Genomic DNA, 93,141 nt, shown 5'->3' with positions numbered 1-93,141 from the left:
TAATGCTTCCCGGAAGCTTTCGCTTCCACGCTCCATCAACGGCCGTTACCGGCAATCACTTCGCGTATATCTTCTCTTCTCTTCTCTCATATATCTGTCAAAAATCTGCTACTGAACTTTTCTGTTGCTCAGCGTGCTCAGACAACATAACAAAATTGACTCTTTAGTGTCAAGCGTTCTTTTCAAAGAAATGGAGAATTAATGCATCTTGTTCGCAAGCAGTGCCCCAGCAATCTCACAAAACCCCGCCCCGCCCTCATTTTGTGCGACATAGCGTGGAAGATCATGCATCTGGGAACTATGCCTTCTGATGTTTCCCACCCCAAAGCTCAAGGGAAAACAGGAAAACATCACCTGGTCATTGGGAGCATCCCCACAATAGCAACTGACCCTTTGCATCGTCTCGCTATCGAGGGAGAGCACATCCCTGAAGAAGGCTTCTGTGCCCCGTCTCTTGTCGAACTGCCCAAACCAGGCATTCACATGGATGGAACTGACAGCAGTGCCGGCACCCATCTCCCTACAGATTGCAACGACCCTGTCGATCCCTTCGCGGGAAAGGTAGGGAGGTTCACTGCCATGGTCGAAGGCGATGTCATAGATACGGGCAAACTGGTCGCTGGAGAGCTTTGCCTCAGGAACAAGGCTGAGAACCTTGTCGATGAGATCCTTGGCCCTTTGTCCATACCCCTCTTTTTGGATGGAAGGATGCACATAGTGCCTGATGACCCCATGCTCCCTATACATGCAGACCGCCCCGCTTTCGCTGAGGACAGCCTCTACCGGCCACTGCCGCAGGTAGGTGTCACCCCAACCAGCCGAACCTCCGGTGACACAGATGACCTTGAAACCCGAGTCGTGGAGTTTCCACAACGCATCAAGGCCCTCAGGGTGCAACTTCCCATTTGTGGTGATCGTATCGTCAACATCGGTGAGTACATAGGAAATAGGGGCGACCTCCTGCCTCGAAAGCAGAGAGAAAGGGCGCATTGTAGAACAGTCATCCACCACCATGCCGCTTACCGGGAGAGGGTGGAGAGGCTACCATCGCGGATGATGGCCCGTACATAGGTGAGCAAGGACGCAGCCGAGGCAAAGGCTGCCAGGGCAAACACCACAGTCAGGACCGATGCGATCGGGGAGAGCCAGGAGGCATCCACGAACCATCGGGTGAGGGCAATGTAGAGCACACCGGCCGCCCCACTGACAGCATAGAGCACAGCCTTCATCTTTCCCCAGATGTTTGCGGCAACAGGCTTTCCTTTCCCCATCATCAGCATCCTGATAAAGAGGATGAAGAACTCACGCCACATGATGATGATGAAGGTCCAAGAGGGCATGAGCCCATATCCTGTAAGGCATACAAAGTAGGTCAGGCGGGAAAAGGTGTCGGCAAAAGGGTCCATCACCTTGCCCAAATCGGTAACCAGCTTATATTTCCTTGCAATGATGCCATCCAGCAGGTCTGTCATTTCGGTACAGACCAGCAACACAATGGTAAGGATGGATGAGATCTTCCCCAATTCGGGACCGACCCAAAGCGGGAGGTTGAAGGAGATGAAAAACAGCGGTGCCATAATCAGACGGGAAACAGTAAGCTTATTCGGAATATTCATAGACGACCTCTATTAGCCGAACAAGCGGCTGAATTTAGCTTCAAGGTAACTGGTGTAGAGCGTCGCGTCAAGAGCCTTTGCCGTCACCTGCTTCAGCAGATCAGCAGGTCTGTAGAGACTTCCCTTTGCATAGATTCGCTCATTCAGGTAGCCAGAGAGGGCCGAGAGGTTCCCTTCCCGAACCAGGGCTTCCACCTCCAGCTCTTCATGCATCTTCTCCCATATCTGGGAGCCATAGAGGTTTCCCAGGGCATAGGTAGGAAAGTACCCAAAGTCACCACTACTCCAATGGACATCCTGCAACACCCCTTGGGCATAGGTCTTGGGAACAACCCCCAACAAGGCCCTGGACTTTGCATTCCAGGCTTCGGGGAGGTCATCCATACCCAGGTTTCCAAAGAGCATCTCCTGTTCCAGTTCGAACCGCATCATGATGTGCAGCGAATAGCTCACCTCATCGGCATTCACCCTGATAAGGGATCGCTCGACCTTGTTTGCAGCCTGCAAGAACCTCTTGAGGCTGACACCCTCGGTCTGGGATGGGAAAAAGTCGCAGAACAGCGGATAGTAGTGGATCCAGAAGCTTTCGCTCTTTGCCACCATATTCTCCCACAGCCTGCTCTGTGATTCATGCATCCCAAGCGAGGCGGCATTTGCCACACTCGTCCCCTTCTGCCTGCCTACATTCATCCCCATCTCATAGAGGGCATGCCCACCCTCATGGATTGTCGAACTGAACGAGTCCAACACACTGGGATCGGTGTACCGGGTAGTGATGCGAATGTCATCGCCTCCCAGCGTCGAGGTAAACGGATGGACAGAGACAGCTCTCATGCCACGGCTGAAATCAAAGCCCATATCCTTCAGGACAATCTGGGAAAAGGCTTCCTGCCTGGCAACAGGATAGTCAAGCCGGAGAAAGCTGTCATCGACCTCCTTGTCCGAGAGCCTATCGACAAGGGAGACCAACGCCGGTTGTATGGCCGAAAAGAGGGTCTGGACCTCAGAGCCTTTCATGCCAACCTCAAAATCATCCAGCAGCACATCGTAGCCACTGAAGCCCTCCCGACTGTAGCAGGAGGCCTTCTCACGCACCAAGGCGATGATCTCGCCCAGGTCCCTCTTGAACAGGTTCCAGTCATTCTGCTTTCTTGCCTCAACCCAGCTCTCATGGGCAAGGGAACCTTTTTCGCTCAGTGCACTGACCAGGGAAGAGGGAAGGCTCCTGTGCTTCTCCCAGTGACGGTACCTGATCCTGATAAGGGCCTTCTCGAAGGCAGAGCTGCCCGACCCTTCAGGCCTAGCCTGCCCAGCATCAAGTTGGGCGAGCAGGTCCCCCATCTCATTGCTGCAGGCAAGGGTGTGCATCTGGGAAGAGAGCCATCCCATCTGTTTGGCCCTCTCTGCAAAACCCTTCGGGGAAATGCCCATCTCCTGGTCCCAGGAGAGGACGGAGAGCATATGCTCAAGCATAACCAACTCGCGGTCGATCGCCTCAAGCCTCTCAAAAGCCTCTTCTCGTTTCATCCTGTCCTCCAACATGAAGAAGCCGGTTTGACCCGGCTTCTTCCATATGTGCATCGATCTTAGAGCTGTTCCTTGCTGGCAATCTTTGCCTTGACCAAGGAGACGAAATCGCTGTAGGCCAAACCATTTTCCTGCTTGCCGTTCCTGTAGCGGACCGAGATCAGGTCACCCTCCGCCTCTCGCTCGCCAACAATCACCATATAGGGGATCTTCAGCTGCTGGGCGTTGCGGATCTTGGCATTCATCCTGTCATCCCCAAGGTCGACTGAGGCCCTGAACCCTTCGGAGCGGAGACGCTTCTCAAGCCCTTTTGCATAGTCGTAGAAGTTCTCCCCAACAGGGATCACCTTGATCTGCTCAGGGGACAACCATGGGGGGAAGGCTCCAGCATAGTGCTCGATCAGCACACCGAAGAACCTCTCAAGGGAACCGAGCAGGGCGCGGTGGATCATGTACGGGCGCTTCTCGACACCATCGCGGTCGACAAAGGTCATGTTGAACCGTTCCGGCTCGTTGAAGTCGAACTGGACGGTGGACAGCTGCCATTCACGACCGATGGCATCCTTGACCTTCAGGTCGATCTTCGGGCCATAGAACGCCCCACCACCTTCATCGATCTCATAGCTGAGGCCTTCTGCAACGATGGCCTTTCTCAAGGCCTCGGTTGCATCTGCCCAACGCAGAGGATCCCCCACAGCCTTCTCCGGCATGGTGGAAAGATATGCGTTGATATCCTTGAACCCGAAGGAGTGCAACATGTGCAAGGAGAACCTGAGCACTTCCAGGATCTCGTCCTGCATCTGGTCAGGGGTGACGAACAGGTGGGCATCGTCCTGGGTAAAGCCTCGGACTCGCATCAGGCCATGCATCGCACCGGCCTTCTCGTATCGATATACAGTGCCGAGCTCTGCCCAACGGAACGGGAGGTCACGGTAGGAGTGCTTGCTGTTGTTGTAGATCATGATATGGAAGGGACAGTTCATCGGCTTGACATAGTAGTCGCTCTTGTCCATCTCCATCGGAGGATACATGCCTTCCTTATAGAAGCCGAGGTGGCCGCTGGTCTCCCAGAGCCATGACTTACCAATATGGGGGGTATAGACCATCTCGTAGCCGTTTGCGTAGTGCTCTTCCCTCCAGAAATTCTCGATCGCCTGACGAATCCTGGCCCCCATCGGGTGCCAGTACACCAAGCCGGGGCCTGCTTCTTCATGCAAGCTGAAAAGGTCGAGGTCCTTGCCGATCTTGCGGTGGTCCCTTTTCTCCACATCCTCAAGATGCTGCAGATAGAGGCGCAAATCCTTGGCGTTTGCCCAGGCGGTCCCATAGATGCGGGTAAGCATCGGGTTGGTCTCTTTCCCTCTCCAATAGGCACCGGCGATGCTCATGAGCTTGAAGGCATCACCCTTGAGCTCCTTGGAGGATTCGACGTGCGGGCCACGGCAGAGATCGGTAAAGCCACCGACACTGTAGAGGGAGACCTCCTCGTCCTCAGGGATGGCATCGAGCAACTCGAGCTTGTAGGTCTGGGAAGCGAAGACCTTCCTCGCCTCCTCGCGGCTTACCGCAGTACGGACAAAGGGCTTGTTCTCGGCGATGATGGCGCGCATCCTCTCCGAAATCTCTTCCAAATCATCGGCGACCAACTGCCTGGGCAGGTCAAAATCATAATAGAACCCATTCTCAATCGAAGGGCCGATGGCAATCTGTGCACTGGGGAACATCTCCAACACGGCCTCGGCCATAACGTGTGACATTGAGTGACGGATCCTGGAGAGTTTCTCTCCCACTTCCTCTTTAGCCATTCCTATCTCCTTTCCACCACAAACGGTGAATCAATACAAAAAAAAGAGCATTCATGCCTTCACCTTTCCGTTACGGCATGTTCCGTATCCGGCAAGGACGAAGACATGAAAGCTCTCATGTTTCCGCGGTTCCACCTTGCTTCCCTTCCAGCTCTACAGTCGCTGGAGAAGACGCTCATTCAACCTGTTTCGCCAGGTGTGCGGCATAGCCTACTGGTAGGACGTTCGGTATGCGGCTCAAAAGGGGTTTTCACCGGGCGCCTGCCAGACTCCTCTCAACCACCGAAGTGGGAGTCCTCTCTGTCACACCGCTACCGACTACTCGTCTTTCTCAATGCCTTGGCATAAGAATGCGTACAAGAGCCAAATTAGTCAAGACCAAAGCCTCGCTCCCAACAGGGAAGCAACCGCTTCGCCCATCCTCTGGTCCTCAGGTGAAAACCTCTTCCTGTATGGGCTGTCCATATCAAGCAGGGCAACAAGGTTGCCCTCCCCATCCAATATGGGGACGACCAACTCGCTCAGGCTTGCACCATCGCAGGCGATATGGCCGGCAAACTGGTGCACATCATCGACAAGCACACTCTCCTTTGTGGTTGCGCTTTTGCCACACACCCCTCTGGAGAATGCTATGTCGGTACAGGCTACCTTCCCCTGGAAAGGACCAAGGACGAGGTGTTCCCTTCCCGGAATCCGTACATAGAAGCCAACCCAGTTGACCCTTTCAAGGTGCTGCCAAAGAAGCGCCGCCGCATTGGCAAGATGGCAGTACCTCCGCTCGATACTGCCTTCCCAATCCCCCACCAAGGCTTCCATCTGCTCGAGGAGGGTCCCCTCACCCTTGAATTCACTCATCACCTACCCCCTGGGTATGGGATCGCGCATCGCCTTGACAGGGGTCGATGCCTTGTTTCCTCCGCGAAGACGGATTGCAACCGAAGGCTTGACTACCGTACCGGGGCCGTTGATGCAGCCACCCTCACAGCACATCACCTCCACAAGGTCTGCCTCTGGCGGACGCTTCTCCCACACCTTCATCGTACGGAACATCTTCTTGTCAATGCCATCGATGGAGAGCACATCCACATCCTGGGGGTTGTCAAGCCTCCTGAGCACACTGGCAGCTACCCCACTGGAAAGGGCAAACTCCCGGCAATCCTCAAACAGGGCAGTATCACCGAGGTCGGCGCCTTCCATCTCACGGACATCTATCCCTTTTGCCATGAACAGTGAGGCAAGCTCGCTGAAGGTGATGACCCCATCGACATCAGCTGTCTTGGCGGCCTCGACCTTCTTGGCAAGACAGGGCCCGATGAAGACAGTCTTTGTCCCTGCATGCTGGGCCTTGCTCCACCGGGCGGTATACCCCATCGGCGAAAGGGCTACAGAACGGCGACCATCCAGGAACGGAAGGTGCTTGTCCACTATTTCCATATAGGCAGGGCAGCAGCTGGTGGTCATGTAGCCAGCCTTGCTCTCCTTGCGACTGGTCAACTCCTCGGCCTCATGTACGCTGGTTGTCTCAGCCCCTTGGGATACCTCGACCACAGAAGAGAAGCCGGATGCAAGCAAGGCCCCCTTGATCTGGGCCAACGTCCCAGGAAACTGGCCCTCGATGGCAGGAGCTATCATGGCCGTCACATGTTCCTTGGCCTTGAGCATCTTCACCACCGGGATCAGACCCGAGCGCTCCACGATCGCCCCGAAGGGACAGCTCATGGCACATCGGCCACAGCTTATGCACTTCTTGTAGTCGATCTCGACATACCCATCCTTGTTCTTTTCCACAGCATTCACCGGGCAGGCCTCTTCGCAGGGAACGGGGATGTGCACCACCGCATGGAATGGGCAGACATCCTTGCATTTGCCGCAACGGATGCACCTTGCCTCATCGATGCGTGCCTGTCCATTGATGAAGGTGATGCAATCCTTCGGACAGTTGGCTAGACAGGGCCGGGCAAAGCAACCACGGCAGGCGTCACTTATCAGGTAGCGGTCTGGAGGGCATGACGAACAGGCTGTAGAGATGGTGGTGAGGATCGGAACCGGTGGGGTATCCTTTTCCAGGACCTCCTTCACATATTCGCTGAGGCTCTTCATCTCATCGTCATAGCGTTCAATGTCGATGCCAAGCATCGCCATGATCCTGTAGCGGATCATGGCACGCTCCTTGTAGATGCAGCATCTGTTGGGAACCCGCTCCTTGGGGATGATCTGGAAAGGAATCTTGTCGGCACTCTCGACCAGGGTATCGTCAAAGAAATGCTTGAGAACCTCGGTCTGCACCCTGCGTTTGATCAGGGTGTACTGGTTGTTCATCTCAAGCATTTACAGCCTCCGCGAGCAGGGTGCAGAACCGCTCCTGGGTCATGTCACCATAGATGACAGAGCCTATCTGCACAAATGGAGCCCGGGCGTTTGCATCGGATTGCTTGCATTTGCCGAGGCAGGAGACCCCTTCGATCTCGCAATTGGCAAGGACCACAGGGTCCAGAAACTCATGATAGAGCAACAGGTCAGCCCCACCTTGCACAAAGCAGGCGGTTCCTACACAGATCCTAACGGTCACTCTCTCTTTCTTGCCCATGAAAAACTCCTCTGCCTCTACAAGTACTCCTGTGAGGTCTCTTTTAGGTAATTGTCCTCGAGAGCTTTTCTCAGTCTCCCGATTATCGTTCTGCGAATCCCTATCTCCACCGGGATGCTGGGGTCCTGGTGCGCATCATTGATCTTCGTCCCCACGATGAAGTGCACCTGGTCGCTGTCCTGCATCACCTCGACAAACTTACGTACCGCATCGTTGGGAAGGCTGCGCACAGACCTCTTCTCTTCCAGGACGGTCGCCACCTTGCTCAGGGTTAGCATACCCTCAGTGACCAGGTCGACACCTTCCATGGTCGAACAGGGAGGGACATCCGGTGACCAGCAGGAGAGGTCCACCTTCAGTTTCTTGCCAAACAGGCGGGAAACTATCAGGGCGGTGGTACCTCCGCTGAGGATCTTCCTGCCTTCGAAGGCCCGAAGCTTCTCCCCCAGCAGTTCGTCCTTCTCCTTGGTGAAGGGAGGGCCTGTGACCACCAGGGTTCGGCGAGGCTTGCGTGCATAGACCACCATGCAGGTGATGTCGTCCTTGGAAGAGAGCCTATCCAACCCATTGGCCTTGCGTACGATGGCGCGGGACAGGTCGTGGGAGGAGATGCTCGGATTGGCCTCAATCTGCTGTTGGGCAAACTGCCTTACCCCATCCAGACGCCAACCCAGGGGAAGGCCCTTGCCCATCCCCGCCTGGGTAACCCCGTCACTGAAGACGATCAGGCGATCCCCGACGGACATCTTGAAGACCGAGCGTGAGAGCACTTCCTTCTTGAAGGCCCCATCCCGTTGCAGGTCTATCATCTCCCGATCCCAAGGCAGGGGGGTGCTATCCCGAAAGAGCAAGGCCGGTGGATTGTCGTACTCCACCAGGTTCACCTGGATGTCATCCAGCGAAGGGTGGCGGATATCGACGATGGAGAAGGTCGCGTAGCTGATCTTCCGCTCCTTGCACACCGGCAGGGTATTCATGATGATCTTGGCCGAATGGGTGAGGTCCATCTCACTGAAACTCAGCTTGTGCGCCATATGGGCGGTGAGGCTGGCAAGGACATTGGCCTTGACCCCGCTGCCCAAGCCATCGCTGAGCGTGCACACGATCTGGTTGCGGTCGGGATTGCGGGAGAGCAAAAAGACATCCCCCCCAATCTTCTGGCCGGTCTTGTAGATCTGTGCATAGTCGACATCGATGAATACGTCGTTCATGTTAGGTCCTGCTGCTCATCTTTGGTAAATCCGTTGACTTCCCCGTTACCGGGCACCTTGAATGCATCGATGAGGCTGTTGAGCATGATCTCGGTATCGGCGGCATTCTCCCCCAACAGGGAAGCGATCTGCTGTACGGTCTCCAGGCTCTTCTGTATGACATCCTCAGCCTTCTTGATGACCGTCTCCCTACGCACCGTAGGGGTGGTGATGTCTTCAAAGAGAGCCCCCACCAGACGCTGTTTCTCTACGGAGAAGAAGGTCACCCGCAAAAACTTGTCCTGGTAGTGGAGGCGATACTGTTCGGCCTTGGCATAGGTGAACTGCTCGCGGAACTTCTCATGGAAGGGAACGAACCGTTCCAACGGGAGGCCTGCAACCATGTTGAGCATATCCCCGTCCAGAGGGAAATCCACCTCAGAGAAGAGGCGCAAAAAGCCATTGTTGCAGTCGACAATCTTCAGGGCGTCGTCGACGATGACAACCCCGATGGGAATGGTGCGTAGCAGCACGTCCATCTTGCCCTGCGCCTCCTTTCTCATCTTGGTGACACACATCTCAGGCTCGGCCATGCCATCGAGATAGGCGATGGCCATCTCCCTGCAGCTGTTGTAGCCACAACCCCCGCAGTTGAGCTCCTCCTGCTTGTCGGCCTTGCCCAAGAGGTGAAGGGCCTGTTCAATCTCCTCGTCGCTGTGGTACTTCCCAAAGAGGGTGGAAGGCTCCGCCTCCCGGGCCAAGGCAGGTTTCTCGACCAGTGAATAGCCCGAGGCCAACAGCGAGGAGACAAACTGCGGATCGCCCGAAAAGGTCTCTTGCTGAGTGGTGATCCTTGAACGGGTATACCGCGAGGCAAGACCTTTCTTGGAGGCAGAGGACCGACCTGTCTCACTCCCCGGGCCATTGATGCACCCACCCTCGCAGAACAGTAGCTCCAGAAAGTCTCTATTCTGATTGTCCTGGACCATACCCTTGAGGGTGCTTACCACCTGGTCAGAACCGCTGATGGCTACCGCATGGGTCTGGAAGGGGTCGCTGCCCCAATGCATCGATGCTATCATGCCCCCTTCTACAGGGTAGAGGGTGGACTTGCCTGCAGCACATGGAAGGAAGGGAGGGACACTCTCCTCTGCAGCTTCCAGCTGGCCCGTGATGGCATCAAGGTCGATCTGCTCCTCCTCAAGCCAGGAGCGAAGCTCCCCAAAGGTAAGGGCGAAATCGGGGTAACCCGGGGTTTCGTCGGCCTCGATCTTCTTGGCAATGCAAGGGCCGATGAAGACAATGCCGATATCCTGGCCATACAGCTTGCGCAAATAGGCGCTATGACACTGCAAGGGAGAGGGGACCTTACTCAGCGAAGGAACCAGGGAGGGGTAATATTTCTTTACTATCTGTACCACGGTAGGGCAAGCGGTCGATATCCAGTCACACCTGCCGTCATGCTCGGAGGCATACTGCTCGATGCTGGCATTGACCAGGGCGGCACCGATGGCTGTCTCGCTGGTGGCAAAGAAACCCAGGCGCTTGAGGGCAACGACCAGGGCATCGACCCTGTTGGGAAATTCTGCAGCCACCGAAGGTGCAAGCGAGCAAAAGACCTTGCGCTCACTCTTGAGGAATTGCTTGACCCGGGCCAAATCGTTCCGGATCTTCTTGGCATGGGAGGGACAGGTATCGACACAGTTGCCGCAGTAGATACAACGGTCCTTGACCACCACAGCCGATCCCTCATGGACCTGAATGGCCTTTACCGGACAGGAACGGACGCACTTGTAGCAATCCCTACACTCGGTAAGCTCAGTATAGATTGGGTATATCATCGCCCATTCCTATCTTGGACCGACTCGCTGTGCAAGGCAGCCTCGAGCAGGTCGATCACACAATCGGATGAGACCCCACTGTGGGTTATTTCACCGATCTTGATGTTCGGGCCTTTCGAACAGGCCCCAAGACAGAGGTGCCCGATCAGGTCGACCCTCTCTTCAAGGTGCTTGTCGGCAATATACCGTTCAAGTGTTGCCAGAGTCTGCGCATTTCCCCTGGCGAAACAAGAACTGCCCATACACAATTCGACGGTTATTTTTTCCATGTTGGTCCCCATTGCATTCACGTTCTGCCGCTATGGTATCCATTTGTCCAACAAGAGTCAACAAAATCTTGAAATTTGGATTTTAACCTACCAAAAATGGTATTTATATTATCTATAATAGACAACAAACCCTTTTTAATATTCCTTATGAGATATTAAAAAGGGTTCTGATGAAGTTTCAAAGATTTTCTTGGCATTATCTACCAGTCATCTACCTCACTGGCAAGATCCTCATCGGCAATCTTTCGCTTAACCTTTGCGGAAAGGACAGCAAAGCTCGTAGCCAGGTCGGTACGTTGGACAACGACCCGTTCGGGAAGCTTCAGGTCCTTCGGTGCAAAATTCCAGATCGCCAGGATTCCGCAGTCCACCAGGAGTTCCGCTACCTCCTGGGCATGGTTGGCGGGTACGGCAAGCACGCCGATATTCACATGGTTGGCGTTGAGGTACTCCTTGATGTCGGAAATGGAGTAGACAGGGACCTCGCCCAGCTTTGCCCCCCACTTCACCTCATCTATATCAAAGGCCGCCACAATCTTCAGCCCATAGGTATCAAAGCCCTCATAGCGGGCAAGGGCCGAACCCAGGTGGCCTGCCCCGATCAGGATGGCATCGGTGGCATTGTCCCATCCCAGGGTATGGATGATGGCATCGATGAGCCGATGGATCACGAACCCCACCTTGGGTTTCCCTTCGATCCCGGTGCAGGAGATATCCTTTCTGACCTGTATGGGTTTCAACCCGAGCTCTTCAGCCAAGGCTGTTGCAGAGACCATCTCCTGGCCCTCTTCACGGTACTGCTTCAACAGCCGCAAATAGGAAGGAAGCCGTTTTATTGTAGGAATGGGTATTCCGCGATGTATGTCATCCATGATCATACCTCCTTAAGTATCTCTAGTACTTCTTCGATGGTTGCAGGAGGAGTCGAGGCCCCGGCAGTTACGCCAAGTATACCATAGCCTCTCATCTCAGGGAGAATTTCCTCCGCACTCTCAATATGCCATGCCGGCTTCCCCTGCTGGACAACCAGGGAGTAGAGGGCCTTTGTATTGGCACTCTCCTTGCCCCCGATCACCAGGATTGCATCACACCTGTGTGCCAGGCGGAGAGCTGCATCCCGCCGGCTGACGGAACTTGGGCAGACCTCATTGCAGAACCGAATATCATAGCCTTGCTCAATCTCCTCCAACAGCTTGGAACGGATCTCCTGCCAGAGGATTCGGTCGAAGGTTGTCTGGATAAAGACGGCATACGCCTTTCCCTTTTCCAGCTTGGCGATATCCTCTGGGTGGCTTATTACCACAGCCTCACACCCGGTACAGTCACCTTCCACCCCCAACATGGCCAGAGTCTCAGGATGGTTCTCATGGCCCACTATGACGATGGTGGCACTACCTTGGTTGGCCGCTATGAGCCTAAGGTTGCGCGACACTACTGGGCAGGTCGCATCAATAAGGGTAAAGCCAGCTTCGGAGAACTGCCTCCGCAAGGCATCAGGTACCCCATGTGCCCGAAGCACGACCAGCCCTGGCTCATGCCCCAAGGGAGAGGATATCGTCACCAGACCCTGCTGCTCAAAAGCCAGACAGACCTGCTTGTTATGGATGACCTTTCCAAGCGAGTAGACAGGCACGCCCTTCTCGTGTGCATCCTGTATGGCAAGGTCCACCATGGAGATGGCACGTGAGACACCTCCACAATAGCCCATGGTATCCGAAAGTAGAATTTCCAACACAATCCCCCTAAACGAAAGACGCCACCGCAAGGAAACCCCACGGCGGCGTATTCGCAACAAAGATGCAAGTTACTCTGCCGTAACGACCTTCTGAACAACATTTGCCTTTTTCTGTGCCTTGCTGATCCAATAGAGCATCGTTGGTGCGAGCAAGTTGGAGGAGTAGGTACCGAAGAGGATTCCAAAACCCATGTTAATGGCAAACATCCTAATGTCACCACTGGCAAAGATTGCCAACGGAAGAATTGCAACCAGCGTTGTTACCGCACTCATTATGGTACGGGACATCGACTGGGTAACACTCTTGTCAATCTGGGCTGCGAGTGAAGCACTCTTGTTCAGGCTGACATTTTCACGGACACGGTCAAAAATTACAATGGTATTGTTCAGCGAATATCCAATGATGGTCAACAAGGCTGCAATCGTGGTGCTGGAGAATTCGAACCTAAAGAGGGCGATGACTCCGAGCAACATCAACACGTCATGCAACAATGCGATCAAAGAGGATACTGCGTAGGCAAACTTGAACCGGAACCAGACATATACCAGGATCAAGGCCATTGCGACGATGATGGCAAGGATGGAGCTGGAAAGCAGGTTCGCACTGAACTTTGCACCGATGTAATCGCTGGAAAGGACAACAACGCTACCCTTTCCGAAATAGGAATCAAGAGCTCCCCTGACAGCCTCTTCCATGGAGGATTGGGTGTCATTGTCCTTGATGCCCAAACGGACCTGGAAGGTCTGGGAATCGGAAGCGCCAATGGTCTGGACCTTCACGTTACCCAAATCATTCAAAGCTGATCGGATCTCTTCGATGGACACGGCCCCGGTAGCCTTGAAGTTCAGCTTGGTCGGCTCTTGGGAAAGCGTGGCAGGAAAGCCATACCCCGAGAGCAGGTTTGCTGTCAGCAAGGAGCCGTCAATGGCCGTTGCCGTGATCTTGTCAACTGCATTCAAGGCAGCAGCAAGGTCAGAGGCGGTAGGATATGATGCTGACTTGAAGAGTGTCACAGCAACCCCTTCAGAACCACGCATCTCCAGGGAGAGGGAGGATCCGGTGATGGAGAGGGTGGCATCTTCTGAACCAGAGTAGCTGACCGACAGGCCGGCAGGAGCTACCTGGATGCGCTGGCTCAAGCCGCTCTCAAAGTCAACCCCGAGGTTGAAGCCACCATTTACCACAAGCGAGATACCTCCAACAAGCAGGAGGACTATCGCCAGAATCCAAGAATACCAACGGAATTTGGTGACAGGAATATCTTTCTTTACCATTTAGTTTTTCCTCCAGCTGATGTGCAACTTTTTGCCTTCACGGTCGGTAACAGCTGCATCAAAAATCAAGTGAGACACAAACAGGGCGGTAAATACCGAGCTTACGATACCAATTGCCAAGGTGTTTGCGAATCCTTTGACCGAACTGCTACCAAGCTGGGACAGTACCAAGGCTGCAATGATGGTCGTGATGTTCGCATCCATGACCGTCCAGAAAGCCTTGTCAAAACCGGCCCTGACAGAAGCAATATCGCTCTTGCCCAACCTACGCTCTTCCTTGATACGCTCAAAGATGATGACGTTGGTATCTACGGCCATACCTAGGGTCAGGATAAGGCCTGCCACACTGGTAAGGGTCAAGGTAAAGTTGAAGGCAGAGAGAACAGAGAGCATGATGACCACGTTGAAGAGCAAGGCCAGATTGGCAACCAGACCACTGACATGGTAATAGCCAAACATGAGCAACACTACCAACAGCAGCCCTAGGGCAATAGCCTTCAGACCTGCTGCAACAGCATCTTCACCAAGGGTGGCTCCAACTGCCTGCTGGCTGGAAACAGTCAGCTCGATCGGAAGGGCTGCAGTGCGCAGGACAATTGCCAAGTCATTGGCCTCTGCTGCGTTGAAGCCTGAGATCTGTACGGAGTTGCGGATCCCCTGGGTGATGGTGGCCATGGCCTTGACCTTTCCGTCCATGACAACTGCAAGGGTCTCGTTGACGTGGGTGGAGGTAAGCTTATAGAACACATCGCCGCCAACGCTATCAAGCTGGAAGTTGACCACAGGCCTGCCGGTGATGCCGTCGGTACTGGTGGTTGCACTTTCCAGATGGCTTCCGTCAAGACCTACTTCCTCTTCGATGACCACAAAGCGATCGAGTTCGTCGATGCCATAGCTGTCACTTACATAGTAGCCCGCTGCAAGCTTGCCAGCAGGGAGGAAATCAGGTTGCTTCAAGGCTCCACTGTCGGTATATACCTCAGAAGGATTGGCCTTGTAGTATGCATCAAGTTGTGTCGTCAAAGCGGTATCGACCATCTTGAACTCCAAGGACCCCTTGCCTCTGAGGAAGGAATTTACCCTCTCAGGATCGGCGGCTCCGGGAACTTCAATGAGAATCTGGTCTGTACCCTGCAGTCTGATGACTGGCTCACTGACACCAAACTGGTCGATGCGCTTTTCAAGGATCTCGATATCCTGCTTGACTGCTGCGGTAACTTGCGCAGCGGTGGCAGAAGAACCTTTCTTCGCCTCAAAGGCCTTCACATCGGCTTCAAGCAGGATGCTCATGCCGCCTCGAAGGTCAAGACCAAGCTGCAAAGCCTTGGCACTCAAGGCTTTGAGGCCAAGCAACTCGGTGCGATAATACTGCTCGCAGGAATCAAACAGATCCTGTTCATTGTAGAATCCTCCGAAAAGGGCTGCCACTGTCCATGTCTTGGGAACAGGTTTCTTCATGGCCTTGTAGTTGGCCTTGGCCTGTTCCTTAAGATATCCATACTCGTCCGGAAGGATGGTAAGGGAATCCTTCGCCACCAATTCCTTTAATGCACGAAGGTCCCGCGAAGCTTGTCCGCGTGAATATTCCTTGATCTGCACGTTCGAGCCTGTTGCCAATTCTTTGGTGCTCTGAGGTACCCCGCCGTACCACTTGAGTGTAGGATATAGGAAAAATCCACACATCAAGATCACCAGCAGAACAATCACCAGACGACTCCGTTTTTTCATGATACTCTCCAGATTGTCTCTATAGTTTAGTTTTTAGCGTCAGATTCGGGGGCCGTCTCGACAACGGTCGCATCAGTGGCAGATTCCTTCTTGGTCTTCTTCTTGTTGGAGACTGGGGCCTTCTCGGCTACAGCTTCCACAACGGTTGCCTCTTCTGTCTCGGGGGCAGCGACCTGTTCTACTTGGGCGTCTTTCTTGTTTTTCTTGTTGGAAGCCGTAGCGGTCTCAGCCTTGCGGTTGACGATGCTGCTGATGGCACTTCTGGAAAATTCAAGACGGGTGTTATCATCCACCTTCACAACCACAGAGGTTTCCTTGACGGTAATCACAGTCCCATGGATTCCTCCAATAGAGACTACCTTATCGCCTTTCTTGATGGAAGAGAGCATTTCCTTGGTATCCTTGTCTCGCTTCTTCTGTGGGCGAATGATCAGGAAGTAGAAAATGACGATGATGAGCCCGAACGTTACGAACGTGGTCATCATGGAACCGGTTGAGCTTGCTGCTCCAGAGGCCTCAGGGGCAGCCAATGCACTTAGAAATGACAACATGGATATATCCTCACTTTGATAGAAAATCGGATTACAGGAAACTGGGAAGAAGTTCACTTTCCATCCAATTTTCCAAGTACCGATTAAAGTAGCATGTTCAAGCTATGGTAGTCAAGTTTTACCATCTGTATCCTTGAGCATGCGATAGACACGAAGAAGGCCGCAAAGAATTACTTCCTTGCGGCCTTTTGCACTCTTAGACCTTACATCATGCCGCCCATGCCGTCTCCGCCACCACCCATGGAGGGTGCTGCTGGAGCTGGGATGTCTGCAATGGCACACTCTGTGGTTAGGATCAGAGCTGCAATGGATGCTGCATTCTGCAGTGCACTGCGGGTGACCTTCACAGGATCGATGATTCCTCTCTCGAACATGTTCACCCACTGCATCTGATCGGCATCGAAGCCCATGCCAACTGACTCGTGCTTGCACTTGTCAGCGATCAGGGAACCGTCAAGACCTGCATTCGCTGCAATCTGGCGGATGGGCTCCTCAAGAGCACGGCGTACAATCTTGTATCCGATCCTCTCATCCTCAGTCAGCTTGGAGAGGTCATATTCGCCAAGGGCCTTGGCAGCCTGGATCAGAGCCACACCACCGCCGGGGATTACTCCCTCCTCGATGGCTGCTCGGGTTGCACTGAGGGCATCCTCGACTCTATGTTTCTTTTCCTTGAGCTCGACCTCAGTTGCAGCACCAACGTTGAGTACAGCGACGCCGCCGGCGAGCTTGGCAAGTCTTTCCTGCAGCTTCTCGCGGTCATAGTCACTGGTGGTATCACCAATCTGCACCTTGATCTGGGCGATGCGATCCTTGATGTCAGACTGTTTGCCATTGCCATTGATGATGGTGGTATTCTCTTTCTCAACCTTGACGCTCTTGGCCCTTCCGAGCTGGGAGAGGTCTGCGTTCTCAAGCTTCAGGCCGAGTTCTTCGCTGATGACCTCACCACCGGTGAGCACTGCGATATCCTCGAGCATTGCCTTGCGGCGATCGCCAAAGCCAGGAGCCTTGACAGCAACTACATTGAGAATTCCCCGTACGCTGTTCACTACCAGGGTAGCAAGGGCTTCGCCATCAACATCCTCTGCAATGATGAGCAGGGGCTTGCTGGTCTGGGCAATCTTCTCAAGGATAGGAAGCAGCTCCTTCATGTTGGAGATCTTCTTGTCGTAGATAAGGATGAAGGGGTCATCCATGACGGTGGTCATGGTGTCGCGGTTGTTGCAGAAGTAGGCGGACAGGTATCCGCGGTCAAACTGCATGCCTTCCACAAAGTCAGTGGTGGTCTCGATGGTCTTGGACTCCTCAACGGTGATGACACCATCGAGCCCGACCTTCTCCATTGCATTGGCGATCTCGTCGCCGATGGTGCGGTCGTTGTTGGCGCTGATGGATGCGACCTGTGCGATCTCTTCCTTGTCCTTGATCATCTTCGCCTGTTTCTTGATCTCCACGACAGCATCGGCCACTGCCTTGTCGATACCACGGCGAATACCCATGGGGTTGACACCCGCTGCAACACTCTTCATTCCTTCCTTGGTGATAGACCAAGCAAGAACAGTAGCAGTGGTGGTTCCATCACCAGCAACGTCATTGGTTTTTGTTGCAACTTCCTTAAGAAGCTGGGCACCCATGTTTTCAAACGGATCTTCCAATTCTACTTCACGGGCGACTGAGACTCCGTCCTTGGTTACGGTAGGAGCACCGAACTTCTTGTCAATCACAACCAACCGTCCCTTGGGACCGAGGGTTGACATCACTGCACGGGAAATCTTTTCAACACCTGCCACTAAAGACTTGCGTGCCTCTTCGTTGAACTGCAATTGTTTTGCCATACTATATATCCTCACTTAAGAATATGTGGTCTAAAATATACCGGAGGGCCATATTCAATCCCACCGAGATGTAAGATACAAAGAAAAAAGCGGAGAAGCAAGTGCCAAATGCACTTTATCCCACAACAAGGGCAAGCGAAGCGGCCAGGAGCGTGGCTATCACATTGCTCATCAGGTTTACCAGGTCGTTGTCAATCCAGCCAAAGCCGCGTACCAAAGGAAGTTTCTCCCCGTTGAGGAGAGGGTGTTCGGTAAGTGAATCGCTCTCCTTGTTGTAGTAGTGGGCCTGTACCGTTGCGCCAAGGACGCTGTCCATGAGGCATCCAAAGAACCCACTTACTGCGACAACTGAAGCGTAGGCAAAACCCTTGGCTGTCAAGGGAAGAAAGTTGCCCATCCATGAGAGGGCGATGAGGGCCGAGCCCAGAAGCCCTGCAAGGCTGCCCAGCGCGCTGACAGCCCCCGAGAGCCCAGGTTTCATTGGCCGACCGGTGATGATGGAGACAGGCTTTGTCTTTGAGAGGATCCCTACCTCACCGGCGAAGGTATCACTGGCCGCCTCTGCAATGCTGGCACCAAACATGACCAGGACGACCATGGAGGGGGAGAAGTAGTACAGGACAGCCGCTACAAGGGCCATACCCCCATTGGCAAAGACCTGCATCCCATCCCTACGGCTTCCCTTTGCCTGGATCTTCAGTGCATCCACCTTGGACCTTCTTTTGGCAATCTTGCTCAGAACCCCTGCAGCGAGGAAAAACAGCATAAGCAGTGCAAGGGCGCCAAAACCCAGCAGATAGGTCGTGCCAAACCCGACCAGGAAGGCGGCGACGGCACCGCTGGCTGTCAGCTGCCTGACAACGTAGGAGACAAGGGCGATCACCAGCATCAAGAGGGCAAGCAGGAGCACTGGGTAGGGTCCGGCAAAAAACCACTGGTCGAACATCGCTGTGAAGGATCCTGAGTTAGGGACAAGATTCATACGAAAACCCCTACAAGAAACGCAGCGAGCAAGGGGACGGTAATGTTGTCCAACCCCAATGGGGTGATCGCCTCAACGACTGCGGAGACCAATCCCACAAGCAAAGCCACCCCAACAACCGTCCCGAGGGTGAGCGTAGTGGAGAGCAAGGCCAAGAAGGTGATGAGAAAACTCACCAGGAACATCACCATGGTCCCAAGGGAGGTCTTGCCACCTGAGGGGATGTTCAGCTTCCGTTTGCCCCATTTTTTCCCTATGAGGGCAGCAAGGCCATCCCCATAGCCCATGACCAACACCCCGACGCTGCAGGAAAGGAGAGAGAGCAGGCCCTGGTACTGCGCTATAACCAGCAGCAACAGGGTTACCGGGAAATAGATCAGGCCATAGTTGCGCTTCCTATCGTCCATACCAATGTACTTGCCCCAATCTCTGAAGGTAAAGAGGCTGTTGACAATGATGAAGAAGATAGGCCCGACAAGAGCATAGGCAAGTGTCGTGAAATAGGTGATTTCGATGAACCACCAATTGGATACCCCAATATGGATGATCTTACGCATGGTCTCACTGCTTATGCTTGTGCGCTTTCCCAGGACAAAGGCAAACACGATGACGGCCCCAAGAAAGGCGAAGGAAACTAGTAATCCGACAATATTGCTATTCATGTCAAGTATCATGCAGGCATGCACAAAGAATTGCAAGTAGAGCAGAAGCGTTGGAATGTCAAAAAAACCCTGAATAGAATAATTGACAGGCATACAGGCTCATGCTACCGTTAATCAGCTTTAGTTTTTGTGTTGCAGCTGGTCCGTTATCTAGATCCTTCAAGTGCGTTACTGAATCGCTCCTACAGACAGGTAAAAGCTCAAGACTGCGCCAAATAGAGCAAGTATTGTATTAGACAGGCAATGCCTGTGAAGGATGCTTTAATGGCAAAGAAAATCTATGTTGGTAACATGAGTTACAACACCTCCGAAGAAGAACTTCGGGACCTGTTTGCACAGTACGGAACCGTACTTAGTGCCAATATCATCATTGACCGCGAAACCCGCCGCCCCAAGGGGTTCGCTTTCGTAGAGATGGAAGAGGACACAGCTGCAGACGCTGCAATCTCCCAGCTCGATGGCACAGACCTGGGTGGTCGCAACCTTCGTGTGAACGAAGCAATTGCAAAACCTCGCCCAACACACAACAACTACCGTAACTAAGGTAGAGAAGTTTCGCTCAAAAGATTCAGTAATGGGAACGGAGCCTTTCGGCTCCGTTTTTTTGTGTTCCCCTATCCTTTCTGCAAAGGAGAGAACCTTGGGATGGGAAACCCATCCTTGGAAACCGTCTCGAGGAACATATCGTAGGGGCGTACCCAGAGGTCAGTGGAGTTCTCCGGACGGTAGAGCACCATCGTCTGGAGGCTCTCGCTATCGATTACCGTATCGATGACCTCATAGAGGCCACCCTTGAAATGCCGGTACCAACCCGGCTTGATCTGCTTTTTCTCTACCATGCCCCGCCTCCGCCGCCACCAAAGCCACCTCCGCTGAAGCCGCTTCCCCCAAAGGAGGAACGCACACCGCCCGAGGCACCGCTCCTGGCCTGGGCATAGATCGTATGCTCCATGACGTTTGCGTGGATCCTATGCGACAGAGAGCTGTAGAACAGCGCATTGAATGCAAGGTTCTGCCCATAGTACCAGGTGGGAGGGTCGAGGGTGATGGTAGAGAATTTCTTCGCCCACTTCTCCTCCAGACCCAGCACGATCGCATAGCCGAGCACATGGTAGAAGAGGGTGGGATCGCTGTCGATCATCAGTTTGAGCTTCTCTACCTCGACCTCGCGGATGAAGTCCCGATAGCCGATGGTCTGTTCCAGCATCCTGGTTGCATAGGTACTGCGCTTTGCACTCACCACCCCCAGGAAACCAAGATAGGAGGGGAAGAACACGACAGACAGGGACATGAAGAGAGAATAGATCTCACCATTTCCCACTACCCCGTACTCGATGATGAAGGCTGCTGCATAGGCTACGATACAGACCAGAACGAATGCCACGACCTTGATGAATTTTGAGAAAGGACCTCGCATCTCCCAGTTTGTGGTGAGCCGATAGGCTATGATGGCGCTCATTGCCATGGAGAAGGCCCCGACGACAAGCAGTGCCACAGTCCCTCCTGCAAGGTAGCTGATACTCGATGCGATGGCATTGGCCACCACCATCGCTGCCGCCATGAGGAAGAGAGCAACCCGCTTGCGTTCTGCTACAGGATCGTTCAGCCTCCTCTCCCCCTTGAAATATGCCTGGGTCTGGGTCTTGGCCTTCTGCATCGCCTGGGCAAACTTCTCCGTCTCCAGCTGCTTGAGAGTGACGGTGGTCCCATCCCCACAGGCAAAGAATGCATCAAAAAGTTCACGCTCGTGCTTCTTGTCGGTGACAGGTTCCTTCAGGCGGGTAAAGGTAATCTTCTTTGCTGATTCTTCCGTGATGGTAAGGCAGCCGCTGTCAGCCCAGTAGAAGAACAGGGATGTCAGGTCCTTGTTGTCGACCACACCATCGGCAATATAGCCCACTTCCAAGGGGGAAAAGCCCTCGGGGGGATCGAAACGGACAACAGGAACGAACAGGTCTTCCCTTCCATACCGTCTGAAGAGCCGGGTGGCAAAGATGCTTGTGACAAGGCCTGCAAGCACAACAAGGATGGAGAGGGGAACCGTATAGTCGCGATGGACAGTAGCCCCTACAAAGTACCCTTGTTCCATCTGGACCCTGATGGTGAGGGCTTGTCCTGGGGCGAGGTTCTCAGCCTTCCCTGTCAGGGTCTTCCTGTCGGAGGAGAGTGTGTAGCTCCCCCTTTGGTCTGTCGACCCATAGGAGCCACCGGTAAGAGAGATCATGGAGGGGTCGATCGGCTTGGGGAAATGGATGGCAAAGGTAAAATCCTTGATGGTACTCTGCCAGCCCTGCCCCACCAGGTTGAAGTAGAGCTCATCGTAGTCTGCGTAGTCATCGGAGCCAATATCGTAGGTATAGCTGATGGCATAGGCCTTCCTTCCAATGACTGTGGTATCTGCCGATCCCAGGCGGAAGGTAATATAGTCAGAAGAGACCGAATCCTGGATGATGGGATCGCTGCTCTGCAGATTGTCCAAAGCTACGCGCCTTTTTCCAAACCGGATGGGAATCTCACGGTAAATACCATGCCCGGGGGTTGAGAAATTGGCAACAATATCCTCTTGTATCGTATAGACATTGCTTGGGGAGACAGCCAAATCCAGATGGTATGAGTCAAAGACATAGTCTATGGCGAACAGGCTCGAGCATGTCACCAGCACCAGAACCAGGACCAGGGCTCTTCTTTTTGTCATCAGAACTTTACCTCAACACGGGCTCGGGCCTCTTCCTCAATGGTCAGGTAGGGTTTCTTTGCAAACTTGGCCATGGAAGCGACGATCGAGGAGGGAAATACATCACAGACAGTATTGAACTGCTTGATGATGGCGTTGTAGTACTTGCGTGCAGACAGCAGCTGCTCCTCTATCTTCTGCAGCTGTTTCTGCAGGTCGAGGAACCCCTGGTTTGCCTTGAGGTCAGGATAGGCTTCGCTAAGTGCGAACAGGGATTTCAGCGTTGAGGAGAAACCCTTGTTGGCCTCATCCTTCTCTATGGTGCCGCTGGCACTCATCGCCTTGTTCCTTGCCTCAATGACTGCTGTAAGGGTGCTGCTCTCATGCTTGGCATACCCTTTGACGGTCTCCACGAGATTGGGGACCAGGTCGTAGCGCTGCTTCAGGTGGGCATCGATGGCCGATTCAGCCTCTTCACCCTGGTTTCTCAGCCTGACCAGCCGGTTATATACACCTACGAAATAGAGGGCGAACACCACAACGATAGCTAGAATACTCAGGAAAATTACCATGTAGAACTCCTTTACTGTACCAATAGCATGATACACTCTTGCACCACGGTCAAGCATTGTGCAAATAAAAAGGGAGATCCAATCTTGCATTGCTTGCGATAGTACTGTATCTTTATTCGTATAAAACGTATAAATATCCAATTATATACAAAAGGCAGGAGAAGCCAAACAATGAGGCAACGACATAACCGTCTTACTGTAGTTAAGGAACTTATCAAGAGCAACCGGATCGACAACCAGGATGCTCTTCTTGATATGCTAAAGACCGAAGGGTTCACCGTTACCCAAGCCACCCTCTCCAGGGACCTGAAGATGCTGAAGGTCGGCAAGATCTCCGATGGATGGTCTGGCTACTACTATGCATTGCCGGACAACGACCTGATCAGCGAATCGGAAAAAAGCTATATACAGGATGTGAGGAGGGGAATCCTCTCCATCGAGTTCTCAGGGAACTTCGGCGTCATAAAAACCAGGCCAGGACACGCAAACAGCGTCGGCATTGCCCTCGATGTGCTGGCCCTTCCCGAAATACTGGGAACCTTGGCAGGTGATGACACCATCTTCGTCATCCTCCGCGAAGGGATGAACAAAGAGGACCTGCAGGAGAGCTTCAAGACCCGCATCCCAGAAATCGAAGAGTAGAAGAACCTTGCACACGCCAGCCCCTCCCACTACAATGGAGGGGTGTTTTTTGCATAAGGAGAAACCCATGGAATTCAAGAATCTAGACACCACAGATGCATATGCCAGACTCAGTACCCTCCAGCCCAAGAACCTTGCAGAGGTTCTGAACAAGCAGAGGATTGCCGACTACCAGGCCAAGGCAGCAGGAGGGCTTACCTACAGCTATGCAGCCATGCCTGTTGACGGCAACACCCTAGAAGTCCTGCAGGAACTTGCCGACGAGCAACAGCTCATCGCAAAATATCGCGCCTTGCTCAATGGGGCTATCATGAACCCTGGGGAGAAGCGCCTGGTCCTACACCACCTGACCCGTGGACAGGTCCTCGATGCAGTCACTGCCGATGGGGAGGACAAGGGCGATTTCTATAGGCAGGTGCTTGCAAAGGTCAAAGGTTTTTCGGAAAAAATACGATCAGGCAAGCTCCTTGGTTCGACAGGCAAGGCCTTCAAGACCGTGGTGCAGATCGGCATCGGGGGAAGTGACCTTGGACCAAGAGCCCTCTACCTCGCCCTCAGGGGTTGGTGCAAGGCCGAAAATATTCCCCTTCTGGAAGGGCGTTTCATCAGCAATGTCGATCCCGATGACGCCTCTGCAGTACTGGAAGGCCTGGATTTTGAGACCACCCTCTTCATTCTTGTCTCCAAAAGCGGTACCACCCTCGAGACCCTCACAAACCGGGACCTGGTCCTCGAGGCCATTAAGGCAAGTGGCATCAAGGGCATCGTGGCAGAGAAACACATGGTGGCAGTTACCAGCAAGACAAGTCCCTTGGCCTCCTCAGGGGCCCTGCTTGATGCCTTCTTCATCGATGACTATATCGGCGGTCGCTACAGCTCCACCAGCGCAGTAGGGGCGGTGGTCCTCTCCCTGGCCTTCGGATATCCCGTATTCGAACAGCTTCTACAGGGAGCCCACGAGGCAGACCTACTCGCACTTGAACCGGAGCTCACCAAGAATGCTGCCATGGCCGATGCCCTCATAGGGGTCTACCTTCGCAACGTCCTGAAGCTTCCCACCACGGCAATCCTTCCCTACTCCCAGGCACTCACCCGTTTCCCTGCACACCTGCAGCAGCTCGACATGGAGAGCAATGGCAAGCATGTGAACCGAAGCGGGGAGAAACTCGCCTACAGTTCAGGACCCATCATCTTTGGGGAGCCAGGAACCAATGGCCAGCACTCCTTCTACCAGCTCCTCCACCAGGGGACGGACACCATCCCCTTGCAGTTCATCGGATTCTCCTCTTCCCAGTATGGCAAGGACATCATCGTGGAAGGCTCGTCCAGCCAGACCAAGCTCAATGCCAACCTGGTTGCCCAGATAGTGGCCTTTGCCCAGGGCAAGCAGGATGCAAACCCCAACAAGCAGTTTGAGGGAAACCGCTACTCCTCCCTGCTCTTTGCTGACAGGCTCGGCCCTGCCACCCTCGGGGCCCTCCTTGCCCATTATGAGAATAAGGTGATGTTCCAGGGCTTTGTCTGGAACCTCAACAGCTTCGACCAGGAGGGTGTGCAGCTTGGCAAGGTCCTTGCCACCAAGGTCCTCAATGGCTGTGAGGGCGATGAGGTGCTCAGCTCCTACGCTGCCCTTCTCTAGACTCCCCCTGAGCCATCCCATCCATTGCTTTTCCCTCTGTTGAGCTCCCGCCTGGGAGCTCAATTTGGATAAAGGGGAAGAGCAATAGTGAAGGGATGCAAGCAAAAATATTGTGGGTTTCTTTCTTCCCAACCTCTATGCGAAAGAATCTTTCTTCACTATTATCGTTAGCATGCTAACAAAAAATGCAGTTGCCATGCACCAGAGCAATCGCCGTATCGGCATGACACTCAAAATTCTTACCAACCTCTTCTCACGAAAGATTGAAGAGGGAATACGAAAACAGGGACAAGAGCCCATCACCCCGATGCAGGCCCAGATACTCTGCCTTTTTGGCCGTACAAAGCGTACCTCCATCCCGCAGAGGGAGATCCAGAGCGAGTTTGGCATCCGAGGTTCCACGGCTGCCAACATCCTTCGGCTCATGGAGAACAACGGCCTGATAACCCGTTCCCCGAGCCCTACCGATGCAAGGCAGAACATGGTGACCCTCACAGAAACTGCCCACCAGCAACATACACACAACCTGGGTTTCATCCAGGAATTCGAACAGGACCTCCAGAGTAGCCTGAGCCAAGAGGAACTGCAGCAGTTCTTCACCATTGCGGAAAAACTCAAGAAGCATTTGGAGTAGAGAGAAACAATCATGCTAAAAAACCTTACCAAACAGACAGCAGGCTATCGGGTCGCAGCAATCCTGACCTCCCTTTTTGTCGTGATGGAGGTGATGATGGACGTCCTCATCCCCTACCTCATGGCCAATCTCATCGACCAGGGTATTGATGCCAGCAACATCAATGCAATCTGGAAGTGGGGTCTCATCCTCCTTGGTTGTGCCGTAGTGGCACTCTTCTTTGGAGTCCTTTCCGGCTATTTCGCAGCCCTGGCATCATCCGGATTTTCCAGGAATGTGAGAAGGAAGATGTTCTACACAATCCAGGACTTCTCCTTTTCAAATATAGATACCTTCTCTTCCGCCAGCCTCATCACACGCCTGACCACCGATGTCACCAATGTGCAGCGTGCCTATCAGATGCTGATCCGTATTGCGGTACGAAGCCCATTTATGCTGGCCTTCAGCTTCTTCATGGCAACAAGAATCAATGCACGCCTTGCCCTGGTCTACCTGGTAGCCCTTCCCATTCTGGCATTGGGAATGTATTTCATCATCAAGAATGCCTACCCACTCTTTGTCAAAGTCTTCAAGATATATGACAAGCTCAATTCTGTGGTGCAGGAGAATGTGCGGGGGGTGCGTGTGGTAAAATCCTTTGTACGGGAGGAGTATGAGACCGAGAAGTTCAAAACAGTCTCCGAGGATATCTATCAGAATTCAAGCAAGTCGGAGAAGATCATAGCCTTCAATAGCCCGCTCATGCAGGGCATCATGTACCTGAGCATCCTTGCCATCTCCTATCTGGGGGCACGGCTCATTGTCAGCAACAGCATGACCACCGGTCAGTTGATGAGTTTCATCACCTACACATCCCAGATCCTCATGAGCCTGATGATGCTCTCCATGGTCTTTGTCATGATCACCATGAGCCGGGCCTCCGCGTTCCGTATCGAGGAGGTACTCTCGGAGAAGAGTGACCTGACCGACAAGGAAGGGGCTTTGGTGACGATAGCCGATGGAAGCCTCGATTTCGAGTCGGTTTCCTTCAGCCATACCAAGACAGCGGACAAGCTCTGCCTGAAGAACATCAATTTGCATATCGCAAGCGGAGAGGTGGTGGGTATCATCGGTTCCACCGGTAGCGGAAAGAGTTCTCTTGTCCAGCTTATCCCCCGCCTCTACGATGTCTACTCAGGTTCCCTGAAGGTAGGTGGCGTCGACGTGAGGGACTACCAGATCCAGGCCCTCAGGGATTCGGTGAGCATCGTGCTGCAGAAGAGCGTCCTGTTTTCCGGGACCATCAAGGAGAACCTCCGATGGGGAAACCTTGAAGCAACTGATGAACAACTTGTCGCAGCATGTAAGATTTCCCAGGCAGACGCTTTCGTCCGTAGTTTCCCCAAGGGGTATGACACCTACATCGAACAGGATGGATCGAACCTGTCCGGGGGTCAGAAGCAACGGCTCAGCATTGCCCGTTCCATCCTCAAGCAACCCAAGATCCTCATCCTTGACGACTCCACCAGTGCAGTCGATACCAAGACCGATGCCCATATCAGGCGTTCCTTCAGGAACGAGCTGAAGAATACGACCAAGATCATCATCGCCCAGAGGATCAACTCTGTCATGGATGCGGACAAGATCGTGGTGTTGGACGAAGGGGAGATCCAGGCAATCGGTACTCATGCACAACTGCTTGAGACCAGCGAAGTGTATAGAGAGATCTACGACTCCCAGAGCAGGGAAGAGGCATAATGATGGCAGATACCAAAAAACCAGGAAAACCAAAACTTGACAAGAACACGATGCGCCGTCTTCTTGACTATATTTTCATCCCCTATAGGAAGCGCTTTGTGCTCGTCCTTCTGTGCATTGTCATCAGTGCCTTGGCAGGTGTGGCGGGCTCCCTCTTTCTGAGGGTACTCATCGATGACTTCATCGTCCCCCTCTCCTCCCAGGCCAACCCCTCTTTCCTAGGCTTGCTCAAGGCCCTGGCCCTGATGGGAAGCATCTATGCAGCGGGGGTCATCACCACCTTCATCTACAACCGGCTTATGATCACCATCGCCCAGAGTGCGCTGAAGGCCATCAGGGATGACATGTTTGCCCACATGCAGCATCTGAGCATCCGGTTCTTTGACACCAACTCACATGGGGACCTGATGAGCCTCTACACCAACGACACCGATACGCTTCGGCAGATGGTGACCCAGAGCATACCGAACATCTTCTCCTCCACCCTCACGGTCGTTGCAATCTTCTTTGCCATGCTCTTCACCAGCTGGCAGCTGACCATTGTAGTTATCTTCTCCCTGACCGGGATGCTCATGATCTCCTCAAAGGTTGCAAAGAAGAGCGGAAAGTATTTCATGGACCAGCAGAAATCGCTGGGCAAGACCAACGGGTTCATCGAGGAGATGATCCACGGCCAGAAGGTGGTGAAGGTATTCAACCATGAACAGGAATCCAAGAAGGCCTTCGACAAGCTCAATGATGAGCTGTTCAACAACGCGAACCAGGCCAACAGGTTTGCAAACATCCTCATGCCGATCATGGGCAACATCAGCTATATCCAGTATGTATTCGTGGCCATAGCTGGAGGTACCCTTGCCCTCCATGGCGTGGGAGCCCTCACCCTTGGGGCAATAGCATCCTTTTTGCAGCTGAGCAGGACCATCAACATGCCCATCAACCAGATGGCACAGCAGCTCAACTCAGTCATCATGGCCCTTGCTGGAGCCAAGCGCATCTTTGCCTTGCTCGACGAGAAGCCAGAGGTGGACGAAGGCTATGTTACCTTGGTCAATGCAACCTATGACGAACAGGGACAGCTTGTCGAAACCCAGGAGAGGACAAACCTCTGGGCGTGGAAGAACCCACACAAGAGCGGAAGCGAGGTCTATACCAAGCTCTCAGGCTATGTACAGTTCTTCAATGTCGACTTTGGCTATACAGCTGACAAGCTTGTCCTGAAGGATGTCTCCCTCTATGCCCGACCTACCCACAAGATAGCTCTGGTAGGGGCGACAGGGGCAGGCAAGACTACCATAACCAACCTCATCAACCGCTTCTACGACCTGGCTGACGGGAAGATCCGCTACGACGGCATCAACATCAACAAGATCCGCAAGGGGGACCTGAGACGGTCCTTGGGTGTGGTATTGCAGGATGTAAACCTTTTCTCAGGTACGGTGATGGAAAACATCCGCTATGGAAGGCTGGATGCAACCGATGAGGAGGTCATCGAGGCTGCAAAGCTTGCAAATGCCGACTCCTTCATCAACCTGCTTCCCCAGGGCTACGACTCCCTGCTTGCCGGGGACGGGTCCTCCCTCTCCCAAGGGCAGCGGCAGCTCATCTCCATTGCCAGGGCGATTGTGGCAAACCCACCGGTGCTCATCCTCGATGAGGCAACCAGCAGCATCGATACAAGGACAGAGGCGATCGTGCAGAAGGGCATGGATGCCCTGATGGCAGGAAGGACGGTCTTTGTCATCGCACACAGGCTTTCCACCATCAGGAATGCCGATGTCATCATGGTACTTGAGCAGGGTGAAATCATCGAGCGGGGTACGCACCAGCAGCTGATGGAGAACCAGGGGCAGTACCAGAAGCTCTATACTGGGGTCTTTGAGCTGGAGTAGGATTGTAACGCGACTTGGCTTTCTTTACCGCATACTACTGGTGAGGTCAGCTTTGTCGCTTTGTTTTTCCTCTCATGGCTATCCAAAGCCCTATGTTTAGAAGAGCTGATGCAACTGAGAGAATGCCCATAAAGGTAAAGATTGCAGCAATTCCGAATTGGGATAGGACTAGGGCCATAAGCCCTGGAGCCAAGGCCTTGCCTAGGTTCCCAACCCCTGTTGAAAATGCAATTGCACTACCTCGTACCTCTTTGGTAGAGAGCGCGTTGATTTGTGATTTTTGGATAGGATTGATGAACCCATCCCCGATGCCGAATAAGGCAGACCCCAATATTAAGGAAAAAACACTTGGAGCAAGCCCGATAACAAAGAATCCGATACCCGACAAGAAGAATGCAATCATGGCAGATGCTGCAGAATGCAATTTCTTTGATGCCCTACCGGTCTGTGTCGACCCTAAAAAGGAGAGAATTGATTTACCTCCGATGACAAGCCCAACTGCAAAAGTCGACATTCCAAGATTCTGTTTTCCAATAAAAGAAATATAGGTTAAAAAGCTGAAATAACAGAGAAAACGAAACAGAACGGTAAAATTTACCGCAAGCATCTGGGGATCTTTCAAGGTTTTCAGCATTGATTTCAAGTATAATGATAGGGGAATCCCAGCCTCTTTTGGCGAGGAGGGGACGACCTCCCAAATCCATATAGCCAAAGGAAGTACCGAAAGAAACAGTACAAAAGGTAGCCTCCAACTAATTCCAATCAACACTGATGCCAGCACAGGTGCTACAATACTTACAAAATTATTTCCTGAAGTTCGCAGGCCTTGAGCAGTTGCCTCTTTGGCACCATCGTACATATCACCAAGGATTGCCGTAATGATTGGCGTTGAGCAGGCGAACCCAATCCCCTGAAAGATTCGCAACACAATGGTGGCTCTGAAAGTCGAGAAGCCCCCTATGGCAGTACCTGAAATCGCAAAAAGGAATAGCCCAAAAACCAGCAGGGGTTTTCTTCCTATCCTATCAGCCATAACCCCGATGAACATAACCAATAGCACAGTTGGTGCGTTATACGTAGTAATCAACAAACCCATCTGGACGGCTGAGACGTTATAGACTTCGGCCAAATCGACCAATAAGGGACTTACCACAATGTTGCCCAACATCAATAATCCACTTGCTATCGTCAGAGCCTGTACTATTGGGTCCATTGCGACATCACCGTCAGGACCAAATAGGATTTGTGCCAGGTTCTTTTTCTTCAAAGGGGCAACACTCATACGTACCTCCAGGTTCTGGGGATCAAAACATAATGGCTAGAATAGATGTTTCTATGAGGAGTTAACGTTTCCTGTAGCATCAACCAAAGGAGGGGCAACATACACCAGGATGATATACCTGCTGAGACTGCAGCTGATGACTGCAAGTCTCAGAGCATAACTAGATTCTAAGGCCTTCTCAGATCACTGCTTGCTGAGCATCTCCGTAACCCAGCTGGGAGCAAGGTTAGGAAGCTCAGTATGGTTTTTCCTACATTCTTCATATTTGGAGATGGCAATTCGCCTATCAATCTCATAGGATACTTTCTTTTGTGTAGCTTGGAGGACTTCCTCTATGCGATCTCTTGGAACAACGGCAACTCCATCACAGTCTCCGACGACAAGGTCCCCTGGGTGTACAGTAATACCGGCACACATAATGGTTGTATTGATTTTGCCAGGGCCAGTCTTTCCTGGTCCCCTAGGCATGATGCCCTTCGAGAAGACTGGAAGTTGCATAGCTTTGAGGCCTAGCCTGTCCCTGACACATCCATCCACGACCACACCTTCAAACCCAATGGCCTTCGCAGCTCCGCCCATGAGGTCGCCCATATAGGCCTTCCCCATATAGCCCTTTCCATCAACCACAAGGACATACCCAGGCTTGCCTTGGTAAATCGCAACATGGATTGGGAAATTGTCCCCATCTTGGGTTTCTACAGTGCAAGCAGTCCCCACCATTGACAGGTTCTCATCAACTGGGAGCATAGAGGCTTCCATACACCCGTCGTTTGGGATTCCTAGGCCTTTCATCCCGTCACAAAGGTTGGCAGAACCAAATTGTGAGGCTTTTTCCAGATAGATATCGTCTACCAAAGGCGGTAATGCAAAATAGTGTTCCATACGATTTCCTTTAAAATACCAAATTTTTGTACTTGATGATGGTAGTCAACAAATTAGACATATGAACCCGAATGGCCTTCTCTGCAGCATCAGCATCATGCTCTTTCATCGACTGGAGAATCGCATTATGTTCCAGCAATGAATTGTCGGACCGCTGGGGTACCAGCATTGTCTTGAATTGGTACCTGCTTAGCTGAGTCTTTATGTTCATGCAATACTGCGTAAGAATCGGCTTGCCTGACGCTGCATAGATGATGTTATGAAATTTCCTGTTATTGCGGCTGTATTCCTCATAGTCATGCACCCTGGAAAGATCTTTCATGGTGTTGAAAATTTTCTCCAATTCAAGTGTATCCTCTTCAGAAATATTTGCAGCAGCTCTCCTTGCGATTTTTGCTTCCAGTTCTTCGCGAATCTCCATATATTGGATAACTTCGTCTATATCGAGAGATCTGATCGAAGCACCTTTGTTGGTCGTAAGTTCAATGAGCTGCTCCTGCTCCAGTTTCAGCAAGGCTTTTTTTACAGTATTCCGGCTTACACCTATGTCTTCCGAAAGTTTTGCTTCCAATAGCCTCTCTGCAGGACGATATGTTCCATCAAGAATCTTTGCCTTTATATAGTCATATGCAATTTCATTCGCTCGTTTCTTCATTGTATTTCTCTCTAGAAAAAGGGTAAGTGATTTCTTGATTATTAGCTATTCAACAATTTAATTCAACAATTTTAGTGAATCGCCTGTTTCCTTTTCTGTAGATAGCTTCTGATGAAAGGAGTAGCAAAAGAGAGAATACTCAATATGATGACAATCAAGGAGATGGGACGAGTGAAGAAGGTCGACCAGTTTCCACCTGATATGATCAGCTGCTTACGAAGCCCATTCTCACAAATTGGACCAAGTACAATTCCGAGGATGAAGGAGGATGTGGAATAGTGGAACTTCTCAAAATAGAATCCAAGAAAACTGAAGAAGAACATGACGAATACATCGTAGATATTGTTCTTCAATGAATAGGATCCTACCAACCCCAACACGATGATAATCGTCGCCATAAACGAGTAAGGAAGCCTTGTTATCTTAGAAAACTGCACAGAAACAAACTTGCCTACCACGAATAGCAACAAGGATGAAACAATCACACCCACAAGAATGCTATAGAGCATTTCTGGTTGGGATTTCAGAAGCATCGGGCCAGGGATCAAGCCGTGCATGGTGAAGGCTGCCAACAGGATTGCCGCAACGTTTCCTCCAGGGATGCCCAACACAAGGGTCGGAACAAGGGAACCACCAACTGCAGCATTGTTTGCCGTCTCACTGGCAATGACGCCTTCTTCAGCCCCTTCACCGAATCGTTCAGGATGTTTGCTTGATCGTACGGCCTCTCCATAGCTTATCAAGGCTGCAATAGAGCCTCCCGCTGCAGGAATTATTCCTACAATGGTTCCAATAATTGAAGACTTGATGTAGATACTGAAATACTTGATTATATGCTTTATACCAATAAACTCAGCCTTTACTGAAGTGGCTTTGCCTACGGTTTCCTTCTTGTTCGTCAATACATTCCGATAGACTTCAGCAAGTGCATAAGCTCCGATCATCACAGGGATATAGTCAATGCCATTCATCAGGTAGTATTGCCCAAAGGTGAATCGTTCTGCCCCGGCGATGGCATCGAGGCCAACAGTTGAAACCATTAGGCCTAACAAAGCTGATACCAATGCTTTTAGGGGATCCTTCGAACCGATGCTTGCAATACAGCTCAGACCAAGCAACGATAATGCGAAAAATTCAGCACTCTGAAATTTCAAGGCCCAAATTGCTAGGATACTGGCAAAACTCACCATCATTATACCGGAGAAGATACCACCAAAGGCAGAACCCGTGATTGAGATTCCAATGGCTTTTGCAGCCTCCCCTTTCATAGCCATAGGGTAACCATCGAAGGTAGTAGCTACGGCACTGGGAGTCCCTGGAGTCTTCAACAAGATAGCGGAAAATGACCCACCACACATCGACCCAACATAGACGGCTACTAGGACGATAACACTCTGTATCCCGCCCATACCATAGGTAAACGGAAGCATCAGGATAACAGCCATGGAAGCACTCAAACCAGGAAGAGCCCCTGCTATCAGGCCCCAGGCAGTTCCCAGGACGACAAACAGAAACGTCATGGGGGAAAATACATTTATTACACCTTGCATGAACATGGGTTTCTCCTCGTTAAAATAGGAAGTAGCTTATTTCTCTGAGGAATCCTGTTCCTCTAGGAATTGCTATGAAGAAAACTCTTCCGAAGACAATGACCAGTATGGCTGTAAATGCCACTGAAAAGAGTACTGAGATAGGGTATTTTTTGTATCCAAGGATAGTAAGTGCCAAAAATATGAACAGAACCGTTTCAAGGACGAATCCAAGGCTCTTCAGAAGAACGATATAGACAAAAAGAAGCATTATTAGTGATAAAACCCGAATATATATCTTTCGATACCCTTCTTCCATCTGTACTTTTTGAGGCTTGACATATCCAGCTTTGTTTCTGGCAACAAGGGTTTTGGCTATGATTCCAACCAATAGCACTATCGCCACAATTGCAACCATCTCGGGAAACCCTCTTGATCCGAAATAATCGTTTGAAATGGACTTCTCTGTTATGCTTTGGCTCATGAAGAGAAAACCAGAGAACAGAGCTACAAGGAAGAGATCAAAAACAAGTTCCATGGGACCCTCCATACATCCGGTACCCGAGGGTACCGGACCTTTGATGCTTACAATTACTTACTAAAGATCTTCTTGAACCCGGCAAGTTCAGAGTTCCACAACTTTCCGTACGCTTCTGCATTAATGTAACCTGGGATGATGTCAGAACGATCCTGGGCTGCTGAGGCTTTGTATTCAGGACTGTCATAGACCTGTTTCAAGAGATTTTCCAGATAGTCCACGATTTCCTTGGGCGTACCTTTCTTGACCGCATACCCTCTCCATGATCCTTGGGTAAAATTGATTCCCTTTTCCACAGTACAGGGAACATTCTTCATCTCATCAACTTCAGAGAGCCTTCTGTCATATAAAGTGACAATAGGAACAACTGAATCTGATTGGAGCATCTGAAGGAAGGAGATCAGCTTATCCTGATAGATATCAATCTCACCACCTAGCAGGGCAGATTTGGTCTCTGCTGCTGAGTTGTAAGGAATATAGAGAAGCTTAATCCCTGCTGCATCAGCAAAACCCTGAGCCATGTAGTCATCAAGACCACCAGGTGAGGTTCCACCGATCGTTACCTTACCGGGGTTCTTTTTGGCATACGCCAGCATTTCGTCAAGATTGGAGAACTTTGGATTTTTCTTGAGAATGGCAAAAGACTGAATATCAATCTGGAAATTTCCGATCGGGATGAAATTCTCACTGAAATTGATAGGTGCTGTCTTCTGTGCCTCAATTATTGGAACTGAAGGGGTAATTTCAAGCAGGGTATACCCATCAGCAGGCTGCTCAAAGGCATACATCATGCCTGTGATGCTTCCACCACCAGCTTTATTGACTACGTTAACAGGCTTTTCGGTAATCTTGTTCATCAACTGTGCGACAGTTCTAGCCATGAGGTCAGCACTTCCGCCGGGCCCAAACGGAACCACCATTTCAATGGCTCTTTTTGGGTAGCCAAGTGCAGCCTTCGTTGAAGCTGGAGCTTCCCCTGTTCCTGCTGCAAACAATGCAAGAGAACTAGCCAATACTAGTAAACTCACCAATGCGATCGCTCTTTTCATTCTGTTTCTCCTTTTTTATAGAACCTAATTTGACAATTCCAATGCCAGATCCAGTACTTCATGAAAATCTTTCGGGACAATACCGTTGAGATGCTCTTTGAGCTGTATCGATCCCATCCACGTTAACCGTTCAATAGTGGCGAGTGATGCATATGGGGCTATGTTCAGATCTTCCAAGGTGGAAACTACGTCTTCCATCTCGCTGATCCTTCGCTCATATCCCACAGCAGTCCTGTTAATAAGAAGGTTTGCCAGCATTTCGACAGAGTTTTGTTGCAAGGTATTCGATATTGACTCCAATACTTGGTCACAGACCCCCATCTTCTGGGATGCAAGAAACGTTTCAAGCATAAGAGAGGTGAAGCCTTTCATGAATACGCTTCTGAACATCTTCATTGCTGAAGAGCTTCCAGCCTGGTCATTGATGTAGGTGATATTCATTCCTATCGAATTCAACATCTCTGCATAGAGCCTCGCACCTGATCCACTTACAGCTATCGGAACCTTATGCTTGTAAGGGGGAACAATCTCCATTACAGCAGAATCTGCAAACAATGCTCCTGTGCCATCAACAAGTCCAGCTATCTCTTTCTTCACGTTTGGCGATGCCGAGTTTAGATCCGAATAGATTTTGCCCTCTTTCAGAAAAGGTGCAGCTTCTTTTGCAATTGACAGTGCATATTTCGCGCTGGTAGCGCAAAGAATCACATCAGAAGCATCTATCAGGCTAGCCAATGAAGGAAGAAGCCTCACTTGGGTTTCTTCTGCCCTCTGTTTGACTATTGGCATAACTCCTGCCATTACATCATAAGCCACCACTTCAGGTTTTGAACTCTCATGCAACCCTTTTGCAATTGAGAAAGATGCCTCTCCGAATCCGATAAACCCCAAGATAAACTTTTTCATTTGCTTCTCCTAGACAAGCCACTCACCAACATAGGGAAATCTTCTTGTGAAAGATTCTGCAAACTTATACTGCTTGCTTCCGGAAAGTCGCCTAGCATGATTACCCCGAATAAAAGCCTTCATTCCGTAGTATTCTATGAGGTGTTTCTGGGCCTTAAAACAGTTCATTGCAGCCTCTTTCTTCTCGATGGTTTCAGTAATGTCGATGATGACTTCAGGCTTGAAGTTGCAAATTTCCGATTGATGAGGTTCAAAACCAAAGATCCTTGTCTGCTTGGAAGTTTTGCTCCCTTCGATGGGTACCCCATTGGAGATGGCCAGGACACTTGCCTTAAATACAAATTTATTCACAGCGTCATGGTCAGGATTCAGGAGGTCAAGCTCACCGTGGGTGATGATGTGGTAGGGCTCAAAATCCCGGATGAGTTTTGCTAGCCTGGTGATCCTTTCTTCAGATTCAAGATCCATATAGTAGTCTTCAAAATCCCAGAATTCGATATCCTTCACTCCAAGGCACTCAGCTGCTGCCATGGATTCCGATTTCCGGATTTTCCTGACATTCTCATATGTCTGGTTTGGCTGGTCCCACAGGTCATTGGACTCACCCCTTACACCCATGCTAAGCACGACAACCTTCACTTCTGCTCCATGATTAAGGTATTTGGCAATTGTACCGCCAGCACGCCATACATAGTCTGCTGCATGACCGCTAATAACTAGAACCTTCTGTGTTTTATCAAACATGTCCAACTCCTCATTAACCGTTTACAATGAATTCTGGATTGACACAGACCATCGTACGCACCTGTTCTTCAGTAAAACCATTCTCCAACAACTTTTCGCAATAGATCTTGATACCTTCGTCAGGATAGACATATGCAGGTTGTCCCAGGTCAGTGGAGATCATACAGTTTTCAGTGCCGACATAGCGAATTTCATCAAACGCCCTCTCCCAAGTAATCTTTCCGGTGTAGGGAGTAGTAAAGCACTGTTCCATGATCGCACCTTTTTTCACAAGTTCCTTCTGCTCTTCCTTAGTGAAAGTGGTGGAAGGGAAATTGGGGTGTGTCACGATGAACTTCTTATATCCCCTTCTATGGCACTCTTCAGCTATGGCAAAGGTTTCGAGTTGGCTGACATGTCCAGAGGCAAGCGCAATATTGTGCTCAACGACGATGTCCAGCACTTCAAGCATGTTCTTTGTGAGCTTTCCATTTTCAAGTGTATAGATTGGTGGTTGGAGTTTTCCCTTCTCAGCAAGTTCAACCCTGAATTTGGCAAAGAATGGCATCTTGGTCCTGTCTGATGCGTTAGCAGCATTGGCCATGATGTGATCACTCTCATTTTTGGAATCGATGGTCGGAAGCCAGACAAGTTTGGCACCATCCATAACAGCAAGCTCAACGGCAAAAGGGTTGATCCCGCCAACTGCATTATTGAGTGTAATGGTTCCAATAGCGGTTGCTCCTGGATGAATCTCATTCATGAGCTTTGCTCGTCCAGTTGTGCTTGAAATATGTGATTTTATGGCATAACCCTTCATACCACAGGCAATGAGCCTCTGCATCAGTTGATGATCAGTCACTTTTCGCCCAATTACGTCCGGTGCAGTATGCACATGCAGGTCCCATGCGCCTTCCCAAATATTCATATAGTACCTCCTGCTAATTAAATTCTACAAAATTGTTGAACAATTTATATCTACAATTAAACGTCCACTTATTTGATTTGTCAACAAATACTTTTCATAATTATTTCCTGACCCCATCCAGGAATCACGGATTAAGGACAGTAGGAGAAGCCTATTGTATTATTGGAATTGAAGATATTTAATTGTTAGGGAACAACAGCACACAGATACATCTCTGTAGGACAGGGAGCCGACAGAGCAGAAATCCAGCAGCCTTTCAGTGTAAGAGGGTCGGAGACAAGAGATCAGGGGGGATCTTTTGCAAACACCCAACAATTTGAGCTTATGGAAGCCAGCAAAGGCTCTTCCCATATCCACAATCCCACTAGTTTCTTCCATAGCCCAATTAATCATCCCCAATTCACATCAATTGGCCTATAGACAAAAAAACCCCCTAGGGAAAAGGAGGTTAAACCCTAGAGGGAACAAAAGGAGGTTAGAAAAAATCCGATTACTGTGCTGTCAGGTCCAACGGACGCAGAAGCATGTCGTTCTCTTTCTGGATAGAACACTACAAACATCGGGAAAAAGAATCAAGAGCTAAATGCGCTTTTTTGCAAAAACTTTTTCCTGCTTTTAGTTACATTGTCACTAGTTAAATAGTGTATAGCTCTCGTTTCACAAAATTCTTGCAACTTTGGCCAAATCATTCAAGCAAAGGGGTTTTACAGTTTGACACTCTTCCAATCGATCGAGAGCGTCTCCTTGGTCAACCTATCCTTTGCCTGGGAAAGTGCATCCCGTATCTGCACATCTTCAGTCACTATGGTGTAGGAGAAGCCACCGTTGGCAAAGTCCAATTGGAGATTGATGCCTCCATGGATTCCACGGCTACGGTATTCCAGAAGGGAATCAAGCATGGGAACCCAGTTATACGCCTGGGCAGCAAGGACCTTGGGGCTGGTGGGGTCTACCCCAAGCCAGAAGATATCCTCACCTGGGTAGTCCTCAACCGCACGAAGAGCACCCTTGGATTGCTGGGAAGAACCGCTGAGGATGTCTGCGCCCGTTGTCCTTACATAGAGATGGGCCATCTGGGAAGAGCGGATATAGTCAGTATAGGTACCGGTATGGACCACCTTGATCTCAGCCTTCGGGTTGACCGACTGTACACCAAGGATGAAGCCTCGGTCATAGCGGGCGGCATCACCACCATCGACAGACCCTATGAGACCGATGACGTTGCTTTTGGTGCTGAGCCCTGCAGCGATCCCATTGAGGTATCCGGTCTGCTCGCTCCTTGGGGTGTAGGAGAAGACATTCTCCATGGAGGTATCCTCTCCGGTGCCATAGGCGAAGATGACAGAGGGGTAGGTTGGAGCCAAATCCTTTACTATGCTGGCATACTGGGCACCGTGGGCAATGATGATGTCATAGCCTTGGGCGATGAACTGCATGATCGCGGTCCCCGCTGCAACTGGATTCTCCTTTTCGCTCAGTCCGACAATGATATCCCCCCGTCTTTGCTGCACACGAAGAAGAGCCTTGTACATGCTTTCGCACCAAAGCCCGTCATCGACCGTGCTTTCGCAGATCAGGCCGATGCGAATCATCTCATCAGGGTGCTTCTCCGTATTTGCCTGGGCGAACCCAAAGGATAGGGAGACCAGGAGCACCACAAGCAATACCAGCAGTTTTTTCATGTGTTCATTCCTCGCTAGCTCAACTATAGGAAGAGGATGCGTAGGCTGTCAAACCGAAACAGGCAGCAAAATGAGAATTACCCCATTGTTCTCCTTCACACTCCTTGCTGTCAGGCACGCGAACGAGAAAGGGAGGCTGCCTTGCAACCTCCCTATCCTGAATTCTGAATTCTGATTCTTGAAACCTGACCCTATGCTTCCTTAGGATTCTTCATGCTGAAGGGCTGGCGTGTATTCTCAAGCACATCCCTCCACAGGGCCCCTTCTAGGTCCACATAGTTTCGGGCACCAATGGCCACCCCGATAGGAAGATGGACAAACCTGTTGTTCATCAAGCCTATGATGAGCTGGGTCTTCCCGGCCATGGCTGCATGCACCGCATGGGCCCCCAGTCGGGCACAGTAGATGGAATCAAAGGAGTCTGCAGGGGCACTACGGATGATGTAGGAAGGATCGATATACTTTACATTGCACTCGATCCCCTCCTTCTCGAAGTAGGCAAGGATCTTCTCCTTGAGGAAGACGCCGATGTCATGGAACCTGACATTTCCCGAGGCATCGGTCTCCCCGGTGGATGGGGCCAGGTCCTGCCCAGCACCCTCAGAGACAAGCACCACAGCATGGCCCCTTTCCAGCATCCTCCTACGGAGGTTGGCAAGGAAACCCTGAGGGCCATCGAGGTCGAACGGGTTCTCCGGGATGAGGCAGAAGTTCACATCGCTCTGGGCAAGGGAGGTATTGGCGGCGATGAAGCCAGAATTGCGTCCCATGACCTTCACCAGGCCGATGCCATTGATGGAGTTCTTCGCTTCCACGTGTGCAGAGCGTACGACAGGCACTGCCAGTTGCACTGCAGTATCCATACCAAAGGAGCTCTGGATAAAGGAGAGGTCATTGTCGATGGTCTTGGGGATCCCGATGATCGAAATCTTCAGGCCCCTTCTCTTGATCTCCTCGCTGATCTCCAAGGCACCCCGGAGGGTCCCGTCACCGCCGATGGTCACCAGGATGTTGATGTTCAGCTTCTCAAGGGTATCCACGATCTCCTCGACCTTCTTTCCGCCACCACGGGCAGAGCCCAGAATGGTGCCACCCTTCTCCTGGATCTCATCGACGATATCCGGATCGAGGGGGATGAGCGGCCAGGGGCTGTTTTCCAGAAGCCCCTGGTAGCCAAACTGCACACCGCTGATACGGCGTACCCCATAGCGGTACCAGAAACAGCGCACAACCGCGCGTATGACATTGTTCATACCCGGACAAATCCCGCCACAGGTGATGATGGCCGCATGGGTATGGGCCGGATTGTAGTAGATTTTCTCCCGAGGGCCTGCAAGCTCTACAGTCTCATCGTGGCGAGGAACCGGATGACCCTTTTCATCGATGTCGGTATCGATGCTGTACAGGATGTGGTCATCATCCGACACATAATCGGCCTGTCCGTCATTACGTGTGGAGCTCATCATTATGGGTGAGAAAATCTTGGCCTCACCCAAATTGGGAATGGAAAAATCAATCTTCTTCGAGTTCACTCTGTTCCTCCGTGATCTTCATCCTCAAACAGGTGGGAAAGCTCCCCCCTGAACCTCTCATAGGGCTGGTTCAGCGAGAGCTTGGCATCCTGCTCGAACGACTCATACAATGCAATGAAGCGCTCGGCAAAGGGTGTGAGGGTCGCTCCGTCCCGAGCAGCCCCACCCTTTCTCCGGTCAAGAACCGCAACACCCAGGCTTTTCTCAAGATTGCGGATCATGGAAAAGGCCTTGGAATAGGAGATGCCAAGCACAGAGGCCCCCTGGCGCAACGACTTGTGGGTCTGGATCTGCTGCAAAAGCCAGAGCACCCCGATACCCATGAACTTGTTGCCTTCCTCATCGACCAGATAGAGCTTCGTTTTTAGTTCCATGCTTCTCCTGCCGCCTGGTAGACCAGTTCCACCAGTTCCTCTATCTTATCACATTCCACCGAACAATAGGCAAGCCTGAGGGTGGTGTTCTGGATATTGATGCAGCCGATCTGGTAGGCATCCAGAAGATGCTTGCGCAAGGTCTCCGAGCTGCCTTTGCACCTGAAGGCCATGAAATAGCCACTGTTGAAGGGATAGGGCTTGAGCAAGGGACTGCCCTCGTACTTCTTCAGGGCCTTGACCATCGCGCGGTACCTTCTCTCCATCTCGTCAAAGGCCTTGGCCTTGTCCTCGCGGTAGTGCTTGCCCTCGCGCATGGCCTTGAGCACCAGGCTCTGGCCCGGGCGGTCGCAACTGGAGACCGTGCTGCGGATGATGCCCAACGTCTTCTTGTTCAGTGCATCGTAGTGGGCACTGGTAAGGCCCTTGGAGGCATAGGTCACAAAGCCGATGCGGAAACCCCAGACCATCTCTTCCTTGGTAGCCCCGTCGGCCTTGACCGCAAGGATATTCTGGTGTGCGTCACAGAGCAGGGAGAACAGGCTCTCCTTTTCGGTCTCTTCCTCAAAGAAGAGGCCAAAATATGCATCATCGGAAATTACCATCAGTTTCATCCCATCCTGGGCAAGGGCTATGAGAGCCTCTGCAATGGCCTTCATCTCCGGTTTGCTGGGGGTAAACCCTGTGGGGTTGTTGGGGAAGTTCAACAGCACCCGAGCCTTCCCTGAAGGAACAGCCTGAAGCGCCTCCTTCATGCCCTGCACATTGAAGCCGCCCTCCTTATTGTAGAGGGGAAAGGTCTCGATGGTGGCGTTCAGCTGATGGGCGAAGATCAACTCATAGTTGTCCCAGGCCAGGTCGGGCACCACCAAGGTATCGCCCTCCTGGAAAAACAGCTGGCCAAGAAGGCTCAGGCCGTGGGTCAGCCCACCGGTGACGATCGGCAGGGAAATCTCCTTGCCAACGAGGGAGGGATTCTTCCTGTAGAGTTCCTCCTTCCACAAAGAACGCAGCTGCTGGTCCCCACCACCAGGAGCGTAGGAGAAGATCTCTGAAGGGGTAAGGCCGTTGCCGGCAAACTGGTTGTAGATGTCGCTCAGATGCATGGGTTGGCCTTTTGTGGTAGCCATCCCGATGGTTGCATTGAAGCGAGTTGCCTTCTGTCCGGCTTCAGCACTCTGGGCAACGATACCCTTGGGAAAGAACATTCTCTTGCCTACAGCAGAAAACAGTTCGTCAACGATGGTCCCTTTCAGTGTCATGTTCAGTTCATTGGCAAGTTCGTGCATCTAGACTCCTCCATTCGTGTTCTTTCTATATATAGTGTTTTGCGGTAAATGTCACTAAAAAGAGAATTCCCCCTGCATTTGTCCGCTCTTTTGTGCAGTTTTTTCTTCTTTGAGCATGGAGAGGAACCGTTGCTCGTCGACTATCTCAACACCTAGCTTGGTGGCCTGGGCCAGCTTGCTACCCGCGCCACTGCCTGCAAGCAGATGGGTCGTCTTGCCGGTTACCGAGCTTGTGGTCCGCCCACCCCGTCTTTCGATCTCATCCAAGGCAAGGGTGCGTGGGTTGAACTGTTCGAACGATCCGGTTACGCACCACACCTGGCCTGCAAAGCTCTGCTCTTCAGCCTTGGATGGCGGCTCCTTTTCTTCACACTGCAAGCCAGCCTCACACAAGGCAGCGATGCGGCGGCGCATAGCAGGGTCGTTGAGGCCATCGATAAGCAGACGGGCGATCTTGGGCCCAATCTGCTTGATGGAGGTCAGCCTCTCTACATCGTCCCTGTCTGCGATGGCCAGCAACTCCTCCATGGATTGTATGCCGGAGCTGACCAGAAGGTCTGCAGCCTTCTTGCCTATCTCTGCAATGCCAAGGGAGGTGATGACCCGCCTGAACGGCTGGGCCTTGCTCTTCTCCACCCCCATCTTGATGGCCGCAATCTTCTTCTCGCCAAACCCAACCTGGTCGCAGAGGGCCTTCTCGTAGTCGATCGTGTAGAGGTCATCCACATCCTTGAGCAGGCCCAACCCTATGAGGACCCCGATCGTCTCGGGCCCCAGTGCATCGATATCCATCTGGGCCTTCCCTACGAAGAACTCCAGGCGGGAGCGTATCTGGTCGGGACAGGAGACGTTTGGACAGAAGGTGTGCCCCCCTCTGGCTACCAGGGCAGAAGAGCAACTGGGACAGACATCCGGAAGGTGCCATACCCCATTACCCATCTCATTCTTTTCGATGACACGCTCAACGGCCGGGATAACATCACCCCGCTTGGAAATCTCGACACTGTCGCCTATCGCAAGCTCGAGCATGTCGATGTAGGTCTGGTTGTGCAAGGTGATGTTCGAGACGGTGGAGCCGCCGACCAAGACGGGCACAACCCTCGCAACCGGGGTTATCCTTCCGGTGCGCCCAACCTGCACCTCAATATTCTCCACTACGGTCAGGGCCTGTGGGGATTCGAACTTGTAGGCGAGGGCCCAGCGCGGATGGTGTTCGGTGTACCCCAGGCTTTCCCGTACAGAAAGCTCGTCTACCTTGATGACCAGGCCATCGATCTCATAGGCAAGGGAGGCCCTTTCGGCGGTATGCATCCTTACATAGTCGTCCACATCAGCGAAACTGAGGGCCGAGCCTTGCAGGGAAACCTTCTCCAGTCTTGCCTCTGCCTCCTCTTTTTCCTTACAGACAAGGGCAATGGTAGGGTTGAGCGAGAAGCCATAGGAGGCGAGTTCGGCCAGGATGGCGAGGTGGTCAGCAAACAGAGACTGGTCCTGCCAGAAACCCTCATAGACGAAGATCCTCAAGGGAACCTTGGCAACCTCGCTGCTCTTTATCCTCCTGATGGTCCCGGCAGCCAGGTTCCTGGGATTGGCGTAGGGGACCTCCATGCCCTTGTTCAGCTCAAGAAACTCAGCCTTGGGGAGGAATACCTCGCCACGGACAGCGACGGTCACCTCTTCAGGGAGCCTCAGGGGTATGCTGGCGATGGTCCGTATGTTTGCCGTCACATCATTGCCCACCGCCCCATTGCCCCGGGTAACGGCCCTCACCAGCAGGCCCTTCTCGTAATAGAGGACAATGGAGACCCCATCGATCTTCTCTTCCACGACAAAGGAGAGATCTTGGCCACACTTTGCCTCAGTCCTTGCCATCCAGGAGGAGAGGGCCTCACTGCTGTATGCCTTGTCCAGGCTGAGGACCGGGATGGTGTGCTCCACTTCAGGGAATTCACTGGTGAGGTCACTCCCTACCCTGAGGGTGGGCGAGTCAGGGAACCGGAGGCTTGGGTATGCCTCCTCCAGGCTTTGCAACCGGTCGAACAGTCGGTCGTATTCGACATCCTTCACCAGTGGTCTGTTCTCGACATAATAGGCCTTCTGGTAGGCCCTCAGCGTATCGGAGAGAGCCTGTACCTCCAGACGAACCGTTTCTTCATGGGTGTTCATGCAGGTATGGTACCCTCCCTCACCACTGTTTTGCAAGCAGAGGATGAGCTTTCTCTCATTGCAGATAATGAGTCAACATGGTATCTTTCTTACCGAGAGAGGAAAGCCGGATCATGATAGACAAGAGAGGGACCATCAACAAAGCAAACCTGCTTCACGGAATCATCATCACCTCCTCGATCGAGGCCGGCAAGATCGAGGAGATCAAGCTCCCGACCCTGGACAACAACTATGTGCTGGTTGCAGCCAGGGATATCCCCGGGACCAACCGCATCAGAGTACTGGACAACGCAACAGCCCTGCTGACATCATCGCAGGTCTCCTACCTCCATCAACCCATCCTCGCCCTCTTCGGCTTTGACAGCGAATCGGTAGAGCTCAAAAGCAAGGAAATAGACATCTCCTACCAGCTCTCATCTTCAACAGAACTGCTGCCAACCATATCCTCCAAGTCGGAGCAGATCATCTCTGCTCCCTTCACCTACCGCTATGGGAACCTGGAAACAGCAACGGCCGATGTACAGCTCAAGACGATGGAGCGCACCTACCGTTTCTCGGGCTCCGGATACACCAACAACAACATCAGCCGGGTCAGTGTGGGCTTCGAGGACGATAAGCTGCACATCTACCTACCCACCCAATGGCCCTCCCATGTAAGGGAGACGGTCAGCGACGTCACCACCATCCCCAAAAAGCGGATCATCATCCACCGCCTTCCCTTCTATGCCCCCCATGACGAGATGCTCATAGGCCCCACGGCCTTGGCCGCCATAGCCTCAGTTGCCTGCATCAAGGGTCAGTGTCCGGTTGAGCTGCAGTGCAAGATCGAGAGCCACCGCCCGAAGATCGTCATACAGCGCAAGAGCTGGTACTATCAGGACGGGAGGGCCCAGGCCGAATCCATCTCGGTTACGGTCGACCAGGGTAGCGCCCCCTTGTTTACCGAAGAGATGTCCAACCAGCTCATTGCCGGCCTGGTTCCCATCTATCCCCTTGAGGCCCTCGCCATCTCCATAACCTTCATGACAAGCAACACCCCCCCTGCACACTTCTTTGGGGACCTGGGCTATTGCGATGCCCTCGCCTCCTCCGAAAGCCACTACAGCGAGCTGGCAAGGCTCACCGGCTACACCTCCTATGCGTGGAGGCTGAAGTTTGCGACTGAAAGCACCTCCCAGATCCAGGTGATCAGGTTCGACAAGATGGCGAAGCTGAAGGACATCATCACCGATGTCTGCAACCGATCGGACTTCCAGCGAAAAAGCGCCGCCTATGAGATGCAGGCCCAGATGAAGGTCAAGCTCTCCACCTTCTTCAACTACAGCAGAGGAACTGCCATGGCGTGCGGTGCAGGCATCAGCGGCTTCAGCTCAGAGTGCAAGGGCCTTCCCCAGCAGTCGGTACAGGTGCAGCTCAACCCCAACAACAAGGTTGAATGCAACACCTCCTTCTACACCAACGGGGGGAGCGTGGAGATCTGGAAACAGATCATCTGCGAAGAGCTTGGGGTGGAGAAAGGGAACATCTCCTTTCCCAGTGATGAACAGGAACTGCTCGACAGCGGCCCCTCGGTGCTTTCGGCAAACAGCGGAAGGATGCCCCAGCAGATCCAGAGGGCGTGTGCCCAGATCAAGGAAAAGCGGTTTGTCCAGCCCCTTCCCATCTGCGAAAGCGTGCTCAACGCCCGTATGGGTGGGGCAAAGGGATCTCTCTTTGCCTCCAACAGCTGGGTTGCACTGTGCATTGAGCTTGAGATCAACGCAGTGACCCTCCAGCCGATTGTTCGCAACGTCTGGGTAACCATCTCGACGGGGCTGCTCTTCGACGAACAGTCCCTGAAAAGCAAGATACGCCATACTATTGTAAGCACCCTCAGGGAAGGAGGTGCTATACTCTCAAGCGACAAGAGCTTTGGCATAGACATTGTGATAAAAACGGAAGGGGAGCAGATATCCTCCTCCATAACCAGTGCCCTGAAAGGCACGGTGACGGCAGCCTACGTCTCCGCCCTGCAGCAGGCCCTTGGCTCCCACATCCCCCAAGTCCCGGTGACAGGGCAGATCATACTTGATGTCATGAGGAAGAAACCATGAAAATAGAGTGTACCATCGATGGGAAAGCACTTTCGCTCTCTGTCAACTCCAACAAGCCTCTCTCACTCATCCTCATGGAAGATGTCGGCAACCGCTCGCTGCTCTGCCACTGCAAGGGGGAAGCGTGCGGCAACTGCATCGTCTTGCTCAACGACGAGGCTGTACTCAGCTGCGTGGTACCGGCATTCCGCCTCAAGGAAGCGACCATCACCACCTTTGAAAGCTACCAAAAGACCCGCCTGTGCAGGGACATTGAGCGTGCCTACCAGAGGAACGGCAATACCCCCTGCCCGAACTGCTATGCCTCAAAGACCCTGATCATCGAATCCATCCTGCAGAACCTGACCAGCACACGGCCCAACAGGATGAGCACCACCATGCTGCCCCGTCCGAAAAGCACAGCCCCTGCCGATGAGGCCCTGGACGAAAAGGACATCATACAGGAACTCTCCCTGAACACCTGCCAGTGCATGCACATGTCTGAACTCGTACAGATCGTCGAGACAGCCCTTACCTTCAGGAGGCGAAAACGTGTACGAAGGAATTAGATCACCGGTAATCCATGCCCCCAAGACCCTCAACGAGTTCAACACCACAGCCCTTCGCTACCCCACCGCCAGGATATGGGCAGGGGGTACCTACATCATGAGCCAGAAGGATTACTACCCCAGCGATTCCAAGGATGCCATCATCGACCTCGGTGGGATGGAGGAGCTGAAGAAGATTACCCGAAACGACCGATTCGTGGAAATCGGCTCGATGGTGACAGCCTCACAGCTGCTCTATGCCGGCAAGCTCATCCTCCCCGAGATACTGCAGGAAACCCTGGAGACCCTGGCATCCCAGATTGTCAGGCGACAGATCACCATCGGAGGCTCCTTGTGCGTGCCTGATGTCAGGCTCTCACTCTCCACCACGCTCGCCATCCTCGATGCCTCGGCGGAATTCAAGTTCTACCAAGGGGGAAAGGTCTCCAACCACTGGATCCCCATCGCCCGGCTCTACGACAAGGGGGGCAACCTCGCCCTGGGTGCGGACAAAGCCCTTATGACAAGGATCCGCATAGGGCTGGACTATGGTGACTACCACAAGTTCGTTACCGTTGAGGACCCTATCCGCAACAGTGACAAGTGTGTTATATTTGCGTTCCAGGCAAAGCGAACACAGAACTCCCTCAGCAAGGTGCAGTTCTGCATGAACTTTCCGACCAAGGCATTCCACATGAGCAAGGATATCGAAGCAAAGCTCTCCTCGCTCACCCTGCCGATACACCCCGAGCGGGTCAACACAATTTCGTATGAGCTGGTTGCAGAGATAAAGAAGCAACATGGCACTATCACCGAACTGCAGCTTGAAAGAGGACGGAGAATGTTCGAATCGGTTCTTCATGGCCTAAACTCACAGACACTGCAAACGTAATCCTTTTGGAGTATTTTCATGGAAGAACTACCCGTAGAGATCCCGCAGGCTCCCTTTACCCACCTGCACAACCATACTGACTTCTCCCTGCTCGATGGGGCAGCCCCGATCGAGCGCTACATGGAGAAGGCAAAAGCCTTTGGCATGAGAAGCCTGGCGATCACCGACCATGGGAACATGTTCGGTGCCTTGCGATTCTATTTTGCAGCAAAGAAAGCCGGCATCAACCCGATCCTGGGGTGTGAGTTCTACACCAACCCGGAAAGCCGAACAGACAAGGCGATGGTCGGGGGCAAGAAGCCCCACCAGTACCACCTGATCCTGCTAGCCATGAATGAGGTGGGCTACCACAACCTCATGATCCTCAACTCCCTTGCATACACCGAGGGTTTCTACTTCAAGCCCAGGATCGACGACGAGCTGCTGGTCAAATACAACGAAGGGCTTATCTGCCTCTCTGCCTGCCTCGGTGGGGAGATTCTGCAGCTGTTGCTCCACAATCAGTATGAGGAGGCAAAAGAGCGGGCCCTCTGGCACGCCTCGATATTTGACAACGGGCGCTACTACCTTGAGATGCAGGACCACGGCCTGCCTGAGCAGAGACGCACCAACCCCATCCTGAAACAGCTCAGCACCGAGACAGGGCTCCCCCTCGTCTGTACCAATGACATCCACTACATCGAGCAGAGCGACGCCAATGCCCAGGACCTCCTGCTCTGCATCGGCACCAACTCCAAGAAGAATGACCCTGACCGGATGCGCTTTCCCAACAGCGAGTTCTACATGAAGGATGCCAAGCAGATGCAGGATCTCTTCTCCTGGTGTCCAGAAGCGGTCGAGAACACCCAGAAGATCGCAGCGATGTGCAACCTGGAGATCCATCTTCCAGGTCCGCTGCTGCCTGACTTCAAGGTCCCCTCCGACTTTGCCAGCCCTGCAGACTACCTCAGGCATGTCTCCAACCAGGGGATGCTGAAACGGTATCCCGCCATCACCGAGGCGCTCCAGGGCCGCCTGGACTATGAGCTGGACATCATCATCCGCATGAAGTTCGAAGGGTACTTCCTCATTGTCATGGACTATATCCAGTGGGCAAAGGACCATGACATCCCGGTAGGGCCTGGAAGGGGAAGCGGCGCAGGCTCGCTGGTCGCCTACAGTGTGGGCATCACCGATGTTGACCCGATCAAGTACAACCTGCTGTTCGAACGGTTCCTCAACCCTGACCGCGTCAGCATGCCTGACTTTGACATCGACTTCTGCTACGAACGGAGGCAGGAGGTCATCAACTATGTCACCGAGCACTACGGTACCGAACGGGTAGCCCAGATAGCAACCTTCGGGACCCTGAAGGCAAAGGCTGTCGTCAAGGACGTGGCAAGGGTGCTGGACATCCCTTTCGACGAGTCGAACAACATCTGCAAACTCATCCCTGAAGATCCCAAGATGACCCTGGAGAAGGCCTTCGAGATGAGCAAGGAACTGGTCGAGCTGGAACAACGGGGAGGCATCTACGCCGAGCTCTTCGATGTTGCAAGGAGGCTGGAAGGGCTCAACCGCCATACCTCCACCCATGCTGCAGGGGTGGTCATCGGCAAGGAGGAGCTGGTCAACTATGTCCCGCTCTACCGTGATGCCAAGACCGGTGCCATATCCACCCAGTACACGATGGACCTCATCGAGGAGTGCGGCCTGGTAAAGATGGACTTCCTCGGGCTGAAGACCCTTACCCTCATCAAGCACACCGAGGACCTCATCAAGAAGAAGGACCCCTCCTTCAGTACAGCCGACATAGACGAACAGGACCCCAAGACCTTTGCCATGCTCTCCAAAGGGGAGAGTGCCGCAGTCTTCCAGTTCGAGAGCGCCGGCATGCAGAACATCCTCAAGGAAGCCCAGCCCTCGGACATCGAGGACCTCGTCGCCCTCAACGCGCTCTACCGTCCAGGACCCATGGCCTATATTCCCCAGTTCATCGCATGCAAACGGGGTAAGCAACCCATCACCTATGCCAATCCCGAACTGGAAGACGAGCTGAAGACAACCTATGGGGTCATCGTCTACCAGGAACAGGTCATGAAGGTAGCCCAGATCATCGCAGGCTATTCGCTGGGCAATGCGGACATCCTCAGGCGTATCATGGGCAAGAAGAAAGTGGCTGCACTGGAAGCGGAAAAGGTCAAGTTCGTGGCAGGTGCCAAGGCCTTGGGACGGAGCGAAAAGCACGCAGTGGAGATATTTGAGATGCTTGAGCCCTTCGCAGGCTACGGCTTCAACAAGTCCCACGCGGTAGCCTACTCGGTGGTTGCCTACCAGACAGCCTTCCTCAAGGCAAACTATCCTGCGGAGTTCTGGGCTGCCAACCTCACCAACGAGATGGGAAGCCCCGACAAGTTTGCCGAATACCTGCAGGTTGCCAAGGAGCAGGGCCTGCAGATCATGGCCCCATCGATAAACTACTCTGACAAGCACTTCTCCGTGGTTGGCAACACGATCGTCTATGGCCTTGCCGGCATCAAGAATGTGGGCGAAGGGGCTGTCGAGCTCTTTGTCGCCGAACGGGAAAAGAACGGTCCCTTCAAGGACTTCCTTGATTTCCTTTCCCGCATAGATTCACGCTCAAGCAACTCCAAGCTGCTTGAGTCCCTCATCAAGGCAGGGGCCTTCGACACCATGGGTGTGAACCGCCCCACCCTGCTGGCCAATGTCGCAGATGCGGTGACCTACGTACAGAAACGACGGGAAGAGCGTGCCTTTGGGCAGATATCCCTCTTCGATGACGAGATCGAGACCCAGATGGACACCTTCACCATGAAGGAGGAACAGGATTGGGAGATCCATGAGAAGCTGGAGACCGAGAAGGCCTTGCTGGGCTTCTACATCTCAGGCCATCCCATGGATGCATACAAGCAGGCGATCAAACAAAGGGTAACCGTAAACACGGCAAAGACAGACCAGCTTCCCTTTGGAAGGGCAACCAACATCATTGCCATGGTGACATCCATCCGCGCCTATACCACCAAAAAAGGCACGGTAATGGCATTTTTGCAGCTGACCGACCTGAATGCATCCTTCGATGCCACCCTCTTCCCCAAGACCTTCGAGCAGTTCAAGGATGTGCTCCAGGTCGACGGCATCTACGGCTTTACCGGCAACTTCGACAACTCGCGGGGTGGGGACAAGGTCTCCTTCCTCATCGAGCAGATCTTCACCAACCCCGAGGACCTCTCCCCCATGGCAGTGACCAAATGCCATATTGAATTGGAGAAATCCTTCTGCACACCAGAGCACATCACCCAGTTGCGCGATGCCTGCCTCTCCTGGGGGGGAAGCTGCAAGGTGGAGCTGCTCATCCGCGAAGGCGAAGAAGAGGGAGATGCCACCATCGCTTGTGGGGGAGAGTTCTCCGTACGGTTCTGCGATGATTTCGTCGCAGAGGCAAAAGAAAACCCTGCTGTCAAAACCATTTGGTTCGACTAAAGGGGAAAAGTTAGGTATCTTACTCTTGGAGGAACCGAATGGACGAAACCTATTATAACGGGGGACTCTTCTCCCTTGGCAATTCATCTAAGACCGTCATGGGAATCGCCGCATTCTTGGCGACGCTTGTCTCGCTCTACTCGATGCTGATCTGGCTGAGGATCGTCCTTACCTGGATACGTCTCCCTGGCCAGATGGGCGAGAACCCCCTGGTGCGTTTTCTTGGGAAGGTCGTTGACCCCTACCTCAACTGGTTCAAGGGCATTACCTCGCTGAAGCGCAGCAGGGTCGACCTCACACCCTTGGTAGCCCTTGCCATCCTTTCGGTGGTGCAGAGCGTGCTCAGCCTTTTCGGCTCCTACGGCAGAATTACCGTTGGGATGATCCTCGCCCTGGTGCTCAACACCCTCTGGTCCTTTTTGCTCAGCCCCATACTCTGGTTCATCATAGCCTTGTTGGCAGTGCGACTCTTCTTCTGCTACAAACGGGGACCAAACTCCATAGGATACATCAAGATGCTCGACTCGCTCGTAGGAGGTGTGCTCAACTGGGTACAGAGGCTGTTCTACAGGAACCGGGCGATCAACGACCGGCAGCTGGTCACCACCAGCCTCATCTTCTTCGTGGTGGTCTACTTCGCCTCCTCCTCCCTGATCAGGGTCCTTGCCACTGCATTCACGCGCCTAACATTCTGACCATGAACTATGTCAGGGCACTTCCAACAAGCATCAAGACCCTAGGGGGAGTAGGCCCTGCCTCGGCAAAGGCCTATACGGAGCTGGGCATCCTCACCTACTCCGACCTCCTTCTCACCTCCCCCCGGGCCTGGGAAGACCGCAGCAAGGTCAGGGCCTTGGGAGGCATTGGTGAGGGCGAGATGGCAAACACCCTTGTCCAGGTGGTAGCCCACACCTATTTTGGCCAGCGAAGTGCAAAAAAACGCACCTTGAAAATCCTGCTGAAGGATGTCTCTGGGGAGGGCGACGGAAGGCTTTCCCTCCTCTGCTTTGGCAGGAACTTCCTGGAAAAGAGCATCAAGGTAGGGAGCATCTACTACTTCTACGGGCAGGTATCACGCCATATGGGAGAGCTGCAATCCTCCCAGTTCGAGCTCCACCCTGCAACCGAGGACGGCGCCTTCCCCTCCACATTTGGCAAGATCCTCCCCATCTACCCCTTGAGGGGGGCCCTTACCCAACGCCTGATACGGGCCAATATCCAGAAGGTCCTCGATTCCGTCGACAGGTTTGAGGAGGAGCTTCCCCACACACTGAGGGAGAAGTATTCGCTGATGGGAACCGACGAGGCCATACGCATATGGCACTTTCCCCCATCCCTGGAACTGCATGAACAGGCACGGAGGACCCTTGCCATCACCGAACTGTTCTACCTGCAGCTTGTCGCCCGGAGGCGAAAGGGATTCGAAGGGAGGGCTGTCCACCAAGGACCTGCCATCCCGACCAAGATCGAGCTCGCCCTCATTGAGAGCCTGCCCTTCTCCCTCACACCCGACCAGATGGGGGCCTTGCATGAGATTCGCAAGGACCTCGCCAGCGAAACACCCATGAACAGGCTGCTGCAGGGTGATGTAGGCAGCGGCAAGACCCTGGTTGCCTGGATAACGGCCTTGCATGCGCTCAGCCAGAACGCCCAGGTCGCTTTCATGGCCCCTACAGAACTGCTTGCCCGCCAGCATGCAGAGTCAGGGGCAAAGCTGCTTGAACCGCTGGGTGTCAGGCTTGCATTCCTCACCGGCTCGGTAAAAAGCAAGGAACGCAAGCTCCTGCTGAAGGCGATAGCCGATGGAGAAGTGGATATCGTCGTCGGTACCCATGCCCTCTTTTCCAAGGAGGTGGCCTTCAAGCGGCTGAAATATGTCATCATCGACGAACAGCATCGCTTTGGCGTAGAGCAGAGGCTGGCCCTCATGGAGAAGGCAGAAGTGCCCGACCTGCTTCTGATGACAGCAACCCCGATACCCCGGACCCTCTCTTTGACCGTATTCGGAAACCTCAACGTCTCGACCATCCGTACCATGCCTGCCGGAAGGAAGCCTGTGGTTACCCACCTGGTGACCGAGCAGAGCCGCCAGAGGATGTACAAGGCTGTTGGTGTTGAGTTCGAGCGGGGTCATCAGGCCTACTTCGTCTACCCCCGCATCGACGACAGTGGCCAGAGCGACCTCAGGGATGTGACCAACATGTTCGAGTTTCTCAAGACCGAGTACCCGGGGGTCCCATCGGAGCTCATCCACAGCAAGCTTGAGGATGAGGAGAAGATGTCCATCCTCAAGCGGTACCAGAGCGGGCAGCTCTCCTACCTTGTATCGACCAGTGTCGTTGAGGTAGGCATAGACATCCCCAATGCCACCTGCATGGTCATCGAGCATGCGGACCGGTTCGGGCTTTCGGCCTTGCACCAGCTTCGTGGCCGTGTGGGAAGGAGCAACCTCCCCTCCTACTGTTTCCTGGTCTTCGGCAACCAGCTTTCCGATGATGCCAAGGAACGGCTTAGGGTGATGAAGGAGTCCAACGATGGGTTCTACATTGCAGAGCAGGACCTGCTCATCAGAGGCCCTGGCGAGATGACGGGGACCAGGCAGTCAGGCTTCTTGCGCCTCCACTATGCCTCCCTCACCGAAGACCTCGACCTCATCGAACTGGCACGATCTGAAGCAGACTCCATCCTTATCAGGGATCCGGGTCTTCTGGAGAGCGGAAACAGTGTCATCAGGGAGGTTCTGGCACAGGCCCCACCCTTTGCACCGGACAATGCCGATGCAAATTGAAGAACTTGCACAAGAGGCCCTGAAATCCTATTATTGGAGAGATGAGGGGTAAGCGATGCGAATAACCGGGGGAATCTATAGGGGAAGGACAGTGACCTGTCCTCCAGGAATCATACGACCTGCCATGGACATGATGAGGGAGTCCCTCTTTTCCATCCTTGGGAACATCGAGGGCCTCTCCTGGCTCGACCTGTTTACCGGCAGCGGATGTGTCGGCATCGAAGCCGCTTCTCGCGGGGCTTCGCTCGTGCATCTGGTTGAGAAGGACCGCCTGAAGAAGGCCACCATCCTTGAGAACCTGAGCATCGTGGAATCGGAGATCGAGCTCTTCATGACCGATGTCAACCGATTCATCCCGACAGCAAAACGGCAGTATGACATCGTATATGCCGACCCTCCCTTCCCGATGGAAGGAAAGGTCAGTCTGGCTATGGCGGTGGACAAGGCAAAGCTACTTACCGCTGGAGGGCTGTTCATTATCCACTACCCCTCTGAGGAAAAGAAAGGCTGGCCCGAGCAGATCGGCTACCTCTCCTTCATCGACGAACGAAAGTACGGGCGGAGTATGCTTCGCTTCTATAAGAATACCGGGGCGACTACCGATGAAACATAAGACGATGACCATTGACGAGAACAATATCGCACACAGCCAGTTCACCACCTACAGCTATGAGACCGACTGTTTCTTTGAAGCCAGGCTCGCCTTCTACTTCCAGATAGTGCAGGAGGCGGCGGGCAACCATGCAGCAGAGCGGGGCTGCAGCATCCCGGCCCTCCATCGGGAAGGGAACACCTGGGTCATCACCCGTACGAAAATGCAGATACACAGGTACACCCAATGGCCTGAACAGGTGGTGGTGGAGACCTGGGCACAAAAGCCCATCAGGTTGCATCTACCCAGGGTTGTCCGCTCCTTTGACGAAGAGAGAAACCCAATTTTTACGGCCCAGACCTATTGGGCCCTCATCGACCTGGAAAAAGGGAGACCCTGCCGTCCCACCACCATGAGTGAGAGGATCGGCCTACCGCCAGAAGAGATGCAGCTGGACCTTTCGCTGACCCATCGACTCGGCTATGAGGAGTCAGGCTGCACTACGCTGGTCTCCTACAGGCCCAGGATCCAGTATCTTGACACCGACAGCAACCTGCACGTCAACAACATCTCCTACCTCAACTGGGCTCTGGACAGCCTTCCTGCTGAGTTCCGAAACAGGTCGAAGATAGCAGAGGCTGACGTATCCTGGGTCAGACAGACTTTCAGTGGGGATGAGATCAAGGTATATACCGGCAGCTGTGACGAGAAGGCCCTCTTCGGTGATGAGGCCCTGCTCTACCACAAGATAATAAGGACAGAAAAAGACGGAAGCCTGACCACTGTCTGGGAGGGCACTACCCGATGGGAGGGCCGCTCTTCCTTTAGAGGAACACCTTCCTGAGATTTGGGTCCTTGCCCAGCAACAGGCCTATGGACTCCCTGACAGGGAAGAACCCCGAATGGGTGTTTGCCGAATAGTAACAGTACCAGCAGGCCTCCTCCTCCTTGAAGTGGAGGTCACAGCTGACTATGTAGCGGCTTGCCCAACCCCGTTGGGGTGTCGGCAGGACAACCGGACGGAACGAGGGTTTCCACACCAATCCATCAGGACTCTCCAGCTGCAGCAAGGACGAAGTGGTCTTCGCCCGCTTCTTGTCCCAGTGCATGGCACATTCAAAGCCCACATACCCATCAGAGGCCTGTACTACCTTGATGCTTCCGCATGCCATATTGCGGTAGGGGTCGTCAGCGTTGGGGGAGAGCAAGGGTTCACCCTCATTTGCCAGGGCATAGGGCCCTTCCAGGGAGGAAGAGATGGCAAGGGCGAAGTGCCGGGTGGCCTTCTGCTTGGTATCCTCAAGAATAACATGGGAGGCCCCGAAATAGAGGCGGTAGCCCTGCTTGTCCCTGAATAGCTGGGGTCGCGAGATCCTGGGTTTTTCCAGGCCGTCTCCAGAGAAGGGGACGTCCTTGCTGTCCAGGATGATCTTGGGCTCGCTGAAGAGGATGAGGTCGCTGGAGGAGCGCATTTCAAAACGGCTTGCATGGTTCTTGTCCCGCCTGCCTGGCCTCCACTTCCTGAAGGAAGGGGGGGAGGCATCATGTTTCTCATACAGGAGGTACCACATCCCATCCTGTTGGAAGATGGTGGGAGAATGACCCCTGAGCTCGATCATTTTCCTCGGTTGCCAGGAGATGCCGTTTTCGCTGATGAAGTGCTCGATCCCAATCCAGGTATGCCCGAAAAGGTGCCATTTTCCATCGGGACTCTGCTCAGGAAACAAGAAGAACGGGTCACACAGCCGTGGCATATACCAGAGGCTGCGGATGACCGGCTCATCGCTGAAAGGGTACCAGGATATCTTGGTGAAGGAGGCAATTGAGGAAGGCATCGCTCCTACTCCTCCCGACGAGGCTTCTTCTTCCTCTTGTTGAAGAGGGGAGCCAGGTTTTCTTCAAGGTTGAAACGCTTTGCCATCCACTTGATGAGGACAGAATAGAGCCAGAAGCTTCCTCCGATGCTCACCAGAAAGGAGAGGCCCAGCCACAGGGGAACCAGCGAACTCGCAGGATCGACAAACCGGGTGATGAGGATGAAGCAAGCCAAGAACAGCACAAGCATGAGCACTATGTTGAGCACCGTCGCCGCTACCATGAACCAGAGAGTGTTCGTTTTCTTAGACATCGTTCGTTTCCTTCTTCTTTGTAGGGGTACGCAGAATCGTCAGGGCGAGCAATATTGCACTTACCACCAACGAAGCATCAGCTATATTCCAGGTCGGCCATCGCTGGAGGCCCATGAACCCATAGACCTTGACACTGAGGAAGTCCACCACCCTGAAGGAGCGGAAAATCCTGTCGATCAGATTGCCGGCCCCGCCACCCAAAAAGAGGGCAAGGATCCAGTACTGCAGGCGCGTCAGCTCAACCTTCCTGGAGAAGTATAGCACGCTTACGCCAAGGAGGAGGAGAAACGGAACAAAAACAAATCCAATCCACTTCACTGCGATCGGCAAGTTGGTTCCCATGCTGAAGGCGATGGCGGTATTGCGCACATGCACGATGGCAAGGAAATCCCCAAAGAACTGGTAGCCGATGGTGTTCTCAGGAATGTGGGCGACTATCCAGGCCTTCGATAGCTGGTCGGAGAGCAGCACAGCCAAGGTAAGCAGGAGAGGCAGCGCCTTGTTTGTACGTTTCTTTTCCATAGGGGCCACTATACTATACTCTTTTCCCATTTGCCTACAACTTCGTAGGGGTATCGATAAAGAGCGTCTCCAGACCAAACAGGTTTGCAAGATGCTCGCCAAGGGCCTGGACACCAAAGACCTCACTGTCGTAGTGGCCTCCCCCGATCATCGTGATGCCACTCTCCAGGCAATCGTTGTAGATTTCGTGCTCGCATTCACCGGTGACAAAGCAGTCAAGTCCCTCTTGTAGGGCGGTATGGACATCGCTACTGGCCCCGCCACTGACAATGCCTACCGTGCTGAGGGCCTTCTTGCCAAAGGGGAGGATAGTGGGATTGCTGAACCCAAGCGTTGAGACAATCTCTTCGACTGAGGTTGGATTCGGGAAACTACCCTTGAATCCGATCTCCATCCCACGAAACTGGGCAAAGGGCTGGATATCTACAAGGGCGAGCCTCTTTGCCATGACGGCGTTGTTCCCCACCTCAGGATGGGCATCGAGGGGAAGATGGGCCACATACAGGTCCACATCCCCTTCCAGCAGGGTCTGAATCCGCCTGTAGTGGGTGCCGGTCACGGCAAGAGGATTGCCCCAAAAGAGTCCGTGGTGGACAATGAGCATGTCGGCCCCAGCTTCAAGTGCTGCATCGAAGGTCCTCTGGCAGGCATCCACTGCAAAGGCGACCTTGGCTATTTCCTTGTCAGGACCACCTACAACCAGCCCATTGAGGGATGGGTCTACCGTGGAAAACAGAGGAATTGAGAGGTATTCATCAAGATATCTGACCAATTCATTGCGTTTCATGGCCAAAGTATAAAGAGTTGACTTGATTTGTTCCACCACCTATAGTTCGACCATGGTTGAAAAGGTAACGAAGATACACAGGCTTTCCTACGAGGAAGCCGCTTTTGATTTCGATGATGCATTGGTACAAGAGTGCAGGGCTCTCGCCCTCAAACCCTCGATCGTGGGTCAGCCGCGTGCCTTGCGCTCGCTGCAGATGGGCCTTGCCATACAGAAGGGAGGGTACAACCTCTTTGTAAGCGGAAACTCCGGCAGTGGCAGGCTCGATGCCATAAAAGAGAGTGTTGAACCATTCAGGGCCGACATATCCCTATTGCAGGACATCGTCTATGCATACAACTTCCTGCAACCCGACGCCCCGCTTGCCCTCACCTTCCCTCCTGGGGAGGGAGAGAGGTTCTCCGACTCGATGGAGCTTTTCAGCCAGAACATAGCCCTGCTTGCCCAAGACAAGGCTACCTTCCTGGAAAAGGCAACGTCCCTCCTGGAAGAACTCAAGCGTGGGTTCAGCCTTCCCTCACTCTCGGTATTCTTCAACCATGTGCAATCGGATTTGGCAAGACGGGCTTCCCACATACAGAACATGACGGAAGAACAGCTCAAGAAAGACCAGTTTTTTGTCAAATATCGGGTTAACCTACAGGTCAATCACAGCAGGACAACAAAAAGACCCCTCATCATAGAGACACATCCGACCTTCTCCAACCTCTTTGGTTCCGTCGATGACAAACAGGCGTTTGCCCATCTGGGCCTGCATGGGGGCTCCCTCTTGGAAGCCGAGGGAGGGTTCATCGTCATCAACGCCGAGGAACTGCTCTCCGAAGCCGGCCTCTGGGATGCCCTGAAACGCTATCTCGATGCCTCGGCCCTTGCCCTGCAGCCAAACCTGCTGGTAAAGGGAGAGCTTCGCAGCGCCCAGGTCAGGCCACAGATGACCAGCATACCGGTAAAGGTCATCCTCATGGGCAATGAGGACACCTTCGATACCCTCACCGAGCACGACGAGAAGTTCTTGAACCTCTTCAAGGTCTCTGCCCAGTTTGACTTTGCGATGCCCTCGGACAAGGCCCATATTGCAAAGGCCATCGCTAACCTGCTCGACTTTGCCGAGAAGAACAACTGCCGTCCACTTGACGACGGCGCGCTCGGACAGATTTTGCGCTACAGCGCCTGGTATGCAGAGTCCCGATCCGAACTCACCACCCAGTTCTCACAACTCTACGACATCATCATAGAGGCCAACTACTGGGCCGAACTTGAGGCCAAGGAAGCGATCGACAAGGAGCTTATCCTCAGGGCAAACGACGAGAGAAGTTACTTCAGCGGTATCCTGGAGACCCGTATCAACGAGGAGATCGTCAACGGTGAGATGATCATCAGCCTGACAGGGACCAAAATCGGGGTGGTCAACGGCCTTGCTGTCATGGACCGCGGCGCCTCTTCGTTCGGCACCCCCACGGTCATTACCGCAAGCGTTGCCCCAGGCAATGAGGGGATCGTCAACATCGAGCATGAGGCCGGCCTCAGTGGAGAGATCCACGACAAGGGGCTTCTCATCCTCGAAGGGTACCTGCGCAAACACTATGCGAGGACCTTCCCCCTCTCGATCTATGCAGGAATCGCCTTCGAGCAGTCCTATGCGGAGGTCGATGGGGACAGCGCCTCCTCCTCGGAACTCTACGCCCTGCTCTCTGCCATAGGGGAACTGCCGATACGCCAGGACATTGCCGTCACCGGATCCGTCAACCAGATGGGCATGATCCAGCCGGTAGGAGGCATCAACGAGAAGATCGAGGGGTTCTACCGCACCTGCCTTACCACCGGACTTTCCGGCAAGCAGGGTGTCATCATCCCCCAGCAGAATGTCCGCAACCTGATCCTTCCCTACGAGGTGCTTGAGGCTATCAAGGAGAAGACATTCCACATCTACCCCATCAGGAGTATCGATGAGGGGATGCGCATCCTCACAGGCCGACCTGCAGGGATACGCAATGCCAAGGGCAACTATAGCGAAGGGAACTTCAACTATGACATTGAGGATAGGCTGAGGAAGATGTACCTTGCGGTAACCTCCTCTAACAGGTCGTAAACCACCTGTGCAGCATGATCCCGGTGGCAACCGAGACGTTCAGCGACCCTTTGGTCCCTGCCATGGCAATGGATAGCCTACCAAGGCTCCGGTCACAGAGACCGAGCAGGTAGGGACTTACCCCCATCTCCTCACTTCCGATGACAGCCGCCCCTTCAGAGGGGAACGGAAACTCGCCTATCTCCCTACCTCCAAGCTCCAGGGCAAAGAGAGGAAGGGAGCGTTTTTCTATCTCTTCTTCCACTGTTTCTTCACTCATGTACCGGTAGGCAACGGTGGCTGTACAGCCCCGTGATGACTTGACGGCCCTGGGGTGGAGGGCAGAAGCACTCCCTTCCACCAGCCAGATCTCCTCGATGCCAAAGGAATCGGCACTACGGAAGATGGAGCCTACATTGAAGGGGGAGCGTACCCGGTCAAGGATGAGGATGTGGGGAAGCACACTCCGCCTGGAGCTGTCCAGGGCCCCATGTGCATCGACAAAATCCCAGTCAGAGGGTTCGCTGCCCAAGGCACCAAGCAGCAGATGGTGCATATCCTCAAGGGCGAAGGCAAGACCCGGGCCCGAGGAGGTGGCTAGCTTGCAAGCAAGCTTGTCCAGGGTTGAGCGTTGCTCGTGCGAGAGGACCTCGTTGAACTGGATGGAGTCGAACAGGGAGCAGAGTCCTTGCAGGTAGAGCCGGTCAGGCTCCTGGCCCCGCAACACACCCTGTGCCTGTTCGTGGAAAAGCAGGGCGCACTTGCGCACGCAGGTGCGATCCTTCAGTGTCCTAAGCTTCGCTATCGTCATCATCGCTATCAGAGGCCTCAGTGGGGGCTATGCAGAGGGCAAACTCCCCTTTTATGGCTTGCCGGCTGGAAAGCTGGGCGGAAACCTCTGCCGCTGTCCCAACCAGAAACTCCTCAAACTTCTTGGTCATCTCCCGTCCTGCGACAACCTGGCGCTGGCTGTCTATGGCCGCTATCTCGTCAAGGGTCTTGACGATGCGAAACGGGGATTCATAGATGATGAAGGCCTCATTGCGGGCAAGCAGCTCGGCAAGGCGCTTGGTCCTCCTGCCCTTTCGGGGGGAGAGGAAGCCTTCAAAGGTAAAGCTCTTTCCCACATAGCCGGCCACACTTACCAGGGTTGCTACGGCAGAAGGGCCCGGGATGGGTACCACTGCAAAGCCCGCTTCCCTGACAGCCTTCACGACACGAAGCCCCGGGTCGCTGATGCCAGGGGTACCGGCATCGCTGACAAAGGCTACATCACTGCCAGCCTGCATCAGGGCAACGATTCCCTGGGCTGAGTTTATTTCATTATGGGCATGGCATGCGATCAGGCGTTTCTGGATCTCATACTTCTGCAGGAGGGTCTGGGTATGCCGGGTATCCTCACAGGCGATGACGTCGACACTGCGCAGTGTCTCGACTGCACGGTAGGTGATGTCATCAAGATTCCCTATGGGAGTGGCAACCATATATAAGGTACTCATGCAAGCCAGTCTACACGCTTAGAGCCTAGGGTACAAGAAGGATTGCCAGGCCATGGAGAGGGTATATGGTCCATTGACAACAAAACCTGCTATAGGTGGCTAAATAATCCATTCTTGTTGGTATTTTTTACCAACACACCAGTAGTATTGGAAGAAATGGTACGAAATTGGGGACAAAACCCCAGTTTTTCTCTCTGAATGCCTTCTTTTCAAAGTTGGCACGGCTTGTGCATTGCTATTAGCGTACCAACACAAGCCACACAGTGGCAGAAGGAGACCATGATGAACATGTTCAAAAGGATCGCAGACATCTTCAATTCGAATGTACATAGCGCCCTTGATAGGATCGAAGACCCAGCCAAGATGATCAACCTCATGATTACAGAACTGCAGGACACCCTCCTCAAGGCCCGTTCTTCGGCAGCGGCACGCAAGGCAGAAAAGACAAGCCTTACAAAAGAGCGGGCCGAGCTGGAGAAGGCCATCGTACGGTGGGAAGACCGGGCCAGGCTCGCCATTACGAACGGGCGGGAGGACCTTGCCCGTGAGGCCCTTGCAGAGAAGAGCCATTGCAGCGAAAGGATCCGCCTCATCGACGAGCAGCTGACAAACCTTGAGACCATCCTCTCAAGCCAGGAGGTCCAGCTGGCCCAGATCGCTGACAAGCTGAAGGAAGTGAAGGACAAGCAGAAGATTCTCGTCCAGAGGGCAACCAGTGCAAAAGAGAAGAAACAGGTAGCACAGACCCTTCGTTCCAGCGACAGCAGCGACCTTGCCCGTAAGTTCAGCGAACTGGAGAGCAAGATCGATCGCATGGAGGCCGATGCCGAGATGGCTGGCTACCAGGGAACGCGATCCTCAGCCGATGAGTTCAACAAGATGGAGACCGACAGTGCCATCGATCAGGAGCTTGCAGCACTGAAGCTTTCGATGAAGGAGAAAGTATAATGGAAAGCCAGCGTCACGACACCCGTAGGCTCTTTCGGGAGCAGAACGGATTTGTACTGGGAGTGCTGGCAGGCCTAGCCAACTGGTCGGGCCTCCCCGTGGCGGCATTGAGGATCATAGCGGTGGTGCTCTTGTTCACCGTAGGGTTTACCAAGATCGGAATCATCTACCTAGGCGCTGCACTGCTGATGCCTTCCAGGTAACGATCGAGCGTTGTTTGTGTCGTATCTCATCCTGCCAGGGTATCTTCGGATACCCTGGTTCTCTATATCCGGTCCTTGTATTTTCTGAAGAGGCCGCGGAACTGGTCATAGCTGAGGTTCAAGGCCTTTGCAGCCGAACGCTGGTTGCCTTCACTCTGCTGCAGTGCCGCTTTCATGTAGGAGAGCTCAAGCTCCTGGCGAGCCTCTTCATATCGAGAGAGGTCGAGGATTTCACCAATGGGTTTTTTCATCGGCTGTTCAGCATAGGGGTTTGCAAAGGGGTCGAACTGTACCTCTTCGATGCGCATGGTGTCGCTGCGGTAGACTGCCCGCTCCACAACGTTCTTCAGTTCCCGTACGTTGCCCGGCCAGCTATAGGCCTCCAGCTGAGCCATGACCTTCTTGCTAAACTGTGGCATCTCACTCTTCCCACACTCAAGGGCCATCTTGGACCCAAAGTATGTCGCCAGCAACAGGATGTCCTCCCCGCGTTCGCGTAGCGGTGGGAGAAACAGCACCTCAAAGGAGAGCCTGTCCAACAGGTCCTCCTTGAACTTCCCCTCCTTGCAGAGCTGGGGCAGGTCGGCGTTGGTAGCCCCGATGATCCTGACATCCACCTCGTGGGTAACTGAGGAGCCGACCCTCTCGAAGGTGCCGTACTCGACGACCCTGAGGATCTTCTCCTGGACCTCCAGGGGGATGAGGCCGATCTCGTCAAGGAAGAGCGTCCCGCCTTCAGCCTCCTCAAACCTCCCCTTTCGTGTCTTCTGGGCCCCGGTGAAGGCACCCTGTTCGTAGCCGAAGAGCTCTGTCTCGATGAGGGAGGGAGGAAGGGCTGCGCAGTTTACGGTAACCAGGGCATGTTGCCAGCGAGGGGAGAGGAAGTGCAAACGCCTTGCGGCCCCTTCCTTTCCACTACCCCGTTCACCCACCAGCAATACGGAACGGTTGACAGTTGCGGCCCTGCTGAGACAGCTCTGGAAGTCCAGAAAGGCTTCACTTTCTCCCAAAAGTTGCTGGCTATACGCGACCTGGTTGGTTTCCATGACACCCCCTCTTATGGTAAAATACACCATTGTTGGTTACATTTACCAAGTGCACGATACCACAACTTGCCAGGACAAGGAAAGGGGATGGCCCTACTATCGGTCTGGAAAGACTTTATCTCGGTAATTGTCCAAAACCATGACTTGGCACACTTCATGCATATAGTTTCATATAGAACAGGTGGCACTACCACCTAAGGAGCATACCATGGGAGTTTTTTCAAGATTCTTAGATATTGTGAATGCTAACATCAACTCACTTCTCGACAAGGCCGAAGACCCGGAGAAGATGATCAAGCTGATGATGCAGGAAATGGAAGATACGCTGATCGAGCTCAAGAGTTCCTGTGCGGCCAAGATGGCCAGCAGGGCAAAGACCGAACGGACCTACAAGGAAGAGCAGAGTGCCGTTGACCGCTGGCAGAGCCGTGCGGAACTGGCCATCAGCAAGGGCCGTGAGGACCTGGCAAGGGAAGCCCTGCTTGAGAAGAAGCAGTCCCTTGATTCCATGGAGCGCCTTGCCAAGGAGCTGAAGGTTGCGGAAGAGACGATCAAGGTCAGCAAGGATGAGATCACCCAGATCGAGGACAAGCTGGTCTCGGTCAAGCAGAAATACCAGATGATGGTCGAGCGTGCAAAGCGGGCCCGTGAAGAGCAGGCAGCCCAGGATACCCTCAGGCGTGCTGCAGAGTCCGCCACCCATGACCGGTTCTCCAGCATGGAAGAGAGGATCGACAGGATGAAGGCAAACAACGACCTGAACGGCCGCGATACAAGTTCGCTGGATGAGAAGTTCAGGGATCTCGAGGGAATGGATGACATCGATGCAGAGATCGCGGCCCTCCGAAAACGTGCCGGTCTTTGACCAGAAGGGAGCAACTGAATGGAAGCGGTAATGATCCTCATTGTGATTTTCGTCTTCATCATCGTCATAACCTCGATCGATGAGAGCTTCAAGATGAAGAGGCGGAAGATGGATGCAGCCCTCAAGATGCGGGAGATGGAGGGCGGGTATGCCCCTGGGACCTACAGTGCCTACAACTACAAGAGAAGAAGGCGGCATTCCAAGGTTGAGGGCTTCACCCCTATGGAAGAGACCAACCGGGAATCTCAGCGGGAACTGTTGAAAAAGGGAATAGACGACCTCCAGCAGCGTCTGGACAATATAGAAATCATCATGCAAAGCCGAAAGGCCCATGAGAAGGAATAGAAGGAATGATTGGTATGGCAACAAAAAAACTCTACAGATCACCAAGAGGAAAAGTCTTCGGAGTGGCCACAGGCCTGGCTGAGTGGCGTGACCTCAACCCCGACATGGTACGGCTCATCGTACTTATCGTAGTCCTGTCGACAGGCGCGTTTCCTGGAGCCCTCGTCTACCTGGTAGCAGCCCTGGTGATACCGATGAACCCAGGCTACGAGACCTACGAAAGAGAGTACAGCAAGGCCCCTGAAGACAGGCGAACCGACGAGGACCTGCTGTCTGAGTACAACCGTCTGAAGAAGAAGGTGGAGAAGATGGAGAACGACATGTTCAACAAGGAACGTGATTGGGACGACCGGTTCCACGAAGGAAGCTAACCCATGCTCAAGGATTCCAATGCAAACAAGATTTTCCTTATCGTTCTGGTAAGCATCCTTGCCATCCTCTTCTCCATGGACTTTGTCTGGCAGAAGCGGGGCAAGGAGACCAGGGACGAGCAGAGCTACTCCCTCTCTGCCTCAGATTCGGTGAAGATCACCACTATCAGCAATGACATTGTCCTTTCGGTAGACGAGAAGGCAAAGGAAGCTTCTGTAAGTATCGGGGTAAATGACAGAAGTAGCCTGAAGGTAGAGAAGCGAGGAAACGAGTTGGTCGTCACAGTATCCCCCCTCGCAAAAGGATTCCTTAATTTTTTTGGTAGCCCAGGCTCCCCTTTGGTGGTCAATATCCCCAAAACCATGCTTGATAGGCTTGAATTACAGACTACCAGCGGTGACATACTCCTGATGCAGGACTTCACCGCCAACACTATCAAAATCAAGAGCATCAGCGGGAAGGTGGACATACTTACCCTCGATGCAGACGAGGAGCTCTCCCTATCGACCATCAGTGGTGATATCAGCGGCTACGGAGCTGCGAGCAAAGGCCGGTTATCGCTCTCCTCAACCAGCGGGGATGTGGATATCAACACCATGGAAGGCAAGGATATCCACGTGAACCTGATCAGTGGTGATTTGGATGGAGCACTCTCCATAGCTGCCAACGGGTCTCTGGAGGCATCGGCAGTCAGTGGCAGGCTCGATCTGGACCTGGGCAAGAGTGAAAACCTTGCAATTGTCGCAAGTAGGATTTCCGGTTCCATTCTCTTCAACGGCCAAAAGCAGGATAGTTCCCCAGCCACCGCATCGACGGGGAACAAGCAGACAGAAGCAAGGCTATCCACCGTAAGTGGAGAGATACATCTAACCTTCTAGGTCCTATCCATAGGTTTTTCCATACAGAAGCCCTCCCCTGCACGAATGAGCAAGGAGGGCTTTGTCATATATACACCATACACAAAAAAAAAATTACAGTTGTGCATCCCTCCATTTCCCTTTAGCATAATAGCATCCGATCGCATAGGGATGAGGAACCTCCATGGAACGTACCGAAAAGAACCTTTATACGATTATGCTGCTCTTGATCCTGAGCCTGGCTGTAGTTGGGCTGGCCCTGGATGGGCCCCTGCCTGGCTTGCAAGGGTTTATCCATCTCCAAAGCCAAGGCTCGAGGCTCATCAATGACTTTACCTACTACGGGGTAGGACCAGCCTTGTTCAATGCAGCCCTTGTCGGGCTCATAGGCCTGGTGGTCGTCTTCTTCGCTTCGGTCAGCCTGTCAGGCCCGACCCTTGCAGCAATCTTCACCATGATAGGGTTCGGGTTCTTTGGAAACACACCCCTCAACTGCCTTCCGATCATCTTTGGTGTCTGGCTAGCTGCCAAAATTGCCCGCAAGAGTCTAGGATCCTACAGCCTCATTGCCTTGTTCGGTACTGCCCTCGGGCCTCTGGTGACCTTCATCATGTTTGAGATGCACCTTCCCTTTGCCCTCTCCATCCCCCTTGGGATATGTTCGGGTCTGGCTGCAGGCTTCATCCTCCCCTCGGTTGCAGGCTCCATGCTCCAGCTCCATCAGGGGTATAACCTGTACAACACAGGCTTCAGCTGTGGCTTCCTTGGCCTGTTTGCCTCAAGCCTGCTTATCGCAACAAACCGGATGGAACCCATCACCATCGTCTGGAACACCACGCAGAACACTGCCCTCATCCTCTTCATCCCCCTTCTCTCGGTGTTCTTGCTGCTCTCAGCTCGTATCATTGACAGGCCCTCAACCATGCGCTCCCTCCTGAAAGAGTTGTCCAAGCTACAGAAACTCTCGGGAAGGCTCCCTACCGACTTCATCGACGCCAGTTCAACTGGAGGCACTTTGCTCAACATGGGCCTCTTGGGCTTGGCATGTTCCTTGTATGTCTGGATGGTAAAGGCCCCATTCAATGGGCCGGTCATCGGGGGCATACTGACAGTCATGGGATTCGGTGGCTTTGGCAAGACACTCAGGAACACCTGGCCGGTAGTTGCTGGTGTAGTATTGGCAACCCTGGTCTTTGGTAAGAATCTCTCAGATCCCGGGCCGATACTTGCAGCCCTCTTCTGTACTACCCTAGCCCCAATTGCCGGTCAGTTCGGTATTGTCGCAGGTGTGGTAGCAGGCTTCATCCACCTGTTCATGGTGGAGACCACTGCCCAGTGGCACGGGGGACTGGACCTGTACAACAACGGGTTTGCCGGTGGACTTACGGCAACCCTTCTCATGGCCATCCTGCAATGGTACAAGGTCAATCGCCCGAAGGAGGATTTCGAACTATGAAACGAAAGGAATTTTTAGGACGTTTGATCGGGGAACTCACAAACTTCATGCTGGAGGGCAATCCCCTCCGCCTTGTCGTCTCGCTCCACCAGGAGGACGATGGTGCCCATATCAGTTTCTTCGATGACAGGCCACGATCGGAGGCAGAGCTGGAGCAGATCAGGAAGGCCCTCAACCCCAAGGCACAACGCCCTGAACTGGCCCAATACTACGGCCTTATGGCCGGTCATGACATGGCCTGGGGAGCAAGGCTAAAACTCATTGGATGGCAGATCAAGCACGCAAGCGTCAGCAACTCCGACAGTGGCCTGCAGATTGACCTCTGGCTAGGCAGCGATGCCTTCAATCCCGACAACTTCACCTTGGAGACCAAGAAGAAGGAGAAATGAGGGGGGGCTTGGAGGGTTGCCTAGGATACGCTGGACGAGTGGCCAAAGGATTGTTCCTGAATCTGTAAGGGTGGCGACAATCTGGCCCTACACACCGGAGAGGACATTCTTTGTCCATAATTCACCAAGAGAATAATCTTCCAGCCAAACATCCAAAGATCCTGGATCCAGTCGGAAAAAGGTAGACTGCCCTTCCTTCCTGTCACAGACAATTATATCTTCAGGCTCAAAATAGCTGATCAGAACAGGGGATTGAGTTGCTACAATTAGCTGGGTGTCATAGGAACGGGCTTTCATGAGCTCCGCCAAAATGCCAATGGCATACGGGTGGAGACCAAGTTCTGGCTCATCAATTATAATGGTTTCAGGATGTTTTGGCTGAAGAAGCACTGTGGCAAGACAGATGAATCGAAGAGTACCATCAGAAAGAGCCTGGGGTTTCATAGGGTAATCAGACCCTTTTTGCTTCCATAGCAACCTCACCATATCTTGAGAATTAGCCTCCAAGACAAAACCGTCAAAAAACGGGGCTACTTGTCGAACTGCTTCCACTATCTGGAAATAATATTTCTCATAAACAGGATTTCTTTTAAGGAAAAGAAGATAACTGGCTAAATTTGAACCATCAAATCGAAGATAAACATTATCAAAAACACTTTGTGCAGATTTTATCAGAGACAATCTTCCAGTATCATGGAAATGGTACATCTGCCAATTTTTTATCGACTCAAATACATAGTATCCAACCCCATGTATGCTCGTAGAACCACTTCTATCTCTATCTGTTAACAAACCAGGAGTGAACCCATCGGGGGAATATAAGCTGTACCAACTACCTGAACCTTTATACAACGTCCCTTCAGTATCAATACGAAGCAGATCATCTTGGGTTGGGACCAATTCCATCCCATACCTATTGTCACCAAAATCCAACGTAAAGGAAATCCGAGTTGCCTCAGGTGATCCCATATATATAAAATCAGAAGCAATCCCTGAATCCAAAATATATTTCTTGAGATCTGTTTCTTTAAACCCTGGTAGGGGAAGTTGCTTTTCCCAGACCCATTGGCACCAATCAGTACATTGAGGTTTGTTAGAGGAAGGGCGTGTAATTCTCGGATTGACTTAAATCCTTGGACTGATAAAGAATCCAATCTTGCCATTTTGCTATTTCCTTTCAATTCAAACCCTACCATACTTAATCCTCCTCTGCAATTAAGAGATGGAGTTGTATCGGATGCTTCAAACCTTCAGTATATTCCCCACAAGTGAAAAGTACTATTTCCTTTCCATGATGCAAGGCACAAACCCACAAGCAACGTTGGGTATGTATTTTGTTGCAGTTACATTCATTTTTGTTGCATCATGTATTTTTATTCAAAATACCGTTGTTTTATGTATAAATATGTTGCATAAATGCCAGTTATTGGATACTATCCCAACAATTTGGACTAACGGAGCAACAATGGATACAACCTATCTCATCCTCGAAGATGCTACCATCTTCTCCGGCAAAGGGTTCGGAAAACCGGCACCACTGTGCAAGGACCTAGCAGAAGACACCCTTTTCGGAGAGGTTGTCTTCAACACCAGCATGTGTGGCTACCAGCAGATACTGACCGACCCATCCTACCATGGGCAGATGGTGGTGATGACCTCACCACACATAGGCAACTATGGCTGTGAGCCGCTCTTTTCCGAGAGCACGCTCTGCCAAAAGGCAGTTCCTGCCACAGCCCTTATCATTCGCTCGTTGTATGAAGGCCCTCTTCCCTTGAAGAGGGTCTCTTTAGATGCCTTCATGCAAGAGTCTGGAGTCCCGGGAATTAGCGGTGTCGATACAAGGGCCCTGACCCTGCACCTTAGGGAAAAGGGATCGTGCAACGCCCTACTGCTTCGTTCAGAACATGACCACCTCACCCAGGGGGAGAAAGCCACTGCATTGGCATATCTGCATGAAATGCCATCGATCTCCGAGAGAAACCTCATCGAAGGGGTGTCGGTCAAAGCTCCCCTCATCGACCCACCTTCCTGGGTTCCCAACCCCACAGCACCTCTTCTCCGTTTTGCTGTAGTGGACTTCGGCATCAAGAGCTCCATCATCGCCGAGCTGTACAAACGCAATGTAGCGGTAACACTGCTACCCAGCTTTTCCACTGCGAACGATGTCCTTGTCCAAGGTTGTGATGGGCTCTTCCTCTCCAACGGACCTGGGGACCCCATGTTGCTGCAGGGAGCAGTTGCCATGGCCAGGGAGGTGATGGAGAGCCTACCCACCGTCGGCATCTGTCTTGGTCACCAGCTGATAACCCTGGCAGTGGGAGGGAGAACGGAAAAGATGAAGTTCGGCCACCATGGTGCAAACCACCCTGTCAGGGACCTCTTCTCCAACAGGACCTTTGTGACCAGCCAGAACCACGGCTACATGAGTGAGTGCTCTTCCCTACCAGAGACGGTAGTGCCGTGGTTCATCAATGCAAACGACCAATCGATCGAGGGACTGTGGCACAAGACAAAACCTGTTGCCTGCGTCCAGTTCCACCCCGAAGCATCCCCAGGTCCCCGTGACGGGGCCTGGATCTTCGACCGATTCATCAGCCTGGCAAAGGGAGAGACAGTATGAGTGCACGAACTGACATCAAAAGAATCCTGGTAGTAGGGAGCGGGCCCATCGTCATCGGGCAGGCCTGCGAATTCGACTACAGCGGAACCCAGGCTGTGAAGGCCCTCAAGGAGGAGGGGTATGAGGTTACCCTGGTAAATCCCAACCCGGCAACGGTCATGACCACAGCGGGTATGGCGGACCATATCTACATGGACCCCCTCAGGCCTGAGTATATTGAGCAGATCTTCCAGCGCGAACAGCCCGATGCGATCCTCTCCACCATGGGAGGGCAGACAGCCCTGAACCTGACGCTGGAACTCGAGCGCCTGGGACTCCTGAAAAAATACAACGTGGAGGTAATCGGGGCCTCCATCCGGTCGATTGAACTGGCAGAGGACCGGGGTGCCTTCAAGAAGGTCGTAGAAAGCCTGGGCCTGCAAAGTGCCAACAGCTCCATCATCCACTCCGTTGCGGAAGGCCTTCTCCTGGAACAGAGCATGGGCCTGCCCCTGATCATCCGTCCCTCATATACCTTGGGTGGCATGGGTGGCTCGATAGCCTACACCCATGAGGAACTGCCAGCCCTTTTGCAGCATGCACTACAGACAAGCCCCTCCCACGAAGCCCTGGTCGAGGAGTCGCTCATAGGATGGAAGGAGTTCGAGATGGAGGTGATGCGGGACAAGAAGGACAATGCCATCATCGTCTGTTCGATCGAGAACATCGACCCGATGGGAGTACATACCGGCGACAGCATCACCATTGCCCCGATCCAGACCCTCGACGAGGGCCAATACCAAGCGATGCGTGATGCCTCGATCGCCATCCTCCGCGCTGTCGGAGTCGAGTGCGGGGGAAGCAACGTCCAGTTTGCAGTGGACCCCATTACCGCAAAGATGGTGGTCATCGAGATGAACCCCCGCGTCTCACGCTCCTCTGCCCTGGCAAGCAAGGCTACAGGCTTTCCCATCGCACGATGCTCGGCAAAGCTTGCGGTGGGGTATACCCTCGATGAGATCCTCAATGAGATCACAGGTTCCTCGGTATCCTGTTTCGAACCGGCGCTTGACTACTGTGCAGTGAAGGTGCCTCGCTTCGAGTTGGAGAAGTTTCCCCTTCCCTTCTCAGCCCTCGGAACCCAGATGCGGAGCGTAGGGGAAGCCCTTGCCCTAGGCAGGACAGCCCTTGAGGCCCTGAACAAGGCCATCCGCTCGTCTGAGCAACGGTTTGAAGGCCTTGTCGACCTGACCGAGAATAAGCTTTTCACAGAAGCCGAAGTTGCAAAGTACCTGGAGAGCGCACACCCCCTCAGGCTTATGGCAGCCTACACCACCCTGTGCAGGGAAGGAGAGGCTTCAGCCCAGGCCCTCAGCACAACAACAGGTTTCGACCCTTGGTTCATCCACCTGTTGGCCGAACAGAGCAGGTTGGACAAGAGCATCCGCCTTGGCCTTGATGCCTCACTTCTGCTAGAAGCAAAAAAGGCCGGAATGAGCGACAAGCGTATCGCTTTCCTCCTCGGTCAGGATGAGCGTGTGGTGGAGAGGCTCCGCTTTGCCTACCAACTCCATCCGGTGACCCACTATGTCGACACCTGTGCCGGGGAGTTCAAGGCCCTCACCCCGTACCTCTATACAACCTACGGAGAAACCAATGAGGCACCTCCCCTGGGTGATGAGGCCGTGGTTATCCTTGCCAGTGGCCCCAACAGGATCGGTCAGGGGCTGGAATTCGATACCTGCTGTACCCTCGCGTCCCTTGCCTACCAGAAGCTGGGGAAGAAAACCATCATGGTCAACAGCAACCCCGAGACCGTCTCCACCGACTTCAACATCAGCGACAGGCTCTACATAGAGGCCCTGTGTGCCGAAGAGGTGAAGGAGATCATGCTGCGCGAGAGGGCGAGCAAAGTGGTCGTCCAGTTGGGTGGCCAGACTCCCCTGAACATGGCGAGCAAGCTTGAAAAAAGTGGTTCGACCTTAGTGGGGACCTCCCTGCAGGGACTACAGAGAGCTGGTGACAGGGGGCTGTTCTCGGCCCTTGTCCAGGAGCTGGGGCTCCGCCAGCCAAAGAACAGGACTGCCCATAGCCAGGAAGAACTGCTGCCTCTTGCTGAGGAGGTGGGCTTCCCCGTCCTGATCAGGCCCTCCTTTGTCCTGGGAGGCAGGGGCATGTTCATCGTCTATGACAGGCAGGGTATAGAGGACCTGCTGCAGAGGAAGGCCATCATGGCAAGCAAGGAGGCACCCATCCTGCTTGACCAGTTCCTTGACGATGCCTTCGAATATGACCTCGATGCGGTAAGCGACGGAAAGAGCATCTACATAGGGGGCATCCTCCAGCATATCGAGGCGGCTGGCATCCATAGCGGAGACTCAGCGGCGGTATTCCCTCCCTACAAGAGCTCCCCTGCTATCCTGAAGCAGATGAAGGCTTGGGCACACAAGCTGGCTGTGGCACTGGAGGTCCAGGGCCTGATGAACATCCAGTTTGCAGTCAAGGACGAGCTGCTCTACCTCATCGAGGTAAACCCCAGGGCATCGAGGACCGTACCTTTCATATCCAAGACATCGGGGGTGAATCTTCTGGAGGTAGCTGTCCGGGTCTGGGAGGGCGAGGACCTGGTTGCCCAAAGGCGGGTTCCCATGGAAGGCGGCATAGGAGAGGGGCACTGCCTGCTCGGCTGGGCGGTGAAGGAGGCGGTATTCTCCTTCGATAGGTTCAGCAATGTCGATCCAGCCCTCGGCCCAGAAATGAGGTCGACAGGGGAGTCCATAGGCCTGGGCAAGAGTTTCGGGGAGGCCTTTGCAAAAAGCCAGACCAGTGCAGGTAATACGCTTCCGACCTCAGGGAAGGTGATCATCAGCGTCAACAGGCGTGACAGGAAGACCATCCTTCCGGTGGCAAGAAAGCTCAAGGCCCTGGGGTTCCAGCTTGCGGCCACAAAAGGGACTGCCCAGTCGCTCTTTGAGGAAGGGCTGCTGTGTGAAGTGGTCCAGAAGGTGCATGAGGGAAGGCCAAACATTGCCGACTACCTCAGGGAGAGCGCGATTGCGCTGGTCATAAACACCCCGATGGGCTACCAGGCACACACCAGCGATGATGAGATCCGCAGCCTCGCCATGCGCTTGAAAATCCCCTATACAACGACGACAAGCGCAGCGGTTGCAGCGGTTGAGGCGATCGAATTTTTGCAGAAGGGACAGGTGACCGTCAGGGAGCTTCCCCAATAACGGGCAATTGTCTTTTTGACCTCCTTAGTATAGGATGGGAATACTTTCCAAAGGAGGCCCGATAGGGGACCGCGTATGGCAGAAGAACTGTTTTCTCAACGAACAACGACGTGCGGAGCACTGACCAAGGAAGACAACAACAAACAAGTTGTCCTCAACGGATGGGTCCACCGAGACCGTAACCATGGCTCGCTTCACTTCATCAATCTCCGTGACCGGTATGGAATTACCCAGGTGGTGGTGGATGACGATGCCTCAGCCGAACTGCAGAGCGTGGCCAATGAGCTGAGGATGGAGTTCTGCATCGCAGTGACAGGCTTCGTACGCCTTCGCCCCGATTCCATGGTCAACCCTGAGATGGCTACAGGGGAGATTGAGGTAAAGGCTGAGAAGATCGAGATCCTCTCCAGGTGTGCCCCACTGCCATTCCTCCTTGATGATGGGAAGGAAACGAGAGAGGACCTCCGCCTCAAGTACCGCTATCTCGACCTGCGCAGCCAAGGGATGCAAAAGCGTCTCAAGCTTCGCCATGACTTCATATTCTCCATCAGGAAATATCTCGCAGGAAGGGATTTCTACGAGATTGAGACCCCTACCCTTATCAAGAGCACCCCGGAGGGAGCCCGCGACTTTGTAGTTCCCAGCCGCCTCTACGCCGGAAAGTTCTATGCCCTGCCACAGAGCCCCCAGCTCTTCAAGCAGATCCTGATGGTCGGCGGCTTCGACAAGTATTTCCAGATAGCCCGTTGCTACCGCGACGAGGACTCCCGTGGGGACCGCCAGCTTGAGTTTACCCAGCTTGACCTGGAGATGAGCTTCGTCAAGCGGGATGATGTGCTCTCCCTTATGGAGGGGCTCTTCGGCCATGTCTTCAAGGAAGTGATGAACGTCGACCTCCCTGTCCATTTCCGCAGGCTCAGCTACAATGACAGCCTGAATACCTATGGTTGTGACAAGCCCGACCTCCGTTTTGACCTACCCATCTCCGACATGAATGAAATCGCCCAGAAGAGCAGTTTTGCGACCTTCAAGGACATTGTTGCGGCAGGAGGCTTCGTGAAGGCCCTCTGTGCACCCAAGACCGAAGGGGTCGAGTTCTCCCGCAAGTTCATCACCGAACTTGAGGATGCTGCAAAGATCTACGGGGCCAAAGGCTTGGCCTGGATCAAGGTGGGCGAGCACAATGTCCTCTCCGGTGGTGTAGGCAAGTTCTTCGCCGGACTGGAAGAGGAACTGGTTTCCAAGCTCGAGGCAAAGGAAGGGGACCTCATCCTCTTTGTTGCCCATGAGAACTGGAAGCGCTGTTGTGCCAGCCTCAGTGCTGTACGATCCAAGCTGGGCAAGGACCTCAACCTGATCCGCAAGGGCTTTGAGTTCTGCTGGATCATCGACTTCCCGCTCTTTGAGTACAATGAGACAGAGGGGCACTGGGAAGCTGCACACCACATGTTCAGCATGCCCCAGACCGAGTATCTCGACACACTGGAATCAGATCCGGGTAGCGTGAAGGGCGATCTGTACGATCTGGTACTCAATGGGTATGAGGTCGCAAGCGGATCTATCCGAATCCATGATGTCGAACTGCAGAAGCGTATTTTCCGCATCTGCAACTTCGATGATGAGACAGCAGAGGAGCGCTTCGGCTTCTTGCTCAATGCCTTCAGGTATGGACCCCCACCACACGGTGGCATCGCCCCTGGCATCGACAGGATGGTGATGATCATGAGTGATGAGACTTCCATCCATGAGGTGATCGCATTCCCGAAGAATACTGCGGGGGTCAGCCCGATGGATGACTCTCCATCCTTCCTGGACCAACAGCAGCTTGATGACCTGCATCTGATAATTGATTATCCGAAACCAAAGGAATAAGAAAATTCAATGGAATTAAGAGGGGAACCTGGGAAACCAGGTTCTTCTTTATATAGCCTGTAGAGGACGGCAATGTTCCAGACCCTTCCCTGTCCAATGACCTCAGCCGTTGGGTGTTGGCTTTCAATCCTCCAGGCATCATTGGGTGGCTCCATTCCAGGAGATACAGGAGTTGTTTGTATAGGAACAAAAGCATTTGAGCCCCTAGTGAAATCAGAGAAATGAATGCTGGAGAACAGTGCATTTTCTAGGAAAGTGACTCTGGTGCATGTTCTTTGACCTGGGCGTCCCTTGTATTCATCGAGGTGCGGTAGATGACGAAACGGTTGACGCAGTATTCAGTGATCAGGTTGATCACCATGGTCAGGAAAAGGACGATGTAGTCGAACCAGCCTATGGCCACCAGGGCTGCCCCCCACCAGGTTGAGAGGGGGGTGAAGATTGCATAGTAGATCCCGAGCTGGGTCATGGCCAAAGGAATGTTGTTGATGCTTTTGAAGGTAAACCGTCGGTTGACAGTATAGTTGTAGATGACGCTTGCTATGAGGGCTGTGAGGTAGCTTCCCCAATAGGCTATGTGCAGGAGCTCTTCCATGATGGTGAACACGATCACCTGTATGATGCCGGCAGAGATCGAGAAGAGCACAAACTTGATGACCTGTGTCAGATTCTCCTTGCCTGTGAGCTTATCCTGTCCTGTTGGCTGCATAGGTCTCTCCTTAGCCTTGTTGTTGAGTACGAGCGCATCTTGCACTGCTTTTTCCAGAGGGAATGTCTGCTATCATATACCCTTTACAACCACCATGTCAGTGTAATTGTTTGAATTTGCATCTAGGAAAGGCTATGTTCCAAATCTGAAATAGGGAAAAGGGCTAGACCCAAAACAAAAAACACTGCGCTACCAGGCAACAGTTCCTTGCCCTTCCGGTCTTTGCTTGACAAAGCAATGGACAGCGAGTACGTTGGAGCGATACAAAAGTGTAAGGATTCTTGCACTGGATTACAGGAGATGCCCAACAGATTGACCCAAGACAAAAACCATAAACTTGCAATGAACACCTCACGGACAAACATCTTCATGAATGCCTTCCTCTCGGTGTCAAAACTTGCCATAGGATTTATCGCCCACTCGGCAGCCATGATCAACGACGGCATCAACAATGCCAGTGATGTGGTGGGTTCTGTCATAGTGATCATCGGGGTGTCGGCCGCTGCCAAGGAGTCTGACGAACACCACCAGTATGGCCACGAACGGCTTGAATGTGTCGCCTCCATCCTGGTTTCCGGCATTGTCATGGCCCTTGGTGTCGGCCTCTTCGTCGAGGGCGTGGGGAAAATCTTTACGGGGTCGTACAAACACCTCCCAATCCCTGGGGTGCTGGCTGCCATCGCTGCCATCGGGTCCATCATCATCAAGGAGATCATGTTCCTCTATACCAGAAGTGCTGCCAAGAAGACCGGCTCCTCTGCCTTGATGGCTTCAGCCAGCGACTCCCAAAGTGATGTCCTGGCAACCTCGGCAGGCCTGATCGGCATCATCGGCTCCCGCCTTGGCATCCCCGTTGCCGACTCGATCGCCGCCATAGTGATATCCCTGTTCATCTTCAAGGTAGGGCTGGACATCTTCAATGACGGCATGTACAAGATGGTCGACCACGCCTGTCCCGACGAGGTTGTCCAAGAGATACGCAAGGTTGTCGAGGACCAGCAAGGTGTGCTGCGCGTCGACCTGCTGCAGACCCGCATGTTTGGCTCCAGGGCCTATGTTGATGTGGAAATCCTAGCCGAAGGGAACCAAAGCCTGATTCAGGCTCATGCCATTGCAGAGAGGGTTCACCACGCAATTGAGATCAACTTCCCCCAGGTAAAGCACTGCATGGTACATGTTAACCCGGCAAAGGACAAATTCACTGGAACTCAAAGGGTATAACGGGCTATACTAGGGACATCAAGGAGTTACCTATGAGCAAAAAACATATACGTGCAGATTTCGTACCTGGTACCCACCAGTTCACCACCGATAAGGGCGAAACATTTACCATCGGGGAGACATCTCCCTACGACTACCTTTTGGGAGCCCTCTCAGGCTGCCTGTTCAGCACCTTCGTGGACCTGGCTGTCAAGATGAAAGTCTCCTGGGAACATGTCTCCTTTGAAATAGACGGGACCAAGCGGGAAGAGAGCCCCACTACCCTTGAGCAGTGCACGATCGCCGCAACTGCCACCGGTGTTGTCGACGAGAAGAAGTTCCTCAAGGCATTCGAGACGGCCACCAGGTACTGCTCCATATTCCAGACCATATCCAAGGTCAGTGAGATGCACTGGTCAGTGGACTTCAAGTAGGATCGACAGATGAGTAGGCAATACACCAACATACAGTTGTTCGAAGCATTTGAAGAGGCCCTGAAACACCTCATAGAGGAGGACGGGGAGCTCTTCGCATGGCCAAAGGCAAAGGTCAGTATTGCCCACACATTTGCATCACACCTGCACAGGACCCTCTGCAAGGTTCTCGGGTTCTCCCTCGACCCCAGCAGCAAAAGCTACCTCACCCTGCCCCAGAACATGAAGATAGACCTCTCTGCCTCGGTTGGGAATGACAAGGTGGACATCCTCCTCCATGACAGGAAGGAAAACCGGCCACTGGCCATCCTCTTCAACCAGGACTATCTGGGAAAGCAGCAGCTTGAGGAGTTGCGAAGACTGGAAAAAGAGGGGTGCAACCTTGTGTTGGGTGTAGCCTTCCTCCACCAGAAAGACTACATCCTCATCTACCGTTCAAACGGGGAGAAGCTCGACTACTTCCATTTCAGCAGAAGTGGGCACACCTCATCACTGCTAAAGCAACGGGAACTTGAAGGAGAGGAAAATCACCTCCAGCTCTCGCTGAACATACCGACCAAGCGCAAGCCCAAGAAGAAACAGAAACCTACCAAGGTCACAGAGGGTCAATGACCCTATGTTTGCCGGTCATCTTGTCCACCCCACGCTTGTGGGCATCCTCACAACCAAGCCAATCCTTGTCCATGTTCTCTGACTTGTACTTCTGGGTCATCCAGTAGACATCCTTGGCTATCCTGTCGAGGTTTTTCAGTTCCAGCTCGGTAAGGGCACGGACAAAGCCCGGCTGGACAGAGGAGGAAAGCGCTTCCTTCGATTTCTCCAGCAGACCTTGGTAGTGATGGAGGCAGAACCCCTTGCTTTCGGAAAGGGCCTCCCGAAAAGCTTCATCCTGGCCCCAGAGGTATGCAGTAGTGTAGTAGTACCGGTCCAAGCGGTCCTGCATCGAAGTGCAGATGAGGCATCCCTTTTCCCGATCGGCAAACTGTTCGCTGAACTGGTCGATCGCCTTCTTGGCCTGCCTGGCACTCTTTGCACCCAAGAGAGCGTTGAACGGTTTCTCAAGTTTGGTGCGGGTCATCGCCAGATAGGTATCGGTCATGAGGGCGACACCCTGCGGCTTGTTGGCAGCAACGAGCATCTGGGCATGCTTGGGGCAGAAGCCGTGCTCATTGACGCGAACCCGGGTCTCGGGATTCATCACCGAATTACCCAGGTAGAAGGAGATGGCATAGCGTTGGGCCTCAGCCATCAGGTCACAGATATAGCATTCACTGCTGCTTTTTACTCCATCCCATACAGGGATGGTTTCCAATTCTAGTTTCATGTGGGTGATTGTACCATGGATAGGGCCTTAGCAGTAGGAGAGAAAACAGGCCAGTGGTTCCTCCTGGAATCTCTGGCCTGCTTTTCTACTTTCCAATCAATGCACCCCTATCGCCTGGTCAGCTCCTCGGCCTTCTTTGCAATGTTGTCAGCTGTGAAACCAAATACCTTTGCAAGATAGTCTAGTTTTCCTACCTCACCAAACTGCTCGCCCACACTGACGAAATCCATAGGAACAGGGGTGGTCTTTACCAGATAGCCAGCCACAGCCTCTCCTACCCCACCAGCATAGCGGCCATTCTCACATACAAGGATTCTCTTGCAGCGGTTGGCTACCTTGGTGATGAGTTCGTAGTCGAGTGGGCGGATGGTGTGCAGGTCAACCAGCGTTGCCTTGATACCCTTCTTTGCAAGGATCTGGACAGCCTTCTCAGCCTCGTTGACCATCACCTCACCGGTTGCAAAGATACCGACATCCTCACCCTGGCTCAGCTCGATGCCCTTGCCCAGTTCGATCTTGGTGCCAACAGGATAGCGATGGCTCGCACCCTTTCTGGCAGCACGGGTATAGGAGCTCTTGTTCAGGTCATAGGCCTGCCTCATCAGTTCATAGCAGCTCTGGGTATCGCTCGGGTCGATGATGGTGATCCCTGGGATCTGCCTGATGAGGGCGATATCCTCAAAGGGCATGTGGGTCCCGCCGTTGAGCTGGGCTGTGATGCCCGGGTCACTTCCGACCACGTGCACTACCTGGCCAGTATAGCCGACCGAAAGGAAGAACTGGTCATACGCCCTTCTGGAGGCAAAGCAGCCAAAGGTGTGGGCATAGGGAACGAGGCCCATGGAGGCAAGGCCAGCGGCCACCCCGATCATATTTGCCTCAGCAATCCCGCAGTTGAAGAACCGGTTGGGAAATACCTTGCAAAACGAACCGGAGCCGATGCAGCTGGAGAGGTCGGCATCGAGCATGACAACCTCAGAATGCTCGGTTGCAAGGTCGCTGATGGCAGCCATGACGGCATCTCTCATATTATCAATCGTGCTGGTATCTCTCATCTCTTTCCTCCTTCACGGTCATAGAGGGCTTCCACTGCCTTGGTGGCTGTCTTCATGTCGTAGGCCATGCTGTGGTTGCCCGATATACCTTCCCCTGGGATGAATCCATAGGATTTCACGGTGTCCATGATGATCATGCTGGGGCGGTCGACCACCTTCTTGGCATTCTGGACTGCGCGGTCAAGCTGGGCAAAATCATGGCCGTTGATGCGCTGCACATGCCAGTTGAACCCAAGCCAACGGGTGTCGATGTTTTCCATGCTGATGATGTCCTCAGTGTAGCCATCGAGCTGCAGGCGGTTGAAGTCGGTGAAGGCGATGAGGTTGCCGAGCTTCCACTGGGCTGCAGTCGCTGCCCCTTCCCAAATCTGGCCCTCCTGGCTCTCACCATCGCCGACGACGACAAAGGTGTTCGCCTCGATCTTGCGTATCTTCTGGCCCAGGGCGATACCTATCGCGGCACTGAAGCCCTGACCCAAGGAACCACCGGTGAAGTCGACCCCTTTTGTCTTGGTCATGTCACAGTGGCTGGGAAGCTTTGTCCCACCCTGGTTGAGGGTCTTCAGCTCTTCAATGGGAAAATACCCCTTGCTTGCAAGGGTTGCATATACAGCAGGACCAGCATGGCCTTTTGAACAGACAAACCGGTCACGGTCTTCTTTCTTGGGATTGGAGGGGTCGAGCCTCATCTCATGGTAATACAGGTAGGTCAGCAGTTCGACTATGGACATGCTTCCTCCAATATGGCCAGAGCCGAAATTCCCGATCTCCTCGATGGTCAGTTTTCGAATCTCCAAAGCTTTCTGCTTCAGTTGGTCTACATCAAGCATTGCTTTCTCCTTTTATTTGGTTCCATATTTCATGCGCATCAGCTGGGCACAACGCGCTTCATCCAGGGTTGAGACATCACAGCCACGGCTTGCCATCTGGGCAGCTATGACGGTCATCTGGGCAGCCCGTTCGAGCAGCTCCATCTTGTCGAAGGCCTCAAGCATCGTCTTGCCCAAGGTAACCGCACCGTGGTTTTCCAACAGGAGCACCGAGTGGTCGAAGGCCTGTATGGCCACCTGCTCAGCCAGGTTGACAGTCCCCATCAGGCAATACTCGACCATCACAGGCTTCTCAAGGATATAGTAGGATTCAGCTATCATGGTGGTGTCTATGGCACACATGCCGCTTTTGGTAATCGCTGTGAAGGCTGAGGTGTAGGTGGGATGAGCATGGACTATCGCGCGGCAACCGGGGCGGGCAATGAGGGAGAGGCGGTGCATCTCCGTCTCGATGCTCAGCGGAAGGTCAGGGGTAAGGTTCTGTCCATCCATCGTTACCACCGCTATCTCCTCAAAGGTGAGAAGGCCCTTGTCCAAGGCAGAGGGGGTAATACAGAACAGCTCATCGCTTATGCGCAGGCTGATGTTTCCACCGCTGGCGGTCGTGAGCTGACGATCATACAACCGGGTCATGAACGCAGCAACCTGTCTGCGTTCCTTCTCATATTTGCTGATATTCATGGGCGGAGTATAGCATGCAAGAAGCCAAGAGTTAAAGCTTGTTGACATTCATACCTTGAGAAGGGATGGCCGTTTTGTTACAATGGGCGTTGTTCTAGCCATAAGAGGAGACATATCAGCATGCGCATGTCCAAATTATTTTCCAAGACCCTTCGTGAGGCACCAAACGGTGCAGACAGCAAGGGGTATGAATATCTGCTTCGTGCAGGCTTTATCCGACAAATGGGTGCCGGGGTCTTCTCGTTGCTGCCTTTCGGGTTCAATTCGATCAGGAAGATCAGCCAGATCATCCGCGAGGAAATGGACAACATCGGGGCTCAGGAAATGCTCATGCCTCTGGTCAATACCGCCGACATATGGAAGGAGACCGGTCGCTTCTACAGCATCGACAAGGAGATGAGCCGGTTTGTCGACCGTGGTGGCCGTGACATGGTGCTTGCAATGACACACGAAGAGGCTGTCACCGACATTGCCCGTGGCGAGATCGACAGCTACAAACGCCTTCCCCAGCTTGTCTACCAGATCCAGACCAAGTGGCGTGACGACCCCCGTCCCCGTGCAGGACTCATCAGGGTACGCGAGTTCACCATGAAGGACAGCTACTCCTTTGACCGCGACCAGGAAGGGTTGGAAGTGCAGTATGCCGAGCACTACAAGGCCTATTTCAGGATCTTCAGCCGCTGTGGCCTGCCAGTAATCGTCGTTGGTGCAGACAGTGGCATGATGGGGGGAAAGGTCTCCCATGAATATATGTACCTCTCCTCCATCGGAGAGGATACCATCATCACCTGCAATGAGTGCGGCTACACTGCAAACCGCCAGGTTGCCACCTTCAAGAAGACCTACTACCAGCAGGAGATGAAAGCCCTGGAGAAGGTGCTTACCCCCGAGTGCAAGACCATCGACGAGCTAGCCGCCTTCCTCAAGATCGAGACATACCAGACAGCCAAGGCCGTATTCATGGTAGGAACCTTCATCGACCCAGAAAATGGCGATGAAGAGGAAAAACTGATCGTCGGCGTCATTCGTGGCGACATGGATGTGGAGGAGAACAAGCTGCAGAACGCCTGCAAGGCAAATGCCCTTCGCCCTGCCCATACCGAAGAGATCCTTGCAAAGAAGATGGTCCCAGGCTACGGCTCCCCTATCGGAGCAGATGCTGATGTACTGGTCGTCGTCGATGATTCTGTTGCAAAGGGCAACAACCTGGTAGCTGGGGCAAACCAGGAAGGCTACCACCTTCTGAACACCAACTTTGGACGGGACTACACCGGCCTGGTTGCAGACATTGCCAGTGCGACCAAGGGAACGCTCTGCCCACACTGTGGCGAGCCCCTTGCATCCTCAAAGGGAATCGAAGTCGGCAATATCTTCCAGCTGGGAACCCGCTACAGCGAAGCCATGAACTGCTTCTACCAGGACGAGAGCGGTGCCAGGAAGCCTGTCATCATGGGATCCTATGGAATTGGGGTGGGAAGGTTGCTTGCCTGTCTTGCAGAGGAGTATTCCGACGAGGTCGGCATGGCACTGCCCATTACCGCATCCCCCTACCAGATCCATCTGGTAAGCCTTGTGAAGGACCCCGAGGTAGGAGAGAACATCTACAAGGCCCTTACCGAGAGTGGAATCGAAGTGCTCTATGATGACCGCAAAGAATCTGCCGGTGTGAAGTTTGCCGATGCAGACCTCATCGGCCTTCCTATCCGCATCACCGTTGGAAACCGCTCGCTCAAGGAAGGCAAGGTTGAGGTAAAGCTCAGAAGCAATCTTGAAGAGACACTCTCCTTTGACCTGGATACCATTACCCAGGAGATGAAGAGCCTCATCAAGAGCCTTACCGATGCGATCGATGCCAACATCGTGGAGCATGAGTGGAAGAAAGACGAATAAGAGCATGATTTGGTATAGCATGATGAAGGGGATTCCACTGGAATCCCCTTCTTGTTTCGTAAGCCTCTCCCAACTTTGGTTGCTTCAATGTTGGCTCTTGCTGTTTCTGGTGTTGTTCAACTTCCTACAGAAGAACCTACCCACGTTGTCAGGAGGCACCCATCTTCTTCAGCTGGGTGATGATGTAGGTGCGTTTGGCAGCCTTGGCATACTCCAGGACCGAATGGCCCTGATAGTCACGGGCATTGATGTCAGCCCCTGCCTTCAGAAGCTCGGAAACCACACGTGTCTCCTCATTGGTATTGACAGCGAGGATGAGGGCGGTCTCCCCAAGGTAGTTGCGGGCATTGAGGTCGGCGCCAGCAGCCAGCAGTTCTGCTATGATCTTGGGACTCTTGCTTTTGTTTGCGGCAAGGTGGAGGGCATTGGAGCGGTACTTTGGCTCGGCTTCCTGGATGTCAGCCCCAGCTTCCAGCAGGGCCTTGAGCACATTCGCAGAAGGGTTGTATTGGGCAGCAAGCATGACTGGTGTGAGACCCCACTCATTCTGGGCGTGAATATCTGCACCTTCAGCCAAAAGAGCCTTGATCTCCTTTACTTTGGTTGCTGACACGGCAGCTGCAAGCAGTTTCTTGTTCAGACTCTCAATGTTTTTTGCCATGGTAAAATATCTCCTTGCTACGTGGGAAAGAATTGCTTTAATTTCTTGTATTATCTCAATTTTTTTGCAAAATGTACAGAGAGATCTGGTCGAGTCGACAAAATTGGGGGATTCGTAGGGGAAATGTCCTATTTTCGATTTGCGCAACAATACAGGTATGTTGTATGATGGAGCCATGTTGACAAAAGAAATTATCCAGCAAGTGCCAAAAGTGGAATTGCACGACCACCTGGACGGGGGACTCAGGATAGGGACCATCCTGGAGTTGGCAAAGAAGTACAACGTTGAGCTTCCCTATGATAATGAAAAACAACTGCAAGACTGGTTTGTCAGAGGATGCAAGCAGAAAAGCCTCACCCTCTACCTTGAGACATTCTCGGTAACAACCAGTGTCCTACAGACACAGGAAGCCTTGGAACGCGTCGCTTTTGAGGCTGTGGAAGACCTTGCGAAAGAGCATGTATGCTATGCCGAGATTCGCTTCGCCCCTGACCTGCATACCCAACAAGGCCTGAGCCAAGGAGATGCTGTACAGGCTGTCCTTGATGGCCTGCAGCGGGGAAAGAAGGAGACAGGCATGCCATCGGGGCTCATTCTCTGTGCCATGCGCAACCAGAGTCCAGCACTCTCCTTAGCCATTGCAGAGCTGGCAGTGGCCTTCTGTGACAGGGGGGTTGTGGGGTTTGACCTTGCCGGGGACGAGAGTGGCCATCCCCCCAAGAAACACCTTGAGGCCTTCCAATACATCAGGAACAAGAATTTCAACATAACCATCCATGCAGGGGAAGCCTTTGGGGTTGAGTCAATCTGGCAGGCCATCCAGGTCTGTGGAGCGCATAGGATCGGACACGGCACCCGCCTCATCGAGGATATGAACATCGAGGCAACCCACATAGAGAAGATGGGTTCCTTGGCCAACTTCATCCTTGACCGACGTATCCCCATGGAGATGTGCCTTACCAGCAATGTGGGAACCGGGGTTGCCATAGACTATGCCCGTCACCCCTTCCCCATCCTGTTCAGAAACAAGTTCAGGGTGTTCCTCTGCAGCGACAACCGCCTGATGAGCGATACCAACCTCACCAAGGAGATGGAGATTGCAGTCGAGTACTACAACCTCTCCTTACGGGATTTGGAGAAGATCACGATCAATGCAATGAAGTCAGCCTTCATTCACCACGACGAGAAGCTGGACATCATCTATACGGTCATCAAGAAACGGTACCAGGAGATACGTACCCAGTACGGGATCCTGGACTAGCGTGTCCGTCTGAAGACATCCACCGGATTGATGTTCATCCTGATGCGGCAGTAGAGGTATGCGAACAGCAGCCCGCTGAGGTGGGTCAGGTGAGCAACATCTCCGCCTCTGCTGAAGACCTGGCTGTAGAGCTCGATGGCTGTATAGACAATAACCAACGTGGGGGCGCGCAGCGGTATGAGCCCAAAGACAAATACCCTCGCATAGGGATAGAAGACAGCAAACATCAGCAACACCCCGTAGATGGCCCCCGATGCCCCAAGCAGGATGACATTCGTACCGGACAGGTAGTAGCTGACAAAGCTGAGGATTCCGCTGAACAGGCCAGCCAAAAGGTAGAAGAGCAGGAACTCCTTGCTCCCGACCCGTTGCTCTACCATGGTACCGAACAGATAGAGGCTTATCATATTGAACAGCAGGTGCGAAAACCCCCCATGCACAAACATGTAGGTAAACAGCTGCCACACATACCCTTTCAAAACAAGCGATGGGATCATGGCTAGGTAGTAGGTGCTGTCAGGGTAGAGCATGCTGGTAAGAAGATAGACCAGGGCATTGATGATCACCAGCTTCAAGGTGAGGTTCTTATAGGAATTATCCCGGAATCTCCGGTTGAGTAGGGTTTTCTTGTTCATGCAGATAAAATATAGAGCAAAGTGCACTTCGTCAATTGTGTAAGAACTGCACAAATAGAACACATGTGCATTTTTTGCACAGCCCAATCTGGAAGAACCTGCAAATGGGCTCTCCAATCAACTGGAAAAGTTGGCACGGCTCTTGCATATATATTTGTACAGAGCAACAGTTTTTTCATACTCCTCCTTTACAACGACAGGGTGCCAAGAAGATATCCCAATCCACTTCTGGCACCCTCCTTTTTTGTCCAACATCCAAAATATATTCCAAATATTTTTTGTTTCATCCTTAGCCCAGAGCCGTTACAATGAAAACCTTGAAGAGGGCTTACGTCCCTGGCGAGGAGAAAACCATGAGCATACGCACCCTACTGCACCCCTCTGTATTCCAGGGAAAAGGTAAAACCCACAGCTATTTTGAAGGGTGGTACTTCAAGATGGCAATTGAAGGGGAGGTCATCGCCCTGATACCTGGTGTGGCACTAGGTGCAAAAACTGAAGAGAATCACTCCTTTATCCAAGTCATCAGCAGCAGGGCAGGAAAAAGCTGGTATGTCCGGTTTCCCTATGAAGCGTTCAAGGCCGATGAAAAAAAACTGGACATCACCATTGGAGCCAACCATTTCACCCTGGATGGGATCTCCGTGGACCTTGCATGGGAAGAGCTGAGCCTCAAGGCTGAGATACACCATCTGGACACCACAGCATACCCAGTCTCCTTGGCAAAGCCCGGGATAATGGGGTGGTATGCCTTTGTCCCCTTCATGGAGTGCTTTCATGCTGTCGTTTCCACCCACCATGCATTGGAGGGAGATCTCCTGCTCAACGGGAAGAAGACAACCTATTCTGGAGGGGTTGGGTATATCGAGAAGGATTGGGGTTCCTCCTTTCCTTCTGCATGGATATGGATGCAATCCAACCTCTTTCCTTCCGATGGGGTCTGTTGCATGCTTTCTGTGGCGAATATCCCATTCCTGGGGAACACCTTCACAGGCTTCCTGGGGTTTTTGCAATTGCCAGGAAAGCTGATACGGTTTGGGACCTACACAAACGCAAAAATACTCACACTGGAACAGGATGGCACCCATGCAAGGATCGTCATCCGGCAAAAAGGATACCTACTGGAATTCGCTGCTTCTCTTGGCCCTGCCTCCTACCTCACAGCCCCCCGCCAGGGGAATATGGACCGGATCATTCAGGAGAGCGTCATGGGGACGATCGTGGTAACCCTCAAGGACAGGAAGGGGGAGCTCTTGTTCCAAGAAACAGGGACATTGGCAGGGATAGAGTTGTCGGAGGCTGGAGATTTGAAACTGTAGGAAAAGAAAATCTTGGGGCTATAGGCTAGTGTCGTACTAGGACAAGGTGTGCAGAAATGTACAAGTGTAACTTTTCTTCACAGTATGCTAAAGGCATACATGTAAATCTTATAGGCTTACAGATATATACCATATCTCAAAGTATAGTTTTTATAAGTTGGCATGGCTCTTGCATAGTGATAGACGAACAGAGCAACAGTTTTTTTCAAACCTCCTTAAAGTGTGATTTCTTAGGTGCCAGCGAAACTCTCTCCCCACCCCATAATAATTCGCTGGCACCTTCTCTTTGCCCTTCCGGCTACGGTTTTTTTTTGCTATAGTCTCTCTATGGCTACAAGCAGAAGAGATCGTGCAGACTCCTACACAAAACGTGCACACAAAGAGGGCTACCCTGCCCGTTCCGTCTATAAGCTGGAAGAGATCCAACAGAACTTCAATCTTGTCAAACCCGGGGATGTCGTGCTCGATGTAGGGGCAGCCCCTGGATCATGGACCCTCTATACCCACAAGGAACTGCTCAAGGGCAGAGGACGGATCGTTGCAGTGGACCTGAATCCCCTGAACCTTGACCCGGTCCCCCCTACCGTTACATCCTTTGTTGGAGATGCCTTCAGCAAGGAGATACGTTCCCTGTTGGTCGACAATGGTCCCTATGATGCCATCATCAGCGACGTCGCTCCCATGACCATGGGAAACCGTGCTGTTGATACCACCCGTAGCGAATACCTGGCAGAGCAGGTGGTGTTCCTTGCCAAGGAGCATCTGAGGGAGCATGGGAATCTTGTGGTAAAGATTTTCCAGGGCGGTGGGCAAGTCGAGATCATCAAGGAGATGCGCACCTTCTTTGCAAAGGTAAAGCCCTTCAAGCCAAAGGCCTGCAGGGACGATTCCTTCGAGATCTATCTGGTGGGACTGGATAAGAAGAACGTATGACAGGTAAGGTTCAGCTCTTTTGTATCCTGGCCTTAGCGAGGTTTCTTGCAGCTGCACTGCTATCTACCAACTCAAGGACCTGGGTAAAATAGGACTCAGCTTTCCTTGCATCATGGAGAACATCCAGATAGAGGGTGCCCAGGTTGTTCAACGCCTCCACATGGGTTGGGTCATCCTCAACCACACGAAGATAGAGCCCAAGAGCCTGTTCAGGCTCTTTTTCAAGCAAGGCTCTTGCCTGCTCGACCGATTTCTGGTTTTCCAAGACTTGGTGGTACCTGTTTTCGTCCGCAAGGACGAGCAACCTTGCGGTGATGAGTTTTGTTTCCTTCTCGTTTGGGTTGTCAGCAAGAGCGGAAGTGTACCATCGGACGGCTTCAATCCGCTCGCCAGTCATATACTGGATATCGCCCAGCATTCTGCATAGGCGTAGACTCTCCCCATAGGTATCAACACATGCAAGAAGGGTCTCATATGCTTCCTTCTTGCGTTCCTGTCCAAGATAGATGAGGGCAAGATTATAGTGCAGACCCATTGAATACCCCTGGTGGGCAATCTGCTTGAGAAGAAAACGTTCAGCCTCTTTCCAGTTGTTCTGCACCATGGCATTGAGAGACCGCCTTTGATAGTACCAGGCAATTGGATCCATTCCCTACTCCTTCTATCGAAAATGGTGCCGACAGGGTTTCTGCCGACACCATTATGACAATCATAGCATTGGTTACAGGAAGAAAATACCCATTATCATCAGTATGATGAGGGTGGTAATTCCCTGGACCAACGTTACACCAGTCTGGGTCTTGTAGGCTGTTGCAGTATCCATGTCGGAGAACTGTGAAACAACCCAGAAGTAGCTGTCATTGGCATGGGAAACGGTCATGGAACCAGCACCGATGGCCAGAAGTGCAAGCACCTTTGCCATCTCGGAAGTCCAGCCAAGCTGACCCATCAGAGGAGCCATCATAGCCGAAGTTACGATCATCGAGACCGTGGAAGCACCCATTGCCGTCTTGAGCAAGGCAGCGATGATGAAGGGAATCAACAGCCCTGCATTCATCTGAACCAAGCTACCGGAAAGCACTTCTGCGATAGGAAGGCTCTTCAGAACCGCACCAAGGGCACCACCGGCGCCAGTGATGGCCAGGATGCTGGCAGAGCTTTGGATGCCTTCACTGATCCAAGCAAATGATGTTCCTTTCTTCTCTGATTTGGGAATCAAGGTCACTGCAAGGCCTACACCCAAGATCAGTGCGGTAACAGGGTTACCGATGAAATCCGGGAAGCTTTTTCCCATTCCAGGCCCAAAAGGAGCTGAAGGGAAATCGGCAATGGACTTCAGTGCAATCAAGAGTATGGGAAGCAAGATCGGAGCGAAAGAGCGCAAGGCATTGGGAAGCTTGCCATACTTTTCAACCAGTTCTTCCAAGGAGACTTCTGGATTGGCCGGAATGTCAAACTTGCTGGAAATCTTTAGGGCGTACACATAGCCGACCAACATGACGGGAATGGATACCAACAGCCCAACAAGGATCACCAAGCCGAGGTCTGCATTCAGGGTCCCTGCCATGATAATCGGACCGGGTGTTGGCGGAACAAGGCAGTGTGTGGCATAGAGGCCCGAACTTAGGCAGGTTGCCATAACCGCCAATGATATGCCGGATTTTGCTGCAAGAGCCCTGTTTATGGGAGAGAGGATGACAAACCCTGAATCACAGAATACCGGTATGCTTACAATGTAGCCAGTAATGCTCATGGCAAGGGGTGCCCGTTTCTTTCCAACCACATTGAGGATTGCATTTGCCATGGTAAGGGCTGCACCGGTCTTCTCAAGGATGGTACCAATGATAGTACCAGCAATGATGACAATTCCGATGCTTCCCAGGATTGAACCAAAGCCTGAGGTCAACGTGGTGATCAGAGTATCAACAGGGATTCCTCCCAATACTCCAACAAAATATCCAGCCAACAACAAAACGATGAATGGATGCCACTTGAATTTTGAAATCAAGAGAATCATTCCTACGATAGCAACAATAATTACGAGAAACAGATACCAACCTGCCATGCTTTCGTCCTCCTACCAATCTATATTCCTTATCCCTCAAGGATAATTGTTGACCCTGTGCAACTGAGAAAATTACTATGGGAATGTGCAAGGGCGAGCTCTACTGCCCTCTCACCCGAACAGTGGGAAATTCCCAACAGAGCGATCCCACGCTCAAAGAAATCAGAGAGGGTATCCTGTGTCCGTTTTTCATCGGCTTCAACCAGATGCGTCCCACCTAGGAGAGCATAGATGGGTTGCCCAAATGACTCCTCTATCGAATCAAGCATATTGAGGATGCCAGGATGTGCGCACCCTACAATGGGTACCAAACCCCGCTTGGTTTCAATGACCAGCATGACCTCATCAGAAAAATCATCTGCAGAAAAATCCATGGATCCTTCTTCCAGCTTGACAAATCTGGGATTGGGGACCTCCTGTGCATGGGTCCTGGAGAAGTCAGAAACCACCCAAACCCCTGGGGCTATCTGCGTATGCTTCTTTGTAACGGTATGGTGAGAGACACCGTTCCTTACAAGATAGTCTTCATTGAAATCATTACCCAAATATTGGTATGAAGCGTTGAACTTGCCGTATTTGCCGGTAAGGAACCCTTTCCCAGTCCAGAGGGTGTATCCCTCGGAACCATAGAGTTCGACAAATGGACGGAAACCCCCTGTATGGTCGTAGTGGCCATGGCTGAGTACTACATGTTGTACGTTCGATAGGTCTTTACAGAGTTTCTTAGCATTATGGAGAAAGGCATCACTTCTTCCTACGTCAAACAAAACAGTCGTCTCCCCTGTCTCAACCAGGAAAGAGAGACCATGCTCGGTTTTGAGGCCAGTATGTTCTCCAAGTGAATTTTCAATAAGGGTGGTTATATGGATTGGCATGAGGTACCTACAAGTTAAGATTAACTTATCAGATATCTGACAAGTTAAAATAACTCTAACCCCTCTTCCACCCGTTTGTCAAACCTTTTTTCATAGAGTCCCGAAATAGTGCTGAATATCGGAAAGTGCATTCTGCAAATGACTCGTCATAGCCTGGCAGGCTGCACCTGAGTCATGCTCTTCGATGGCATGGAGCAGTGCACCATGCTCTGCAATGGACGATTCAAGGCGCCCTGGAACATGCAGGCTTGCATACCAACCTTCGTTGAGAGTCTGCTCCATGGTACGCATCAGCACGATCAATGTCCTATTCCCAGTAGCTTTTGCTATGGCAAGGTGAAACGCACCATCGGATGCAATGGCCTGGTGGACATCCCCAGCCTGCACATGACCCACAAAGGTCTTATAGAGTTCAGCAAGAGCCTTGATCTCTTTCTCATCTGCCTTCTGGCTAGCGATTTCTGCAGCATGGGGTTCAATGAGAAGGCGTACTTCAAAATGTTCGCGAAGGGAGTCTGCATTCTCCACTACCCAGCTCTTGATGGGGATGTCTGCATTCTCCGGTTCTGTGATGAACACCCCTTTGCCCTGGTAGACCTTGATAAGGCCAGAGACCTCAAGCATGCGAAGGGCCTCTCGTATGGAAGAACGGCTAACCTCAAGTTTCTCCGATAGCTGCTTTTCGCTATAGAGCTTGTCACCAGGCTGCAGGTTTTCAGTAACTATCATCTGTTTGATGGCATCGGTCACCATGACCGAAAGCCGTTCTTTTT

General features: G+C 52.8%; 88 protein-coding genes. 34 read left to right on the top strand and 54 right to left on the bottom strand.

The genetic code is table 11. The features are described 5' to 3' along the window. Window positions 1–198: 198 nt before the first annotated feature. The 4 genes from ROJ03_RS09115 to thrS are packed head-to-tail and all read right to left on the bottom strand — an operon-like array spanning window position 199 to window position 4,948. Window positions 199–990, bottom strand: coding sequence for an HAD-IIB family hydrolase (locus tag ROJ03_RS09115; RefSeq protein ID WP_313726724.1), 792 nt, complete (start codon window positions 988–990; stop codon window positions 199–201). A 29-nt stretch (window positions 991–1,019) separates the two neighbouring features. Beyond that, the gene (pgsA, locus tag ROJ03_RS09110; protein WP_313726722.1) at window positions 1,020–1,616 is read right to left on the bottom strand and encodes a CDP-diacylglycerol--glycerol-3-phosphate 3-phosphatidyltransferase; all 597 of its coding nucleotides are present in this window, start codon (window positions 1,614–1,616) and stop codon (window positions 1,020–1,022) included. 12 nt (window positions 1,617–1,628) lie between these two features. Next, complete coding sequence (locus ROJ03_RS09105; RefSeq protein WP_313726721.1) at window positions 1,629–3,143, bottom strand: carboxypeptidase M32; 1,515 nt, start codon at window positions 3,141–3,143, stop codon at window positions 1,629–1,631. Window positions 3,144–3,202: 59 nt separating this feature from the next. Continuing rightward, window positions 3,203–4,948, bottom strand: coding sequence for a threonine--tRNA ligase (thrS, locus tag ROJ03_RS09100; protein WP_313726720.1), 1,746 nt, complete (start codon window positions 4,946–4,948; stop codon window positions 3,203–3,205). A 105-nt stretch (window positions 4,949–5,053) separates the two neighbouring features. On the opposite strand from thrS, the gene ROJ03_RS09095 reads away from it, so the two are divergent. Continuing rightward, window positions 5,054–5,296 (top strand): hypothetical protein, encoded by a 243-nt coding sequence (locus ROJ03_RS09095; protein WP_313726719.1) that lies wholly within the window; start codon window positions 5,054–5,056, stop codon window positions 5,294–5,296. A gap of 24 nt (window positions 5,297–5,320) precedes the next feature. On the opposite strand, the gene ROJ03_RS09090 is transcribed toward ROJ03_RS09095, so the two are convergent. The 14 genes from ROJ03_RS09090 to ROJ03_RS09025 all read right to left on the bottom strand — a co-directional run bounded on the left by ROJ03_RS09090 (window position 5,321) and on the right by ROJ03_RS09025 (window position 19,606). Further along, on the bottom strand, window positions 5,321–5,803 hold the full coding sequence (locus ROJ03_RS09090; protein WP_313726718.1) for a GAF domain-containing protein: 483 nt from the start codon (window positions 5,801–5,803) through the stop codon (window positions 5,321–5,323). A 3-nt stretch (window positions 5,804–5,806) separates the two neighbouring features. Continuing rightward, the gene (locus tag ROJ03_RS09085; protein WP_313726717.1) at window positions 5,807–7,276 is read right to left on the bottom strand and encodes a monomeric [FeFe] hydrogenase; all 1,470 of its coding nucleotides are present in this window, start codon (window positions 7,274–7,276) and stop codon (window positions 5,807–5,809) included. Then, the gene (locus ROJ03_RS09080; protein WP_313726716.1) at window positions 7,269–7,535 is read right to left on the bottom strand and encodes an NAD(P)H-dependent oxidoreductase subunit E; all 267 of its coding nucleotides are present in this window, start codon (window positions 7,533–7,535) and stop codon (window positions 7,269–7,271) included. Before ROJ03_RS09080 ends, ROJ03_RS09085 begins: the two co-directional genes overlap by 8 nt. A 17-nt stretch (window positions 7,536–7,552) precedes the next feature. Further along, complete coding sequence (locus tag ROJ03_RS09075) at window positions 7,553–8,746, bottom strand: SpoIIE family protein phosphatase (RefSeq protein ID WP_313726715.1); 1,194 nt, start codon at window positions 8,744–8,746, stop codon at window positions 7,553–7,555. Then, a complete protein-coding gene (locus ROJ03_RS09070; protein WP_313726714.1) occupies window positions 8,743–10,566 on the bottom strand; it encodes a [Fe-Fe] hydrogenase large subunit C-terminal domain-containing protein in 1,824 nt (607 codons plus the stop codon). The genes ROJ03_RS09075 and ROJ03_RS09070 overlap by 4 nt, the downstream gene beginning before the upstream one ends. After that, complete coding sequence (locus ROJ03_RS09065; protein WP_313726713.1) at window positions 10,563–10,835, bottom strand: (2Fe-2S) ferredoxin domain-containing protein; 273 nt, start codon at window positions 10,833–10,835, stop codon at window positions 10,563–10,565. The genes ROJ03_RS09070 and ROJ03_RS09065 overlap by 4 nt, the downstream gene beginning before the upstream one ends. Window positions 10,836–11,035: 200 nt before the next feature. Then, window positions 11,036–11,707, bottom strand: coding sequence for a redox-sensing transcriptional repressor Rex (locus ROJ03_RS09060; RefSeq protein WP_313726712.1), 672 nt, complete (start codon window positions 11,705–11,707; stop codon window positions 11,036–11,038). 2 nt (window positions 11,708–11,709) lie between these two features. Continuing rightward, window positions 11,710–12,567 (bottom strand): 4-hydroxy-3-methylbut-2-enyl diphosphate reductase, encoded by an 858-nt coding sequence (gene ispH / locus ROJ03_RS09055; RefSeq protein WP_313726711.1) that lies wholly within the window; start codon window positions 12,565–12,567, stop codon window positions 11,710–11,712. 72 nt (window positions 12,568–12,639) lie between these two features. Continuing rightward, window positions 12,640–13,845 (bottom strand): protein translocase subunit SecF, encoded by a 1,206-nt coding sequence (gene secF, locus ROJ03_RS09050; RefSeq protein ID WP_313726710.1) that lies wholly within the window; start codon window positions 13,843–13,845, stop codon window positions 12,640–12,642. Then, entirely contained in the window at window positions 13,846–15,573 is a 1,728-nt protein-coding gene (gene secD, locus ROJ03_RS09045; RefSeq protein WP_313726709.1) for a protein translocase subunit SecD, read from the bottom strand. A gap of 26 nt (window positions 15,574–15,599) precedes the next feature. After that, window positions 15,600–16,124 (bottom strand): preprotein translocase subunit YajC, encoded by a 525-nt coding sequence (gene yajC / locus ROJ03_RS09040; RefSeq protein ID WP_313726708.1) that lies wholly within the window; start codon window positions 16,122–16,124, stop codon window positions 15,600–15,602. Between the two features lie 203 nt (window positions 16,125–16,327). Further along, entirely contained in the window at window positions 16,328–17,962 is a 1,635-nt protein-coding gene (groL, locus tag ROJ03_RS09035; RefSeq protein ID WP_313726707.1) for a chaperonin GroEL, read from the bottom strand. Between the two features lie 115 nt (window positions 17,963–18,077). Further along, complete coding sequence (locus ROJ03_RS09030) at window positions 18,078–18,944, bottom strand: DUF92 domain-containing protein (RefSeq protein ID WP_313726706.1); 867 nt, start codon at window positions 18,942–18,944, stop codon at window positions 18,078–18,080. Then, a complete protein-coding gene (locus ROJ03_RS09025) occupies window positions 18,941–19,606 on the bottom strand; it encodes a hypothetical protein (RefSeq protein ID WP_313726705.1) in 666 nt (221 codons plus the stop codon). The genes ROJ03_RS09030 and ROJ03_RS09025 overlap by 4 nt, the downstream gene beginning before the upstream one ends. 264 nt (window positions 19,607–19,870) lie before the next feature. Here ROJ03_RS09025 and ROJ03_RS09020 point away from each other — a divergent pair, with 264 nt between their 5' ends. Beyond that, a complete protein-coding gene (locus ROJ03_RS09020) occupies window positions 19,871–20,149 on the top strand; it encodes an RNA-binding protein (protein WP_313726704.1) in 279 nt (92 codons plus the stop codon). Window positions 20,150–20,220: 71 nt separating this feature from the next. Here ROJ03_RS09020 and ROJ03_RS09015 read toward each other — a convergent pair whose 3' ends face one another. From ROJ03_RS09015 to ROJ03_RS09005, 3 genes are read right to left on the bottom strand one after another with little or no spacing between them, the layout of a single operon-like run. Then, window positions 20,221–20,445 carry a DUF1653 domain-containing protein gene (locus ROJ03_RS09015; RefSeq protein ID WP_313726703.1) on the bottom strand — a complete coding sequence of 75 codons (225 nt, stop codon included), beginning with the start codon at window positions 20,443–20,445 and terminating at the stop codon, window positions 20,221–20,223. Continuing rightward, on the bottom strand, window positions 20,439–22,301 hold the full coding sequence (locus ROJ03_RS09010; protein WP_313726702.1) for a DUF2207 domain-containing protein: 1,863 nt from the start codon (window positions 22,299–22,301) through the stop codon (window positions 20,439–20,441). Before ROJ03_RS09010 ends, ROJ03_RS09015 begins: the two co-directional genes overlap by 7 nt. Continuing rightward, complete coding sequence (locus tag ROJ03_RS09005; RefSeq protein ID WP_313726701.1) at window positions 22,301–22,852, bottom strand: LemA family protein; 552 nt, start codon at window positions 22,850–22,852, stop codon at window positions 22,301–22,303. Before ROJ03_RS09005 ends, ROJ03_RS09010 begins: the two co-directional genes overlap by 1 nt. Before the next feature lie 171 nt (window positions 22,853–23,023). Between ROJ03_RS09005 and ROJ03_RS09000 the strand changes: the two genes are divergently transcribed. The 5 genes from ROJ03_RS09000 to ROJ03_RS08980 all read left to right on the top strand — a co-directional run bounded on the left by ROJ03_RS09000 (window position 23,024) and on the right by ROJ03_RS08980 (window position 29,393). After that, window positions 23,024–23,494, top strand: coding sequence for an ArgR family transcriptional regulator (locus tag ROJ03_RS09000; RefSeq protein WP_313726700.1), 471 nt, complete (start codon window positions 23,024–23,026; stop codon window positions 23,492–23,494). Window positions 23,495–23,561: 67 nt separating this feature from the next. Further along, complete coding sequence (locus ROJ03_RS08995) at window positions 23,562–25,133, top strand: glucose-6-phosphate isomerase (protein ID WP_313726699.1); 1,572 nt, start codon at window positions 23,562–23,564, stop codon at window positions 25,131–25,133. Window positions 25,134–25,305: 172 nt separating this feature from the next. After that, window positions 25,306–25,767 (top strand): MarR family winged helix-turn-helix transcriptional regulator, encoded by a 462-nt coding sequence (locus ROJ03_RS08990; protein WP_313726698.1) that lies wholly within the window; start codon window positions 25,306–25,308, stop codon window positions 25,765–25,767. A gap of 12 nt (window positions 25,768–25,779) precedes the next feature. Further along, window positions 25,780–27,504, top strand: coding sequence for an ABC transporter ATP-binding protein (locus ROJ03_RS08985; protein WP_313726697.1), 1,725 nt, complete (start codon window positions 25,780–25,782; stop codon window positions 27,502–27,504). Then, window positions 27,501–29,393: an ABC transporter ATP-binding protein gene (locus ROJ03_RS08980; protein ID WP_409530494.1), complete on the top strand. Its 1,893-nt coding sequence runs from the start codon at window positions 27,501–27,503 to the stop codon at window positions 29,391–29,393. The genes ROJ03_RS08985 and ROJ03_RS08980 overlap by 4 nt, the downstream gene beginning before the upstream one ends. Window positions 29,394–29,439: 46 nt before the next feature. Here ROJ03_RS08980 and ROJ03_RS08975 read toward each other — a convergent pair whose 3' ends face one another. The 14 genes from ROJ03_RS08975 to ligA all read right to left on the bottom strand — a co-directional run bounded on the left by ROJ03_RS08975 (window position 29,440) and on the right by ligA (window position 44,928). Further along, entirely contained in the window at window positions 29,440–30,675 is a 1,236-nt protein-coding gene (locus ROJ03_RS08975) for an MFS transporter (RefSeq protein ID WP_313726695.1), read from the bottom strand. Window positions 30,676–30,858: 183 nt separating this feature from the next. Beyond that, the gene (locus ROJ03_RS08970; RefSeq protein ID WP_313726694.1) at window positions 30,859–31,557 is read right to left on the bottom strand and encodes an RraA family protein; all 699 of its coding nucleotides are present in this window, start codon (window positions 31,555–31,557) and stop codon (window positions 30,859–30,861) included. A 10-nt stretch (window positions 31,558–31,567) separates the two neighbouring features. Beyond that, a complete protein-coding gene (locus ROJ03_RS08965) occupies window positions 31,568–32,212 on the bottom strand; it encodes a GntR family transcriptional regulator (RefSeq protein WP_313726693.1) in 645 nt (214 codons plus the stop codon). Between the two features lie 71 nt (window positions 32,213–32,283). After that, window positions 32,284–33,762, bottom strand: a complete 1,479-nt coding sequence (locus ROJ03_RS08960) for a tripartite tricarboxylate transporter permease (RefSeq protein ID WP_313726692.1) — start codon at window positions 33,760–33,762, stop codon at window positions 32,284–32,286. Between the two features lie 19 nt (window positions 33,763–33,781). Then, window positions 33,782–34,279 (bottom strand): tripartite tricarboxylate transporter TctB family protein, encoded by a 498-nt coding sequence (locus tag ROJ03_RS08955; protein WP_313726691.1) that lies wholly within the window; start codon window positions 34,277–34,279, stop codon window positions 33,782–33,784. Window positions 34,280–34,332: 53 nt separating this feature from the next. Continuing rightward, on the bottom strand, window positions 34,333–35,328 hold the full coding sequence (locus tag ROJ03_RS08950; RefSeq protein ID WP_313726690.1) for a tripartite tricarboxylate transporter substrate binding protein: 996 nt from the start codon (window positions 35,326–35,328) through the stop codon (window positions 34,333–34,335). Window positions 35,329–35,352: 24 nt separating this feature from the next. Next, complete coding sequence (locus tag ROJ03_RS08945; RefSeq protein WP_313726689.1) at window positions 35,353–36,234, bottom strand: DUF1932 domain-containing protein; 882 nt, start codon at window positions 36,232–36,234, stop codon at window positions 35,353–35,355. A gap of 9 nt (window positions 36,235–36,243) precedes the next feature. Then, window positions 36,244–36,978, bottom strand: a complete 735-nt coding sequence (locus ROJ03_RS08940; RefSeq protein WP_313726688.1) for a PIG-L deacetylase family protein — start codon at window positions 36,976–36,978, stop codon at window positions 36,244–36,246. 13 nt (window positions 36,979–36,991) lie between these two features. Further along, entirely contained in the window at window positions 36,992–37,885 is an 894-nt protein-coding gene (locus tag ROJ03_RS08935; protein WP_313726687.1) for a DUF6282 family protein, read from the bottom strand. Window positions 37,886–38,589: 704 nt separating this feature from the next. Beyond that, window positions 38,590–39,567, bottom strand: a complete 978-nt coding sequence (locus ROJ03_RS08930) for a BMP family ABC transporter substrate-binding protein (protein WP_313726686.1) — start codon at window positions 39,565–39,567, stop codon at window positions 38,590–38,592. 191 nt (window positions 39,568–39,758) lie between these two features. After that, on the bottom strand, window positions 39,759–41,099 hold the full coding sequence (locus ROJ03_RS08925) for an ATP-dependent 6-phosphofructokinase (RefSeq protein ID WP_313726685.1): 1,341 nt from the start codon (window positions 41,097–41,099) through the stop codon (window positions 39,759–39,761). Further along, window positions 41,096–41,473, bottom strand: coding sequence for a LysR family transcriptional regulator (locus ROJ03_RS08920; RefSeq protein ID WP_313726684.1), 378 nt, complete (start codon window positions 41,471–41,473; stop codon window positions 41,096–41,098). Before ROJ03_RS08920 ends, ROJ03_RS08925 begins: the two co-directional genes overlap by 4 nt. Then, window positions 41,464–42,762 (bottom strand): aminotransferase class I/II-fold pyridoxal phosphate-dependent enzyme, encoded by a 1,299-nt coding sequence (locus tag ROJ03_RS08915; RefSeq protein WP_313726683.1) that lies wholly within the window; start codon window positions 42,760–42,762, stop codon window positions 41,464–41,466. The genes ROJ03_RS08920 and ROJ03_RS08915 overlap by 10 nt, the downstream gene beginning before the upstream one ends. A gap of 54 nt (window positions 42,763–42,816) precedes the next feature. After that, a complete protein-coding gene (gene ligA / locus ROJ03_RS08910) occupies window positions 42,817–44,928 on the bottom strand; it encodes an NAD-dependent DNA ligase LigA (RefSeq protein WP_313726682.1) in 2,112 nt (703 codons plus the stop codon). A 113-nt stretch (window positions 44,929–45,041) separates the two neighbouring features. Between ligA and ROJ03_RS08905 the strand changes: the two genes are divergently transcribed. From ROJ03_RS08905 to ROJ03_RS08870, 8 genes are read left to right on the top strand one after another with little or no spacing between them, the layout of a single operon-like run. After that, the gene (locus ROJ03_RS08905) at window positions 45,042–47,021 is read left to right on the top strand and encodes a molybdopterin cofactor-binding domain-containing protein (RefSeq protein WP_313726681.1); all 1,980 of its coding nucleotides are present in this window, start codon (window positions 45,042–45,044) and stop codon (window positions 47,019–47,021) included. Then, complete coding sequence (locus ROJ03_RS08900; RefSeq protein WP_313726680.1) at window positions 47,018–47,569, top strand: xanthine dehydrogenase subunit XdhC; 552 nt, start codon at window positions 47,018–47,020, stop codon at window positions 47,567–47,569. The genes ROJ03_RS08905 and ROJ03_RS08900 overlap by 4 nt, the downstream gene beginning before the upstream one ends. Next, on the top strand, window positions 47,553–48,440 hold the full coding sequence (locus tag ROJ03_RS08895; RefSeq protein WP_313726679.1) for an FAD binding domain-containing protein: 888 nt from the start codon (window positions 47,553–47,555) through the stop codon (window positions 48,438–48,440). Before ROJ03_RS08900 ends, ROJ03_RS08895 begins: the two co-directional genes overlap by 17 nt. An 18-nt stretch (window positions 48,441–48,458) precedes the next feature. Continuing rightward, entirely contained in the window at window positions 48,459–51,920 is a 3,462-nt protein-coding gene (dnaE, locus tag ROJ03_RS08890) for a DNA polymerase III subunit alpha (protein ID WP_313726678.1), read from the top strand. A 38-nt stretch (window positions 51,921–51,958) separates the two neighbouring features. Continuing rightward, window positions 51,959–52,615, top strand: coding sequence for a YggT family protein (locus ROJ03_RS08885; RefSeq protein ID WP_313726677.1), 657 nt, complete (start codon window positions 51,959–51,961; stop codon window positions 52,613–52,615). A 2-nt stretch (window positions 52,616–52,617) separates the two neighbouring features. Further along, complete coding sequence (gene recG / locus ROJ03_RS08880; RefSeq protein ID WP_313726676.1) at window positions 52,618–54,708, top strand: ATP-dependent DNA helicase RecG; 2,091 nt, start codon at window positions 52,618–52,620, stop codon at window positions 54,706–54,708. Window positions 54,709–54,763: 55 nt separating this feature from the next. Further along, the gene (gene rsmD, locus ROJ03_RS08875) at window positions 54,764–55,321 is read left to right on the top strand and encodes a 16S rRNA (guanine(966)-N(2))-methyltransferase RsmD (protein WP_313726675.1); all 558 of its coding nucleotides are present in this window, start codon (window positions 54,764–54,766) and stop codon (window positions 55,319–55,321) included. Next, a complete protein-coding gene (locus ROJ03_RS08870) occupies window positions 55,311–56,144 on the top strand; it encodes an acyl-[acyl-carrier-protein] thioesterase (RefSeq protein WP_313726674.1) in 834 nt (277 codons plus the stop codon). The genes rsmD and ROJ03_RS08870 overlap by 11 nt, the downstream gene beginning before the upstream one ends. Here the strand turns inward: ROJ03_RS08870 and ROJ03_RS08865 are convergent. From ROJ03_RS08865 to ROJ03_RS08850, 4 genes are read right to left on the bottom strand one after another with little or no spacing between them, the layout of a single operon-like run. Continuing rightward, window positions 56,125–57,135, bottom strand: coding sequence for a hypothetical protein (locus tag ROJ03_RS08865; RefSeq protein WP_313726673.1), 1,011 nt, complete (start codon window positions 57,133–57,135; stop codon window positions 56,125–56,127). The two genes, ROJ03_RS08870 and ROJ03_RS08865, sit on opposite strands and share 20 nt — an antisense overlap. A gap of 5 nt (window positions 57,136–57,140) precedes the next feature. Further along, the gene (locus ROJ03_RS08860) at window positions 57,141–57,428 is read right to left on the bottom strand and encodes a leader peptide processing enzyme (protein WP_313726672.1); all 288 of its coding nucleotides are present in this window, start codon (window positions 57,426–57,428) and stop codon (window positions 57,141–57,143) included. Beyond that, window positions 57,421–57,951 (bottom strand): signal peptidase II, encoded by a 531-nt coding sequence (gene lspA / locus ROJ03_RS08855; protein ID WP_313726671.1) that lies wholly within the window; start codon window positions 57,949–57,951, stop codon window positions 57,421–57,423. The genes ROJ03_RS08860 and lspA overlap by 8 nt, the downstream gene beginning before the upstream one ends. 34 nt (window positions 57,952–57,985) lie before the next feature. Beyond that, a complete protein-coding gene (locus ROJ03_RS08850; RefSeq protein ID WP_313726670.1) occupies window positions 57,986–58,738 on the bottom strand; it encodes a Nif3-like dinuclear metal center hexameric protein in 753 nt (250 codons plus the stop codon). A 52-nt stretch (window positions 58,739–58,790) separates the two neighbouring features. Between ROJ03_RS08850 and ROJ03_RS08845 the strand changes: the two genes are divergently transcribed. Continuing rightward, window positions 58,791–60,827: an AAA family ATPase gene (locus ROJ03_RS08845; RefSeq protein ID WP_313726669.1), complete on the top strand. Its 2,037-nt coding sequence runs from the start codon at window positions 58,791–58,793 to the stop codon at window positions 60,825–60,827. Here ROJ03_RS08845 and ROJ03_RS08840 read toward each other — a convergent pair. After that, complete coding sequence (locus ROJ03_RS08840) at window positions 60,814–61,617, bottom strand: TrmH family RNA methyltransferase (protein ID WP_313726668.1); 804 nt, start codon at window positions 61,615–61,617, stop codon at window positions 60,814–60,816. The genes ROJ03_RS08845 and ROJ03_RS08840 overlap by 14 nt on opposite strands. Continuing rightward, window positions 61,598–62,305 (bottom strand): 16S rRNA (cytidine(1402)-2'-O)-methyltransferase, encoded by a 708-nt coding sequence (gene rsmI, locus ROJ03_RS08835; RefSeq protein WP_313726667.1) that lies wholly within the window; start codon window positions 62,303–62,305, stop codon window positions 61,598–61,600. The genes ROJ03_RS08840 and rsmI overlap by 20 nt, the downstream gene beginning before the upstream one ends. 282 nt (window positions 62,306–62,587) lie before the next feature. On the opposite strand from rsmI, the gene ROJ03_RS08830 reads away from it, so the two are divergent. Together ROJ03_RS08830 and ROJ03_RS08825 are read left to right on the top strand one after the other, a co-directional pair. Then, on the top strand, window positions 62,588–63,253 hold the full coding sequence (locus tag ROJ03_RS08830; RefSeq protein WP_313726666.1) for a PspA/IM30 family protein: 666 nt from the start codon (window positions 62,588–62,590) through the stop codon (window positions 63,251–63,253). Beyond that, window positions 63,253–63,456 carry a PspC domain-containing protein gene (locus ROJ03_RS08825; RefSeq protein WP_313726665.1) on the top strand — a complete coding sequence of 68 codons (204 nt, stop codon included), beginning with the start codon at window positions 63,253–63,255 and terminating at the stop codon, window positions 63,454–63,456. The genes ROJ03_RS08830 and ROJ03_RS08825 overlap by 1 nt, the downstream gene beginning before the upstream one ends. Before the next feature lie 62 nt (window positions 63,457–63,518). Here the strand turns inward: ROJ03_RS08825 and ROJ03_RS08820 are convergent, their stop codons facing one another. Next, window positions 63,519–64,502, bottom strand: coding sequence for a sigma 54-interacting transcriptional regulator (locus tag ROJ03_RS08820; protein WP_313726664.1), 984 nt, complete (start codon window positions 64,500–64,502; stop codon window positions 63,519–63,521). A gap of 208 nt (window positions 64,503–64,710) precedes the next feature. Between ROJ03_RS08820 and ROJ03_RS08815 the strand changes: the two genes are divergently transcribed. The 6 genes from ROJ03_RS08815 to ROJ03_RS08790 all read left to right on the top strand — a co-directional run bounded on the left by ROJ03_RS08815 (window position 64,711) and on the right by ROJ03_RS08790 (window position 68,786). Beyond that, window positions 64,711–65,367 carry a PspA/IM30 family protein gene (locus ROJ03_RS08815; RefSeq protein ID WP_313726662.1) on the top strand — a complete coding sequence of 219 codons (657 nt, stop codon included), beginning with the start codon at window positions 64,711–64,713 and terminating at the stop codon, window positions 65,365–65,367. Between the two features lie 18 nt (window positions 65,368–65,385). Continuing rightward, window positions 65,386–65,712 carry a hypothetical protein gene (locus ROJ03_RS08810; RefSeq protein ID WP_313726661.1) on the top strand — a complete coding sequence of 109 codons (327 nt, stop codon included), beginning with the start codon at window positions 65,386–65,388 and terminating at the stop codon, window positions 65,710–65,712. 14 nt (window positions 65,713–65,726) lie between these two features. Next, on the top strand, window positions 65,727–66,083 hold the full coding sequence (locus ROJ03_RS08805; protein ID WP_313726660.1) for a PspC domain-containing protein: 357 nt from the start codon (window positions 65,727–65,729) through the stop codon (window positions 66,081–66,083). Window positions 66,084–66,086: 3 nt separating this feature from the next. Beyond that, entirely contained in the window at window positions 66,087–66,962 is an 876-nt protein-coding gene (locus ROJ03_RS08800) for a DUF4097 family beta strand repeat-containing protein (RefSeq protein WP_313726659.1), read from the top strand. A gap of 163 nt (window positions 66,963–67,125) precedes the next feature. Next, window positions 67,126–68,397, top strand: a complete 1,272-nt coding sequence (locus ROJ03_RS08795; RefSeq protein ID WP_313726658.1) for a DUF1576 domain-containing protein — start codon at window positions 67,126–67,128, stop codon at window positions 68,395–68,397. Continuing rightward, window positions 68,394–68,786 carry a hypothetical protein gene (locus tag ROJ03_RS08790; RefSeq protein WP_313726657.1) on the top strand — a complete coding sequence of 131 codons (393 nt, stop codon included), beginning with the start codon at window positions 68,394–68,396 and terminating at the stop codon, window positions 68,784–68,786. Before ROJ03_RS08795 ends, ROJ03_RS08790 begins: the two co-directional genes overlap by 4 nt. An 87-nt stretch (window positions 68,787–68,873) precedes the next feature. Here the strand turns inward: ROJ03_RS08790 and ROJ03_RS08785 are convergent, their stop codons facing one another. After that, window positions 68,874–69,788 carry an AAA family ATPase gene (locus ROJ03_RS08785; RefSeq protein ID WP_313726656.1) on the bottom strand — a complete coding sequence of 305 codons (915 nt, stop codon included), beginning with the start codon at window positions 69,786–69,788 and terminating at the stop codon, window positions 68,874–68,876. Window positions 69,789–70,251: 463 nt separating this feature from the next. Here ROJ03_RS08785 and carA point away from each other — a divergent pair, with 463 nt between their 5' ends. From carA to aspS, 3 genes are all read left to right on the top strand, one after another. Continuing rightward, window positions 70,252–71,409 carry a glutamine-hydrolyzing carbamoyl-phosphate synthase small subunit gene (gene carA / locus ROJ03_RS08780; RefSeq protein WP_313726655.1) on the top strand — a complete coding sequence of 386 codons (1,158 nt, stop codon included), beginning with the start codon at window positions 70,252–70,254 and terminating at the stop codon, window positions 71,407–71,409. After that, a complete protein-coding gene (gene carB / locus ROJ03_RS08775; protein ID WP_313726654.1) occupies window positions 71,406–74,624 on the top strand; it encodes a carbamoyl-phosphate synthase large subunit in 3,219 nt (1,072 codons plus the stop codon). The genes carA and carB overlap by 4 nt, the downstream gene beginning before the upstream one ends. Window positions 74,625–74,699: 75 nt before the next feature. Further along, on the top strand, window positions 74,700–76,496 hold the full coding sequence (gene aspS, locus ROJ03_RS08770; RefSeq protein WP_313726653.1) for an aspartate--tRNA ligase: 1,797 nt from the start codon (window positions 74,700–74,702) through the stop codon (window positions 76,494–76,496). 247 nt (window positions 76,497–76,743) lie between these two features. Here aspS and ROJ03_RS08765 read toward each other — a convergent pair whose 3' ends face one another. Continuing rightward, a complete protein-coding gene (locus tag ROJ03_RS08765; RefSeq protein WP_313726652.1) occupies window positions 76,744–77,205 on the bottom strand; it encodes a GtrA family protein in 462 nt (153 codons plus the stop codon). Window positions 77,206–77,547: 342 nt separating this feature from the next. Between ROJ03_RS08765 and ROJ03_RS08760 the strand changes: the two genes are divergently transcribed. The 3 genes from ROJ03_RS08760 to ROJ03_RS08750 are packed head-to-tail and all read left to right on the top strand — an operon-like array spanning window position 77,548 to window position 79,451. Further along, window positions 77,548–78,426 (top strand): cation diffusion facilitator family transporter, encoded by an 879-nt coding sequence (locus tag ROJ03_RS08760; protein WP_313726651.1) that lies wholly within the window; start codon window positions 77,548–77,550, stop codon window positions 78,424–78,426. 32 nt (window positions 78,427–78,458) lie between these two features. After that, window positions 78,459–78,839 (top strand): OsmC family protein, encoded by a 381-nt coding sequence (locus tag ROJ03_RS08755; protein WP_313726650.1) that lies wholly within the window; start codon window positions 78,459–78,461, stop codon window positions 78,837–78,839. A gap of 9 nt (window positions 78,840–78,848) precedes the next feature. Then, a complete protein-coding gene (locus ROJ03_RS08750; protein ID WP_313726649.1) occupies window positions 78,849–79,451 on the top strand; it encodes a hypothetical protein in 603 nt (200 codons plus the stop codon). On the opposite strand, the gene ROJ03_RS08745 is transcribed toward ROJ03_RS08750, so the two are convergent. The 4 genes from ROJ03_RS08745 to ROJ03_RS08730 form a co-directional block, all read right to left on the bottom strand. Further along, window positions 79,435–80,163: a DUF6062 family protein gene (locus ROJ03_RS08745; RefSeq protein WP_313726648.1), complete on the bottom strand. Its 729-nt coding sequence runs from the start codon at window positions 80,161–80,163 to the stop codon at window positions 79,435–79,437. The two genes, ROJ03_RS08750 and ROJ03_RS08745, sit on opposite strands and share 17 nt — an antisense overlap. A gap of 107 nt (window positions 80,164–80,270) precedes the next feature. Next, the gene (locus ROJ03_RS08740; RefSeq protein ID WP_313726647.1) at window positions 80,271–81,218 is read right to left on the bottom strand and encodes a transketolase C-terminal domain-containing protein; all 948 of its coding nucleotides are present in this window, start codon (window positions 81,216–81,218) and stop codon (window positions 80,271–80,273) included. Then, complete coding sequence (locus ROJ03_RS08735; RefSeq protein WP_313726646.1) at window positions 81,215–82,048, bottom strand: transketolase; 834 nt, start codon at window positions 82,046–82,048, stop codon at window positions 81,215–81,217. Before ROJ03_RS08735 ends, ROJ03_RS08740 begins: the two co-directional genes overlap by 4 nt. A gap of 12 nt (window positions 82,049–82,060) precedes the next feature. Then, complete coding sequence (locus tag ROJ03_RS08730) at window positions 82,061–82,729, bottom strand: class II aldolase/adducin family protein (RefSeq protein WP_313726645.1); 669 nt, start codon at window positions 82,727–82,729, stop codon at window positions 82,061–82,063. A gap of 120 nt (window positions 82,730–82,849) precedes the next feature. Here ROJ03_RS08730 and ROJ03_RS08725 point away from each other — a divergent pair, with 120 nt between their 5' ends. Then, the gene (locus ROJ03_RS08725; RefSeq protein ID WP_313726644.1) at window positions 82,850–84,619 is read left to right on the top strand and encodes a proline--tRNA ligase; all 1,770 of its coding nucleotides are present in this window, start codon (window positions 82,850–82,852) and stop codon (window positions 84,617–84,619) included. 148 nt (window positions 84,620–84,767) lie between these two features. Here ROJ03_RS08725 and ROJ03_RS08720 read toward each other — a convergent pair whose 3' ends face one another. Continuing rightward, on the bottom strand, window positions 84,768–85,280 hold the full coding sequence (locus tag ROJ03_RS08720; protein WP_313726643.1) for an ankyrin repeat domain-containing protein: 513 nt from the start codon (window positions 85,278–85,280) through the stop codon (window positions 84,768–84,770). Between the two features lie 175 nt (window positions 85,281–85,455). Here ROJ03_RS08720 and ROJ03_RS08715 point away from each other — a divergent pair, with 175 nt between their 5' ends. Then, entirely contained in the window at window positions 85,456–86,541 is a 1,086-nt protein-coding gene (locus tag ROJ03_RS08715) for an adenosine deaminase (RefSeq protein ID WP_313726642.1), read from the top strand. Here the strand turns inward: ROJ03_RS08715 and ROJ03_RS08710 are convergent. Beyond that, window positions 86,538–87,176 carry a rhomboid family intramembrane serine protease gene (locus tag ROJ03_RS08710; protein ID WP_313726641.1) on the bottom strand — a complete coding sequence of 213 codons (639 nt, stop codon included), beginning with the start codon at window positions 87,174–87,176 and terminating at the stop codon, window positions 86,538–86,540. The genes ROJ03_RS08715 and ROJ03_RS08710 overlap by 4 nt on opposite strands. A 353-nt stretch (window positions 87,177–87,529) precedes the next feature. On the opposite strand from ROJ03_RS08710, the gene ROJ03_RS08705 reads away from it, so the two are divergent. Both ROJ03_RS08705 and ROJ03_RS08700 read left to right on the top strand, forming a co-directional pair. Next, window positions 87,530–88,495: a tocopherol cyclase family protein gene (locus tag ROJ03_RS08705; protein ID WP_313726640.1), complete on the top strand. Its 966-nt coding sequence runs from the start codon at window positions 87,530–87,532 to the stop codon at window positions 88,493–88,495. Window positions 88,496–88,822: 327 nt separating this feature from the next. Then, entirely contained in the window at window positions 88,823–89,428 is a 606-nt protein-coding gene (locus ROJ03_RS08700; protein ID WP_313726639.1) for an RlmE family RNA methyltransferase, read from the top strand. A 10-nt stretch (window positions 89,429–89,438) separates the two neighbouring features. Here ROJ03_RS08700 and ROJ03_RS08695 read toward each other — a convergent pair whose 3' ends face one another. The 4 genes from ROJ03_RS08695 to ROJ03_RS08680 all read right to left on the bottom strand — a co-directional run. Next, window positions 89,439–90,077 carry a tetratricopeptide repeat protein gene (locus ROJ03_RS08695; RefSeq protein ID WP_313726638.1) on the bottom strand — a complete coding sequence of 213 codons (639 nt, stop codon included), beginning with the start codon at window positions 90,075–90,077 and terminating at the stop codon, window positions 89,439–89,441. Window positions 90,078–90,149: 72 nt separating this feature from the next. Then, window positions 90,150–91,493 carry a GntP family permease gene (locus tag ROJ03_RS08690; protein ID WP_313726637.1) on the bottom strand — a complete coding sequence of 448 codons (1,344 nt, stop codon included), beginning with the start codon at window positions 91,491–91,493 and terminating at the stop codon, window positions 90,150–90,152. 29 nt (window positions 91,494–91,522) lie between these two features. After that, window positions 91,523–92,368: an MBL fold metallo-hydrolase gene (locus ROJ03_RS08685; protein WP_313726636.1), complete on the bottom strand. Its 846-nt coding sequence runs from the start codon at window positions 92,366–92,368 to the stop codon at window positions 91,523–91,525. 90 nt (window positions 92,369–92,458) lie between these two features. Continuing rightward, on the bottom strand, window positions 92,459–93,141 hold a 683-nt coding region (locus tag ROJ03_RS08680; RefSeq protein WP_313726635.1), incomplete at its 5' end, for a FadR/GntR family transcriptional regulator.

Source organism: Sphaerochaeta sp. PS (assembly GCF_032144095.1).
Classification (GTDB): domain Bacteria; phylum Spirochaetota; class Spirochaetia; order Sphaerochaetales; family Sphaerochaetaceae; genus Sphaerochaeta.
Note: the sequence above shows the minus strand (reverse complement) of the source record. Positions and strands in the feature narration are given on the sequence as shown.

Coding starts and splice junctions, on each gene's coding strand:
- rsmD (WP_313726675.1), top strand. CDS start 54,764: ATGCGAATAACCGGGGGAATCTATAGGGGAAGGACAGTGACCTGTCCT.
- ROJ03_RS09005 (WP_313726701.1), bottom strand. CDS start 22,852: ATGGTAATTTTCCTGAGTATTCTAGCTATCGTTGTGGTGTTCGCCCTC.
- ROJ03_RS08800 (WP_313726659.1), top strand. CDS start 66,087: ATGCTCAAGGATTCCAATGCAAACAAGATTTTCCTTATCGTTCTGGTA.
- ROJ03_RS08790 (WP_313726657.1), top strand. CDS start 68,394: ATGAAACGAAAGGAATTTTTAGGACGTTTGATCGGGGAACTCACAAAC.
- ROJ03_RS08975 (WP_313726695.1), bottom strand. CDS start 30,675: ATGAGTGTTGCCCCTTTGAAGAAAAAGAACCTGGCACAAATCCTATTT.
- ROJ03_RS09105 (WP_313726721.1), bottom strand. CDS start 3,143: ATGAAACGAGAAGAGGCTTTTGAGAGGCTTGAGGCGATCGACCGCGAG.
- ROJ03_RS08950 (WP_313726690.1), bottom strand. CDS start 35,328: ATGAAAAGAGCGATCGCATTGGTGAGTTTACTAGTATTGGCTAGTTCT.
- groL (WP_313726707.1), bottom strand. CDS start 17,962: ATGGCAAAACAATTGCAGTTCAACGAAGAGGCACGCAAGTCTTTAGTG.
- ROJ03_RS09095 (WP_313726719.1), top strand. CDS start 5,054: ATGAAAGCTCTCATGTTTCCGCGGTTCCACCTTGCTTCCCTTCCAGCT.
- ROJ03_RS08810 (WP_313726661.1), top strand. CDS start 65,386: ATGGAAGCGGTAATGATCCTCATTGTGATTTTCGTCTTCATCATCGTC.
- ROJ03_RS08710 (WP_313726641.1), bottom strand. CDS start 87,176: ATGAACAAGAAAACCCTACTCAACCGGAGATTCCGGGATAATTCCTAT.
- rsmI (WP_313726667.1), bottom strand. CDS start 62,305: ATGAGTACCTTATATATGGTTGCCACTCCCATAGGGAATCTTGATGAC.
- ROJ03_RS09075 (WP_313726715.1), bottom strand. CDS start 8,746: ATGAACGACGTATTCATCGATGTCGACTATGCACAGATCTACAAGACC.
- ROJ03_RS08885 (WP_313726677.1), top strand. CDS start 51,959: ATGGACGAAACCTATTATAACGGGGGACTCTTCTCCCTTGGCAATTCA.
- ROJ03_RS08850 (WP_313726670.1), bottom strand. CDS start 58,738: ATGAAACGCAATGAATTGGTCAGATATCTTGATGAATACCTCTCAATT.
- ROJ03_RS09025 (WP_313726705.1), bottom strand. CDS start 19,606: ATGAATAGCAATATTGTCGGATTACTAGTTTCCTTCGCCTTTCTTGGG.
- recG (WP_313726676.1), top strand. CDS start 52,618: ATGAACTATGTCAGGGCACTTCCAACAAGCATCAAGACCCTAGGGGGA.
- ROJ03_RS08930 (WP_313726686.1), bottom strand. CDS start 39,567: ATGAAAAAACTGCTGGTATTGCTTGTGGTGCTCCTGGTCTCCCTATCC.
- ROJ03_RS08840 (WP_313726668.1), bottom strand. CDS start 61,617: ATGACGATAGCGAAGCTTAGGACACTGAAGGATCGCACCTGCGTGCGC.
- ROJ03_RS09030 (WP_313726706.1), bottom strand. CDS start 18,944: ATGAATCTTGTCCCTAACTCAGGATCCTTCACAGCGATGTTCGACCAG.
- ROJ03_RS09010 (WP_313726702.1), bottom strand. CDS start 22,301: ATGACAAAAAGAAGAGCCCTGGTCCTGGTTCTGGTGCTGGTGACATGC.
- aspS (WP_313726653.1), top strand. CDS start 74,700: ATGGCAGAAGAACTGTTTTCTCAACGAACAACGACGTGCGGAGCACTG.
- carA (WP_313726655.1), top strand. CDS start 70,252: ATGGATACAACCTATCTCATCCTCGAAGATGCTACCATCTTCTCCGGC.
- ROJ03_RS08725 (WP_313726644.1), top strand. CDS start 82,850: ATGCGCATGTCCAAATTATTTTCCAAGACCCTTCGTGAGGCACCAAAC.
- ROJ03_RS08765 (WP_313726652.1), bottom strand. CDS start 77,205: ATGCAGCCAACAGGACAGGATAAGCTCACAGGCAAGGAGAATCTGACA.
- thrS (WP_313726720.1), bottom strand. CDS start 4,948: ATGGCTAAAGAGGAAGTGGGAGAGAAACTCTCCAGGATCCGTCACTCA.
- ROJ03_RS08965 (WP_313726693.1), bottom strand. CDS start 32,212: ATGAAGAAACGAGCGAATGAAATTGCATATGACTATATAAAGGCAAAG.
- ROJ03_RS08915 (WP_313726683.1), bottom strand. CDS start 42,762: ATGCACGAACTTGCCAATGAACTGAACATGACACTGAAAGGGACCATC.
- ROJ03_RS08715 (WP_313726642.1), top strand. CDS start 85,456: ATGTTGACAAAAGAAATTATCCAGCAAGTGCCAAAAGTGGAATTGCAC.
- ROJ03_RS09020 (WP_313726704.1), top strand. CDS start 19,871: ATGGCAAAGAAAATCTATGTTGGTAACATGAGTTACAACACCTCCGAA.
- ligA (WP_313726682.1), bottom strand. CDS start 44,928: ATGAACACCCATGAAGAAACGGTTCGTCTGGAGGTACAGGCTCTCTCC.
- ROJ03_RS08830 (WP_313726666.1), top strand. CDS start 62,588: ATGAACATGTTCAAAAGGATCGCAGACATCTTCAATTCGAATGTACAT.
- yajC (WP_313726708.1), bottom strand. CDS start 16,124: ATGTTGTCATTTCTAAGTGCATTGGCTGCCCCTGAGGCCTCTGGAGCA.
- ROJ03_RS09090 (WP_313726718.1), bottom strand. CDS start 5,803: ATGAGTGAATTCAAGGGTGAGGGGACCCTCCTCGAGCAGATGGAAGCC.
- dnaE (WP_313726678.1), top strand. CDS start 48,459: ATGGAAGAACTACCCGTAGAGATCCCGCAGGCTCCCTTTACCCACCTG.
- ROJ03_RS09015 (WP_313726703.1), bottom strand. CDS start 20,445: ATGGTAGAGAAAAAGCAGATCAAGCCGGGTTGGTACCGGCATTTCAAG.
- ROJ03_RS08755 (WP_313726650.1), top strand. CDS start 78,459: ATGAGCAAAAAACATATACGTGCAGATTTCGTACCTGGTACCCACCAG.
- ROJ03_RS09060 (WP_313726712.1), bottom strand. CDS start 11,707: ATGGATGACATACATCGCGGAATACCCATTCCTACAATAAAACGGCTT.
- ROJ03_RS08795 (WP_313726658.1), top strand. CDS start 67,126: ATGGAACGTACCGAAAAGAACCTTTATACGATTATGCTGCTCTTGATC.
- secF (WP_313726710.1), bottom strand. CDS start 13,845: ATGGTAAAGAAAGATATTCCTGTCACCAAATTCCGTTGGTATTCTTGG.
- ROJ03_RS08905 (WP_313726681.1), top strand. CDS start 45,042: ATGATAGACAAGAGAGGGACCATCAACAAAGCAAACCTGCTTCACGGA.
- ROJ03_RS08705 (WP_313726640.1), top strand. CDS start 87,530: ATGAGCATACGCACCCTACTGCACCCCTCTGTATTCCAGGGAAAAGGT.
- ROJ03_RS08745 (WP_313726648.1), bottom strand. CDS start 80,163: ATGAAACTAGAATTGGAAACCATCCCTGTATGGGATGGAGTAAAAAGC.
- ROJ03_RS08805 (WP_313726660.1), top strand. CDS start 65,727: ATGGCAACAAAAAAACTCTACAGATCACCAAGAGGAAAAGTCTTCGGA.
- ROJ03_RS08825 (WP_313726665.1), top strand. CDS start 63,253: ATGGAAAGCCAGCGTCACGACACCCGTAGGCTCTTTCGGGAGCAGAAC.
- ROJ03_RS09000 (WP_313726700.1), top strand. CDS start 23,024: ATGAGGCAACGACATAACCGTCTTACTGTAGTTAAGGAACTTATCAAG.
- ROJ03_RS09070 (WP_313726714.1), bottom strand. CDS start 10,566: ATGATATACCCAATCTATACTGAGCTTACCGAGTGTAGGGATTGCTAC.
- ROJ03_RS08865 (WP_313726673.1), bottom strand. CDS start 57,135: ATGCCTTCCTCAATTGCCTCCTTCACCAAGATATCCTGGTACCCTTTC.
- ROJ03_RS09085 (WP_313726717.1), bottom strand. CDS start 7,276: ATGCTTGAGATGAACAACCAGTACACCCTGATCAAACGCAGGGTGCAG.
- ROJ03_RS08900 (WP_313726680.1), top strand. CDS start 47,018: ATGAAAATAGAGTGTACCATCGATGGGAAAGCACTTTCGCTCTCTGTC.
- ROJ03_RS08720 (WP_313726643.1), bottom strand. CDS start 85,280: ATGGCAAAAAACATTGAGAGTCTGAACAAGAAACTGCTTGCAGCTGCC.
- pgsA (WP_313726722.1), bottom strand. CDS start 1,616: ATGAATATTCCGAATAAGCTTACTGTTTCCCGTCTGATTATGGCACCG.
- lspA (WP_313726671.1), bottom strand. CDS start 57,951: ATGGAAAAGAAACGTACAAACAAGGCGCTGCCTCTCCTGCTTACCTTG.
- ROJ03_RS08740 (WP_313726647.1), bottom strand. CDS start 81,218: ATGAGAGATACCAGCACGATTGATAATATGAGAGATGCCGTCATGGCT.
- ROJ03_RS08935 (WP_313726687.1), bottom strand. CDS start 37,885: ATGAATATTTGGGAAGGCGCATGGGACCTGCATGTGCATACTGCACCG.
- ROJ03_RS08860 (WP_313726672.1), bottom strand. CDS start 57,428: ATGTCTAAGAAAACGAACACTCTCTGGTTCATGGTAGCGGCGACGGTG.
- ROJ03_RS08845 (WP_313726669.1), top strand. CDS start 58,791: ATGGTTGAAAAGGTAACGAAGATACACAGGCTTTCCTACGAGGAAGCC.
- ROJ03_RS08760 (WP_313726651.1), top strand. CDS start 77,548: ATGAACACCTCACGGACAAACATCTTCATGAATGCCTTCCTCTCGGTG.
- ROJ03_RS08815 (WP_313726662.1), top strand. CDS start 64,711: ATGGGAGTTTTTTCAAGATTCTTAGATATTGTGAATGCTAACATCAAC.
- secD (WP_313726709.1), bottom strand. CDS start 15,573: ATGAAAAAACGGAGTCGTCTGGTGATTGTTCTGCTGGTGATCTTGATG.
- ROJ03_RS08735 (WP_313726646.1), bottom strand. CDS start 82,048: ATGCTTGATGTAGACCAACTGAAGCAGAAAGCTTTGGAGATTCGAAAA.
- ROJ03_RS08700 (WP_313726639.1), top strand. CDS start 88,823: ATGGCTACAAGCAGAAGAGATCGTGCAGACTCCTACACAAAACGTGCA.
- ROJ03_RS08690 (WP_313726637.1), bottom strand. CDS start 91,493: ATGGCAGGTTGGTATCTGTTTCTCGTAATTATTGTTGCTATCGTAGGA.
- ROJ03_RS08685 (WP_313726636.1), bottom strand. CDS start 92,368: ATGCCAATCCATATAACCACCCTTATTGAAAATTCACTTGGAGAACAT.
- ROJ03_RS08750 (WP_313726649.1), top strand. CDS start 78,849: ATGAGTAGGCAATACACCAACATACAGTTGTTCGAAGCATTTGAAGAG.
- ROJ03_RS08960 (WP_313726692.1), bottom strand. CDS start 33,762: ATGCAAGGTGTAATAAATGTATTTTCCCCCATGACGTTTCTGTTTGTC.
- ROJ03_RS08945 (WP_313726689.1), bottom strand. CDS start 36,234: ATGAAAAAGTTTATCTTGGGGTTTATCGGATTCGGAGAGGCATCTTTC.
- ROJ03_RS08970 (WP_313726694.1), bottom strand. CDS start 31,557: ATGGAACACTATTTTGCATTACCGCCTTTGGTAGACGATATCTATCTG.
- ROJ03_RS08990 (WP_313726698.1), top strand. CDS start 25,306: ATGCTAACAAAAAATGCAGTTGCCATGCACCAGAGCAATCGCCGTATC.
- ROJ03_RS08985 (WP_313726697.1), top strand. CDS start 25,780: ATGCTAAAAAACCTTACCAAACAGACAGCAGGCTATCGGGTCGCAGCA.
- ROJ03_RS09065 (WP_313726713.1), bottom strand. CDS start 10,835: ATGGAAAAAATAACCGTCGAATTGTGTATGGGCAGTTCTTGTTTCGCC.
- ROJ03_RS08820 (WP_313726664.1), bottom strand. CDS start 64,502: ATGGAAACCAACCAGGTCGCGTATAGCCAGCAACTTTTGGGAGAAAGT.
- ROJ03_RS08870 (WP_313726674.1), top strand. CDS start 55,311: ATGAAACATAAGACGATGACCATTGACGAGAACAATATCGCACACAGC.
- ROJ03_RS08920 (WP_313726684.1), bottom strand. CDS start 41,473: ATGGAACTAAAAACGAAGCTCTATCTGGTCGATGAGGAAGGCAACAAG.
- ROJ03_RS08995 (WP_313726699.1), top strand. CDS start 23,562: ATGGAATTCAAGAATCTAGACACCACAGATGCATATGCCAGACTCAGT.
- ROJ03_RS08695 (WP_313726638.1), bottom strand. CDS start 90,077: ATGGATCCAATTGCCTGGTACTATCAAAGGCGGTCTCTCAATGCCATG.
- ROJ03_RS08940 (WP_313726688.1), bottom strand. CDS start 36,978: ATGTTTGATAAAACACAGAAGGTTCTAGTTATTAGCGGTCATGCAGCA.
- ROJ03_RS09080 (WP_313726716.1), bottom strand. CDS start 7,535: ATGGGCAAGAAAGAGAGAGTGACCGTTAGGATCTGTGTAGGAACCGCC.
- carB (WP_313726654.1), top strand. CDS start 71,406: ATGAGTGCACGAACTGACATCAAAAGAATCCTGGTAGTAGGGAGCGGG.
- ROJ03_RS08730 (WP_313726645.1), bottom strand. CDS start 82,729: ATGAATATCAGCAAATATGAGAAGGAACGCAGACAGGTTGCTGCGTTC.
- ROJ03_RS08955 (WP_313726691.1), bottom strand. CDS start 34,279: ATGGAACTTGTTTTTGATCTCTTCCTTGTAGCTCTGTTCTCTGGTTTT.
- ROJ03_RS09115 (WP_313726724.1), bottom strand. CDS start 990: ATGCGCCCTTTCTCTCTGCTTTCGAGGCAGGAGGTCGCCCCTATTTCC.